Below are 113,021 nucleotides of genomic sequence, written 5' to 3' on the forward strand. Positions count from 1 at the left end.
GGAGCCCCTTGCCGCGCGAGCCGGGGAACAGGGCGTCCGCCTGTTCCACCACCAGCGCGTCCACGCCGCGCCGGGCGAGATCCACGCCGAGGGCGAGCCCGGTCGGCCCCGCACCCACGATCAAAACGTCGGTTTCCATGGCATTTCTCCTTAACGTTGTTAAGTGCCGTCGTTCACGAGGATGGCCTTAACGGCGTTAAGCTGTCAAGCGTGACGAAGGAACGAAGAGCCCCCCTGGACCGCCGCCAGGTGGCCGCCGCCGGGCTGAAGCTGCTGAACGAGGCCGGTCTGCACGGCCTGACCCTGCGGGCCATCGCCAAGGAACTGGACGTCAAGGCGCCGGCCCTCTACTGGCACTTCAAGGACAAGCAGGCCCTGCTGGACGAGATGGCGACCGAGATGTACCGCCGGATGATCGCGGACTCCGACCTGGACCCCGCCGACACCTGGCGGGAGCGGCTGCTGAAGTCCAACCGCGGACTGCGCGCGGCCCTGCTGCGCTACCGCGACGGCGCCAAGGTCTTCAGCGGCTCCAGCTTCACCGGCAACGAGTACGCCGAGCAGATGGAGGACAACCTGCGCCTGTTCACCTCGGCCGGCTTCACCCTGCCGCAGGCGGTCCGGGCCACGACGACCACGTACACCTACACCCTCGGCTTCGTCACCGAGGAGCAGGCGGCCGTGCCCCCCATCGAGGCCAGGGCCGAGCGGCTGGCCGACTTCCCCCTGACGGCGGCGGCGGGCCCGGAGATCTTCGCCGACTTCGACGCGCACTACGAGGAGGGCCTGGCGATGGTCCTCGCCGGGATCGAGGCCACGTACGGGGTGCGCTGACCCCGGGCGGGTCCGTCAGCGGCGCCGCCGCCCGGCGAGGGCGTCCCGCAGCCGCGGCGTCAGCGGCCGCTCGACGTAACGGTTCAGCAGCCGGGCCAGCAGCAGCATCGAGGCGACCGTCAGCGCGAAGGTCGCCCATGAGGACAGGCCGAGCTCCTGGTGGAGGGCCCGGATGACCACCCAGCCCAGATGCTCGTGGACCAGGTAGAAGGGGTACGTCAGCGCCCCGGCCACGGTCAGCCAGCGCCAGTCGGCCCGGCCGAGCAGGCCGAGCGCGACCGCCGCCACGGCCAGGAAGCCGAGCGTCACCACCAGCACGATGCCGAACGAGGAGCGGTGCGCGAAGACGTCCGGCCCCGGCGCCTGCCACAGTCCGCGCACCGCGTAGTGCTGCCCGATCAGCCAGCCCACCCCGGCGATGCCCCAGGCGTAGGGGTCCCGGCGGTCGCGGTGGACGAGGTAGAGGCCGACGCCGCCGATGAAGAACGGCGCGTACTCGGGCATCAGGACCAGGTCCAGCAGCGGCTCGTGCGCGGCCTCGGCGACGACCGCCGCGAGCGTCCAGCCCGCGCAGAACAGCACCACCCGCCGCCGGGTGACGCCGGGCAGGACCACACACAGGGCGAACAGCGCGTAGAAGCGGACCTCCGCCCACAGCGTCCAGCAGACCCCGAGCACCCGGTCGACGCCCAGCGGCTGCTGGAGCATCGTCAGGTTCACCAGCGCGTCACTCGGCGCGACCGCCTCGTAGGCCACGACCGGCAGCGCGAACACCGCGGTCACCAGGAGCACGGCGGCCCAGTACGCGGGCAGCAGCCGGGCGGCGCGGGAGGCGAAGAAGGACTTCAGCGGCCGCCCCCAGCCGCTCATGCAGATCACGAACCCGCTGATGACGAAGAAGACCTGGACGCCCAGGCAGCCGTAGGCGAAGTACCCGTGCAGCGCGGGGAATTGGTCGGCCGCGGAGCTGCCCCAGGCGTCGGAGACCTCGCCGCCCCGCCCGCCGTAGTGATAGGCGGCCACCATCAGCGCGGCCAGCAGCCGCAGTCCGTCCAGCGCGCGCAGCCGGGTCGGTCCGGGAGCCGTCCGCCGCGCCCGCCGGGGCGGATCGATCACCGTGCGGACGGTCGTGGAGGCCACAGAAATTCCCCTTGTCGGATGAACGCCGGGTGCGTGACGCACGCTAGTCAGGGGCGAGGGAATTCCTCAGCAGACCGGCCCGTAATTGGTCCGGTAGTACTGGTGAGTTCACCTGAACGTCGTTTTGCCTTTCTCGTGCGGTCGAAAGGTCCGGGCCCCCACGCGGGTGAGGGCCCGAACGGTTCAGCGTCTCAATGACTTCCCCAACGCCTTCGCCCGCCGCAGCACCCGGCGCGCCACGGAGTTGCGCGGCAGGAACGACAGGCGTTGCGGGATACCGCCGGGCAGGCCGAGGGCGGTCAGGCGCTTGCGCTTGAAGAAGCGGCGGGTGCGCGGGGAGTAGTGCTGGGACAAATAGCGCTCGGCGGCCGGGCGCAGGTCCGCGTGGATCTGCGGCTGCATGGTGAACCCTATGGCGGCGATCAGCGCGCCCAGGGTCTCCTCGGGGACGGGCTCCTCGCCCTCGCGCCGCTCCAGGTCCGGCAGCAGCGCGTCCGCCAGCACGGCGGGGACGCGGTTGCTGTTCTGGTACGGCGCGAGCCCCGCCAGCAGCGGCTCGGTGCCGATGCGGGCGACGGGCAGGCCGTAGAAGGCGGACGCGGTGAACAGGGCGGTGGAGAAGCAGCCGACGACCAGAGCGGGGCGGGACTTCTCGAACAGCGTCTCGGCGAGCACCGGGACGTCCAGCACCGTCAGTTCGACGCCGAGCCGCTCGGCCTCGGTCTCCAGGGCGCGGCTGTAGCGGGCGGGCGCGGTGGGGTGGGGCTTGAAGACCAGCGCGCGGTGCCCGCGGGCGACGGCGCCGCGCACCATCCTCAGGTGCAGTTCCTCCTCTTCCTGCGGCGTCATGATGTTCAGCGCCGACAGGTACTGGCCGAGCAGCAGCGCGCAGTCGTCCGGCAGCACCGGCAGGTCCTCGACCGCGCCCGCGAGTTCGCCCATCACCTTCAGGAAGGCCTCGCCCGGCACCACCTCGGCGGGCACCCCGAACTCGGTGAGCAGCAGCGGGGTCAGGCCCGGCACCAGCTCCAGGTGGAGCAGGCGCCGCACCCGGGTGCCGACCAGCGGGTCGAGCTTGTTGCGGGTGGGGCCGTAGCTCATCAGGCCGTCGGCGTAGACATGGACGGGGGCGCCGGTGAAGATCTGCGCCACCGCGAGCGCCGGGTTGACCTGGAGGGACTCCAGGACCAGCTCCACCCGGTCCTCGCCCAGCCCCCACAGCAGCCGCACGTACCGCTCGAACAGCGGCAGGTCCTCCTGGCGCGGCGCCCAGGCGCCGGGGTGGAAGGGGCGGATCGCCTCGTTGAAGGAGAGCACCGCGTCGAAGTGGTCGCGCAGTGGCTCGAACCCCGGCATCCGGTCGACGGGCACCGTGGTCTCCGGGCAGGCGGAGGTGGTGAACACCAGCAGCAGCCGGCGGTCCGCCTCCGCGAAGCACCCCGACTCCAGCGCGGCGGCCAGCGTGGCGGCGCCGTACAGGGTGGAGACGCAGTGGATCTGGGTGGTCCGACGAGCAGTCATGCGGCCGCCTTGGCAGTGGTGAACCGGCGCCGCAGCCGCCGCAGCCGGCCGGCCCGGCGCAGGTCCATGGTGTCGAGTACGTCTCCGAGCGCGTCCTGCGGCATGCGCTGTATGGCCGCCGCGCTCATGGTCCGCAGCTTCCTGGCCACGGCCGGTTCCCACTTGGACTCGTCCGACAGATGGTGGGCGATGATCGCGCAGTAGGTGCGTACCGCCTTGGGCAGCAGCCGGTCCGCCTCCCGGTCGGCCGCCGTCTCCTCGACCACCTGGTCGAAGGCCCGGATGAAGTCGAGCTGACGGACATCACCGATCTGGGTGAGCGAACCGGCCACGCCCCGGCGGTAGAAGACGCCGAGCAGGCCGAGCACGGCGAACGACCTCGCCTCGCGGTGCAGCTTCCAGATCCACGGCCGGTCCTCCGCGGTGCGCAGTCCGTCCGTGAAGTGCAGCAGCCCCGCGTCCAGCAGCCGGCGGGAGTAGGCGCCGGCCCAGGCGTAGGCGTAGTCCACGGAGGTCGTCCGGTCGGCGGGCAGGATCGCCGCGCGCGGGTCGAGGACCTCGCCGCGGCGGCCGTGCGGCACCCGGTGCACCGAACGGGCCCGGGCCTTGGCCTGGACGTGGTCGGTGCGCACGAAGTCGCAGCCCAGTTCCTCGACGGCGGCGGCCAGTTCGCCGAGGTAGCCCGGCGCCAGCCAGTCGTCGCCGTCGAGGAAGGTGAGGAACTCCCCTCCCGCCTCGTCCAGTCCGGTGTTGCGGGCGGTGGCGAGTCCTCCGTTCACCTCGCGTCGGATGTAGCGCACCTGTGCGACATCCGAGAGTTGTTCGGCAGCGCGTTCGAGGATCACCGGAGTGTCATCCGCCGAATGGTCGTCCACCAGGATGAACTCGAAGTCCTTACGAGCATTGGCCCGAAGACTTCTCAGAGTGTCCGGCGCGTATTGCTGCACGTTGTAGAACGGCACGATCACGGAAAGCTTTGGCACCCGCAGAAGATTAGAACGGCGGTCCGCGAGGGAACTTGACGGCGCGCGTACGGCGGGTGAACTGAATGTGTCGGATCCGTGCATCGCCCGTGCTTTCCGCCTTTCCACGGGCCGGTTCGACTCGCGGTGGGGTGTTGTTAACTCTTTGTTGATTCGAGGTTGGGCTATACCTGGGAAATGCTTCCTAGCGTCTTCTTCGTGCCAGCAAGTACAACGAAGCCGCCGCGCATCGCCGTCCTCGCGGACTCCGACACCCGATGGAAATGGGGTGCTCTCACGGCGGGCCGCATCGCCCCGGGCCCGGCCGTCGAATCCGGAGCCGGGGATGGCCCGCAAGCCGCCCTTGTCCTCGACGGGTTCCTGCTGCGCGGCCGGGCCACGCCCACCGCCCGCCAACTGGCCGAGGTCGGCGTGCGCGCGGACTCGCTGCGCGAGGTGACGGCGGTGGAGTTCCTGCGCGCGATGGGGGAGGAGGAGTACGACATGGTCGTACTGGCCCTCGTCGGCGGCGGGGTGCAGGCCGTGCTGCACGGCCTCAAGCGTGTGTGGGAGGACCGCGAGAAGCGTCCCGTCGTGATCACCGGCTATGTCGGCGTCGTCTACGAGAAGCTCGCCGACGGACTGCTGCTGCGGCACGGCGCCGACCTCGTCCTCGCCAACTCCCGCCAGGACGCCGAGCGGTTCCGCGCGGTCTACGAGGGCGTCGGCGCCGACGCCTCGGCGGTCACCGAGGTCGCGCTGCCGTTCCTGGGCGGCGCGCCCTACACCGGGGAGCACGACCCGTACACGGTGGTCTTCGCCGCGCAGCCCTCCGTCCCGGAGAACCGCCGGGACCGTACGTACCTGCTGGAGCGCCTGGTCCGGCACGCCCGGCTGCACCCCGAGCGGCAGGTCCTGCTGAAGCTGCGCTCCAGACCGGGCGAACACACCACGCACATCGAGGAGTTGCCGTACCAGAAGCTCGCGGAGAAGCTGGCCGCCCCCGCCAACTTCCAGCTGGTGTACGGGCATATGGGCGAGGTGCTGGACCGCACCGACCTGCTGGTCACCGTCAGCTCCACGGCCGCCCTGGAGTCCCTGCACCGCCGTATCCCCACCGCGGTCCTCACCGACCTCGGGGTGCGTGAGCAGCTCGGCAACCACCACTTCGTCGGATCCGGCTGCCTGGCCTCCTGGGACCAGCTGGACGCGGGCCACCGCCCGGTCCCCGACGAGGAGTGGGTGTCCCGCCAGGGCGTGGCCACGGACGGCGCGTTCGACGCGGCCCGCGAACGGATCGCCAAGCTGCTGGCCCTGCCGCTCCCGCCGCTGACCCCGTACTACACCCCCGCCACGGCCCCCGGATACCTCCCCGGCATCCTCGCCCGCCACCACCTCGCCCCGGACGGCTCCCCGCTTCCCGGCGCCCCGGCCCACGACCGAGCCCCCGGCCCGGTCCGCCAACTCGTCCGCCGAGCCGCCCGCGGCGCCTACCGGCACGGCGTGCAGCGGGTGGCGCCGGTGATCCGGCGGATGGGGGAGCTGTGAGCGCCGCGGCTCTTCCCGGCGGAGCTGTGAGCGTCGGGGCTTGTTCTGGCGGAGCTGTGAGCGCCGCGGCTCTTCCCCGCACGGCGGACGCCAGTACAGCGACCGCCACCCCGGCCCCGCCCCGTACGCCCCGCCGGCCCGTGCAGCAGACGCACCCCTGCCCGGTCCGCCGGGCGCTGCCACCGGCCCCCGCCCTCCGGCGACCGGAGCGTGACCTGTGAAGACCACACCCGTCCCCCACCCCGCACCAGGAGTGCACCCCATGCCCGACTCGCCCGCCCCCGCGCGCCGTGTGCTCGCCGTCATCCCCGCCCGCGGTGGCTCCAAGGGCGTGCCCGCGAAGAACCTCGCCCCTGTCGGCGGTGTGCCGCTGGTCGCCCGGGCGGTGCGTGAGTGCCGGGCCGGGCGGCTGGTGACCGATGTCGTGGTCTCCACCGACGACCAGGCCATCGCCGCCGCCGCCCGGCAGGCCGGCGCCGAGGTCGTACTGCGGCCCGCCGCCATCGCCGGGGACACCGCCACCTCCGAGGCCGCCGTGCTGCACGCCCTGGACAGCCACGAGGAACGGCACCGGACCGAGGTGGACGTGGTGCTGCTCGTGCAGTGCACCAGCCCCTTCGTGACCCGCGAGGACATCGACGCCGTCACGGCGGCGGTGGTGGAGAACGGCGCCGACACCGCGGTCACCGTGGCCCCCTTCCACGGCTTCGTCTGGCGCGACGCCGAGGAACCCGAGGAGGGCGGCGTCGGCGTCAACCACGACAAGTCCTACCGCCCGCGCCGCCAGGACCGCCCCCAGGACTACCTGGAGACCGGCACCGCCTACGCGATGGACGCGGCCGGTTTCCGCACCCACCACCACCGCTTCTTCGGCCGCACCGAACTGGTCCGCACCGACCCCGCGCGCGTGCTGGAGATCGACGACCCGCACGACCTCGCGCGGGCCCGCGCCCTCGCGCCCCTGTTCGACGCGGGCCGCCCCGGCGCGCTGCCGGCCGCCGAGGACATCGACGCGGTCGTCCTCGACTTCGACGGCACCCAGACCGACGACCGGGTGCTGATCGACGCCGACGGAAGGGAGTTCGTCTCCGTGCACCGCGGGGACGGCCTCGGCATCGCGGCCCTGCGTCAGGCGGGCCTGCGGATGCTGATCCTCTCCACGGAACAGAACCCGGTGGTCGCCGCCCGGGCCCGGAAGCTCAAGATCCCGGTCCTGCACGGCGTCGACCGCAAGGACCTCGCCCTCAAGCAGTGGTGCGAGGAGCAGGGCATCGCGCCGGAGCGCGTGCTCTACGTCGGCAACGACGTCAACGACCTCCCGTGCTTCGCCCTCGTGGGCTGGCCGGTGGCGGTCGCGAGCGCCCACGACGTCGTGCGCGGCGCCGCACGCGCCGTCACCACCGTCCCGGGCGGCGACGGCGCGATCCGGGAGATCGCCGGCTGGATCCTCGGCCCCTCCCTCGATTCCCTCACCAAGTAAGGACACCTCCCGCCATGAGCAACTCCCGACTCCGCTCGTTCGGTCCCTCGCGCCTGGCCGGTCCCGGCCAGCCCGTCTACATCTGCGGCGAGATCGGCATCAACCACAACGGCGAGCTGGAGAACGCCTTCAAGCTGATCGACGCCGCCGCCGAGGCCGGCTGCGACGCCGTCAAGTTCCAGAAGCGCACCCCGGAGATCTGCACCCCGCGCGACCAGTGGGACATCGAGCGCGACACCCCCTGGGGCCGCATGACCTACATCGACTACCGCCACCGCGTGGAGTTCGGCGAGCAGGAGTACCGCCGGATCGACGAGTACTGCAAGGAGAAGGGGATCGACTGGTTCGCCTCCCCCTGGGACATCGAGTCCGTCGCCTTCCTGGAGAAGTTCGACGTCCCGGCCCACAAGGTGGCCTCCGCCTCGCTCACCGACGACGAGCTGCTGCGCGCCCTGCGCGCCACCGGCCGCACCGTCATCCTCTCCACCGGCATGTCGACCCCGCGTCAGATCCGCCACGCGGTGGAGGTGCTGGGCTCGGACAACATCGTGCTCTGCCACGCCACCTCGACGTACCCGGCGAAGGCGGAGGAGCTCAACCTGCGGGTCATCCACACCCTCCAGGCCGAGTACCCGAACGTCCCGATCGGCTACTCCGGCCACGAGACCGGCCTGCAGACCACCCTCGCCGCGGTCGCGCTCGGCGCCGCCTTCGTCGAGCGGCACATCACCCTCGACCGCGCCATGTGGGGCTCGGACCAGGCCGCCTCGGTCGAGCCGCAGGGCCTGACCCGGCTGGTGCGCGACATCCGCACCATCGAGGCGTCCCTCGGCGACGGCATCAAGAAGGTCTACGAGTCCGAGCTGGGCCCGATGAGGAAGCTGCGCCGGGTCCAGGGCGTCGTCGTCGAGGCGGAGAACGCCGCGGCGGCCGGCGAACCCGTGTCGGTCTGAGCCTGTTGGATCGGATCTGAGAGGATTTGATCCGATCCAACCCGTTAATCAGATCCCACCCGTTAGTCAGATCCAACCTGTTAGTCAGCCCCCACCCGTTAGTCAGATCCCACCTGCTGGTCGGACCCCATCTGTTGGTCGGATCCAGCAGCCCTCGGATCCGATTCAACCCACCCCCGATTCTCCAACGACGGGACGGTCGTACGCAGATGAGCCCCCGCGCCGGGAATGCCGGTACCCGCAGCCTCGCGTTCGTCGAGAGCCCCGTACAGCTGCTGAACGTGCTGGAGTGGGCCCACGCGCACCCGCACGCGCTCGGCGCGGGGCTCACCGTGGTGGTCCTGTCCCCGGTCGACCCGATGACCCGCGGCCAGCTGCGCCGGATGGCGGAGCTGGCCCGTGAGGAGGGGCACGAGCTGCGCTGGGAGGAGGCGCGCGGCGGCGCGGGCGCGCCGTTCCGTACCGTGGCGGGCCTGGCGGGCATGCTCCGCCGGGCTCCGCGTGTGGTCCTCGGGGACCCCTTCTCCCGCTATGTCCAGCTCCTGCTGGCCATCACCCCGGCCCGGGACCTGGTGGTGGTGGACGACGGCACGGCGACCATGGAGTTCGTCGCCCAACTGGCCCGCGGCGAGCGCCTGGTGCGCTGGCACCGCAAGGGGGGCCGTACGGCCCCCCGGGACCTGGTTCTGGCCCCGGCCTCCTCGGCGGCCCGCCGCAGGCTCACCCCGGGCCGCGGCCGCCGGGTGCAGGTCTTCTCCTCGATGCCGATGCAGGAGACCCTGCCGGGCCTGGAGGTCTCGGCGAACACCTTCGCCTGGACCCGGTCCCGCTTCGGCCCGCCCCGCATCACCCGGAGTGCCGACCTGGTCGGCACCTCCCTGGTGGAGACCGGCGTGGTCGACGGCGACCGCTACCTGGAGGCGGTGCGCTACCTGGCGAGGACCCACGGCGCGACCCGCTACTTCGCGCACCGCCGGGAGAGCGCCGACAAGCTGCACCGGCTGGCCGTCGAGACGGGCCTGGAAGTCGTCCGCCCGGACCTCCCCCTGGAGCTGATCGCCTGCCGCGGCCCGATCGGCAGCGAGGTCCTCAGCTTCCCCTCCACGGTCGTCCACACCCTTCCCCTGGCCCTGGCCGGGACGGACGTACGGCTGGCGGTCTGCGACATCGACCCCGCCTGGCTCACCTCCCACGCCTCTCCGCGCGCCCACGGCTTCCTCTCCGGAGTCACCGGCTCGGCGAAGGGCGTCCACCGGCTGGCGGTGAACCTGGCCTGAGCCGTGTGGGCGTACTCCGTTCGGCGGACGGCTTGAATTTGGTATGGACCTGCCAAGGCAGGGGTTCTACGGTGCGAGCGAGTGCGTTCTGAGAGCGCTCTCACCTCCTCCAGCTCCCCACAACCCCGCCAGGAGGCCCCCCATGAGACGCACCGTCACCCTGCGCGCCGCCGTAGCGGCCCTGCTCCTCGCCACCGGACTCGGCACCGCCCAGGCGAGCACCGCGAACGCCGCCCCCACCCCCGGAGCCACCGAGACCTCCGTCTCGCCCGGTCTGCTCGACGCCATGAGCCGCGACCTCGGCCTGACGAAGACCCAGGCGAAGGAGCGGCTGCGCGCCGAACGCGCCGCCCTCGACACCGAGCAGGCCGCCCGGTCGGCGGCCGGGCGCGCCTACGGCGGCTCCTGGTTCGAGCCGTCCACCGGCAGGCTCGTGGTCGCCCTCACCGACCGCGCCAAGGCCGGCGAGATACGCGCCCTCGGTGCCGACACCCGGCTCGTGAAGCACAGCGCCGCCGCCCTGGACCGGGTCACGACCCGGCTGAACGCGCTCTTGGCACCGTCCGGAGTGGCCGGCTGGCACGTCGACCCCGAGGCCAACAGCGTGGTCGTCACGGTCGTACGCGGCGAACGGAACGCCTCCGCCGTACGGGCCTTCGTCGACCGCGCCCGGAGCACCGGCCCCGTCGAGGTCGCGTACACGCCCGAGGCGCCGCGCACCTACGCGGCGGGCACCGTCGGCGGTGACCCGTACTACACGGGAAACGTCCGCTGCTCCATAGGCTTCTCCGTGCACGGCGGCTTCGTCACCGCCGGGCACTGCGCACAGGCCGGGGCGGCGGTGCGCGGCTGGGACGGCTCGGCCATGGGCACCTTCCAGGGCTCCTCGTTCCCCGGCAACGACTACGCCTACGTCAGCATCCACAGCGGCTGGTGGACCGTGCCGGTGGTCCTCGGCTGGGGCACGATCCCGGACCGCCTGGTCCGCGGTTCCGCGGAGGCCCCGGTGGGTACCTCGATCTGCCGCTCCGGCTCCACGACCCACTGGCACTGCGGCACGGTCCTGGCCAGGAACGAGACCGTCAACTACGCCCAGGGCGCCGTCCACCAGATGACCAAGACCAGCGTCTGCGCCGAGCCCGGTGACTCCGGCGGCTCCTTCATCAGCGGCGACCAGGCGCAGGGCGTCACCTCCGGCGGCTGGGGCAACTGCTCCACCGGCGGCGAGACCTGGTTCCAGCCGGTCAACGAGATCCTCTCCCGTTACGGCCTGACCCTGCACACCGCCTGACCGACCGCCGGCGGGGCCCGGTGACAACGCTGTCGCCGGGCCCGGCGGCTCACTCCGGCCTGCGGGCCATCAAGTACGCCCTCGTGTACTTCTCCTCCTCCACCGGCTCCCGCACCGTCCGCGCCCGCAGCTCCAGGCCCGCCTCGCGCAGATGCGCCGCGACCGTCTCCGGGGTGCGCAGGTAGTAGCTCAGCGAGATCTCCTTGCCGAACCGCTCCGACAGATGGAGCAGCGTGTCGGTCTCCCCGCCCGGGAACTGGAACGACAGCAGGACGTGCCCGCCCGGCACCAGCACCCGGCGGAACTCCCGGAACACGGCGGTCAGCCGCTCGGTCGGGATGTGGATGATCGAGTACAGGGCGGTAATGCCGCCCAGCGTCTCCTCCGGCAGGTCCAGCGCGGTCATCGTGCCGACGTGGAACCGCAGATGCGGATGGGCCTCGCGGGCCAGCGCGACCATGCGCGGCGAGACGTCCACCCCGAACACCGGCACGCCCAGCTCGTGCAGGCGCGCGGTCACATACCCGGGTCCGCTGCCCAGATCGCCCACCGGGGCCCTGGAGTGACCGCGCACCTCCTCCGCGAAGGCGGTGAGCAGGGCCCGCTCCAGGGGGCGGCTGCCCAGGCCGTCCGGATGGCGCTCGGTGTAGGGGTCGGCCATCGCGTCGTACGACGCCCTGGCCGCCCGTACGAAATCCGGGTCCGTGGTCGGGGCCGTGCCTGTCGTCGGGGCCGTGCCCGGGGCCAGGGCCGGGGCCGTGCCCGTGATCGAGTCCGTGCCCGTGGCCGGGGCCGTGCCCGTGGCCGGGGCCGTGCCCGTGATCGAGTCCGTGCCCGTGGTCGAGTCCCTCGTCGCGTCCGTCACGGGGGCGGAGCCTAGCCGCGCCGGGGGAGGCGGGTCGGCAGTTTCACCCACCGGAAAACTGCCGGACCCCGCACATACCTCGTGGTCCTGGACACGTCAGGATGGCGCCATGAACGGTGTGCGCGAACTCGTCTTCCGGTCCCGCTTCCGGCGCGGCCTGTGGGCCGTCCTGGTCGTGGTCGCGACCGGGGCCCTGCTCACCGCCCTGGCCGTGGCCCGGGGCGGCACGGCCCCGCTGCTCGCCGTCGGCGTGATCTGCCTCGGCACCGGGCTGGCCTTCCTGGGTCCCACCACCGGCGAGGTCCGCGCCGACGCCCACGGCATCCACACCCGGCGCCGCACCGTGTCCTGGACGGACGTCACCGATCTGCGCGTACGGATCAAGCGGTGGCCCCGGGGCCAGGAGTCCCGGCAGATCCTCGTCGCCCTGCGCGACCGGCGCGCCTGGCAGCTTCCCCAGCCCACCGGGTGGGGCACCGACGACGCGTACTTCGAAGACGCCCTGGAGTCCCTGCGCGCCCTGCACCGCCGCCACGGCACCGCGCCCCGCTCGGACCGGCTCGTCCTCGTCTCCCAGCGCACCGCGGGCCGCGGCTCGCCCTGGCCGCCGGTCCTGTGTGTCCTGCTGCTGGTGTGCGCGGGCGCGGCCGCCTGGTCCGTACCGCGGGCCGACGACTCCACGCGGGCCTGGGAGTCGGCCGTACCGTGCGCGGAGTCGACCCCCGCCGAGGACCGGCGCGAGTGCCTGACCACGGTCCCGGCCGTGATCGAGGCGACCGTGGACCAGGGGCCGAAGCAGGGCGGAACGCTGTACTTCGCCGACGACCGTCCGATCGACGCGCTCTCCGTGTCGGGGGAGGCCGCCCGGGAGCTCAAGCCCGGCGACACGGTGCGACTCACCCTCTGGCGCGGCGATGTGATGGAGGTCTCCGGAAGCCGCTACACCTGGCGCGAGCACGTCTCCCCGCCCGGTGACCTGGCCGTGGTCGCGGCCGTGCTCGCCCTCCTCGCGGGCTACCCGGCGGCCACGACGGTGACGCGGCTGCGCTGGCGGAGGCTGCCCGACGGAGAGGTCCTCCCCTCCGCCCTGCCCTACGCGGCCGTCCTCGCCGCGACCGGCGCATGGCTCCTGCCCCTCGCCTACCGGCACCCCACCGACCTGCTCGACTCGCCCACCGCCGTCACCTGGGCGCTCGCGGGCACCGCCGCCACGCTCGCCATGACCGCCCTGGCCTGGCGCGCCACCCGGGTCCGCTTCCCCGGCGAGGTCACCGTCCCGGCCGAGCGGGGGGAGGTCTTCGTGCGCGCCCGCTTCCTGGAGTCCACCGACTACAACCCCGACGGCTTCGGCACCCACATCGCCCTCGGCGGCGACCAGCCGCCCGCCGTCACCCCCGGCCCCGGCCGGTACGGCGCGCTGACCCTTCCGGCCCGGCGGCTCACCGTCACCCGGGTGCGCAGGCCCCAGGAGTACGACGGCGACACCGTGCCCCGCAGCTGGCACGTCGCCGACCTCGACGACGACGGCACCCCCGTCCGCCTGGCCGCCGCCCCGGCCGACCTCGCCCGCGTCCTGCGCGCCCTGGAGACCACAGCGACGCTCGCGGACGCCTCGACTCCGGGTTCCGACAGATGAACAGAACCGACGTGGCTGTCCGTGGCGTGGTATGGGTTGGTAGGAGAGCGGATGGGTGACGTGATCGACTCGCTCGAAAAGTGAGGGAGTTTACCCGTCCCAACCCACACCTATGCGTCTGGCGGCCAGATTTTCTTCCCCTAACGGGCTGAACTTTTGTTGATCGAGGGTCAGTTGGCCACCCGGGCGTCCTACCCTTCAGAGGGTGAAGCAATTGATGTCCGTAGAGTCCGAGGCCGATACCGCGGGGGAAGCCGGGGAAGCGCTGCTCCCGGGCACGCTGCCCGAGTCGCTGCGCGCCGAACTCGTCGCGTTCCGCCGCGACTTGCACATGCATCCCGAGCTGGGCAACCAGGAGTTCCGTACCACCGCCGCGATCAAGGAGCGCCTGGAGCGGGCCGGTCTCGCGCCGCGTGTCCTCGCCGTCGGGACCGGGCTCGTCTGTGACATCGGCAACTGGGACGACGGGCTGCCCGCGCTCGCCCTGCGTGCCGACATCGACGCCCTGCCCATCCCGGACGCCAAGACCGAGTGCCCCTACCGCTCCACGGTGCCCGACCGGGCGCACGCCTGTGGTCACGACGTGCACACCACCGTGGTGCTCGGGGCCGGGCTCGTCCTCGCCGACCTGCACCGCAGGGGGCTGCTGCCGCGGCCGGTGCGGCTGATCTTCCAGCCCGCCGAGGAGGTGCTGCCCGGCGGCGCCGCCGACTCCATCGAGTGCGGGGTGCTGGAGGGCGTGGGCCGGATCGTCGCCGTGCACTGCGACCCGCGGGTGGACGCCGGGAAGATCGGGATCCGCGAGGGCGCCATCACCTCCGCCTGCGACCGGCTGGAGATCGCGTTGGACGGCCCCGGCGGGCACACCGCGCGCCCTCATCTGACCACCGACCTGGTCACGGCCGCCGCCCGGGTGGTCACCGACGTGCCCGCGCTGGTCGCCCGCCGGGTGGACACCCGCGCGGGGCTCGCCGTGACCTGGGGCCGCATCGAGTCCGGCCACGCGCCCAACGTCATCCCGCAGCACGCCGAGCTGTCCGGGACCGTGCGCTGCCTGGACCTGGACGCCTGGCGGCAGGCGCCCGACATCGTGGTCGCCGCCATCGACGAGGTCGCCAATCTGCACCGCGCCAAGTCCGAGATCAACTACGTCCGCGGGGTGCCGCCGGTGGTCAACGACCCCGAGATCACCGAACTGCTGCGGGACGCCATGATCGCCCGCCGCGGCCCCGACTCCGTCGAGGGCACCCAGCAGAGCCTCGGCGGCGAGGACTTCTCCTGGTACCTGGAGCACGTGCCCGGTGCCATGGCCCGTCTGGGCGTACGCACGCCCGGTGAGCGCACCGTCCGCGATCTGCACCAGGGCGACTTCGACGTGGACGAGCACGCGATCAAGGTGGGCGTGGAGCTGTTCACGGCGGCGGCACTGATCGACCTCTGATCGACCCCGATCACCCTCTTCGGGTGCGTTCCGGTTGCGACCCCCACACCCACGGGAGAGTCTGACCCCATGGCGCTCACACCTGCGCGCCGATGTCCTGGAACGCACCATTCGATCCGGTGGTTCACCGGGACGTAACCGGCCATCGGCACGAATGGATAACGGCCACGCGATACCCCGTTCCCAGGAGTGTCTACGCGCGTTAATGTGCGCCGAACTCAGGCACCCACTGCGGGGCTTTTGGAGAATGGGGAACTTCACGATGCGTCGGACATCCAGACTGGCCCGGATCGCGGTGGGGGTCGCGTCGATCGCGCTCGCCGCCACGGCGTGCGGGGGTACCAGCAGCGACAAGGACAGCGGCAGCGACGGCAGCAAGGAGACGAAGGGCCTGGCCATCGCGTACGACATCGGCGGCAAGGGCGACCAGTCCTTCAACGACGCCGCGTACGCCGGTCTGCAGAAGGCCCAGGAGAAGTTCGGTTACAAGACCGCCGACATCGAGCCGACCGAGGGTGAGACGGACGCCGACAAGGAGCAGCGTCTGGCCTCCCTCGCCAAGCAGGGCTACAACCCGGTGATCGGCGTCGGCTTCGCCTACGGCCCCGCCATGGAGGCCGTGGCCTCGAAGTACCCGGACACCACCTTCGGCATCGTCGACTCCGTCGTCGAGGGCGACAACGTGGCCTCCCTGGTCTTCGCCGAGGAGCAGGCGTCCTACCTGGCGGGCGTCGCTGCGGCCAAGGCCACCAAGTCGAACACCGTGGGCTTCGTGGGCGGCGTGGACATCCCGCTGATCCACAAGTTCCAGGCCGGCTACGAGCAGGGCGTCAAGGACACCAACCCCAAGGTCAAGGTCATCAGCCAGTACCTGACCCAGACCGCTGAGGAAGGCGGCTTCTCCAGCCCCGACAAGGGCAAGGCCGCCGCCGAGGGCCAGATCGAGAAGGGCGCGGACGTCATCTACCAGGCGGCCGGCCTGTCCGGCCAGGGTGTGATCGAGGCCGCCGCCAAGGCCAAGGTCTGGGCGATCGGTGTCGACTCCGACCAGTACCAGCAGGAAGCCCTGGCGGCGTACAAGGACTTCATCCTCACCTCCGCCCTCAAGGACGTCGGCGGCGCGGTCTTCGCCCTCGCCGAGTCCGTCCACGACGGCAAGCCGCTGACCGGCGTCCAGACCTTCGACCTCAAGGTCAACGGCGTCGGCCTGGCCGAGAGCAACCCGAAGATGGCCGAGATCGAGGGCCTGACGGACGCGGTGGCCGCGGCCAAGGAGAAGATCATCGCCGGCGACATCAAGGTCAACACGGAGTGACCCACCACCGGTAACTCCCCACGAAGGCGGGCGGCACCCCTCAGGGCGCCGCCCGCTTCACTTGTTCTTCGGGCGCACGCCGGCGGGGGCCGGTCGCGCAGTTCCCCGCGCCCCTGGGGGGTGGGGCCGGCCGTTTGTTCTTCGTGTGCGGGTGGGTGGGGGGCTGGTCGCGCAGTTCCCCGCGCCCCTGGGTGGGACATCCAGCCGCTTCTTCTCCGGCTGCGGCCCGCAGGGAACCGCGAGACCAGCCCCCACCGGCCTTTAGGGGCGCGGGGAACTGCGCGACCAGCCCCCACCGGCCCGCACCCGACACACAACGCCCCCGGGGTCGAAGGGGCGGAGCCCCTGGGGACGGGACGGGTAGGGGCGGCGGGGGCGAAGAAACACACCCCCACCACTCCCCGACGCCCCCCAGTGACCCTCCGTCAAGCGCCGCACGGCACAGGGCACGGCCGGATAACGAGGTGGACAGAAGGGGTTTTCAGGCAGGTCTACGCGCGTTACTCTGCGGCGAAGCAATCAGCGCCGATGCTGTGAAGCAACCGAGCACACCACCGTCCGGCGCTTGTACCACTAGGAGCACTTCACATGCGCCGGATTTCCCGGATCACGGTCGCAGGCGCAGCGACCGCCTCTCTGGCCCTCGCCCTCTCCGCCTGCGGCGGCACCTCCACCGAGTCCAGCAAGTCGGACTCCAAGGGCGGCGACAAGGGCCTGGCCATCGCGTACGACGTCGGCGGCAAGGGCGACCAGTCCTTCAACGACGCCGCGTTCGCGGGCCTGGAGCAGGCGAAGAAGGAGTTCGGCTACACCACGGCCGACGTGGAGCCCACCGAGGGCGAGACGGACGCCGACAAGGAGCAGCGGCTGGTGTCGCTGGCCAAGCAGGGCTACAACCCGGTCGTGGGTGTCGGCTACGCCTACGCCACCGCCGTGAAGGGCGCCGCGGAGAAGTTCCCGGACACCACCTTCGGCATCGTCGACGACTCCACCGTCGAGGCGAAGAACGTCGCCGACCTGGTCTTCTCCGAGGAGGAGGCGTCCTACCTCGCCGGTGTCGCCGCCGCCAAGAGCACCAAGACCAACACCGTCGGCTTCGTCGGCGGCGTGGACATCCCGCTGATCCACAAGTTCCAGGCGGGCTTCGAGCAGGGCGTCAAGGACACCAACCCCAAGGTCAAGGTCCTCTCCCAGTACCTCACGCAGACCGCGGAGGAGGGCGGCTTCTCCAGCCCCGACAAGGGCAAGTCGGCCGCCGAGGGCCAGATCGAGAAGAAGGCGGACGTCGTCTACGCGGCCGCCGGTCTCTCCGGCCAGGGCGTCATCGAGGCCGCCGCCGCCAACAAGGTGTGGGCCATTGGTGTCGACTCCGACCAGTACAAGCAGGAAGCTCTCGCCAAGTACAAGGACTCGATCCTCACCTCGGCGATGAAGGACGTCGCCAAGGCGGTGTACAACCTGGCGAAGTCGGTCGAGGACGGGAAGCCCGAGACCGGTATCGTTCGAGGCGATCTGAAGACCGGCGAGGTGGGCCTGTCGAACTCCAACCCGAAGTTCGCGGACAACGCCGAGCTCCAGGAAGCCATCGAGACGGCCAAGGAGAAGATCATCAACGGCGAGATCAAGGTCAAGAGCAGCTGAACAGCAACACCCTGAGCAGCGTGTAACCGCGGGGTCACGTCAGCTGGGCGGGGTACGGGGAGGCGGACTCCTCGTACCCCGTTGTCAGCGATGCGTCACCCCTTTGTATGCCGTAGGGGCGCTACGCGCGTAGACGACCCCCGTCCCCAGGAGAGTGCGCCATCAAAGCGTCCAGCAGCCCTCCGGCCGGCGCGGCGGTCAACGGTCAGGTGACCGCCGTCGAGCTCGCCGGGATCACGAAGCGATTCCCGGGTGTCGTGGCCAACCACGACATCCACCTCACGGTCCGCAAGGGCACCGTCCACGCCCTCGTCGGCGAGAACGGCGCCGGCAAGTCGACCCTGATGAAGATCCTCTACGGCATGCAGAAGCCGGACGAGGGCACCATCGCGGTCGAGGGCCGGCAGGTCACCTTCTCGTCCCCGGCCGACGCCATCGCCCGTGGCATCGGCATGGTCCACCAGCACTTCATGCTCGCCGACAACCTCACGGTCCTGGAGAACGTGGTCCTCGGCAGCGAGAAGCTCTACGGCATCGGCGCCAAGGCCCGCCGCAAGATCAAGGAACTCTCCGACCGCTACGGCCTGGGCGTGGAGCCCGACCGCCTCATGGAGGAGCTGGGCGTCGCCGCCCGCCAGCGCGTGGAGATCCTCAAGGTCCTCTACCGCGGCGCCACCACCCTCATCCTCGACGAGCCGACGGCCGTCCTGGTCCCGCAGGAGGTCGAGGCGCTCTTCGACAACCTGCGCGACCTGAAGGCCGAGGGCCTGTCGGTCATCTTCATCTCCCACAAGCTGGGCGAGGTGCTCTCCGTCGCCGACGAGATCACCGTCATCCGCCGCGGCACCACCGTCGGCACCGCCGTCCCCTCCCAGACGACGCCGCGTCAGCTCGCCGAGATGATGGTCGGCAGCGAGCTGCCCACCCCGGAGACGGCGGAGTCCACGGTCACCGACCGCCCGGTCATCACCGTCGACAAGCTGCGCCTGGCGGCCCCCGGCGGCAAGGCCCTGCTGGACGACATCAGCTTCACCATCCACGAGGGCGAGATCCTCGGCATCGCCGGTGTCGAGGGCAACGGCCAGACCGAGCTGGTGGACGCCCTCATCGGCCTCAGGAACGCCGACTCCGGCACCATCAAGCTGGCCGACGACGAGATCACCGCCTGGGCCACCCGCAAGCGCCGCGAGCACGGCATCGGCTACATCCCCGAGGACCGCCACCGGCACGGTCTGCTCCTGGACGCGCCCCTCTGGGAGAACCGCATCCTCGGCCACGTCACCGAGAAGCCCAACGCCAAGGGCGTATGGCTGGACCCGAAGGCCGCCCAGGAGGACACCCGCCGGATCGTCGCGGAGTACGACGTCCGTACCCCCGGCATCGACGTCACCGCGGCCTCCCTGTCCGGCGGTAACCAGCAGAAGCTGATCGTCGGCCGCGAGATGAGCCACAAGCCGCGCTTCCTGATCGCCGCGCACCCCACCCGCGGTGTCGACGTCGGCGCGCAGGCCGCGATCTGGGACCACATCCGCGAAGCCCGCCGCGAGGGCCTGGCCGTCCTGCTGATCTCCGCGGACCTCGACGAGCTGATCGGCCTGTCCGACACGCTCCGGGTGATCTACAACGGCAAGCTGGTCGCGGACGCCGACCCGGCCACCGTCACCCCGGAGGAGCTCGGCTCGGCCATGACCGGTGCCGCCACCGGCCACCTGGAACACCCCGAGAACGCCGAGCCCGGCGCAGACACCCCCGAGATCCGCAAGTCTCCCGAGGCTCCGGAAGACGAGGCCCGCTGATGAAGAAGTTCGACAAGGAGCGCGTGCTCCTCGCGGTGGCCGGCCCGGTCATCGCGCTCGCCGTGGCCTTCGCGCTGAGCTCGATCGTGCTCATCGCCTCGGGCAAGAACCCGGTCGAGCCGTACACCCTGATGTTCGAGCAGGCCACCTACTCCGACGTCCAGGTGCTGATCATCAACCAGGCGTCGATGTACTACATCGCCGCCCTGGCGGTGGCCATCGGCTTCCGGATGAACCTGTTCAACATCGGTGTCGACGGCCAGTACCAGCTCGCCGCCATGATGACCGCCATCGTCGGCGCGCACGCGAACATCCCGGCCGCCCTCCAGGTCCCGCTGCTGCTGCTGACCGCCCTGTGCACCGGTGCCTTCTGGGCCGGTATCGCCGGTGTCCTCAAGGTCACCCGCGGGGTCAGCGAGGTGGTCGCGACGATCATGCTCAACGCGATCGCCACCTCCGTCATCGCCTACCTGTGGCTGCCCGACGTCTTCGGTGTGAAGGTCGGCAACAACAACACCACCGGCGTGATGCACGAGTCCGGCTGGATCCCCGGCTTCGACATGGGTGACGCCGGCGAGATCTACGGCCTGGTCCTGCTCGCGGTGCTGCTCGGCATCGGCTACTGGATCGTGCTCAACCGCACCCGCTTCGGCTTCGACCTGCGTGCCTCCGGTGCCTCGGAGTCCGCCGCCGCGGCCAGCGGTGTCGACCCCAAGCGCATGGTGCTGACCGCCATGCTGATCTCCGGTGCGATCGCGGGCCTGGCCGGTCTGCCGATCCTGATGGGCGACACCCACACCTTCAGCCTGAACTTCCCGACCGGCATCGGCTTCCTCGGCATCGGCATCGCGCTGCTCGGCCGCAACAGCCCCGTCGGCATCGCCTTCGCCGCCCTGCTGTGGGCCTGGCTCGACAAGGCCTCGCTCGAGCTGGACTTCCACGACTACGACAAGGAGATCGCGGTCATCATGCAGGGCCTGATCGTGCTCTCGGTGGTCGTCTCCTACGAGGCCGTCCGTGAGTGGGGCCTGCGCCGCCAGCAGCGCCGGGTCGGCGCGGAACTCGCCGCCGGTCACGTCCTCGGCGCCGACAACAACACTTCGAAGGAGGTGGCGGGCCGATGACCGCTCCTCAGACCTCAGCGGTCGACGTCAACCAGCCGACGCTCCAGCCCACGGCGCCGACCGGCCGCCGCCTGTCGTGGCCCGTCCTGCTGCTGGTCATCGCCGGAGCCCTGGCGCTGACCTCCATCGTCCGCATCATCACCGGCGCGGACGGCATCACCAACGTCAGCCAGATGTCCACCGCGCTCGAACTCGCCGTGCCGATCGGCCTCGCCGGTCTCGGCGGTCTGTGGGCCGAGCGGGCAGGTGTCGTCAACATCGGCCTCGAAGGCATGATGATCCTCGGCACCTGGTTCGGCGCCTGGGCCGGTTTCCAGTGGGGCCCGTGGACCGGTGTCGTGGTCGGCATCCTCGGTGGCTGCATCGGCGGCATCCTGCACGCGATCGCGACCATCACCTTCAACGTCAACCACATCGTCTCCGGTGTGGCGATCAACATCCTCGCCCTGGGCATCACCCGCTACCTCGCCCCGCTCGCCTTCGAGGGCGAGCCGGGCGGCTCCGCCAAGCAGTCCCCGGCGGTCGACTCGCTCGGCAACTTCACGGTGCCGGGACTGTCCGACTGGCTCCGGGACCTCAACAACGAGGGCTGGTTCTTCGTCTCGGACATCGCCGGCCTGGTCGGCGGCCTGGTCACCGACGTCTCCTGGCTGACCCTGATCGCGATCGCGCTGATCCCCGCCACCTGGTGGATCCTGTGGCGTACGGCCTTCGGCCTGCGGCTGCGCTCCTGCGGTGAGAACCCGGTCGCGGCCGAGTCCCTCGGTGTGAACGTCTACAAGTACAAGTACCTGGCGGTCGTGATCTCCGGTGGCCTGGCCGGTCTCGGTGGTGTCTTCCTCTCCATCGTGGCCAACCCCTTCTATCTGGAGGGCCAGGTCTCGGGCCGCGGTTACATCGGCCTCGCGGCGATGATCTTCGGCAACTGGATGCCGGGCGGTCTCGCCCTCGGCGCCGGTCTGTTCGGCTACACCGACAGCCTCAACCTGCGCGGCGGCTCGGAGAACGTCCACGCCCTGCTGCTGCTCGGCGCGCTGCTGCTGATCATCGGCGCGATCTGGCTGGTGATCCGGAAGAAGTACGCCTCCTCCACGATCACCGCGGTCATCGGCGCCCTGGTGTTCGCCTGGTACGCGGGCACCAACGAGGTCCCGAACCAGGTCGTCTCCGCCACGCCGTACGTCATCACCCTGATCGTCCTCGCCCTGTCGGCGCAGCGCCTGCGGATGCCGAAGGCGGACGGTCTGCCCTACCGGAAGGGCCAGGGCAAGTGACCCAGCCGGTCGACTGGTCGGCCCTGCGGGAGGTGGCGCGGGAGGCCATGCGCCACGCCTACGCCCCCTACTCGGGCTACCCGGTCGGGGTGGCCGCCCGGGTCGACGACGGCCGCACCGTCTCCGGCTGCAACGTGGAGAACGCCTCCTACGGGCTGGGCCTGTGCGCCGAGTGCGGGCTGGTCTCCGAGCTGCAGCGCACCGGGGGCGGCCGGCTCACGCACTTCACCTGCGTGGACGGCCGGGGCGAGATCCTCGTCCCGTGCGGCCGCTGCCGGCAGCTGCTGTACGAGTTCGGCGGCCCGGACCTGCTGCTGGAGACACCGGCGGGGATCCTGCCGCTGTCGGAGATGCTGCCCCAGGCATTCGGCCCGGACCATCTCGCCAAGTAACTCCTGTGCGGCCCCTCTGAACCGCTTTCAGAGGGGCCGCGCACTTTCTTGAGAACGTCGGAAGGAAAGTCATGGCCATGGATGCCATCTCCGTCATCCGCACCAAGCGGGACTGCGGAGAGCTGAGCGACGAGCAGATCGACTGGGTGATCGACGCCTACACCCGCGGCGAGGTCGCCGACGAGCAGATGTCGTCGCTCGCCATGGCGATCCTGCTCAACGGCATGAACCGCCGGGAGATCGCCCGCTGGACCGCCGCGATGATCGCCAGCGGTGAGCGCATGGACTTCTCCTCGCTCTCCCGCCCGACCGCCGACAAGCACTCCACCGGCGGCGTCGGCGACAAGATCACCCTCCCGCTGGCCCCGCTGGTCGCCGCCTGCGGCGCGGCCGTCCCGCAGCTCTCCGGCCGCGGCCTCGGCCACACCGGCGGCACCCTGGACAAGCTGGAGTCCATCCCCGGCTGGCGCGCGCTGCTGTCGAACGAGGAGATGCTGCACGTCCTGGACACCACCGGCGCCGTGATCTGCGCGGCGGGCGACGGTCTGGCTCCCGCCGACAAGAAGCTGTACGCCCTGCGCGACGTCACCGGCACGGTCGAGGCGATCCCGCTGATCGCCTCCTCGATCATGTCGAAGAAGATCGCCGAGGGCACCGGCTCGCTGGTGCTGGACGTCAAGGTCGGCACCGGCGCCTTCATGAAGACCATCGAGGACGCCCGCGAGCTGGCCTCCACCATGGTCGGCCTCGGCACCGACCACGGCGTGAAGACGGTCGCCCTGCTCACCGACATGTCCACCCCCCTCGGCCTCACCGCGGGCAACGCCCTGGAAGTCCGCGAGTCGGTGGAGGTCCTCGCGGGCGGCGGCCCGGCCGACGTCGTCGAGCTGACCATCGCGCTCGCCCGGGAAATGCTGGACGCGGCCGGCGTCCACGACGCCGACCCGGCCAAGGCCCTGGCCGACGGCTCGGCGATGGACGTCTGGCGCCGCATGATCGCCGCACAGGGCGGCGACCCGGACGCCGAGCTGCCGGTCGCCCGCGAACAGCACGTCGTCACCGCCCCCGCCTCCGGCGTCCTGACCCGCCTCGACGCCTACGACATCGGCGTCGGCGCCTGGCGCCTGGGCGCCGGCCGCGCCCGCAAGGAGGACCCGGTCCAGGCCGGCGCCGGCATCGAACTCCACGCCAAGCCCGGCGACACGGTCAAGGAGGGCCAGCCCCTGCTCACCCTCCACACCGACACCCCGGAACGCTTCGACTACGCCCTCCAGGCAGTCGCGAACGCCTACGACATCGCGGCCCCGGGCACGGAGTTCACGGCGTCGCCGGTGGTGCTGGAACGTATCGCCTGACCTGGGATTTTCTCTTTCGGGTGAACGGGATCGGTGGACCGCCACCGGTCCCGTTGGGCATGCTGGGATCGGTGACGACCGAGAAGGAGACCGCCATGAGCGCACTCGCCGCCGAGCCCGGCGTCCCGCAGGGCACGGACTGGGACGAGATCGTCCGTGTCTGGGAGGAGACGGACGCTCCCGAGGGCAGCAAGGTGGAGATCATCGAAGGGATCGTCACCGTGTCGCCACCGCCGTCCGAAGAGCACAACGACACCGCTGAGTTGGTGCAGCGCCTCCTGTACAAAACGATTCCGGACGACTGGGGCGTCTACCAGACGCTCGGCCTCGCCTGCCCGGAGACGGGCGGCCTGTTCATCCCCGACCTGTGTGTGGTACCGAGGGCCGCCCTGCGGCGCGGCACGCGCGTGCCCGCGGGTGAAGCCGAACTCGTCGTCGAGATCACGTCCAAGAGCAACGCGAACCACGACCGCATCAAGAAGGCCCACGGCTACGCCGTCGCGGGAGTACCGCTCTACCTGCTGCTGGACCCCTGGCAGTCAGGGCGCCCCACGGCGACGCTCTACGGGGAACCGCGGAACGGAACGTACCGCGTGCTCGCCTCGGTGGAGTACGGCGAGAAGCTGGACCTGCCCGAGCCGTTCAAGCTGGTCCTCGACACCGGCATCTTCCCGCTGAGCTGAGCCCCTCTCGCAGGGGCCGGCCGGCCCCGGGTCACTGTGATCCCCGGCAGACCCGCGATGAGTTCCGTGCGCCCACGTGGTCTACCGGTCGTGGACGCCATGACACCCGCGGTACTCGTGCCGGCCGGCCCCGTCTCCCAGGACACCCTGACGCGGCTGTGCGACGACGTGCGCGCGCTGCTGCAAAGATCCGCCGCCGGCGTCGTGGTGTGCGATGTCGGAGGGCTCGGGCCGCCGGGCCTCGGCACCGTCGATCTGCTGGCCCGGCTCCAGCTCGCCGCGGTGCGCGCGGGCGGGCGGATACGGCTGCGTGATCCCGATCCGGCGCTGGGGGCGCTACTGGGCCTGGTCGGGCTCCGCTTCGAGGTTGAGGGGCAGGCCGAACAGCGGGAACCAGCGCTTGGTGTCGAGGAAGCAGTGGAACCCGGTGATCCGGCCCTGTGAGGTCTCCAGCACCTGCACGGCCCACGCGGTGTAGCCGCCGGTGTCCGGGTCCGGCTTGTAGTGGGCGAAGCCGGGCAGGCCGTTGGCCTGGACGGGCAGCAGCCGGGAATTGGCGCAGGAGGCGCCGAGCGTGGTCATGAAGCCGGTGATGTCCGCCGGGCCGGTCAGCCACAGGTCGAACGGCGGCATCGTCATGATGGCGTCCTCGTGCAGCAGCGCCGTCAGCGCCGTCATGTCGTACCCCTCGAAGGCGGCGACATAGCGCTCCAGGAGCTTTTGCTGCTCCTCGTCCAGCGGGTCCGACACGGCCGCCGCCTCGCCCGCCTGCCGCTGCTCGGAGAGCGTGGCGCGGGCGCGCTGCAGGGCGCTGTTCACGGAGGCGACCGAGGTGCCGAGCAGTTCGGCGACCTCGCTCGCCTTCCAGGCCAGCACCTCGCGCAGGATCAGCACCGCCCGCTGCTTGGGCGGCAGCTGCTGGAGCGCGGCCATGAAGGCGAGCCGGACCGACTCCTTGGCCACGGCGGCCTCCGCCGGGTCCTCCACCGTCGGCAGCACCCGGGCGTCCGGCATGGGCTCCAGCCAGGTGTGGTCGGGGCGCGGGGAGAGGGCGGCCTGGGCGAGCGGCGTGGACTCGGTCAGGTCCATCGGGCGGGCCCGCTTGTTGCCCGCGCTCAGCATGTCCAGGCACACATTGGTGGCGATGCGGTACAGCCAGGAGCGGACGCTGGAGCGGCCCTCGAACTTGTCGTAGCTGCGCCAGGCGCGGACCAGGGTGTCCTGCACCGCGTCCTCGGCCTCGAAGGAGGAGCCGAGCATGCGGTAGCAGTACCCGGTCAGCTCCACCCGGTGCCGCTCCAGTGTGGCGTCGAGATCCGTCGTGGTCGCCGTGTCGCTCATCGTCCACCCACCCCTGTGGCCGTCGCTGTGTCCTACGTCTCATCGCGTCGGACACTTCGGAAGCTACCGCAGGCCACTGACAATGGCGTGCCGAGTGGGCGAAGGCGCAGGTGGGAGCAGGTGCTCCCGGCCCGGGCTCAGGCGGCCGTGACCAGCGCCCGGCGCTGGATCCGGGCCGCCCGGGTGCCCAGCACCGTGATGGCCACGACGCCCAGCACCGCCAGCAGGCCCACACCCACGGTGCCCGCCCAGCCGCCCGAGTGGAACGCCAGCGCGCCCACCGTGCTGCCCGCGCTGGAGCCGATGTAGTACGCCGACTGGTACAGCGCCGCCGCCTGCGCCCGGCCCCGCGTCGCCGTCCTGCCGACCGCCGAGGACGCCACCGCGTGCCCCGCGAAGAAGCCGGCGGTGATCAGGACCAGGCCCAGCAGCACCAGCGGCAGCGAGGGCGCCAGCGACAGCAGCAGTCCCGCCGCCGTCGTACCGCCCGCCGCGTACAGCGCGCCCCGGCGCCCGAGGCGGCCCACCAGACGCCCCGCCGTGGACGCGGAGACCGTGCCCACCAGGTAGACCAGGAAGATCGAGCCCACGATGCCCTGCGGCAGCCCGAACGGGGCCTCCGTCAGGCGGTAGCCGATCACCGTGTAGACGCCGCCGAAGACCGTCATGAACAGCGCGCCGATCGCGTACAGGCGGCGCAGCAGCGGGTCGGCGAGGTGGTCGCGGACCGTGCCGAGCAGCACCCGCGGCTTCAGCGAGCCCGCCGTGAAGTGCCGCGGCGCGGGCAGCAGCAGCCGGAAGGCCACCGCGCACGCCACGGCCAGCAGGCCGATCACGCCGACGGCCACCCGCCAGCCCCACTCCTGGGCGACCCAGCCGGTGATCACCCGGCCGCTCATACCGCCCACGCTGTTGCCCGCCACGAACAGACCGATCGCCGTGACCAGCGCCTTGGGGCGGACCTCCTCGGCCAGGTACGCCGTCGCCGACGCCGGAAGACCGGCCAGCGCCGCGCCCTGCACCGCCCGGAGCACGACCAGCGCGGTCAGGTTCGGCGCGAAGGGGACCAGCATGCCAAGGGCGACCGCGACCGCGAGCGAGGCGGTCATCACCGTACGGCGGCCGAACCGCTCCGACAGCGCGCTCATCGGCAGCACGAACAGCGCCAGACCACCGGTCGCCGCCGCCACCGTCCAGCTCGCCTCGCCCGCCGTCACCCCGAAGTCGCCGGAGATCAGCGGCAGCAGGGCCTGGGTGGAGTACAGCAGCGCGAAGGTCGCCACCCCGGCCAGGAACAGGGCGAAGCTCATCCGGCGGTAGCCGGGGCCGCCCGGGGTCAGTCGGGAGTCGGTGGAGGAAGCGGCGGAAACGGTCGTGGCGGCGCCCACGGTGGTGGACGCCCCGGTACTGGCGGGAGTCATGCTTCGAAGGTAGGGACGGCCACGCTCATCCGTCCAATGCATGGAATCGCCATAATCGTTCCCATGAAGCATCAGCAGAGCTCACGGGCGCGACTGTCACCGTCCAGTGACACAGAAGACATGGCGATGTTGCTGGCGCCGAGGCTCGCCTACTTCGCCGGCGTCGCCCGCACCGAGCACGTCACGCGGGCCGCGCGGGAGATGCGGGTGCCGCAGTCGACCCTCTCGCGGGCCATGGTCCGCCTCGAACAGGACCTGGGCGTCGAGCTGTTCGCCCGCCGGGGCCGCACGGTCTCCCTCACCCCGGCGGGCCGCACCTTCCTCGCCTCCGTCGAGCGCGCCCTCGCCGAGGTCGAGCGGGCCGCCGACGAGGTCCGCGCGGACGCCGACCCGGCCACCGGCAAGGTCGCCTTCGGCTTTCTGCACACCATGGGCTGGGAGACGGTCCCCGGCCTCATCAGCGCCTTCCGTGCCGACCACCCCCGGGTCCGCTTCAGCCTGGTCCAGAACTACGGCGAGGCGATGCTGGAGGGCCTGCGCGCGGGCGAGCTGGACCTGTGCCTGACCTCCCCGGTCCCGGACGCCCCCGACCTGGTCGCGCGCCGTCTGGACGAGCAGAAGCTGCGCCTGGTCGTCCCCGCCGACCACCGTCTCTCGGGCCGCCGCCGCATCCGCCTGGCCGAGGCCGCCGAGGAAACCTTCGTCACCCTGGAACCCGGCTACGGCCTGCGCCGCATCACCGACGACCTGTGCCGCGAGGCGGGCTTCAAGCCCCGCGTCGCCTTCGAGGGCGAGGAGGCGGAAACCCTGCGCGGCCTGGTGGCGGCAGGCCTGGGCGTGGCCCTGCTGCCCCCACCCGCCGTACCCCGGCCCGGAGTTGTGGAACTGACGGTCACGGCCCCGCGCGCGGTCCGCGAGATCGGGGTCGCCTGGCTCGACGGCCACCCGGACACACCCCCGGTGGCCGCCTTCAAGAAGTTCCTGCTGTCGAAGCGGGGCAATTTGCTACCGGCCTGACCACCGCGCCCACCCAAGGGGACGCGGTGAAGCCGCGGCCCTGTCCCCGGAACGGCCGCTCCGCCCATCACCCCGACCCGAGCAGCCGGACGGCCCAGCTCCTACGGGGCCCGTGCGGGCGGCGAGCCTCCTCGGCGGCGGTCGCCGGGCGGGGTTCAGCGGCGTGGCGGGCCTCCGGTGGCGTGCTCGCGCGGAGGAGCCCTCGGTGCGGAGCGAGGCCGGCCGTCGCACCCAGGGCGCGCGGGGCGGGGCCACGACACCCCACGGCGCGGCGCGGGCCGCTCCATCGAGACCTACCCCGCGCTCGAACCGGACCAGATCGAGGCCGTGCTGCTGCCCTCGATGCGGCCTCCGCCCGCGCCGGACAAGGTGGGCCGGGCCCAGCGGCGTGGCATGGGGAGCCTCCCCTGGGCGGTGACGTGCCCGCGCGGGAACCCGGCGCGGTACCGGTGCAGCCGTGCCCCCAACCGCTCCGCCCGAGCGCGCAGGCCGGTGCCGGTGCCGTGAAGTCGCCCTCCCGCGGCACCGCTCAGCGGCGTTTCCCGAACCCCGAGGCCAGCGGCATCCGCAGTCCCAGCGGCGGCGGCGCCGCGAAGGCGTCCTCCACGGGGCGGGCGAAGTGCCGTCCGAAGAGCGCTCCCCTCACGAAGTTCTCCGCCAACGCCAGTACCTCGTCGCGGTGGTGGTGCAGACCGTGGCCGTCGGAGTGGACCTCGAAACGGCAGACGTCCCGGTTGGACTTCTTGGCCCGGGCCGCCAGACGGAAGGACAACTCCGGGTCCGTACGGCGGTCGTTGGTGCCGTGCACGATCAGCACGCGGCGGCCCACGAGCTGCTTCACCGGTTCCGGCGGCACCGAACGGTCCTCCTCCGGCAGCCAAGGGGCTATCGCCAGCACGGAGTTGACCGCCTCATGGCCGCCCGCCCGGAGTGCGGCGCGGCCGCCCATGTCGAACCCGGCGAGGCAAATGGGAACGTCGCCGTAGCGCCGTACCACTTCCTCCACCGCCCAGTCCGCGTCCCGCGCCTGGTTCTCCTCGGTGCCGTTCCAGCCCCGCCACCGGTAGTGCACGAGGTGCGCGGCCAGCCCGTCCGCCTTCGCCGCGCGCGCCAGCCGGCGGCCCAGCGCGCGTACCGGCGCCGTCCCCAGCATCGTGGCGGGACGGCGATGTGACGTCTCCTCACCCCCGGGCAGCAGCAGGACCACCCCACAGACCGTCGCCGGTTCCGGGCCGAGCGGTCTCCCCAGCCGGGCCGTACGAACCGGCGTCGCTTGTTGCGCCATGACAGAACAGTGTCAGAAGCACGGGTGTACGCCACCTGTCCGGCTGGTCACCGTTCCATATCGGCGGAAACCGCCGCCGGGCGATCTACGCGCGTAGGCGTTAGAGTGCGAAGATGACGAGCCAGACCATCGCGAACACCCCGACACCGGACCAGATCCGCCGGGCGCCCAAGGTTCTGCTGCACGACCACCTCGACGGCGGCCTGCGCCCCGGCACCGTCGTCGAACTCGCCCGGGAGAACGGCTACACCGGCCTCCCGGAGACCGACCCCGACAAGCTCGGCACCTGGTTCCACGAGGCCGCCGACTCCGGCTCGCTGGAGCGGTACCTGGAGACCTTCTCGCACACCGTCGGCGTGATGCAGACCCGCGACGCCCTGGTCCGCGTCGCCCGGGAGTGCGCCCAGGACCTCGCCGAGGACGGCGTCGTCTACGCCGAGGTCCGCTACGCCCCCGAACAGCACCTCGACGGCGGGCTCAGCCTCGAAGAGGTCGTCGAGGCCGTCAACGAGGGCTTCCGCGAGGGCGAACGGCTCGCCCGGGAGAGCGGCCACCGCATCCGGGTCGGCGCCCTGCTGACCGCTATGCGGCACGCCGCCCGCGCCCTGGAGATCGCCGAACTCGCCAACCGCTACCGCGATCTCGGCGTCGTCGGCTTCGACATCGCCGGTGCCGAGGCCGGCTACCCGCCCACCCGGCACCTCGACGCCTTCGAGTACCTCAAGCGCGAGAACAACCACTTCACCATCCACGCGGGCGAGGCGTTCGGCCTGCCGTCCATCTGGCAGGCCCTGCAGTGGTGCGGCGCCGACCGGCTCGGCCACGGGGTGCGCATCATCGACGACATCGAGGTCAAGGACGACGGCACCGTCCACCTCGGCCGGCTCGCCTCCTACGTGCGCGACAAGCGCATCCCGCTGGAGATGTGCCCCAGCTCCAACCTCCAGACCGGCGCCGCCGCCTCCTACGCCGAGCACCCCATCGGCCTGCTGCGGCGGCTGCACTTCCGGGCCACGGTGAACACCGACAACCGGCTGATGTCCCACACCAGTATGAGCCGGGAATTCGAGCACCTTGTCGACGCATTCGGTTACACGCTCGACGACATGCAGTGGTTCTCCGTCAATGCGATGAAATCAGCGTTCATTCCTTTCGATGAACGACTCGCCATGATCAATGACGTGATCAAGCCTGGCTACGCCGAACTGAAATCCGAGTGGCTGTTCCAGCAGACGGCCTCTACCAGCGGTTCTGCGGCCGAGGGCGGCTGATCCGGGGATATCGGCGACTTGAAATGCGGGCGGGCGTTCACAATCCGTCCGCATTTCGATGTTTGCGGCGGGCGGCCCGGCATGTTTACGGTCGTGGACCGCTCATATCCCCGTCACCCCATTTCGAGGACGCATTCAATGAAGCAGTCTGCTGCCAAGACCCTCGGTGTCGCCGCCCTCGGTGCCGCCTTCGCCGCCGCCGGTGCCGGCGCCGCGAACGCCGCCCCGGCCGTGCCGGACGCCGGTGCGGCCCTGGACACGGTGACCCGCACGCTGCCCGCGGAGAACGTCTCCAAGGCGCTGCCGGGTGCCGGCGAGGCGCTGGCCCAGGGGCAGAGCGCGGTCGGCGCGGGCGTGGCCGCCGCACAGCCGGTCGCCCAGAAGGTGCTCGCCGACGGTCCCACCGCGCCGGTCGCGGGGCTCCTCGGCGGCCTCCCGGTCGGCAAGGTGCTGCCCGGCGGCGGCGCCGGCACGGGTGTGAACGGCCTGCCGCTCGGCGGCTGAGCCCCCACGCGCACCGAAGGGGCGCACCCCTTGGACCCGGGGTGCGCCCCTTGGGCGTTCCGTCGACGAGGTCACCAGGCGGTGCGGGCCGCCTTGTCCTCGGAGGGCAGGAAGATCCACAGCGCTATGTAGAGCAGGAACTGCGGACCCGGCAGCAGACAGGACAGCAGGAACAGCACCCGCATGGTGGTGGCGGACATCCCGAAGCGTCGCGCCAGCGCGGCGCACACTCCGCCGATCATGCGGCCATGGGTGGGGCGGGCGAGACGGGACATCTTCGGCTCCTTCAGGTAGGTGGTCGGAGGCGGCCGGCCCTTCCGGCTGCCTCAACTGACCTCCACGCTACGGAGACGAAGCGGGCAAAGCGTCGCTCTACGGTGCGATCCCGACCCTGGGAATCGTCGGGGTCCTACCCTGAGGAGCCTCCTCCTTCAGGGCCGACGTCCCGTGCTCCCGCTCGGTCCTGCGACGGAGCCAGTGGCGTGCCGCCGGTACCACCGCGGTGTGCGCGAGGGCCACGCCGACCGTGTTCAGCATCAGCGAGTCGACGTCCACGACCTGGCCGGGCACCCCGGTCTGGAACAGCTCGATACCCAGGGAGATCAGCGCGCCCGCCGCGACGGTACGGATCAGCGAGCCCAGCGGGGACACGGTGATCCTGCCGTGCGCCGCGGGCAGCAGGACGCCCAGCGGCGCCAGCAGGGCGAGCCCCTCGGCGATCCGCCGCACACCCGCCTGCCAGCCCAGCGCGAAGTCGGCCTCGATGCCGGCGAACGGGCGCAGGTTGGGGGGCATCACCCAGGGGACGTCCAGGGGCCGCAGCGTGAACCAGGCGACGAACGCGAGGTAGGCGGCCAGGAGGCCGCCGACTGTCACACGGATACGGGGATCGGCGTTGGCGTCGCCGATGGAGCCTTGACGCTGCACGCTGGGCTAGACGCGGGATCTGTTGCGGTTGGTTCCGGTGACCGTTGGGGGGTTGTGTTCCGGCTGACGGCCGCAGGGGCCTCAGGTGCCTTTCACCGCTGACGACGGGGGAGTCTCGGTGCCCGGCCGGGCCCGTACCTCCTCCGTGCACTCGTACCGCCGTACCTCGTCCTCGTCCGGGCCGCCCAGGATGACCGAGCCGTCGCCCTCGGAGGTGGCCGAGTCGGAGAAGGTGCAGACGATCTGGGCCAGGGCCACCGGGCCGAGGGCGTCGGGCGGGGTGCTCAGACGGAGGGTGTCCTCGGGGTCGTCGGGGCGCGGCCCCTTCACCGCGAGACTGCCGCGGACCTCGCTGGTGTAGCCCGCCTCCTGCTCCGGTCCCGTCGGATTGGCCCGCAGCTCGTCCAGGAGGCCCTGGGCGACCAGGACCCGCCGCTGGGAGTCGGGGGCGTTCTCCGGGACCCGTACCGTGCGGTCCACGGCCACCAGGGACGAGCGGCACAGCAGGAACACCTGGACGGGCACACCTCGGGACGCCTGGGTGGTGATGTCCGCCCCGGCGTGGGTGCAGTGCACCCGGGACGGCGCGGGCCCGAAGTCGGTCGGCACCTCGGTGGCCCGGATGCCGCAGCCGGTGAGCAGCCCGGCGAGCAGCGGCAGCGCCAGCAGTCGGCGTACGTTCATCACGCCTCGCCCTTCTCGTCCTTGCCCTTGCCGTTGCCCCTGTTCTCCTCGGCCTCCCCGGTCAGCGAGGAGGCGTCCCGGGGCAGCCGGAGCGTGAACACCGCGCCGCCCTCCGGGGAGTTGGCGGCGGTGATCTCACCGCCGTGGATATGGGCGTTCTCCAGGGCGATGGACAGGCCCAGACCACTGCCCTCGGAGCGCGGGCGGGAGGCGCTGGCCTTGTAGAAGCGGTCGAAGACGTGCGGCAGGACGTCCTCGGGGATACCCGGCCCGTGGTCCCGTACCGCGATGACGATCTCGTCGCCCTCCTCGCGCACCGACACCCGCACCGGCGAGCCGCCGTGCTTGAGCGCGTTGCCGATGAGGTTGGCGAGGACGACGTCCAGGCGGCGCGGGTCGAGACGGGCGTGGAGGCCGCGCTCGGCGTCCAGGTCGACCGCGTCCAGCCAGGCGCGGGCGTCGATGCAGGCGGTGATCTGGTCGGCGATGTCCACGTCGTCCAGGACCAGCCGGGCGGTGCCCGCGTCGAAGCGGGTGACCTCCATGAGGTTCTCGACCAGGTCGTTCAGCCGCCGGGTCTCGCTGACCACCAGCCGGACGGCGGGCTCGATCATCGGGTCCATGGACCCGGTCTCCGCCTCCAGCTCCTCCTCCAGCACCTCGGTGACGGCGGTGATGGCGGTGAGCGGGGTACGCAGCTCATGGCTCATGTCGGCGACGAACCGCCGGGACGCCTCGTCCCGCGCGGCCATGTCCGCGACCCGTTTCTCCAGCGCCTCGGCGGCGTTGTTGAACGTGCGCGAGAGGTCGGCCAGTTCATCGGTGCCGGAGACCCGCAGCCGGGTGTCCAGCTTGCCCTCGCCGAGCCGCCGGGCGGCGACACCGAGGCGGTGCACGGGCTTCAGTACGGTCGTCGCGGCGGCCTGCGCGAGCAGTGCCGAGCCGATCAGCGCCAGACCGGTGGCGATCCCCAGCGACCAGGCCAGCGAGTTGAGGTCCTTGGCCTCCGGCTCAAGGGACTTGAGCATGTACCCGGTCGGCCCGCCGCCGATCACCCGGGTCCCGGCGACCAGATAGGGGGTGTCGTCCTCGACCGTCCGCTGCCAGTACAGGTGGTAGGCGTACTTGTTGGAGGAGTTGACCTCCTGCTTCTCCGCCACCGCGTCCCGCAGCGACTTCGGTACGTCACCCAGGGTGAAGCCGCTCAGACCGCCCGAACTGCCCGAGACCGTACGGCCGTCGGGGTTCTCGGCGACCAGCAGCACACTGAAGCGCTGGCTGCCGCTGGCCATCTGGTCGGCGGCCCGCTGCAGTTCGAACTGGGTGGGCCGCTCCGGCAGCACCCCGGCCCGGTTCTGCATCTCCTGCTGGAAGTCCCGCAGCACCGCGTCCTGGGCGCGGGTGAGTACCGCCTCGCGGTTGAGCCAGTACGCGATTCCCGACGCGGACACCGCCGCGGTGAGCGCCACCAGCCCGAAGACGACCACCAGTCGCAGCCGCAGGCTGGTGAAGCGCAGCCGTGACCAAACTCCCTTGCGCCCCGCGAACCAGCCGCGGAACCCCCCTTGCGCGTCTGTCACTGAGGCGCGTCCAGCCGGTAGCCGACACCACGGACCGTACGGATCAGGGTCGGGGAGGACGGCACGTCCTCGACCTTGGCGCGCAACCGCTGGACACAGGCGTCCACCAGCCGCGAGTCACCGAGGTAGTCGTGCTCCCACACCAGCCGCAGCAACTGCTGCCTCGACAGCGCCTGTCCGGGCCGCCGGCTCAGCTCCAGCAGCAGCCGCAGCTCGGTCGGCGTGAGCTGGAGGTCCTCGCCGTTCTTGGTGACCGTCATCGCGGCCCGGTCGATGACCAGGCTGCCGAAGGTCGCCGCGTCGTTGGACTCCCGCTCGCCGCGCCGCAGCACGGCACGGATCCGGGCGTCCAGCACCCGGCCCTGCACGGGCTTGACGACGTAGTCGTCGGCGCCGGACTCCAGGCCGACCACCACGTCGATGTCGTCGCTGCGCGCGGTGAGCAGGATGATCGGCAACTGGTCGGTGCGCCGGATACGACGGCACACCTCGAAGCCGTCGATGCCGGGCAGCATCACATCCAGCACGATCAGGTCCGGCCGCTGCTCGCGCAGCAGCTTCAGGCCGTCCTCACCGGTGGCAGCCGTGGCTACCCGGTGACCCTGGCGGGTGAGCGAAAGCTCCAGGGCCGTGCGGATGGCGTCGTCGTCCTCGATCAGCAACAGGGAAGGCACGGGGGTCATTCTGGCCCATGAGGGTCGGGGTTTCGACACCTGGACAGGTACATCACCCCACGGCTGCGCTGCGTGACCGAGCGGTACGTCATGCGCGACCGGGCGGGACGTCATGGTGCGACCGCGTGGGACGCCCTGCGCGACGAGGGTGCGTCATGCGCGACCGACCCCTGTGACAGGTCTGTGACAGTCGGCGGACACGGCGATGAAGGTGCGGGGGCAAGCTTTTCGGCACAGGCAAGGAAGCAAGCCGAACACCGGAAGTCCACGACGGGGGGCGCGAGATGAACACGCTGCACAGTGCAAGCTCCAGCGCAGTTGTCACGCGTCTGCACGACGTGAACGGGGGCCGGGGCTCGGAGAAGTCCGGTGCTGTGAGCGGGCGGGGGTGCGCTCGCGGCGCCGGACGTCAGCACACCGCGTACATGACGGTGGTTGACGGTTTCACGGGGGAAGCACACGGGGGAAGCGCGTACAGGGAGGACTCGGGGGAGCGTCGTTCGCTGTCGGAGGCGGAGTTCACCGCCTACGTCCAGGAGCGCCGCGCCTCCCTGTACGCCACCGCCTACCACCTCACCGGTGACCGGTTCGAGGCCGAGGACCTGCTGCAGAGCGCGCTGTTCTCGACGTACAAGGCCTGGGACCGCATCAGTGACAAGGCGGCCGTCGGCGGATACCTCCGCCGCACCATGACCAACCTGCACATCAGCGCGTGGCGCCGCCGCAAGCTGAACGAGTACCCGACCGAGGAGCTGCCGGAGACGCCCGGCGACACGGACGCGATGCGCGGCACCGAGCTGCGCGCGGTCCTGTGGCAGGCGCTGGCCCGGCTGCCCGAACTCCAGCGGACGATGCTGGTCCTGCGCTACTACGAGGGCCGTACCGACCCGGAGATCGCGGACATCCTCGACATCAGTGTCGGCACGGTGAAGTCGAGCATCTGGCGGTCGCTCCGCCGGCTGCGCGAGGACGAGGTCCTCAGCTTCGGCCGTGACGAGGAGGACGCCTTCGGCGAACTGGTCGCCTGAAGGTTCGGGGGGAAGCACAACACGGGGGAGCAGTAACCGGGGGGATGCTCACGGGGGGACCTTGGGGGGACTCACGGGGGAGAGCACCACGGGGGAATACGGGGGAGCACCAAGAGGAGCGGGACTGGAGGGCCGGGGGGTCCGTCCAGTCCCGTTTCTTTTGTGCGCCCGGACGCCTACGCGGGCGTCGTCGTCCGTACGGCGCGACCGGCGGTGGCGTCGGACAGCCGGGCCAGCGCCTCGTCGCGGTCGCAGGCGTGGGCGCCCAGCGCCGTCTGACGGGCCACGATCGACCGCTCGGCCCGCATCAGCCGCCAGCCGCGGCGCAGCAGGAAGGGCACCGACTTGCGGCCCTCCTTCAGATCGCGGAGGAAACGGCGTCGGAAGGTGGTCACCGGGCCGCGGCTCAGGCACAGCGCGTCCGCCAGCAGGCCCAGCTCCCGGCAGCGGGTGACGATCTCCGCCGCGAAGATGCCCTCGGCGATGAACAGCGGGGTGCTCCCGATGTCCACGGGCGCCTCGCCGGTACGGGCGCTCAGGGAGATGTCGTAGACCGGGACCGTCGTACGGCCCGTGCGGCACAGCGCCTCGATGGCGGCGACGGCCTTGTCCGCGTCCCAGGACTCGGGGTGGTCCCAGTCGATGTCGGAACTCCCGAGGACCAGGGGCAGCGTCGGGTCGTCGCCCTCCTTGTAGAAGTCGTCGAGCCGCAGCACCGGGAGGCCGGAGCGGGCCGCGATGAGGGACTTGCCGGAGCCGGAGGGGCCGCAGAGCAGCACGACTCGGGCGGGGAAGGGCGGATGGGAGCTCACGGAACACCAATATGACGTACATACCTGCTGTTCCTCGACTCCGCGGGTCGGCTTTGATGCCTGCGTCACACCTCAACTACCCTTCGTGTCGACCTGATTACCCGCTGCGTCAGAAGGTGGCAGAACCGATGGCCGGACACGCGTCCTCCCCCCACCCCACCGCCCGGCGAGCCCTGGCCGTCCTCACGACCGCCGGTGCCGCCCTGGGCGTCGCCGCGCCGCTGGCCGCCGCGGCGGACGCCGGGCCGGTCATGGACCAGGTGCTCCGCACCCGGCCCACCTCGCTCGGAAAGGTCGACCCGCAGGCGGGCCTGACGGCCCTCACCGGCACCGTCGGCTATGTCACGGGCCCGGTCGCGGGCCTCAAGCCCAACCCGCTGGCCGGCACGGGCGTCGACCCCCTCGACAACGGCGTGGGCACCCAGCTCGGCGACTTCCAGCCGCTGACGTCCCAGATGCTCACCGCGCCGGTCGCCCAGGCGCAGTCGATCGGCAACATCCCGGTCCTCGGCCAGGCCACGGGCCTGCTCGGCGGCTGAACTGGCCGATCGGGCACAGGACCGGGCACAGGATCGGGCACAGGATCGGGCACAGCAGAGAGCCGCGTCTCCCCCGGACGGAGGGGAGTCGCGGCTCTCCGGTCTCGGTGGCCCTGAAAGGCCCCTGAAGGCCCCTGAAAGGCTTCTAGTACGCGGAGCCGGACGCGCCCAGTGACCCCGTGGGGTGCCAGACCGTCTTGGTCTCCAGGAACGCCGTCATGCGGTCGATGCCCGGAGTCGCCGAGTAATCCACAGGCTGTGGACGGAGAACGCGCTTGAGGTTGTCCGCCGCCGCGATCTCCAGCTCCTTGGCCAGCTCCTCGTCGGCGCCCGCGAGGTCGATCGCGTTGACGTCCTGGTGCGCGGCCAGCGGGGCGGCGATCTCCGCCGTACGCCCCGACAGGACGTTGACCACGCCGCCGGGCACGTCGGAGGTGGCCAGCACCTCGGCCAGGGACAGGGCCGGGAGCGGGGACTTCTCGCCGGCGATCACGACCGCGGTGTTGCCGGTCGCGATCACTGGGGCGAGCACCGAGACCAGGCCCAGGAACGACGAGTCCTGCGGGGCCAGCACGACCACCACGCCGGTCGGTTCGGGCGAGGAGAGGTTGAAGTACGGGCCGGCGACCGGGTTTCCGCCGCCGACGACCTGGGCGATCTTGTCGGTCCAGCCCGCGTACCAGACCCAGCGGTCGATCGCCGCGTCCACCTGGGCCGCCGCCTTCGACTTCGACAGGCCCTCGGCGTCGGCCACCTCGCGCACGAACTGCTCGCGGCGGCCCTCCAGCATCTCCGCGACCCGGTACAGCACCTGGCCGCGGTTGTACGCCGTCGCCCCCGACCAGCCGCCGAACGCCTTGCGCGCGGCGACCACCGCGTCACGGGCGTCCTTGCGGGACGAGAGCGGCGCGTTGGCCAGCCAGTTGCCCTTGGAGTCGGTCACTTCGTACACCCGGCCGCTCTCGGAACGGGGGAACTTGCCCCCGACGTACAGCTTGTAGGTCTTGAAGACGGAAAGTCGGGTGGCATCAGACATCGAGGTACGCCTCCAGGCCGTGGCGGCCGCCCTCGCGGCCGAAGCCCGACTCCTTGTAGCCGCCGAACGGCGAGGTCGGGTCGAACTTGTTGAACGTGTTGGACCAGATCACGCCCGCGCGCAGCTTGCTCGCGACGGCCAGGATGCGGGAGCCCTTCTCCGTCCAGATGCCCGCGGACAGGCCGTACTGGCTGTTGTTGGCCTTGGCGACCGCCTCGTCCGGGGTACGGAAGGTCAGCACCGACAGCACCGGGCCGAAGATCTCGTCGCGGGCGATGGTGTGCGCCTGGGTGACGTTGGTGAACAGCGTCGGGGCGAACCAGTAGCCGCTCTCGGGCAGTTCGCAGGCCGGCGACCAGCGCTCGCCGCCCTCCGCCTCGCCCTTCTCCACCAGCGAGGTGATCCGGGCCAGCTGCTCCTCGGAGTTGATCGCGCCGATGTCGGTGTTCTTGTCCAGCGGGTCGCCGAGCCGCAGCGTCGACAGACGGCGCTTGAGCGAGTCCAGCAGCTCGTCCTGGATCGACTCCTGCACCAGCAGACGGCTGCCCGCGCAGCAGACCTGGCCCTGGTTGAAGAAGATGCCGTTGACGATGCCCTCGACGGCCTGGTCGATCGGGGCGTCGTCGAAGACGATGTTGGCGCCCTTGCCGCCCAGTTCCAGGGTGAGCTTCTTGCGGGTGCCCGCGACCGTCCGCGCGATCTGCTTGCCGACCGCGGTGGAGCCGGTGAAGGCCACCTTGTTCACGTCCGGGTGCGCGACCAGGGCGGCGCCCGTGTCGCCGTAGCCGGGAAGGATGTTGACGACGCCCTTCGGCAGGCCCGCCTGGCGGCAGATGTCCGCGAAGAACAGTGCCGACAGCGGGGTCGTCTCGGCGGGCTTGAGGACCACGGTGTTGCCGGTGGCCAGCGCCGGGGCGATCTTCCACGCCAGCATCAGCAGCGGGAAGTTCCACGGGATGACCTGGCCGGCCACGCCCAGCGGACGCGGGTTCGCGCCGAACCCGGCGTGGTCGAGCTTGTCGGCCCAGCCCGCGTAGTAGAAGAAGTGCGCGGCGACCAGCGGCAGGTCCGCGTCGCGGGTCTCCTTGATCGGCTTGCCGTTGTCCAGGGTCTCCAGGACCGCCAGCTCACGGCTGCGCTCCTGGATGATCCGGGCGATACGGAACAGGTACTTGGCGCGCTCGGCACCGGGCAGCGCCGACCACTTCTCGAACGCCTTGCGGGCGGCCCGCACGGCCCGGTCGACGTCCGCCTCACCGGCCTGGGCGACCTCGGAGAGCACCTCCTCGGTGCTCGGGGAGACGGTCTTGAAGACCTTGCCGTCGGCGGCCTCGACGAACTCGCCGTCGATGAACAGGCCGTAGGACGGGGCGATGTCGACGACCGAGCGGGACTCGGGCGCCGGGGCGTATTCGAATACGGAAGTCTGCTTTTCCACAGTCATGGGGTCTCAGTCCACCGTCACGTAGTCGGGACCGGAGTAGCGGCCGGTGGCCAGCTTCTGCCGCTGCATCAGCAGGTCGTTCAGGAGGGAGGAGGCGCCGAACCGGAACCAGTGGTTGTCCAGCCAGTCCGGGCCGGCGGTCTCGTTGACGAGCACCAGGAACTTGATCGCGTCCTTGCTCGTACGGATGCCGCCCGCGGGCTTCACACCGACCTGCACACCGGTCTGGGCGCGGAAGTCGCGCACCGCCTCCAGCATGAGCAGGGTGTTGGCCGGGGTGGCGTTGACGGCGACCTTGCCGGTGGAGGTCTTGATGAAGTCGGCGCCCGCCAGCATGCCGAGCCAGCTCGCCCGGCGGATGTTGTCGTACGTCGACAGCTCGCCCGTCTCGAAGATGACCTTGAGGCGGGCGCTCGTGCCGCAGGCCTCCTTCACGGCGACGATCTCGTCGTACACCTTCAGGTACTTGCCCGCGAGGAACGCGCCCCGGTCGATGACCATGTCGATTTCGTCGGCGCCCGCGGCGACGGCGTCACGGACGTCGGCCAGCTTCACCTCCAGCGCGGCGCGGCCCGCCGGGAACGCGGTGGCGACGGAGGCGACCTTCACGCCGGAACCGGCGACGGCCTCCTTGGCGACGGCCACCATGTCGGGGTAGACGCAGACCGCCGCGGTGGTGGGCGTGGTGCGGTCGGTCGGGTCGGGGAGGACCGCCTTGGCGCCGAGCGCCCGGACCTTGCCCGGGGTGTCCGCGCCTTCCAGCGTCGTCAGGTCGACCATCGAGATCGCGAGGTCGATGGCGTACGCCTTGGCGGTCGTCTTGATGGAACGGGTGCCGAGGGAGGCGGCGCGCGCCTCCAGGCCGACCGCGTCGACGCCGGGCAGCCCGTGGAGGAAGCGGCGCAGCGTGCTGTCGGAGGAGGTGACGTCCGAGAGGGGCGCTGCGGTGTGTGCATTGGTGGGCATGGTCACCAGACGAGCATATCTACGCGCGTAGCGGCTGTACACCCCCGGGCGCTCATCTTCGGAGTCGGCACCGCGAATGAGCGCTGCCCGGGGCGTCGTGCACAATCGGGGCCATGACGACCCCGGGACACCCCTCATCAGCGCCGGTTCCATCCACCAGGGACCGGGTGTACCGCTCACCCATGGGCATCACCGGCGGCGTCCTGCTGCTGGGCCTCGTGGGCTGGCTGGGCATCGACGCGCTGATCCACGGGGACGGGCGCACGCCCTGGCTGTCCCTGGCCACGCTGATCCTCGTCGTGCCCCTGGTGGTCGCCTTCACCCTGCGCCCCGCCGTCTTCGCCAACGAGGACCGGCTGCGTGTGCGCAACCCGCTCCGGCTGATCGTGCTGCCGTGGGGCGAGGTCGCTTCGCTGCGCTCCGGTTACTCCAATGAGGTCGTCGCGAAGTCCGGGGGGAAGTTCCAGCTGTGGGCGATTCCGGTGTCGCTGAGGGCCCGCAAGAAGGCCGCGCGACGGCAGGCGAGGGCCGAGTCCGAGCGCAAGGGCGGGGGCCGGAGCGGCCGGGGCGGCGGATTCGGGGGCCTCGGCGGGTTCGGGGGCCTGGGCGGCGGTCTCAGCGGCGGTCTCGGTGGTGACATCGACCCCAACGAGCCCGCGCGGGCCGAGACCGACAAGGTGATGGACGAACTGCGCGAGCTGATGGAGGCGCGGGAGAAGGAGGAGTCCGCGCAGGGCGAGGTCACGGTGCGCTGGGCGTACGAGCTGATCGCGCCGATGGTCGCCGGGGCGGTGCTGCTTGCGGTGCTGCTGGCGACGGGCTGATGCAACCGTCGGCGCCGTTCCGTCGTCTGGCAGACGATGAGTACTGATCTTGTTCCGCCGTCCGTACCCCGGCCGCTGGCCGACTCCGCCATACCCGAGGGATGCCCCGCCTGGACCGGGGAGCAGACCCGACGCTGGCTCTCGGCCCTGCCGCCGCGGTGGCTGCTGCCACATCTTCGCGGGGTCCGCGACGAGGTAGTCACACTCACCCTGTGCGGCACCGCCGTAGCACTGGGCTACGCCGGACTGGAGCCGTACCTGGCCGCCCTGCTGCCCCTCCAGGTCCTGTGGGTGCTGCTGCGGCCGGAGCTGGTGCGGGTGTCGGCGCCGGCGCTCGTGGCCGCGGTGGTCGTCACGGAGCGGACCGGGTGGCCGACGCTGGTGTCGGCCGGGGCCGTCGCCGTGGCGTCGCTGGTACTCGCCGAGGTGCGGTTGCGGGCGCGGCGGAGGCAGAAGGCGTACGCCATGGAGGCCGCCGGGGGTGCGGTGGCACCGGTGCCGGGGGCCGGGGTCCCGCTGCGGCGGGGGCGATTCCTCATCGGCTGGGGACTCGTCGCGCTGGCGGCCGGCGGCGCGCTGACGGCCCTGTCCTCCGACGGGACCGCTCCGACGGTCGGCTTCCTGCTGGCGGGGCTGGGGCTGTCGATCGTCGTGTCGGGTGCGCTGGGGCGGGTCCGGGCCCGGCGTCTGCTCGCCGCGCCGGTTCCCGTGCTGCGGGTGCTGGTGCGCGAGGGGACACAGGCGCGGACGGAGGTCTTCGCGGCGGACGACGTGCATGCGGAGCGGCCGCTGTTCGCGGTGTCGGTGGGTGAGGTGGATCTCGACGAGGAGGAGCCCGGCGAGGGGAAGTCCGGCGCCGGGGATTCCGGCGAGGACGAGGACGACGACGAGGCCGCCCTCCTGGAAATGCTCGACGACGACGCGCCGGGTCCGCTGCGCGAGGCCGTGCTCTACGGGGTTCCGTACGACGGTGCCGAAGTGGTGCTGGTCAGCGCGGATGAGGAGCCGGGGGAGGAGCCCGAGGAGCCCGTGCTGGAGCGGTCGGACGGCCCCGTACGGCCGCTGACCGTCCTGCCGAGCGAGGAGGCCCTGCCCGAGGTGGCGGTGCCCGTACAGCCCGTACTGCGCTGGCGGGCGGGATGGCTGGACGCGCTGGCCACGCTGATCCTCGTGCAGTGGGGTGTCTGGATCGGCTGGCGCTCCTTCACGGACCCCGGCAACGCGCTCTGGGAGCAGGCCCTGGTGGGCCTGATCGGCGTATGGGGCGCGGCCCGGGTGCCGGTGAAGCTGGCGTGGCGCATCACGGCGGACCGCTCCGGCCTGTGGATCAACGGCCTGACCAAGGTCACCCACATCCCCTGGGACCAACTCCTCTCGGCCCGTCACCAGTCCCTGGAACTGAAGCTGCGCCGGCGCGGCGGCGAGTCCTGGGCGGTCTCGGCACCCGGCTGGAAGCGCCTCCAGCGCCGACGCGGGCTGGTCCACCCGTACGACCGGCTGGCGGCGCAGCTGACGACACTGATCGCAGACCCGTCTCTGCGGCCCACGGGCGAGAGCGACGAACGTGAGCGCGGGCGGGTGCTGTGGCCGTGGGCGGCGGCGCTGGCGGTTGGCTGGGTGGCGGTTCTGGTTCTGGCCCGGGTGAATCTGTGACGGTGGCCGGACGGTGAGTCGTGGCTTGCGCCTGCTTGGGGGCGGGGTTGTGGCCGGGGGCCGGGGCTTGCGGGCCGGGGGCCCGACGGCCGGGGGCTCGTGAGCTGAGGGTTTCGCGGGCCGGGGGCCCGGGGGCTGGGCCGGGCTTGGTGGAGCATGCGGCTGCTGGTCGGTGCCCGTGGTGCGGGTGGGTCTTCGGTGGTGGTCGGTTCGGTGGGTTTGGCCGCGGTGTTTGGTGGGTTTGGGCGCGTTGTGGGGCTGTGTTTCGGTGTGTTGGTGGCTCGGGTCTGCCGATTGCCGCGGGCCCCGTGTCGCCGCTTCGGCCGCTGAAAACTGATGGGGTGCCCCCGGCCGGGGGCACCCCATCAGCTTTCGGGTACGGCGTGGTCGTCAGATGCCCGCCGCGGTCGAGAGGTCCCGCTTGATCGCCGCCAGGAGTTCCGTGGCCTTCGCGCGTGCCGCCGGGAGGGCACCGGGGTCCGCGACCGGGACCACGACCTCCAGGTAGCACTTCAGCTTGGGCTCCGTGCCGCTGGGGCGGACGATGACGCGGGCGCCGTCCAGGGTGTAGCGCAGGCCGTCGGTGGGCGGGAGCCTGTCCGTGCCCTTGGTGAGGTCCTCGGCCCGGGTGATGGCGAGGCCCGCCAGTTCCGTCGGCGGCTGTTCGCGCAGGCGGCGCATGGCGTCGGCGATGACCGAGAGGTCCTCCACCCGGACCGAGAGCTGGTCGGTGGCGTGCAGCCCGTGCTCCACGGCCAGGTCGTCGAGGAGGTCGAGCAGGGTGCGGCCCTGTTCCTTCAGCTCGGAGGCGAGTTCGGTGATGAGCAGCGCGGCCGTGATGCCGTCCTTGTCGCGTACGCCGTCCGGGTCGACGCAGTAGCCGAGGGCCTCCTCGTAGCCGTAGCGCAGGCCCTCCACGCGGGCGATCCACTTGAAGCCGGTCAGCGTCTCCTCGTACGGCAGTTGCGCCGCCTCCGCGATCCGGCCGAGCAGGGAGGAGGAGACGATGGACTCCGCGAACGTGCCGGTCGCCCCGCGCCGCACCAGGTGCGCGGCGAGCAGCGCACCGACCTCGTCGCCGCGCAGCATCCGCCACTCGCCGCCGTCCTTCACGGCCACGGCGCAGCGGTCGGCGTCGGGGTCGTTGGCGATGACCAGGTCCGGGTCCGTCTCGCGGGCCTTGGCGAAGGCGAGGTCCATCGCGCCGGGCTCTTCCGGGTTGGGGAAGGCGACCGTCGGGAACTCCGGGTCCGGGTCGGCCTGTTCGGCGACCAGCGCCGGGGCGGGGAAGCCGGCCCGCTCGAAGGCGGCGAGGAGGACGTCCTTGCCGACGCCGTGCATGGCCGTGTACACCGTGCGGGCGGTGCGCGGGGAGCCCTCGGCGAGGACGGCGTCGGTGCGGGCGAGGTAGGCGTCAAGGACCGAGTCGTCCAGGGTCTCCCAGCCCTCGGTGGGGCGGGGGACGTCGTTGAGGGAGCCGATGGCGGCGATCTCGGCGGCGATCTCCGCGTCGGCGGGGGGCACGATCTGGGAGCCGTCGCCGAGGTAGACCTTGTAGCCGTTGTCGCGGGGCGGGTTGTGGCTGGCGGTGACCTCCACGCCGGCGACCGCGCCGAGGTGCCTTATGGCGTAGGCGAGGACGGGGGTGGGGAGGGGGCGGGGGAGGACCGCCGCGAGCAGGCCGGCGCCGGTCATGACGGCGGCGGTGTCCTGGGCGAAGTCATGGGACTTGTGGCGGGCGTCGTAGCCGATGACGACGAGGCCGCCTTCCTGGCCCTGCTTCTTCAGGTACGCGGCGAGGCCGGCGGCGGCGCGGATGACGACGGCGCGGTTCATGCGCATGGGGCCTGCGCCGAGCTCGCCGCGGAGGCCGGCGGTGCCGAACTGGAGGGTGCCGGAGAAGCGTGCGGTGAGCTCCGCGTGGTCCTTGGCTTCGATGAGGTCGGCGAGTTCGGCGCGGGTGTCCGCGTCGGGGTCCTCGGCGAGCCATGCCTCGGCCCGGGCGATGAGATCGTCGTGCACGTCGGTCCCTCTCGTGTTCGGTGTCGTCTCGGCGGTTCGTTTTCTCGCCCCCGCCGCCCCTACCCGTCCCGTCCCCGGGGGCTGCGCCCCCGGACCCCCCTATCGGCCTGAACGGCCTCGTCCTCAAGCGCCGGACGGGCTGAAGGCGGCTGGGCCGGGTGGGCAGAGCCCTCGTGGGTGGGCGGGTTCGGCCTGAACGGCCTCGTCCTCAAGCGCCGGACGGGCTGAAGGCGGCTGGGCCGGGTGGGCAGAGCCCTCGCGGGTGGGCGGGGTCCGGCCTGAACGGCCTCGTCGGCGCCTTGGCGGGTGCCGGTGGATTCTTCAGCCCGTCCGGCGTTTGAGGACGAGGCCCGTTCAGGGCCGACTGGCGGGGGCCGGGGGCGCAGCCCCCGGTGTGGGACGGGCAGGGGCGGTGGGGGCGAACAAAGCCCCGGTCCGGCTACAGCCGGCCCAGCACCTGGGTCAGCAACGCCCCCATCCGGGTCGCGCTGTCGCGGCCGGCCTGGAGGACCTCCTCGTGGTTCAGGGGCTCGCCCGTCATGCCCGCGGCGAGGTTGGTCACCAGGGAGATACCGAGCACCTCCGCGCCCGCCTCACGCGCCGCGATGGCCTCCAGGACCGTCGACATGCCGACCAGGTCCGCGCCGATCACGCGGGCCATACGGATCTCGGCGGGAGTCTCGTAGTGCGGGCCGGGGAACTGGGCGTACACCCCCTCCTCCAGCGTCTCGTCGATCTCCTTGCACAGCGCCCGCAGCCGCGGCGAGTACAGGTCCGTGAGGTCGACGAAGTTCGCGCCCACGATCGGCGACGTCGCCGTGAGGTTGATGTGGTCGCTGATCAGCACCGGCTGCCCGGGGCGCATGCCCTCGCGCAGACCGCCGCAGCCGTTGGTCAGGACGACCGTCTTGGCGCCCGCCGCCACCGCCGTACGCACGCCGTGCGCGACCGCGGCCACACCACGGCCCTCGTAGTAGTGCGTGCGCCCGAGGAAGACCAGCGCCCGCTTGTCGCCGATCTTGTACGAGCGGATCTTGCCGCCGTGGCCCTCGACCGCGGGCGGCGGGAAACCGGGCAGCTCGGTGACCTGGAACTCGGCCTCGGGCTCGCCGAGGGCGTCCACGGCCGGTGCCCAGCCGGAGCCCATCACTAGGACGACGTCGTGGGTCTCGGCCCCCGTCAGTTCGCGCAGGCGAGCGGCGGCGGCGTCAGCGGCGGCGTACGGGTCGCCCTGGATGTCGTCCGGAAGAAGAGATGCGTTCACGCCGATGAGGGTAGCCGGTGATTGCCTACGCGCGTAGATGACAGAGCCCACGGGTTGGGGATCGTTGTCTTGTTGTTTCCGACGAAAGGCGGGAACCGGACGGACCGGCACCCCTCAGCACGGGCGCTTGCGCAGCTCCATCACATAGTCGTGCGGCGCGCCCGCCGACTCCGCCGCGTCGGCGATCTCGCCGAGGTACCGGGCCGACGGCAGGCCACCCTCGTAGCCGTTGAGGACGTAGACCCAGGCCGGCTCCTCGCCGTCCAGGGTGACCGCCCGGACCCGCGCCCGGCGGTAGATGTCGAGGCCGACGCCCTCCCAGCGGTCCAGGGACTCCTCGTCCATGGGGGCGATGTCGTAGAGCGCGACGAAGACCTGGGACTTCGGGTCCTCGACGATCGTCGCCAGGGCGCCCTCCCAGCCCATCTGCTCCCCCCCGAACGTCAGCCGCCACCCGTTCAGCCAGCCGGTGGCGCGCAGCGGCGAGTGCGGGGCGCGGCGGGTCATCAGCCGCGCGTCGAGGTTCGTGGCGTAGGCGGCGTAGAGCGACATGCACAGAGAGTACGGCAGGGCGCAACGGCCGCCTCTCCCGTAACAGTGGGGTCTCGGGGAGGGCCCCGGAACGTAGCACGGGGTCAGGTGCGGGACAATGGAGTACGTGACTCGGATCGTGATCATCGGTGGCGGACCCGGCGGATATGAAGCGGCGCTGGTCGCCGCGCAGCTCGGCGCGGAGGTGACCGTCGTCGACAGCGACGGCCTCGGCGGCGCGTCGGTGCTCACCGACTGCGTGCCGTCGAAGACCCTCATCGCCACCGCCGAGGTGATGACCACCTTCGACTCCTCCTACGAAGAGCTCGGCATCATCGTCGCCGACGACACCCCGCCGCTGGAGCAGGCCGCCCGGGTGGTCGGTGTGGACCTCGGCAAGGTGAACCGGCGTGTCAAGCGCCTCGCGCTCGCCCAGTCGCACGACATCACCGCCTCCGTCACCCGCGCGGGCGCCCGGGTCATGCGCGGCCGCGGCCGGCTGGACGGCATGCAGGCCCTCGACGGCTCCCGCAAGGTCGTCGTCACCGCCGCCGACGGCAGCGAGGAGACCCTGGTCGCCGACGCCGTGCTCATCGCCACCGGCGGTCACCCGCGCGAGGTGCCCGACGCCCAGCCCGACGGCGAGCGCATCCTCAACTGGACCCAGGTCTACGACCTCACCGAGCTGCCCGAAGAGCTGATCGTGGTCGGTTCCGGTGTCACCGGCGCCGAGTTCGCCGGTGCCTACCAGGCGCTCGGCTCCCGGGTCACCCTCGTCTCCTCCCGCGACCGCGTGCTGCCCGGTGAGGACCCGGACGCCGCCGCCGTGCTGGAGGACGTCTTCCGCCGCCGCGGCATGAACGTCATGGCCCGCTCCCGCGCCGCCGCCGCCAAGCGGGTCGGCGACCGGGTCGAGGTCACCCTCGCCGACGGCCGGGTCATCAGCGGCACCCACTGCCTGATGGCGGTCGGCGCCATCCCCAACAGCGCGGGCCTGGGCCTGGAGGAGGCCGGGGTCAAGCTCCGCGACTCCGGGCACATCTGGACCGACCGGGTCTCCCGCACCACGGCTCCGGGCGTGTACGCGGCCGGTGACGTCACCGGGGTCTTCGCGCTCGCCTCGGTGGCGGCGATGCAGGGACGTATCGCCATGTACCACTTCCTCGGCGACGCGGTGGCCCCGCTGAACCTCAAGACGGTCTCCTCGAACGTCTTCACCGACCCCGAGATCGCCACCGTCGGCTACACCCAGGCCGATGTCGAGGCGGGCAAGATCGACGCCCGGGTCGTCAAGCTGCCCCTGCTGCGCAACCCGCGCGCCAAGATGCAGGGCATCCGGGACGGCTTCGTGAAGATCTTCTGCCGTCCCGGCACGGGCATCGTCGTCGGCGGTGTCGTGGTGGCCCCGCGCGCCTCGGAACTGATCCATCCGATCTCGATCGCCGTCGACAACAATCTGACGGTCGAACAGATCGCGAACGCGTTCACCGTGTACCCGTCTCTTTCGGGGTCGATCGCGGAGGTCGCGCGGCAGCTCCACAATCGCAAGGCCGACACCGAGGTCTGACGGCCCGTCCCGACTCCCCGCTGGTCAGGGGGAGTTGTCGGGCAGGTGTGCGGCAATTGCGCCGGGAACAAGTCCTATACCACTTCCCGGGGTGCTGTGCGAACAACTTCTGTTATTCGGCGCAAACTGCTGAAAGCAGACGGTCGTTGGGGTTACTGTCAGTTTCGTGTTCGCTGCAGAACGTCGCCAATTGATCCTCGAAATGGTGCGAGCGAACGGGGCCGTGTCGCTCCGTGAGCTCGCCCGCGTCGTCCAGACCTCCGAAGTGACCGTACGGCGGGACGTGCGCGCTCTGGAGGCAGAAGGACTCCTCGACCGCCGGCATGGCGGTGCGGTATTGCCGGGCGGGTTCACGCGGGAGTCCGGCTTTCCGCAGAAGTCTCATCTCGCGACCGCCGAGAAGACGGCCATCGCCGACCTCGCCGCGAACTTCGTCGAAGAGGGCGAGGCCATCGTGGTCGGGGCCGGTACGACCACGCAGGAGCTGGCCCGCCGGCTGGCCCGGGTCCCCGGGCTGACCGTCGTCACCAACTCCCTGCTGGTGGCCCAGGCGCTGGCCCACGCGAACCGGGTGGAAGTCGTGATGACCGGCGGCACTCTGCGCGGTTCCAACTACGCCCTGGTCGGCTCCGGCGCCGAGCAGTCCCTGCAGGGGCTGCGGGTCTCCCGGGCCTTCCTCTCCGGCAGCGGTCTGACCGCCGAGCGCGGACTGTCCACGTCCAACATGCTCTCGGCCTCCGTCGACCGCGCGCTGGTGCAGGCCGCCGCCGAGGTCGTCGTCCTCGCCGACCACACCAAGCTCGGCACGGACACCATGTTCCAGACCGTGCCCACGGATGTGATCACCCGGCTGGTGACCGACGAGCCGCCGGCCCATGACGACCGCGCCCAGACCGAACTGCAGGCCCTTGCCGATCAGGGGGTGCAGATCGCCGTGGCCGGGGCGAGCGGCAACCAGGGGGGTGACGACGTCCCGGCGCGGCGGACGAGGTCCGTGCCGGGCCCTAGGCGGGCGGCTCCGGGCGGCCTGCGCTCGACCGTACTGGGCGAGCCGGTTCCGGGGGCCGAGCGGGCCCGGGTCGCCGATCTTCGGCGGCGGTAGGTACGGCCGGACGGTCGGCGTGCGGTAGTTACAGACCGGACGGGGCGTGCGTGCTGAGTACGGGCCGTTCGGCCGGGCGTACGGGTGAGTGCGGGCGGGTGTCTGGCGGGCGGTAAGTACCGCCGGTCGGTCGCGCGGTGAGTACAGTCCGGTCGTCTGGCGGGTGGGCGGTAGGTATGGCCGGTCGTCGGGCGCGTGGTGAGTGCGGGTCGGGCGGTCGGGTGTGCGGGTGAGTGCGGCCGGGTGTCTGGCGGGCGGTAAGTACCGCCGGGTGGTCAGGTTCGTTTCAGGCCCCGCAGGGTCAGCGTCAGTAGTCTGTCCGCCAGTTCCTTGTCGCCGGGAGTCGCCTCCGCCGCCAGCGCGATGGCGTGGGTCAGCTGGAGCAGGTCCCCGATCGCCACGTCCTCGCGGACCGTGCCCGCCCGCTGGGCCCTGCTCAGCAGTTCGGTGCCCGCCTGTCTGATGGGGTCGCTGCACCGGGCCAGGGCCGACGAGTGGTCCTGGGTCGCCGCCATCAGCGCCCGGGACAGGCCCCGGTACTCGGTCGCGTGCCGCACCATCTCGCGCAGCCAGGTCACCAGGGCCGCGCAGGGCTCAGGGGCGTCCCGCAACTCCCGGGCCCGGTCCAGCAGTTCACCCGCAGCGTCCTCGAAGACCGCGCTCAACAGGGCGTGCCGGTTGGGGAAATGGCGGTAGAGGGTGCCGATGCCGACCCCGGCCCTGCGGGCGACGTCCTCCAGCGACGCCTCCGTGCCGTGCTCGGCGAAGGCGGCGCGGGCCTCGGCGAGCAGCCGCTCGTGGTTGCGGCGGGCGTCGGCGCGCATGGCGCGGGAAGCGGCCCGCGGTGCCGCGGTCCGCGCGCCCCCGTGCGAGTCGGTGCCCGCCATCGCCTCCACCTGCTCTCCTCCGCGCCCGGCCCTGTCTTCAGGATGCCACCGCGCGGACAGCGAAACGCCCGGTGGACTGGGGGCTCCAGTCCACCGGGCGGCTCGACGCGGTCGTACCCGTCAGTCCTTGATCTCGCAGATCGCGGCACCCGAGGTGACGGACCCGCCGACCTCGGCGGACAGGCCCTTGATGGTGCCCGACTTGTGGGCGTTCAGCGGCTGTTCCATCTTCATGGCCTCCAGGACGACGACCAGGTCGCCCTCCTTGACCTCCTGGCCCTCCTCCACGGCCACCTTGACGATGGTGCCCTGCATCGGGGAGGCGAGGGTGTCGCCGGAGGCCACGGGGCCGGACTTCTTGGCGGCGCGGCGCTTGGGCTTGGCGCCCGCGGCGAGTCCGGTACGGGCCAGCGACATGCCGAGCGAGGACGGCAGCGAGACCTCCAGGCGCTTGCCGCCGACCTCGACGACGACCGTCTCGCGGCCCGGCTCCTCGTCCGTGTCCGTGTCGGCGGGCGCGGCGAAGGGCTTGATCTCGTTGACGAACTCGGTCTCGATCCAGCGGGTGTGGACCGTGAACGGGTCCTGGCTGCCGGTGAGTTCGGGGGCGAACGCCGGGTCCTTGACGACCGCGCGGTGGAACGGGATGGCGGTGGCCATGCCCTCGACCTGGAACTCCTCCAGGGCACGCGCGGCACGCTGGAGGGCCTGCTGGCGGGTGGCGCCGGTGACGATCAGCTTGGCCAGCAGGGAGTCCCAGGCCGGGCCGATGACCGAGCCGGACTCCACGCCCGCGTCCAGGCGGACGCCGGGGCCGGTGGGCGGGGCGAAGGTGGTGACGGTGCCGGGGGCCGGGAGGAAGTTGCGGCCCGGGTCCTCGCCGTTGATGCGGAACTCGAAGGAGTGGCCGCGCACCTGCGGGTCGTCGTAGCCGAGTTCCTCGCCGTCGGCGATGCGGAACATCTCGCGGACCAGGTCGATGCCGGTGACCTCCTCGGTGACCGGGTGCTCGACCTGGAGGCGGGTGTTGACCTCAAGGAAGGAGATCGTGCCGTCCACGCCGACGAGGAACTCGACGGTGCCGGCGCCGACGTAGCCGGCCTCCTTCAGGATGGCCTTGGAGGCGCGGTACAGCTCGGCGTTCTGCTCCTCGGACAGGAACGGCGCCGGGGCCTCCTCGACCAGCTTCTGGTGGCGGCGCTGGAGGGAGCAGTCACGGGTGGAGACGACGACCACGTTGCCGTGGGAGTCGGCCAGGCACTGGGTCTCCACGTGGCGGGGCTTGTCCAGGTAGCGCTCGACGAAGCACTCGCCGCGGCCGAACGCGGCGACGGCCTCGCGGACCGCCGAGTCGTACAGCTCCGGGACCTCTTCGAGGGTGCGGGCGACCTTCAGACCGCGGCCACCGCCGCCGAAGGCGGCCTTGATGGCGATCGGCAGGCCGTGCTCCTCGGCGAAGGCGACGACCTCGTCGGCGCCGGAGACCGGGTCGGGCGTACCGGCGACCAGCGGGGCGCCGGCCCGCTGGGCGATGTGCCGGGCGGCGACCTTGTCACCGAGGTCGCGGATGGCCTGCGGCGGGGGGCCGATCCAGATCAGGCCCGCGTCGATGACGGCCTGGGCGAAGTCGGCGTTCTCGGAGAGGAAGCCGTAGCCGGGGTGGATGGCGTCCGCCCCCGACTCGCGCGCCGCCTTGAGGACCTTCTCCATGTCCAGGTAGCTGGTGGCCGGGGTGTCACCGCCCAGGGCGAACGCCTCATCCGCCGCGCGGACATGCAGAGCGTCCCGGTCCGGGTCGGCGTATACGGCCACGCTCGCGATACCCGCGTCCCGACAGGCCCGGGCCACGCGGACAGCGATTTCGCCACGGTTGGCGATGAGCACCTTGCGCACGATTGAGGCTCCCTCCTTGAAACAAGCCGAGTTTAGGGACTGCCGACACGGCACTTCGACCCGTCCCCAATGGTGAGCTTGCCCACACGGAGCGTGATTCGAGGCTCGCTCGACCCGCGAAATCCCTTGTCGCACCGCGGTACCCAGGACTCCTCCTGGAAACCCTAGCCGCCCGCTGTGGTCAAGGTCTCTGTCATCAGGTGCTGCGGGCCACTCTGTTTCTTTGTGGAGTCCCTACGAATGGCCCAACGATTCTTTGCCTCTCCCAGAACCCTTGTCCCGAGGTTTACCCGTTAGTAGCGTTCGCGATGTCTCGAACGTACTTGGAGTAACCGCAGTCCTGCTAGGACGGCGCTGGAGCGCTCGGAAGTGGGTGGGGGCCGGTGGTGCGCAGACCGGTGGCATGGGTGGTCGCGATCGTCCTCTTCGTGGAGGCGCTGGGTATCGCGGCGGTCCAGTGGTTCCTGGGTGTGGTGGTGGACCGGCAGGACATGTCCCTGGCGGGGCTGGACTCCGACGTGATGGCGATGTCGTCGAAGATCGGTGGGGTTGTCTTCGGGGTGTACTTCGCCTTGTGCGGTGTCGTGGCGCTGCTGGTGGCGTTGCGGGATCGGCCTGCGGCGGGGCTGGGGCGGGTGCTGTTGATCAGTGCGGCGGTCGTGCACGGGCTGCTGGGGGCGTTCGCGTGGGGGCTGGTGGGTGTCGGGGCGTTCCTGTTCATGGTGACGGTGCTGGGGCTGATCGTGCTGTTGCTGATGACGTACGACGTTCAGGCGGAGCCGACGGACTCCCGTCCCTCGCCGGAGCCTGGGCCGGACGCGGCGAACGGGGCGGCTGCGGCGTAGGGGGGCGGCTGTGGTCCTTCGCCCCCGCCGCCCCTACCCGTCCCGTCCTGAAGGGGCTTCGCCCCTTCGACCCCGAGGGGTTGTATGTCGGGTGCGGCTTTGTGGGGGCTTGGCGCGCAGTTCCCCGCGCCCCTGGAGGGAGCTGCCCAGCCCCCTGCTTCCTTGAACCGTCGGTCTTACGTCCACAGGTCCGTGATGGACACGTTCAGTTGGGACAGCAGGCGGCGGACCATCGGGAGGCTGATGCCGATGACGTTGCCGTGGTCGCCGTCGATGCCTTCGATGAAGGGGGCCGAGCGGCCGTCCAGGGTGAAGGCGCCGGCTACGTAGAGGGGTTCGCCGGAGGCCACGTACGCGGCGACCTCGGCGTCTGTCGGGTCGCCGAAGCGGACCACCGTGGACGCCGTCGCCGAGGCGTAGCGGCCGGTGACCGTGTCCCAGACGCAGTGGCCCGTCTGGAGGGTGCCCGCCCGGCCGCGCATCGACTTCCAGCGGGCGGTGGCCTCCTCGGCGTCCGCGGGCTTGCCGAGCGCTTCGCCGTCGAGCTCCAGGACCGAGTCGCAGCCGATCACCAGCGCGCCCTTGACCTCCGGCTTCGCCGCGACGACGGAGGCCTTCGCCTCGGCCAGTGCGAGGGCCAGCTCCGCGGGGGTGGGGGCGGTGACGGCGTCCTCGTCGACGCCGCTGACGACGACCTCGGGGTCCAGTCCCGCCTGGCGCAGGAGGTTCAGTCGGGCGGGGGACTGGGAGGCCAGTACGAGGCGGCGGCGCGGCTGATCGGTCATGGGGATCAGCGTATCGCCGCGCTCAGCGCAGCCCGGTCATGATCATCGCGAGCACCATGGCCAGCGCCATCAGAATGCCGAGCCTCCGCAGCATCTTCTGCATGTCGCGGATTTCCTGGGGAGGCTCATCCTCCGGGTCGGACCACAGCATGCCTCCAGCCTGCGGTCCGACGGGTCCGGGGCGCCTGAGTACGCGTACTCAACTTGGCGCCCCGGCGTTCCGCTTCCGGGCCGGATGTCAGCTCGGCCAGTACGTACGCGCCCACGTCGCCGGTCCGGGCGACGGCAGGCGGCGGCCCGCGATACGTGCCGGGTCGGACCACGCGGCGTCCGGCTCGGCCGCGCCGGACGGCAGGGCCGCTGCCGCCGCGGCGCGGGCTCGGACCACCGCCAGGGCGGCGGCCAGCTCCTCCGGGGTCGGGTTGCCCCGCAACACCTTGATCGTCACAGCGGCTCCTTACAGGGGGATGTTGCCGTGCTTCTTCGGGGGCAGGGATTCCCGCTTGGTACGCAGCTGACGCAGCCCGCGCACGATGTGCCGACGCGTCTCCGACGGCATGATCACCGAGTCGACGTAGCCGCGCTCGGCCGCGATGTAGGGGTTGAGGAGCGTGTCCTCGTACTCCTGGATGAGACGGGCCCGCGTCGCCTCCACGTCGTCGGCCTCGGCGATCGTCCTGCGGTGCAGGATGTTCACCGCGCCCTGGGCGCCCATCACGGCGATCTGCGCGGTCGGCCAGGCCAGGTTGAGGTCGGCGCCGAGGTGCTTGGAGCCCATGACGTCGTAGGCGCCGCCGAACGCCTTGCGGGTGATGACGGTGATCAGCGGGACCGTCGCCTCGGCGTAGGCGTAGATCAGCTTGGCGCCGCGGCGGATGATGCCGGTGTGCTCCTGGCCGACGCCCGGGAGGAAGCCCGGCACGTCGACGAAGGTCAGCACCGGCACGTTGAAGGCGTCGCAGGTCCGCACGAACCGCGCCGCCTTCTCCGAGGCGTCGATGTCCAGGCAGCCCGCGAACTGCATGGGCTGGTTGGCCACCACGCCCACCGGCCGCCCCTCGACCCGCCCGAACCCGGTGAGGATGTTCGGCGCGAACAGCGGCTGCGTCTCGAAGAACTCCGCGTCGTCCAGGACGTGTTCGATCACCGTGTGCATGTCGTACGGCTGGTTCGCGCTGTCCGGCACGATCGTGTCCAGCTCGCGGTCCTCGTCGGTGATGTCGAGGTCCGCCTCCTCCGGGAAGGCCGGGGGCTCGGAGAGGTTGTTGGACGGCAGGTACGACAGCAGCTGCTTGACGTACTCGATGGCGTCCTTCTCGTCGCCCGACATGTGGTGCGCCACGCCCGAGACGGAGTTGTGGGTGCGCGCGCCGCCCAGCTCCTCGAAGCCGACGTCCTCACCGGTGACCGTCTTGATGACGTCGGGGCCGGTGATGAACATGTGCGAGGTCTGGTCGACCATCACCGTGAAGTCGGTGATCGCGGGGGAGTAGACCGCGCCCCCCGCGCACGGGCCGACGATCAGCGAGATCTGCGGGATCACCCCGGAGGCGTGCGTGTTGCGGCGGAAGATCTCGCCGTACGCGCCGAGCGAGGCCACGCCCTCCTGGATACGGGCGCCGCCGGAGTCGTTGATGCCGATGACCGGGCAGCCGGTCTTCAGCGCGAAGTCCATGACCTTGACGATCTTCTGCCCGTACACCTCGCCGAGCGCGCCGCCGAAGACGGTGAAGTCCTGCGAGAACACCGCGACCGGGCGGCCGTCGACGGTGCCGTAGCCGGTCACCACGCCGTCGCCGTAGGGGCGGTTGTGCTCCAGGCCGAAGTTGGTGGAGCGGTGCCGGGCGAACTCGTCGAGTTCGACGAAGGACCCCTCGTCGAGCAGGAGCTCGATCCGCTCACGGGCCGTCAACTTGCCCTTGGCGTGCTGCTTCTCGACGGCGCGTGCGGAGCCGGCGTGCGTGGCTTCCTCGATGCGGCGCTGGAGATCCGCGAGCTTGCCCGCAGTGGTGTGGATGTCGATCTGCTCTTCCGGCTCGGACATCGGGATCGCGGCTCCCTGCCTGCTCAAAAGGGGGGACGGTTACTCATCCGTAGAGTAGTGGTGGCCCTATCAATCGGCAGTGCGGCGTTTACCACACCTAGGGTGGCTTGCATGACGCCGCGAGATGCATCAGACGACAGCCGCTGGTCCGACCTCGACCGCCCCCCGCTCAACGTCACGGCGCTGCGCCGGGCGCTGGTCCGCGACCAGGGCCTGTACCGCGAGCTGGACGTGGTGCAGCGCACCGGCTCCACCAACGCCGACCTGGTCGCCCGCGCCGGGCAGGGGGCCGCGGAGGGCACGGTGCTGGTCGCCGAGGAGCAGACGGCGGGCCGGGGCCGCCTGGACCGGCAGTGGACGGCGCCCGCCCGCTCGGGGCTGTTCTTCTCCGTCCTGCTGAAGCCCGCCGACGTCCCGGTCGCCCACTGGGGCTGGCTGCCGCTGCTCACCGGAGTGGCGGTCGCGGCGGGGCTGTCCAGGTCGGCGGGCGTGGACACGGCACTCAAGTGGCCCAACGACATCCTGGTGACCGTCGGCGGGCAGGAGCGCAAGGCCGGCGGCATCCTGGTGGAACGGGCCGGGGACGACGCGGTCGTCATCGGCGTCGGCATCAACGTCACCCTCAAGGAGGAGGAGCTGCCGGTCCCGCAGGCGGGCTCGCTGGCCCTCGCCGGATCGATCAGCACCGACCGCGATCCCCTGCTGCGGGCGGCTCTGCGCTCGCTGGAGGACTGGTACGGGCGCTGGCGCGCCGCCAAGGGCGACGCGGGCGACAGCGGACTGCACGAGGCGTACGCGGCGGGCTGCGCGACGCTCGGCCGGTCCGTACGGGCCGAACTGCCCGGCGACCGGTCGCTGGTCGGCGAGGCGGTGGCCGTGGACGGCGACGGCCGCCTGGTCATCGCGACCGGCGAGGGCGTACAGGAGCCCGTGGGGGCGGGTGACATCGTGCACCTGCGCCCGGCGTGAGCGCGCGCCGTACCGCACCTACAGCAACCACCGCTTTCAGGAAAGCCTTCGCCCCGCTTAACGGAGTGAGCTGGCGCACACCTGCCGTAGAGTTGGGGCCGGTCGATACCTGACCGCGGCAGATCGGAAGGGCAGCAGGCGTGACCGTCGACGACACGGGCTCCGGCATGGACCCCCACGCCGCCGACCCCGGCGAGGACCCACTCGCCCTCCGCCTCGAACAGCTCATCCTCGGCGCGGAGCGGCGCTACACCCCTTTCCAGGCGGCTCGTAGCGCCGGTGTCTCCATGGAGCTGGCGTCCCGGTTCTGGCGGGCCATGGGGTTCGCCGACATCGGACAGGCGAAGGCGCTGACCGAGGCCGACGTGCTGGCGCTCAGACGGCTCGCCGGTCTGGTCGAGGCGGGGCTGCTCAGCGAGGCCATGGCCGTGCAGGTGGCCCGGTCCACCGGCCAGACCACCGCCCGGCTGGCCGAATGGCAGATCGACTCCTTCCTGGAGGGCCTGACCGAGCCCCCCGAGCCCGGCATGACCCGTACCGAGGTCACCTATCCGCTGGTCGAGCTGCTCCTGCCCGAGCTGGAGGAGTTCCTCGTCTATGTCTGGCGGCGCCAGCTCGCCGCCGCGACCGGGCGGGTCGTGCAGGCCGCCGACGACGAGGAGATGGTCGACCGGCGGCTCGCGGTCGGTTTCGCCGACCTCGTGGGCTTCACCCGGCTGACCCGCCGGATGGAGGAGGAGGAACTCGGCGAACTGGTCGAGGCCTTCGAGACCACCGCCGCCGACCTGGTGGCCGCGCGGGGCGGACGGCTGATCAAGACCCTCGGCGACGAGGTGCTGTACTCCGCCGACGACGCGGGCGTGGCCGCCGAGATCGCGCTGCGGCTCATCGAGACGATGGCCAACGACGAGACCATGCCGGAGCTGCGCGTCGGCATCGCCTTCGGCACGGTGACCACCCGGATGGGCGATGTCTTCGGCACGACCGTGAACCTGGCCTCCCGGCTCACCTCGATAGCTCCCAAGGACGCCGTGCTGGTGGACAGCGCCTTCGCGGAGGAGCTGATCCGTACCGGTGAGGCACCGGCCTCCGAGGCGGAGGCGGCCGAGGAGGCCGCGGCCGCGGAGAAGGAGGGCGAGGAGCCGCCGACGTACCGCTTCGCGCTCCAGCCGATGTGGCAGCGGCCGGTGCGCGGGCTCGGGGTGGTCGAGCCCTGGCTGCTCACCCGGCGGGACGGGGAGCCGTCGTAGCGCCGGCCCTCAACGCTTCGAGTTGAGCAGGCCGGGGCCCAGCGGGTCCACGCACAGGCCGACGATCGGCAGGCAGACGCCCGGGTTGCCGGTCGGGCCGGGCGAGGGCTGCTGGGCCGGGGGCGGTGCGGACTGGCCGGGCGCCGGTGCCTGCGGTGGCGCGGCGGCGGGTGGCTGGTGCGGGGCGTGGCTCTGCGTGGGGCCGGCGCCCGGCCGCTGGGGTGCGGCGGGTCGGTCCGGTGCCTCGGGGATGGTGGTCACCGGGTTCTCGTCCGCGGGTTCCTGTGCGGCGGGGCTGTTCCCCGGCGCCGGTACGCCGCTGGGGGACGCCGTCGGTGCCGCTGTCCGGCTGCCCATGGCGGAGGTGGCGGACGGGCCGGGCTCGGGGTTCGTGGTGATCGTCGCGGCGGCGTTGGTGGCGCGCTCGGTGCCGGTGCCGGTGCCCGGGTCGCCGGACGGCCAGGGCGCGGCCTCCGGAGTGCCGGACCCGCCGAGTCCGGCGCCGGGATGCAGTCGTACGAGGCTCAGGGCGCCCGCGACCAGGGCGAGGCCGCCCGCCGCGAGGAGGACCTTGCGGGGGCGGGGGCGGCGGTGCCGGCCGCGGGGGCCGAAGATCCGGACCGGGGGCGCCGTCGACTCCGGGGCCGGCGTGTCCGGTCTGGCCGCCGTCCCGTCCGCTTCTGTCATCGTCCTCACGAATCCTCCCCGATCGCGCCCCCGGTGCGCCGTGGCCCGCCGCACGCTATGCGGTGCGTCGGGGCGGGGTGGGGGGTTCCGGGGGATATCACCCGAACGGGGTGCCTTCCCTCCGGGAGGCCGGGCTGCGATGATCGGGGGGATTTCTGTTAACCCGCGTTAACCGGAGGGTGTCATGAGCGAGGAGCGGTACGGGGAGTTCGTGCTGGTGCGGCGGCATGGGGACGGTGGGCATGTCGCGGAGCTCGCCCTGGACCGGCCCAAGGCCATGAACGCCGTGTCGTCGGAGATGGCGCGGTCCATCGGGGCGGCGTGCGCGGCGCTGGGCGCCGACCGCGGGGTGCGGGTGGTGGTGCTGACGTCGACGCATGAGCGGGCGTTCTGCGTGGGGGCGGATCTGAAGGAGCGGAACTCCTTCAGCGACGCGGATCTGGTGCGGCAGCGGCCCGTCGCGCGGGGGGCGTACACGGGGGTGCTGGAGATTCCGGTACCGACGATCGCGGCCGTGCACGGGTTCGCGCTCGGGGGCGGGTTCGAGCTGGCGCTCTCCTGCGATGTGATCGTGGCCGACGAGACGGCGGTGGTGGGGCTGCCGGAGGTGTCGGTCGGGGTGATTCCCGGCGGCGGTGGTACGCAGTTGCTGCCGCGGCGGGTGGGAGCGGCGCGGGCGGCGGAGCTGATCTTCTCGGCGCGGCGGGTGGAGGCGGCGGAGGCGCGGTCGCTGGGGCTGGTGGACGAGCTGGTTCCGGCGGGGACGGATCGGGAGGCGGCGCTGTCGCTGGCCGCGCGGATTGCCGGGAACTCGCCGGTGGGGTTGCGGGCGGCGAAGCGGGCGTTGCGTCTTGGGCATGGGCTGGATCTGCGGGCCGGGCTTGAGGTGGAGGACGCGGCTTGGCGGTCTGTGGCGTTCTCGGGGGATCGGGCGGAGGGGGTTGCGGCGTTCAACGAGAAGCGCCGGCCGGAGTGGCCGGGGGAGTGACGGTGCGGTGCGCTGGGGCGCAGGGGTTCGGGGCACTTGCCTGATCCGGGGTGCCTGCTCCTGCGGGTTGCCGTGGGGGTAGGTGTCGCCGGCCCGTGGTGGGGGCCGTGGGGGTGGGTGTGCTTGCCCGCGCTTGCGGGGTGCCGCCGCGCCCACCCGTGCCGCCCCAGCGGCACGACTGCCCGCAGCTACGGTGATGCGGCGGTGCCGCCTACGGGGGTGGGCGTCGGGGCTGGGTTGCGACTGCCCGCAGCTGCGGTGATGCGGCGGTGCCGCCTACTGGGGTGGGTGTTGGGGCTGGGTTGCGACTGCCCGCAGCTGCGGTGATGCGGCGGTGCCGCCTACGGGGGTGGGCGTCGGGGCTGGGTCGCGACTGCCCGCAGTTGGGGGGCATGGCTGCCCGCGGCTACGCCAGATGTCCACGGCTACCGTGGTTCGGTCGTACTGACACCTGTTCGCCCCATCCATGTCCCTGTTTGTCGGGAAGATCCCTAGCCTGGAGTGATGGGAGAGGATGTTCGGCTGGCGGCGGTGGTGGGGCTGGCGCAGGGGATGGCGGCGGCTCATGGGTCGCGGGAGGCCTGGCGGGCGGCCGCCTCGGGGGCCTGCCGGGCGCTCGGGGGGAGTTTCGCCGCCCTGTCCGTGTGGGAGCGGGACCTGGGGCGGCTCAGGGTGCTGGTGAACGTGGGGGAGCGGGCGCCGGACGAGGAGGAGTTCCCGGAGGACGAGGCGTACCCAGTCCATCAGTTCCCGGAGATCACCGAGTTCCTGCACGAGCGCTGGGCCTGCGGCGGTGAGCCCAACGCCTGGGTGGAGACCGCCGACGGTCCCGCCGCCGGGCGCCCCGGTTATGTGCACCAGCGTGTCGCCGCACTGCGCCGCAGGGGCCGCGGCTGCTGCGTGGTCGCCCCGATCGTGCTGCACGGCAGGGCGTGGGGCGAGCTGTATGTCGCCCGCCGCCTCGGCGATCCCCTCTTCGAGCGTTCCGACGCCGACTTCGCCACCGTCCTCGCCGCCGTCGTGGCCGCCGGGATCGCGCAGGCGGAACGGCTGGAGGAGGCCCGGCGGCTGGCGTACACCGACGCGCTCACCGGCCTCGCCAACCGCCGTGCCGTGGACGGGCGGCTGGACAGGGCCGTCGAGCGGCATCGCGAGGAGGGGGTCGTCGTCAGTCTCGTCGTCTGTGACCTGAACGGGCTCAAGCGGGTCAACGACACCCAGGGGCACGCCGTCGGGGACCGTCTGCTGGAACGGTTCGGCTCCGTCCTCTCCCTCTGCGGCGCGATGCTCCCCGGCGCCCTCGCGGCCCGGCTCGGCGGCGACGAGTTCTGTCTGCTCGCCGTGGGTCCGCCCGCCGACGACGTCGTACGCGCCGCCGACGAACTGTGCCGCCGCGCCGCGGAGTTGGAGCTCGGCGACGGGGTCGCCTGCGGGGTCGCCTCCACCGGCGACCCCATCGGCCCCGTCCGCTCCGCCCGCCGTCTGTTCCGGCTGGCCGACGCCGCCCAGTACCGGGCGAAGGCCATGCACGCCACCAAACCGGTCGTCGCGGGGCGGGAAGGCCCCGACGATCCGGTCGTCCAGCTCGCCGACACCCCCGCGACCGAGCAGCCGGCCTCCGAGCGCCGGAGGTTCCGCGGGCGCCACTGACCGGCCCCGGTCGCAGCGGTAAGGGGTCAACCCCGTCCCCACTGGTGACATCTTGGAATTCAGTGCGTACGCTCCTGAATATGGATATGCACACTGTGGTGGTGGGGACGTCCGGGGTGACCGCGTCCGACGTTCTTGCCGTTGCGCGCGACGGTGCCCGTGTCGAGCTGGGCCAGGACGCCGTGTCCGCCCTGGCCGCGGCCCGCGAGATCGTGGACGCCCTGGCGGCCAAGCCCGAGCCCGTCTACGGCGTCTCCACCGGATTCGGCGCCCTGGCGACCCGGCACATCAGCCAGGAACTGCGTGCCCAGCTCCAGCGCAACATCGTCCGCTCGCACGCCGCCGGCATGGGCCCGCGGGTGGAGCGCGAGGTCGTGCGCGCGCTGATGTTCCTGCGGCTGAAGACCGTCTGCTCGGGCCACACCGGCGTCCGCCCCGAGGTCGCCCAGACCATGGCCGACGTCCTCAACGCGGGCATCACCCCGGTCGTCCACGAATACGGCTCCCTCGGCTGCTCCGGCGATCTGGCCCCGCTCTCCCACTGCGCCCTCGCGCTGATGGGCGAGGGCGACGCGGAGGGCCCCGACGGCGTCGTACGGCCCGCCGCCGAACTGCTCGCCGAGCACGGCATCGCCCCCGTCGAACTGCGCGAGAAGGAGGGCCTCGCCCTCCTCAACGGCACCGACGGCATGCTCGGCATGCTGATCATGGCGCTCGCCGACCTGGACACCCTTTACAAGTCCGCCGACATCACCGCCGCCCTCTCCCTGGAGGCGCTGCTCGGCACGGACAAGGTGCTCGCGCCCGAACTGCACGCCATCCGCCCCCACCCGGGGCAGGCCGCCTCCGCCGCCAACATGCTCGCCGTCCTGAAGGACTCCCAGCTCACCGGGCACCACCAGGACGACGCCCCGCGCGTCCAGGACGCCTACTCGGTGCGCTGCGCCCCGCAGGTCGCCGGTGCCGGACGGGACACCTTGGCGCACGCCCGGCTGGTGGCCGAGCGTGAGCTGGCCTCGGCGGTGGACAACCCGGTCGTCCTGCCGGACGGGCGCGTGGAGTCCAACGGCAACTTCCACGGCGCCCCGGTCGCCTACGTACTGGACTTCCTCGCCATCGCCGCCGCCGACCTCGCCTCCATCGCCGAGCGGCGCACCGACCGGCTGCTCGACAAGAACCGCAGCCACGGGCTGCCGCCGTTCCTCGCGGACGACGCGGGCGTCGACTCCGGGCTGATGATCGCCCAGTACACGCAGGCCGCCCTGGTCAGCGAGATGAAGCGGCTCGCCGTACCGGCCTCCGCCGACTCCATCCCGTCCTCCGCCATGCAGGAGGACCACGTCTCCATGGGCTGGTCGGCCGCGCGCAAGCTGCGTACCGCCGTCGACAACCTCACCCGGGTCGTCGCCGTGGAGCTGTACGCGGCCACGCGCGGTGTCGAACTGCGCGAGGGCCTCACCCCCGCACCCGCCACCCGGGCCGTCATCGAGGCGGTGCGCAAGGCGGGCGTCCAGGGCCCCGGGCCCGACCGCTTCCTCGCCCCCGACCTCGCCGCCGCCGAGGCCTTCGTCCGGGACGGGCGGCTCGTCGCGGCAGTGGAGAGCGTCACCGGGCCGCTTCAGTAGGCCCACGGACATGCGTCGGGCCCTGCTGCCGGGCTGCGGCAGCAGGGCCTGACGGTAAGTCACTTGAGCTTGGCCACCTGGGCCTTGATGATCTCGGTGGGGATCTCCGACACACCACCGGGCTCGTACGCTTCGGAATTCATCGTGTGGAACGTGGCGATCGTGTTCCCCTTGCGGACCACCTCGGTAGTGGAGGTGAGCACGAACCCGCCGCCCAGGTCCTCGTCCAAGGTGAACGCCACCGACTTGTCGCCCAGGCCGGACGGTTTCACCGCGGCGATCCTGGCGACCTTGGTGTCGTGCGCGGCGGCCGTCCTCAGCAGGAAGCCGTCGGCGCAGGCCTTGATGCCGCCGGAGACGGCTTTCATGGCCTTCTCGGCGCCGTCGCCGTCGTAGGACGACAGGCCGACGATGGTCAGGGAGAAGTCCTCTTCGAACTCCTTTGCCAAGTCCCCCTTGAACGCCGCGGGGTCCTGCGCGATCCCGTTGGACGCGTCCGCGTCGGTGGCTCCCGGAGGCTGGGCCGTAGAGGCCCGAGCCAGGGGGTCGCATGCGGGCTTGTCGGTCTCCAGCTTGGACATGTCCTGCCGGATCGTTTCGTCCCCGTCGGTGACCTTGTAGTCCTTGACGTCCCCCGTCGCCAGCAGCAGCTTCTCCAGCTCCGCCGAGCTGAGCGCCCTCGCCGCCCGCGCGGGCGCCCCGTCCTTGTCCGAGCCCTCCGCGGACACGTCGCCGGAGCACCCCGTGACCAGGGCCGACGCGACCGCGCCCACGGCGAGCACGGCGCTTGTACGCGCCCGCCGTGAGCAGGTGGCCGGTGATACCCGCACGGTGGTTACTTGACCTTGCCGAGCTGGGCCGAGATGACGTCGGCCGGGATCTCGGAGGGCTTGCCGCTGCCGAGCGCGGCGAGGTCGAACGAGTAGAACGTGGCGATGGTGTTGCCCTTGCGGACCACCTCGGTCTTGAAGTCCGCCGTGCCCTCGCCGTCCATGTCGACCGACTGGACGTAGGCGACGGACTCGTCGCCCTGGCCGGAGCCCTCCGCCGAGGCGATCTTGGTGACCTTGGTGGTCTCGCCCTCGGCCGTCATGCCGTAGCCGCCACCGCAGGCCGAGACGCCGTCGGAGACGAGCTTCATGGCCTTCTCGGCGCCGTCGCCGTCGTAGGAGGACAGGCCCACGAACGTCATGTTGATGTTCAGGGCGTCGGAGATGTCCTCCGGGGCGTCGCCGCCGGAGCCGCCAGGGATCTGCGAGACGGTGTTGGACGCCGCGGCGTCCGTGTCACCGGGCGGCAGTGCGCCGGTGGCCCACACCAGCGCCTCGCACTCGGATTTGTCCGCCTTCACCCCGGCCTTGGACTTGGGGAGCGTGTCGTCCCCGTCCTCGACCTTGTACTTCTTGGCGTCCAGGTCGGCGTCGGCCAGCAGCAGCTTCTCCAGCTCGGCCGCGCTCAGCGCCTTGGCCGCGTTGGTGGGGGTGGCGGCCCCCTCCTTGCCCTTGCCCTCGTCCGAGCCCTTGGAGTCGTCGCTGGAACACCCCGTGATGAGGGCGAGCGCGACCGCGCCCACGGCAACCGTGGCGCCGACGCGCGCACCCGATGATCTCTTCATGAGAGCGGACTATGAACGTTTGTTTGAAGAACCGTCAAGTTGACTCAGAAATCGTGACGTTCCCGGCGGACCGAATAGACGACGAAGCCCGCGCCCAGAACCAGGGAGAAGGTCCCGCCCACCACGTAGGGCGTGGTGTCAAAGCTTCCGGTGTCGGCCAGTTCGACGTCGTCGGAGGTGTCCGCGGTGGTGGCCCGCGCCTGCTGGGTGATCTGCGTGGCCGGGCTCGCCGAGGGCGCCTCTCTCGCGGGCTGGTCCCCGGTCGCGTTGGCGGACGGGACGAACCACAGGGCGCACAGCAGGGTCCCCGCGGCGGTGGCGGTCAGCAACGGACGGCGAGCGGATGACACGGAATATCGATCCCCTTGTGGCGCTGGCGAATTGGCCGTGTGGAGCGATGCTAATGAAAGGCGCGGGTCGCGGGAAAGTCGCGGGAGCCTCAAGGACGGCCGGGGCCGTACGCTCCGACCATGAACACTGAAGAGACATCACGATTTGTCCGGGTACGCGTGGAACTCGTCCTGGAAGTGGAGGACGAGGACGCCGTGACCAAGGCGGCGCTGGCCCGGATCGCCGGCGACGAGGCGATGCCCGCCGAGGAGCGCACGCAGGCCGAGGGCGCTGTGACGGAAGACACCGCCGAGGCGCTGGCGTATCTCGTCGACCCGTTCGACCTGGTCAGTGAGGTGCCCGGGGTGGACCTCGCGCAGGCGTCCTGGTCGACGGAGCGGATCGACTACGACCCCGATTCGCCGGAGTGGGACCTTGACGAGGATGATGAGGCCGAGGATGACGACGAGGAGTCGGCCGGCTGAGTCCGCTCGGGGAATTCATGGCCCCGGACGGCAACCGCCGTCCGGGGTTTCGTCGTCTCAAGGGGCGCACGGACCGACTTCCGCACCAGCCGTAACGGCGGACGTGGTGTGCCCCACACATCCAAGGGATGTGGAACGGGACGAACCGGTCGTAGCGTTGAACATTCTTGACGGGGGCTCTCGGGGTTTTGGGGATTCGGCAACGATGGAGAAGCGTGTGATGACGGTCAGTAAGCGGCGCAGGGGCCTGTCGGTCGCGTCCGCTCTGCTCGGAAGTGTCCTGGTGCTCTCGGCCTGCTCCGGTGGCGACGAGGCATCGGGCAACGACGGCGACGACACCTCGCAGGCCAAGGTCGACGAGGCGGCGGCCAACAAGACTTCCGAGGCACAGATCAAGATCACGCCCAAGGACGGGGCCGACAACGCCTCCATCAACTCCACCGGCGTCACCGTGAGCAAGGGCACGCTCACCGAGGTGAAGATGACCACCGCCGACGGCAAGGCCGTCGAGGGTCAGATATCCGCGGACAAGACGAGCTGGAAGCCCTCCGCCCAGCTGGAGCGGGCCACCACCTACAAGATCTCGGTGACCGCCGAGGACGCCAAGGGTCTGGAGGCGCACGAGAACGCCTCCTTCAGCACCCTCTCCCCGGACAACAGCTTCCTCGGCTACTTCACGCCGGAGGACGGCTCCACGGTCGGTGTGGGCATGCCGGTCTCGCTCAACTTCGACAAGGCGATCACCAACAAGGCGGACGTCCAGAAGGGCGTGACCGTCACCTCCAGCAGCGGCCAGGAGGTCGCCTGCCACTGGTTCAACGACCGCCGCATGGACTGCCGGCCCGAGGACTACTGGCAGGAGAACTCCACCGTCACGCTGAAGCTGGCGCTGGACGGTGTCGAGGGCGCGGACGGTGTCTACGGCGTCCAGCAGAAGACGGTCACCTTCAAGATCGGCCGCAACCAGGTCTCGTACGTCGACGCCAACACCAAGCAGATGAAGGTCACCCAGGACGGCAAGGTCGTCAAGACCATCCCGATCTCCGCCGGGTCGCCCGAGAACAAGACGTACGAAGGCGTCATGGTGATGTCGGAGATGTTCAAGGAGACGCGCATGAACGGCGCGACCGTGGGCTTCACCGACGACGACGGCAAGGGCGAGTACGACATCAAGGACGTGCCGCACGCCATCCGCCTCACCAGCTCCGGCACCTTCATTCACGGCAACTACTGGGGCGCCGACTCGGTCTTCGGCAACGTCAACACCAGCCACGGCTGCATCGGCCTGAACGACACCAAGGGCGCCAACGACAAGGGCACCGAGGCGTACTGGTTCTACACCAACTCGATGGTCGGTGACGTGGTGGTCGTCGAGAACACCGGCGACAAGACGGTCGCTCCCGACAACGGCCTCAACGGCTGGAACATGAACTGGGCCGACTGGAAGGCGGGCTCGGCGGTCTGAGCCACGCCCGGCGCACAAGGCTGAGGGCGGCACCCCACGGGGGGTGCCGCCCTCAACCTTTGTACGGGGTGGGCCGATCCGCGCCCACGGCTACATGCTGCTCCAGAGGACGGCCCCTACGACGCCGATGACGATGACGACGGCCAGGGCGTACAGGATGACTTTCGTGAGGGTCTGCGCCATGCGTTTCTCCTCCGGTAGGGCCCCCAGGGTACGGCTAGACGTTCTTGAGGTAGTAGTAGCGCAGGCCGGTCTCGTCGCAGCGCAGGTGGTGACGCTTGTCGATGTTGACGCCGAAGCCCTTGTAGATGATCGAGCCGTGCCAGGTGACGTACGCGAGAGCGTTGCCGGCGCCCGAGATCCACTGCTCCTCGGGCTCGTGGCTGATGGAGACGCCGATGTTGTAGTTGGTGTGCGAGGCCGCGGCGTTGTAGACCTTGGTGACCTTGGTCGAGCTGGAGCGGTACCACTGCTTGAAGTTCAGCCGGGTGATGGTCACCCCGAGGATCTTCTGCTTGACGTTGTACCAGCAGCTCCAGTCGCCCGCGGTGCCCTGCGCCGAGATCCCGCCCGTGGAGGTCGGCTCCGGAGCGGCTCCTCCCTCGACCTCGATCACCACGTCGCCATTGGCCATGGTGTAGGTCCCGGGGTCATTGTCAGCGGCGTTCTGGTACGCCTCAAGGACGTCCTCGTCGACCAGGTAGTGCAGGAACTTGTCCTGCTTGGCGGCGGAGAGGGCGTTGAAGGCGCTGTACGTCGCCATCGCCGACGTGCTGTTCTGCGACCTGAGCCAGGCGTTGTACTCGGCCGCGGTGGGGACCTGGACGGCAGCGCTCGACGGCGTCGCGGACAGGCTGACGATGCTGCCGGCGGCGAGGACCGTGGCGACGAGCGATGCCTTGAAGCTGTTGCGGCGGCGTGCGGTGGTGCGGGAGAGGTTCGATCTCGTGGACTGCACTTGCTCTCCTTCGGGTTGTTCCACCGATGGCGCAAAAGGGTGGCGGGAATGCCGAACGCGGCATCCCGATCGCTGAATGTGTGGGAGTACCAGGAGATTCAGGGGCGATCTCCTGGCGTCGCCGAATCACACTGGCACCGGCGCTCGGGACGTCACAAGAGGGCTCAATATTTCCTGAGCTTAATTTGAGGTGGACCGCCATCCGAATACCGCCGATTCCGCTTGTGAATTGCATTCAACCGCGGCTGCGGGATTCGCCGAACGGCCGATGAGGCGGAATCTCAGATTCCCATCAATTCCGTGTCCCGGCCGACGGGCCTGCTCTAGCATCGGCGAAGTCGACGCGCCCGTTGGGTGCGGCAACTTCCTGGGGGTTGCAATGAGCGTGACCGGCTCGATTTCCGATCCCGACAGATGCGGCGAAACAGCCTTGCGTGATGCCAAGGACATGATTTGCGCACTCTTACCTCAACTGCGGAGCAAGGCCGAGCGGTCGACCGCGCGCTGGCTGGCCGAGGACGCGGTGCAGGAGGCGTGCGAGCGGCTGCTCTCGCGGGCCGCGACCTTCATCGCCCACCCCAACCCGCGCGCGTACGCGATCAGGACCGTGGTCACGACACTGATCGACCAGCAGCGCCGGGGCCGGCGCGAGGTGCTGGCCGCTGACCTCCCTGACCTGCCCAGTTCCGGCGAGGGAAGCCTCGTCGAGGCGTGGTGGGAGGCCGAGCGCCTGCTGATGTCGCTGCCCGCGGGACAGTCCGCCGCGGTACGGCTGGTGGACATCGAGGGGTACACCATCGACCAGGCCGCAGAGATCCTCGGCGTGCACCGGGGGACGGTGTCCCGGGCGCGGCTGCGCGGCCACGAAACGCTGCGCAGAAATTTTTTGCTCGACGAGTCATACGGCGCGCCTGCTTGAGACGTTCACCGTACGACTGCGAAGTGGGCTCGATCGAGAGCAAGATCGAAACGAGGATCCATGAAGAGCGTGAGCAAGAAGGTGACGGTCGCCGCCGTCGCGATTTTCGCAACTCTTGGCCTGGCGGGAGGGGCGACCGCGGCTCCGGCTTCCGCGATCTCACCGCAAGCGACATGTACGAAGTACATCGACAAGGACACGAACGCCGGATCATTGCATCTCAAGAGGTGCGTGAACCTGAACAACGAAATTCGTGTCTACGGCTGGATGCAAAAGCACACCGACGATCCCGGGTGTGTGAACTTCCACTTCAATGCATTCTCGGACGGTTACAAAAGGACGTGGTCCGTGTGTGACGCGCTCGAATACACGAATGTCGACACGGCCTATCACAAGGCCCCGGTCACCATGGGCTACGGGGTACCCGCCTAGGGTCTGTCGTCACATTCCCGCCTGCCGCACGACGGCTGCGAGACACGCAGAGGCCCGGTGGCCAGAACCCGTTGAGCGGGTTCGGACCACCGGGCCTCGGGCGTCAGCGCCGGTCTACTTCCCGTAGTACGCGTTGTAGATCGAGATCGTCGACTTGTTGCCCTTCTTGTCGGTGATCTTCGCGTGGAAGGAGATCGCCTTGCCCTTGGCGGGGCTCTTCACCTTGATCTTGCCGTTGGTGATGGTCTTCTTCTTCCAGGTCTGGCCGTGGTCGTAGGAGACCCAGACCGACAGCGCCTTCAGGTTGTTCTTGGCGGCGCCCTCCACGACGACCGGAACGGTCTTCGTGTGGCCGGCGACGACCTTGCTGTCCAGGCCCGTCGTGGCGTTGAAGCGGACCGTGGAGGCGGGCAGCTTGGCCTGGTCGGCCGGCTTCTTGGACTTGAAGGTCCAGCTGGCGTCGATCCGCGTGGCGGCGGCGGACACCTTGGTGCTGCGCTTCACCGAGGTCGTCAGCTTGTACTCGGCCTCGGCGGCCGGAACCGTGAACGCCTTGTCACCGAAGAGCGGGTCGTCGTTGGTGCCGACCTTGGTGCCGTTGCGGTACAGCTCCGTCTTCACCGAGGTGAAGTCGGAGGAGCCGGCGTGCCCCTTGCCGTCCGCGAACAGCGGCAGGAAGCCGTAGATGTAGTTGCCGTCGCGGTACAGGCCGTAGTCGGCGTTCAGATGCGGTCCGAAGACGGCCGTGTTGAACGTCTTCGAGTAGGTCTTGCCCGCCTTGAAGGTCTGCGGGGCGCCCAGGGAGTAGAACGCGTCCGCGATCGGGTAGCCCTCCGCGTCATGGCCGCTGTACTGCTCGAACTCGAACGTCCACTGGATCTTGTCGGACGTGGACACGTACAGCGTGCGCGTGCCGGGCAGCTTCTGCTCGATGACATTGCCGAAGGTCACGTCCTGCGGGAAGAAGCCGATGGGCCGCACGCCGCCGGTCTTCCCGGAGGCGGCCGCGCCCAGCCCGGCCTTCACCGTGCCGAGCTCGCTCGCCTTGAAGTGCCGGACCTTGTCGCCCTGGATCTTCTTCACCGCGGCGGTCGTGGCCACGTCGTACTCGGCCTTGCTGCCGGAGGTCCACTGGCCGCCCCAGGTCTGCTGGAGTCCGGAGACCTCGCCGCCCAGGTGGGCCATGCGGATGTTGGCGAAGGAGTCCAGGCCCACGCCGATGCCGATCATGGCCGGGTCGTACATGTAGCTGACCGACGCCGCCTGCTGCTTGGCCTGGGCGTTGGGCACCGTGATCTTCGCCGACTTGGTCTTACGGGCGTCGAGCGTCACGGAGAGGTTCTTGTTGACGTTCAGCTTCGGCTGGACCAGCCAGTCGATGCCGCCCTCGAAGTTGACGAAGTCCTTGACGATCCAGCTGTCCAGCAGATACGTGCCCTTGGGCACCCGCACGGTCGCCGTGCCCGAGTCGGCCGCCGGGACGCTGAAGCCGCGCTCGGCGCCGAGCCCCTTGTAGCCGATCAGATCGGTGAGGTAGGTGCCGATCCCCTTCCCGTCCTTGCCGATGTGCTTGACGGTGACGTCGTACGACTCCATCTCCCGCTGCACCGCCGCCGCCGTACGCACGCTCTGGCCGCCGCCGGTGGCCGTGACGTACGCGGAGTACGCGCCGTCCGTGGTGCCGCCGAGCTTGGTGTTGACGGTGAAGTCGACGCCGGCCTTGCCGCCCGCCGGGACGGTCACCGTGGTGGCGCCCAGCTTGAAGAAGCCCGAAGGGGCCGGCTGGCCCTTGGGGTTGGTGGCGGTGGAGGACAGCTTCAGCGTGACGTCCTCGGTACCGAGGTTGCGGTACGTCAGCTGCTTGGTGACCGGCTTGTCGTCGGTGTGCGGCCACTGCTGCACACCGAAGCTCACCGACACCGGGTCGGCGATCACGGTCTGCTTGAGCGCCTTGTCGACCTGGACCCGGCCCGAACCCTGCTCGAACGGCGTGTACTTGCCGCCCTTGGTGGACGCGGTCAGCGCGCCCTTGAGCTCGGCGTAGGTCCACTCCGGGTGCTGCTGCTTCAGGATCGCGGCGGCGCCGGCGACGTGCGGCGTCGCCATCGACGTACCCGAGATGGTCAGGTAGCCGGCCGGATTCTCGCCGACCTCCTGCTCGATCAGGCTGCCCTTGGCGGACGCGGCGGTGATGTCCACACCGGGCGCGGTGACGTCGGGCTTGATGGCGCCGTCGCCGAGGCGCGGGCCGGTGGAGGAGAAGTCGGCCAGCTTGTCCTTGTCGTCGACGGCGCCGACGGTGAGCGCGGCGTCCGCGCTGCCCGGCGAACCGACCGACTCCGGGCCGGAGTTGCCCGCCGCGATGGCGAACAGGATGCCCTTCTCCTCGGACAGCTTGTTGACCGCCGCCTCCAGCGGGTCCACCTCGGGGGTGTCACCGCCGCCGAGGCTGAGGTTGACGACCTGGGCGCCCTGCTCGGCCGCCCACTCCATGCCGGCCAGGATGCCGGAGTCGTCACCGAAGCCCTGGTCGTCGAGGACCTTGCCGCTGATGACCTCGGCGCCGGGCGCGACACCCTTGAACTTGCCGCCGGACTTCGCGCCGGTGCCCGCCGCGATCGATGCGACATGCGTGCCGTGGCCGACCTTGTCCTCGGCAGTGGGGGCCGGGGTGAAGTTCTTCGACGCGGTCACCTGGCCCTTGAGGTCCGGGTGGTTGGCGTCGACACCGGTGTCCAGGACGGCGATCTTGACGCCCTTGCCGTCGTACCCCGCCGACCAGGCCTTCGGGGCGCCGATCTGGGCCACGGACTTGTCGAGCGTGGCCTTGCGGGTGCCGTCGAGCCAGATGTGGGCGATCCCGGCGGCGGTGCCGTCCCCGTTGGTGACGGCGTCCCACAGGCCGGCCGTCTCGTCGTGCGGAGTCTGCACGGCGTCCGCGTTCAGGGACTTCAGGCTGCGGCGCAGGTCGCCCGCCTCGCGGACGTCGGCCTTGGTGCCGGCCGCGGCGCCCTTGTAGCCGACGATCACCTTCAGGCCCTTGGCCTGCGACTTGCGGATCGCGGACTTGTTGAGCTCGGTGATGTCGAAGAGGCGCCGGTCCAGCTTCCCGGCGGCTATCAGCCGGGCCGCGTCGGCCGGAATGACCAGCGTGTGCCCGTCGATCCGGCGGATCTGCACGGGTATGTTCTGACGGTCCTTCGCCCGCTCCAGACCGACGACCCGGCCCTTGGCGTCCACGGCCACCCGGTCACCCGTGATGAGGGTGATGCGGTGATGGCTGGACAGTTCGGCACCGGAACCGGCCCGCTGCTCGGCTTTCGCCGACGCCGGGCTCGTCATACCCGCGGCGAGGGCGACTGCGGCTGCCGTGGCGACGGTGGCCGCGCATGCTCTTTTCACTTGTCTGCGCAAGTTTCCCCCTTGCTGAAGGTCCGGATGAATTCCCGTTTCACCCGGCCGGGGGTGGTCCAGCACAGACGTACGTGCACCCCCCGGACCTTGAAGTATGCCGGGGGGTGATCAGTGACCTCAATAGACCTGCGACGGCCAGAATCGGACTGTTACGTAACGGACTTACCGGCCCGGGTTTTCCGTCACGGACAGCTTTCCCTTGCGGATGGTTGCCAGCCGGGGGGCCTTCTTCGCGATGGACGAATCGTGCGTGACCATGATGAAAGTGAGCCCCAGCTCCTTCCACATGCGCTCCAGCACGTCCATGATTTCGTCGCGCGTCGACTCGTCGAGATTTCCGGTGGGTTCGTCCGCGAGCAGCACCTTCGGCTGCTTGACCAGGGCACGGGCGATGGCCACGCGCTGCTGCTGACCGCCGGACATCTCCGACGGCAGATGCCCCAGGCGCTCTCCGAGACCCACCGACTTCAGTGCCTCGGCCGCGCGTTCACGGCGTTCCTTCGCTTTTGCCCCGAGCGGTACGAGCGCGGTTTCGACGTTCTCCTGTGCGGTCAGGGTGGGGATCAGATTGAAACTCTGGAACACGAATCCGATGCTCGCGCTGCGCACGCGGGTGAGTTTGGCCTCCGACAGTTTGGCGAGATCTGTGCCATCCAAAACGACTTCTCCGGAACTCGGCCGGTCCAGTCCGCCGAGCATCTGCAGAAGGGTCGACTTCCCGCCGCCCGTGGGGCCCTGGATGACGAGCCGGTCGCCGTCGGGGATGGTGAGATCGACTCCGTCCAGGGCGTGGACGGTCTCCTTGCCGCGCGTGTAGCGCTTGGTGACGTTTCTCAGTTCGTACATGGGATCGCTCCTGAAGTGGTGGGGCCGGTTGCTGCGTGGGGGCCGTTACTCGACTCGCCTCAGCGCGTCCGCCGGGCGCAGCCGGGAGGCCCGCCAGCCGCCGAAGGCCCCGGCGATCAGACCGCCCGCCACCGCGAGGCACACCGCCAGCGCGATGGTCGTCGCGCTCACCGGGGCGGTGAGGGCCACTTCGAGCACGTTGTTCGACGACGGCCCCCCAGCCGCCCGGACCATGCCGCCGCCCGGACCGCCACCACCGGGACCGCCCGCACTGGCGCCTCCGCCGCCGAGTTGGGCCTGAAGCGTCGGACTGATCGCCGTCACCGCGTACGCGCCCGCGAGGCCCACCGCGATGCCGAGGGCGCCGCCCACCAGGCCGTTGACGACCGCCTCACCGACGACCTGCCGGGTCACCCGGCCCGAGCGCCAGCCCAGCGCCTTGAGCGTGCCGAACTCCCGCACCCGGCGCGAGACCGCCGAGGACGTCAGCAGCCCGGCCACCAGGAACGCCGCCGCCAGCACCACCACCGACAGCCACTTGCCGACGCTGGACGCCAGGTCGGACGCCGTCGACAGCGAGCCCGACACCGTGTCCGCGAGATCCGCCGAAGTCGTCACCGTCGTACCGGAGATGTTCTTCTGGATCTCCGCCTTGACCTCGTCGATGCGCTGCGAGTCGGTCGCCTTGACGTAGATCGTGGTGACCTTGTTCTCCGCGTCGGCCAGCGTCTGCGCCCGCTGCAGCGGCATGTACAGATCCGCCGCCGCGTCCCCGCTGTCCGGCGTCGCGATGCCGATCACCTCGAATTTGGTGCCCTTCACGGTCACCTTGGAGCCGACCTTCAGCTCCTTCTCCTTGGCGTAGGAGGCGTCGGCGACCACCACCTTCGCGTCCGTCTCCGAGGACTTGAAGGTACGGCCGCTGGTGATCTTCGAGGAGGTCAGCGGGCCCAGCGCCGACTTGGTGACGTCGGTGCCGTAGACCGAGTAGTTGTTGACGTCGAACTCGGCGCCGCCGCCCTCGACCCGGCCCTCCGGAGCCTGGCCCCCGCCGCCGGGGAAGCCCTGCCCGCCGTCGCCGCCCTCCTGCTGCTGGAACTCGCCGCGCCGGAACTCCCCGCTGACCTTGATGACCTCAAGGCTCAGCCCGCCCACCGCGTCCTCGACCCCGCTCTGCGCGCCGACCTTGTCCACGGTGTTGCTCGACAGCGTCTGGAAGCCGCGGACCATCACCTGGTCGCTGCTCTGCTCCTCGTCGGAGTCGTCGTCCCGCGCGTCGAACTCGAAGCGTGGCCGCTGCGTCCGGCTCCCCTCGGCGGGGGCGGCCTTGGTGACCGTCATGTCGGTGCCCAGGCCGTACAGCGACTCCAGGACCTTGTCCTGGGCCTTGCTCATGCCCGAGGAGACGGAGTTGACCACGATGACCAGGGCGATGCCCAGGGCGAGGCCGGAGGCGACGACGAGCGCCGCCTTTCTGCGGCGGCGCAGCTCGCGCCTGAGGTAGGTGAAGAACATGCGCCGCAAGCTAGGGACGGCGCGTGATGAAGGAGTAAGGCCGGAATAAGAGATGGATGAGAAGCCGCTCAGGGCCGCGCGGTACCGGTGCCCGCCCGGGTCGCGTCCGCGCCCCAACTGGCCAGCAGCCGCAGGCCTTCCGCGGACGGCGTGCCGGGCTCGGCGTGGTAGGTGACCAGGAACTGCTCCGTGCCGTCGGCCAGCGGGAACGACTCGAAGGACAGCGTCAGATCGCCGACCAGCGGATGGTGCATGCGCTTGACGCCGTAGGTCTTCTCCTTGACGTCATGGGTCGCCCACAGCAGCCGGAACTTCTCGCTCTTCACAGAGAGTTCACCGACCAGGGCGGACAGCTTCGGGTCGTCCGGATGGCAGCCCGCGTCCATGCGCAGATAGCTGACCATGTCGTACGCCTTCTGGTCCCAGTCCACGAACAGCTCGCGGTAGTCCGGGTTCAGGAACACCAGCCGCGCCCAGTTGCGCTCCTGCGGCGGCAGCGCGCCCCAGTCGCCGAAGAGGGCGGCGGCCATGCGGTTCCAGGCCAGGATGTCGGAGCGGCGGCCCGAGACGTACGCCGGTACCTCCGTCATCGAGTCCAGCAGGTGCCGCAGCGCCGGGCGCACCTGCTGGGCGCGCTCGGTGGGCTTCTTCTTGTGCTGCTTGGGCTTCGCCAGATGCGTCAGATGCTGGTGCTCGGCGTTGCTCAGCCGCAGCGCCCGCGCGATGGAGTCCAGCACCTCCGCCGACACATTGCGGCCGTTGCCCTGCTCAAGACGCGTGTAGTACGCCACCGAGACCCCGGCCAGCTGGGCCAGCTCCTCCCGGCGCAGCCCCGGCACCCTGCGGTGCCGACCGAAGGTGGGCAGCCCCACGTCCTCAGGCTTCAGCCGGGCCCGCCGGGTGCGCAGGAACTCGCTGAGCTCGGCGCGCCGGTCCAGGCCACCGGACTCCTGCTCCTGCGGGGATTCGGGCTGTACGTCCATGGTCTCCAGTATTCCCGGTCGTACGCACACCAGCCTGACCCCGTCAGTAGTAGGAACAGCGGACGTACGCAAAGCGGGGGGCTGGGTGGCCGGCGGCCGGACCGGCAGGGTGATGGACGTGCCCGGACAGAAGGCAGCCGGGCGCACGACCTCTAGGAGAACCACTCCCATGACCACTGTCGCTGCGTATGCCGCCCCCGCTGCCAAGGCACCGCTGGAGCGCACCACCATCGAGCGCCGCGCGGTCGGCGAGTTCGATGTGCTGATCGACATCAAGTTCGCCGGCATCTGCCACTCGGACATCCACCAGGCCCGCGAGGGCTGGGGCGAGGCCATCTTCCCGATGGTCCCCGGCCATGAGATCGCGGGTGTGGTCGCCGAGGTCGGTTCCGGCGTCACCAAGTTCGCCGTCGGCGACCGGGTGGGCGTCGGCTGCATGGTCGACTCCTGCCGGGAGTGCGACAACTGCAAGGCCGGTCTTGAGCAGTACTGCACCGGCGGCGGCATGATCGGCACGTACAACGCCGTCGACCGGAACGGCGACGTCACCTACGGCGGCTACTCCCGCCAGATCGTGGTGGACGAGAACTACACCGTGCGCATCCCGGACGGGCTGTCGCTGGACGAGGCGGCACCGCTGCTGTGCGCCGGCATCACCACGTACTCCCCGCTCAGGCACTGGAACGCCGGTCCCGGCAAGAAGGTCGCGATCCTCGGCATGGGCGGCCTCGGCCACATGGGCGTCAAGATCGCCCACGCGCTCGGCGCCGAGGTGACGGTGCTGTCGCAGTCCCTGCGCAAGAAGGAGGACGGGCTGAAGCTGGGCGCGGACCACTACTACGCCACCAGCGACCCGAAGACCTTCGAGGAGCTCGCGGGCAGCTTCGACCTGATCCTGTCCACGGTCTCGGCCCCGCTCAACCTGGACCAGTACCTGTCCCTGCTGAAGACGGACGGCGCCTTCGTCAACGTCGGCGCCCCCGAGGAGCCCGTCTCGCTGAACCTCTTCTCGGTGATCCTCGGCCGCAAGGCCCTCGCCGGCTCCGGCATCGGCGGCATCCGCGAGACCCAGGAGATGCTGGACTTCTGTGCGGAGCACGGTTTTGGCGCGGAGATCGAGCTGATCGCCGCGAGCGAGATCAACGAGGCGTACGAGCGGGTGCTCAGCAGCGATGTGCGGTACCGGTTCGTGATCGACGCCTCGACGATCTGATCCGGGGGTCCTGGAGGTTGTCGCTCCCCCAGGACCCTTACGCGCGTGTCCACAGGGTGAGGTCGCTGCTCGTCGCCACGGCGAGCGTACGGCCGGAGGGGGAGAAGCCCGCGGCCCGGAACGTCGAGTACCGGGAGTGGAGGATGTGCCACCAGCCCTCCCCATGCGGGCTGTTGTGGAACCGCCCGCCGTTGGAGAGCAGCACGCGCTCCTCCGGCCACTGCGGCACCTCGACCTCCACCCACCAGCCGTCCTGGGTGCCCGCGTGCAGGCCCCCGCCGTCGATCCCGGCGACCGGAACCCGGCGGCCGGCGATCGGGCCGAGGCCCGGGCAGGTGAGGTCGGCGCCGCTGACACCCTCGTCAGGGTCCCGGTCGCGGGCGATCTTCTCGCCGGTCACGGCGTCGAAGAGACCGTGACCTGCGCCGGAGACGACCAGGACCAGGTCGTGACCGGTGCCGGGGTTGGTGGCGAACCCGATGCCGAGGAGCCCGCCGACGGCCGCGCAGGGCGGGAACTCCGGTTTCCGGTACGGGCCGAAGACCGGCCGCCAGGGCTCCGGTGCGGGCCGCACCGGAGCCGCGAGCAGACGGTCGCGCAGGTCGCGCTGGTAGGGCGTGGTCACTTCCGCAGGGCCTCGATTCCGTCCTGGGCGGCCATCACGAGCTCCAGACCCCGGGTGTCCTCGGCGGGCTCGCGCATCTGGTTGGTCACGTAGGCGACGACCGAGCGGGACTCGGGTTCGATCATGACCAGGGAGCCGCCCCAGCCGCCCCAGCCGCAGGAGCCGCCGAACAGGCCGTAGCCGAGGCCCCAGCGGGTGGTCATGCCGAGGACGCGGTCCTCGCCCTCGAACTGCTCCTCCCGCGCCCGGTCGCACCCCGCGCGTGACAGCAGCCGGGTCTCGCCGACCGTGCCGCCGCAGGCGAGCGCCGACTGGACCAGGGCGACCGAGCGGGCGTTGCCGAAGCCGCCGGCGGCCGGGATCTCGGCGCGGCGCCAGGCGGTGCTGTTGCCGTCCCGGACGCGGAGGGCGGCGGTGCGCGGCGCGCCCTCGGCGCCGGGCGGCCGGGCGGCGTAGTCCTCGTCCTGGCCGGGCGGCGGGAGGACGGGGGCCACGCGGGCGTCGTACTCCTCGGGCAGGCCGATGTGGAAGTCGGCACCGAGCGGTCCGGCCACCTCCTCGGCGAAGAACGTGCCCAGGGTGCGGCCGGTGACGCGGCGTACGAGTTCGCCCACCAGGAAACCCTGGGTGAGCGAGTGGTAGCCCGCCGCGGTGCCGGGTTCCCACTCCGGCGCCTGCGCGGCGAGCCGGGAGGTCGCGGTGGACCAGTCGTACAGCTCGGACGGGCCGAGCGGCGGGTCCCAGTCGGGCAGGCCCGCGGTGTGCGCGAGCACGTGCCGCACCAGCACCCGCTTCTTCCCGGCCGCCGCGAACTCGGGCCAGTAGCGGGCGACGGGCGCGTTCGGGTCGAGGGCGCCGCGGTCGGCGAGCACGAGGGCGCACAGGGCCGTCATGGTCTTGGTGACGGACCAGACGTTGACGAGGGTGTCCCGCTGCCAGGGCCGACTCCTGGCGGCGTCGGCATGACCGCCCCAGACGTCCACCACCGGCTCACCGTCCACGAATACGGCGACCGAGCCGCCCACGTCCCCCTCGTCCAGGAACCGCGCCAGCGTGCCCGGCACGGCGGTGAAGAGATCGTCGTACGTGCCCTGGATGTCGGCCATGGAGTCATTCTCTTCTCTCTTGGTCCCGCAGGCTGTTGACCGTCGCCTGGATGCGGAGCCAGGTGGGGTCGGTGTCGTCGGCGGTGTCGATGGTGTCGAGGTCGTCCGCGGACCAGGTGCGGACGCCGTCGGTCAGCAGGAGGTGTTCCTCAAGGTCGTCGTCCACCGGGATGTCGTGGGTGCTGTCGAGGAAGGCGGTGACGGCGGTCTTCGCGGTGCCGGGCTCCGCGGTACGGCCGGCGGGCACGGACAGCAGGGCCAGCTCGCCCCCGCTTCCGGCCACGACGAACTCGCCGGTCGCGGTGGTGGCGAGCGCGGTGACGCGGGAGCCGTCCAGGAGCGGGTGCTCCTCGGCCTCCCGGGTCTCCACGTCCAGGGCGACGAGGGTGCCCCTCGGGGTGCCGACCCAGAGCAGGCCGGGGTCGGCGCCGAAGGCGAGGTTGTGCCGCGACCAGGCCCGCATGGACTCCAGCCACTCCGGGGGGTACGGGTACCCGGGGGAGGGCTCGCCGAGCGGGGTGGACAGTACGCGCTCCAGGGACGGGAAGGCGAAGACGTCGACCGAGTTGCCGTAGGCGTTCCCGCGGACCGCGAAGTGCCGTCCGTCCGGGCTGAAGAGCGGGGTCTCGTAGCCGTCGCAGTCGAGGATGACGGCCCGGTGCAGCAGCCGCGGCCCCGGTCCCGTCGCCCGGGTGAAGAGGCCGTGCGTGGCGCCCTGGTCACTGCTGAGGGTGAGCAGGAGCCCGCCGCCCGGGTGCGCGGCGACTCCGGTGTCCCACCAGGGCCCGACGGTGACGGCACCGGTGCCGGGGTCGATGACGTCGCAGCGCTCCTCGGCCCGTGTGGAGGGCGAGCCCCACAGGGTCCGCCCGTCGGGGGCGAAGGCGAGATTCCGGTACCGGGCCCCGTCCGGGACGCGCACGGCGTCCTCGACCCCGGCGGGCGTCCACCGGACGACCTTCCCCTCGGCCGAGACCACCAGCTCGGCCCGCTCGGGATGCCAGGCCGGCACGGGCGTCCGCAGCAACCGCTCCCACCCGAAGGCACCGCCGTACGGCTCGGACCCGACGCCTGTCTCTCCCACCTCCCGCAGCCGCCCGCCCGCACACTCCCACACCCGCACGCCGGGCCGCACCGAGTCCAGCCCGGCGACCAGGGGCAACCGCGGATGACACACCAACCGCTCCACCGCAGCCCCGGTCCGGGCCTCGTCCAAGATCTCCACGACGGTCATCGCGTCACCGTGGCCATTCCCGGTCAGCAACCGGAGTGGTGGTCGGAGAGCCAGCCGGAGTGGCGTTTCAGGAACACGTCACGCTCGGCGGAGCCGGTGAGGACGAGGTCCGCGCCGCCGTCGTAGGGGTGGTGGATACGGTGCAGTCCGGTGTCGGTGAAGAAGACCCCGACGATCAGCTCGTCGGCGACCGCGCGCAGCAACGCGTCGGCACGGCCGCGCTGCCAGGGGCGGCGGTCGGCGTAGAGGCGGGTGCAGGTGTGGAACTCCGGGTCGGGGTCCGAGACGTCCGCCTCGGTCCACCAGTGGACGCCCTCGGGGTGGAGTTCCCGCCGCGGGGAGGGCCAGCCTGGGGGTCCGTCCGGGGTCACCGCCCACTCCGTCGTCACGACGTACACGTCCTGTCCGGAGAACAGCTCGTCGAGGGCCGTGTTGTACCGGTCCAGCACGACGGCGTACTCCTCCGCGGACTCCGCGTAGCGCTTGGACTCCGGGAGGCTGTGGTAGCGCACCCACCGGTCGGCGAACCGCGTGCGGAAGGTGTGGGCGAGCGGCGGGACCGACGGGTGCCGCTGCCGCCACAGCGGGGCCAAGGGATGCTTCATGGCGTACAGACTGGAGGGGGCGGTGTCCCCGGGGCCACTGGATTAACGGGTGCGGAATCGCTCGGTCTCCGCGTGCGTTGAGGGCAGTGGGCGATCGTGCCGACGAACGGGTCGGCCCGACACAGATGGGAGGGCCGTGATGGCCGTGCAGAGGGCCGTGCTGGCCGGTGGGTGCTTCTGGGGGATGCAGGAGCTGATCCGCAAGCTGCCGGGCGTGACGTCGACGCGGGTCGGATACACCGGGGGTGACGTGCCGAACGCGACGTACCGCAATCACGGCACGCACGCGGAGGCCATCGAGATCCTCTTCGACCCCGAGCAGACCGACTACCGCGCGATCCTGGAGTTCTTCTTCCAGATCCACGACCCGAGCACCAAGAACCGCCAGGGCAACGACATCGGTATGAGCTACCGCTCGGCGATCTACTACGTCGACGACGAGCAGAAGCGGATCGCCGAGGACACCATCGCGGACGTGGACGCCTCCGGGCTGTGGCCCGGCAAGGTCGTCACCGAGGTGGAGCCGGTCGGCGACTTCTGGGAGGCCGAGCCGGAGCACCAGGACTATCTGCAGCGGTATCCGAACGGGTACACCTGCCACTTCCCGCGTCCGGGATGGCGACTGCCGGCCCGCAGCAAGGACTGACCGAGGACGAAGGCCCCGCGCGTGCGGGGCCTTCGCCGTGCCCGGGGCCTCAGTGCGGCAGACTCGCCGGGCTGCCGCCGTTCGCCTCGTAGCCCGCCACCGCCAGGGCCCGGTACACCGCGAACTCCGCCGCCGGGTCCGGGGAGAGCGTCCAGGGCAGCGCGCCGACGTGGCCGTCGACGTGTATCAGCTGGTTCATGGCCTCCGCCCAGCGCTCGGCGCGCACCAGGAAGAACACCAGCAGATGGCGGACATGGGCCAGCATCGGGTCGTCCGGGCGGGCCGAGTGGACCGCGTGCAGCGCGCCGTGGATCGCCTTGGTGACGACCTCGCTCTGGTAGAAGCCGCTGACCAGGTTCACCTCGGGCAGGTGCTCGAACACCGCGAACAGCGGCATCGCCGCGAGCAGCGACCCCTCCGGCGCCCGGGCCGCGGCGGCCTCCGCGAAGCCGTACGCCTGCTCCCGCGAGCCGTGCCACTTCTCGCACCAGTAGTGCAGCGCCGCCAGATGGGCACCCATGTGGTTCGGCGCGCGGTCCAGGATCTTCAGCCAGAGCTGCTCGAACTCCGGCTGCGTGTACCCGAGCCCGCGGGCCACCGACAGCTCCACGATGTACGGGATGGGGTCACCGGGGGCGAGCAGCGCCGCCTCGCCGCAGGCCGCCTTCGCCTCCTCCATGATGATCCGGAACTCGTCGGTGCCCGGCGTCGCCGTCCGCCACGCCTGCTGCACCAGGAACTCCGCGTGCACGGCCGCGCCGCCCGCGTCCTTGGGCTGCTCGGCCCGCCACACCCGCAGCCACTGGCCGCCCGGCGCGTCACCGACGCCGCCCGGCCGCTGCTGCAGCTCCAGTGACGCGGCGCCCGCGAACGCCTGCACCCGCTGCCAGCGCCGCTCGCCGGCCGCCTCGGTGCCCGCGAGCAACTGGGAGGCCGCCCGGTAGTCCTGGCTGCGCTGCACCAGGTCCAGTACGTCCAGCAGGTCCTGGTCGGGGCCCGGCATCCGGATGTCCAGCTCCTCCTGCCGGGCGAAGCCGTAGTTCGCCGGGTCCGCGGCGTCCGGGTGGCCCGCCGGGACCTGCTGAAGCATGCCCCGCCGCCGTCGCACGTACGGAACCAGCACGAAGCCGATCATCAGCGCGGCCCACAGGACCAAGAGAATCTCCATGCCTCAAGGGTTCCAGACAGCGCCGACAATTGGCCAACCCGGTCCGGTACCTGTGGACAACCGTGGGCGACCGCCTGTGGACAACTTCGCCCGGCCGCTCCCGGGACGTCGTCCCGACCGCTCCCGGGCCGTCATCAGAGCCGTCGGAGCACTACGCTCGTGACCCATGAGCGACAGGCACATCAGTCAGCACTTCGAGACGCTCGCCATTCACGCGGGCAACACGGCCGACCCCCTCACCGGCGCGGTCGTCCCGCCCATCTACCAGGTCTCCACCTACAAGCAGGACGGCGTCGGCGGCCTGCGCGGCGGCTACGAGTACAGCCGTAGCGCCAACCCCACCAGGACCGCCCTGGAGGAGAACCTCGCCGCCCTGGAGGGCGGCCGTCGAGGTCTCGCGTTCGCGTCCGGACTGGCGGCCGAGGACTGCCTGCTGCGTACGCTGCTCAGCCCCGGCGACCACGTGGTCATCCCCAATGACGCCTACGGCGGCACCTTCCGCCTCTTCGCCAAGGTCGTCGCACGCTGGGGCGTGGAGTGGTCGGTCGCCGACACCAGCGACCCGGCCGCCGTACGGGCCGCGATCACCCCGAAGACCAAGGCCGTGTGGGTGGAGACCCCCTCCAACCCGCTGCTCGGCATCACCGACATCGCCGCCGTCGCGCAGATCGCCCGGGACGCGGGCGCGCGCCTCGTCGTCGACAACACCTTCGCGACGCCCTACCTCCAGCAGCCGCTGTCGCTCGGCGCCGATGTCGTGGTGCACTCCCTGACCAAGTACATGGGCGGCCACTCCGACGTGGTCGGCGGCGCCCTGATCGTCGCCGACGAGGGCCTCGGCGAGGAGCTGGCCTTCCACCAGAACGCGATGGGCGCGGTCGCCGGGCCCTTCGACTCCTGGCTGGTGCTGCGCGGCACCAAGACGCTGAGCGTGCGCATGGACCGGCACAGCGAGAACGCCACCAAGGTCGCCGACATGCTCTCGCGGCACGCGCGCGTGACGAAGGTGCTCTATCCGGGCCTGCCCGAGCACCCCGGGCACGAGGTCGCCGCCAAGCAGATGAAGGCGTTCGGCGGCATGGTCTCCTTCCAGGTGGCCGGTGGCGAGGAGGCGGCCGTCGAGGTCTGCAACCGCGCCAAGGTGTTCACGCTCGGCGAGTCCCTCGGCGGTGTCGAGTCGCTGATCGAGCACCCGGGCCGCATGACGCACGCCTCGGCCGCCGGTTCGGCCCTGGAGGTCCCCGCCGACCTGGTCCGGCTGTCCGTCGGCATCGAGAACGTGGAGGACCTCCTGGAGGACCTCCAGCAGGCGCTCGGCTAGGCGCCCTCGATCACCATCCGGTGAGCGGTGGAGTCACCTCCGACGGTGGCTCCACCCACGGGCGCACGGTCAGCGACCACACCGTGAACGCCACCGCCGCGGCGAACAGCAGCAGCCACAGCAGCCGCAGGGCGATCCTCCGGCGGCGCAGCAGCCGGCCGCCGCGCCGTACGGCCCGCGCGCACAGGTCGGGCGGTACGACGGGCGGGGTGCGCTCCATGATCCGCCGGGCGGCGTTCTCGCGTTCCGAACGGTTCATGGCGTCGCCGTCCTCGCCCGGACGACCGCCGGTGCGGGCCTGCGCCGCGGGTGCAGCAGGCTGGCCGTGGCCCGGTCGCAGATCGTCCGCACCCGTTCGACGGGCAGGCCGAGCAGGGCCGCCGTCTGTTCCTCGGCGACCCCTTCGAACAGCCTGAGGACCAGGATCAGACGCTCCTGCGGGCCGAGGGCGGCCAGGGGGCTGTCGGGGTGCGGGCGGGAGCGGCCGAGGGCGCCGTACTGGTGCCACATTCCCCGCGCGTAGCGCGTGGCCAGATGCTGACGGGCGTCGTCGTAGGGGTCCTCGCCGCGCAGCCGGTCCCAGCCCGCGTAGGTGTGGGCGAGGGCGTGGGTGAGCAGGCGCCGGGCGCGCGGATTGCCGGCCGGCGACTCCGCCGTGAGCAGCGTGGCGGTGTGCAGCAGCCGGCCTGCGGCGCCCGCGACGAACGCCTCGAACTCCCGGGCCCGGCGCGCGTCCTGGGCCACCAGCCGTTCTCGCACCGCGCCTCCCGCCTGAGGGCGACCCCCTGAGTCGACGGATCCCGGCCACGTACGGGCGTACGAACAGGACCCGGTTTCATATGAGGCCCAGGGGTGGCCCGGGGTCAAGAGCCGGGCGGCACGCGCGTGTGCGGACCCGGTTCGCTCAGGAGGCCGACGAGGCGGGGGCGGCCTCCGCGGCGGGCAGGCCGTGGGCGGCCATGCGGTCGGAGAGCGCGGTGTTGAAGCGCGTCAGGAGCGTGCAGAACGCCTCGCGCTCCTCCGGCGCCCAGTCGTGGGTCAGCTCGGCCATGAGCTGACGCCGGGAGGAGCGCACCTCCTCCAGACGGGCCTGCCCGCGCGGGGAGAGCTGGAGCACCACCGCGCGCCCGTCCTCGGGGTGCGAGGTGCGCTTGACGAGCCCGGTGTCGACGAGCGGAGCCACCTGCCGGGTGACCGTGGAGGAGTCGATGCCCATGCTCGCCGCGAGCGCCTTGACCCCCATGGGGCCTTCCTTGTCGAGGCGGTTGAGCAGCAGATATGCGGCGCGGTCCATGGAGTTGCGCACCTGCCCGACCCCGCCGAGCCGGGTCTGTTCGGCACGGCGGGCGAACACCGCCACCTCGTGCTGGAGGGTGTCGAGGAGACCGGTGTCACCGACGGTCGACATGTCCATCGACATTTCAGGTGTTGTGGGCATGGCCGGGGGCTCACTTCATGAAAGGGGTGCTTGGGTTGGGGGACAGGGTACGCGGCCGGGGCGCGGGCCGTACCGGCGCTGCGCAAACCCGTCTCGGAGGTTGGTCACACCGGCGGGTACCGGCGTGAACTGCGAGACTTGGGCCATGAGCTACCGCAAGGCCGAGCTGATGCCGCCGGTCACGCTCGACGACGTGCGCGGCGCCCAGAAGATGCTGACGGGCGTGGCGCGGGTGACGGCGATGGAGGGCAGCAGGCACCTGTCCCAACTGGTGGGCGCCCCCGTGCACCTCAAGTGCGAGAACCTCCAGCGGACCGGCTCGTTCAAGCTGCGCGGCGCCTATGTGCGGATCTCCGGGCTGCTGCCGGAGGAGCGGGCGGCCGGGGTCGTGGCGGCGAGCGCCGGCAACCACGCGCAGGGCGTGGCCTTGGCCTCGGCGCTGCTTGGGGTCCGCTCGACGGTGTTCATGCCCAAGGGGGCCCCGCTGCCGAAGATCAGCGCGACCCAGGAGTACGGCGCCGAGGTGCGCCTGCACGGCCAGGTGGTCGACGAGACGCTGGCCGCCGCGCAGGAGTACGCGGCCGAGACCGGCGCGGTGTTCATCCACCCCTTCGACCACCCCGACATCATCGCGGGCCAGGGCACGGTGGGCCTGGAGATCCTGGAGCAGTGCCCGGAGGTGCGCACGATCGTCGTCGGTGTGGGCGGCGGCGGCCTCGCGGCCGGGATCGCGGTGGCGGTGAAGGCGCTCAGGCCCGATGTGCGGATCGTGGGGGTGCAGGCGGCGGGGGCGGCGGCGTACCCGCCCTCGCTCAGGGCGGGGCATCCGGTGTCGGTGTCCAACCCGGCGACGATGGCGGACGGCATCAAGGTGGGGCGGCCCGGTGACGTGCCGTTCCGGATCATCGGCGAGCTGCTGGACGAGGTCCGCACGGTTTCCGAGGACGAGCTGTCCACCGCCTTGCTCCTGTGTCTGGAACGGGCGAAGCTGGTCGTCGAACCGGCCGGGGCGAGCCCGGTCGCGGCGCTGCTGAGCGATCCCGGCGCCTTCGAGGGCCCGGTGGTCGCGGTGCTCTCCGGGGGCAATGTGGACCCGGTGCTGATGCAGCGGGTGCTGCGGCACGGCATGGCGGCACAGGGCCGCTACCTGGCCGTACGGCTGCGGCTGACGGACCGTCCCGGCGCCCTGGCGACGCTGCTCGGGGTCCTGTCGGCGGTGGACGCCAATGTCCTGGACGTGAGTCATGTACGCACCGACCCGCGGCTCGGGCTCACCGAGGCGGAGGTCGAACTACACCTGGAGACGAAGGGCCCGGCGCACTGCGCCGAGGTCGGCCAGGCCCTGCGCGAGGCCGGGTACACGGTCATGGACTGACCAGGGCCTGCGCGAGGCCCGGGTACACCGTCAGGGACTGCGGCGGGCGAGCCCGCGTTCACTCCTTCGAGTAACTGCATTGTGAGACGCGATACATCGCGTTATGGTGTGTCTCGAAGCCAGTGCTTCGACGAGACAGTGCTGTGAAGACCGTGCTGTGAAGGCGGCGCTGTGAGGACAGTGATCCGAAGACAGTGCTGCGAAGAATCCCCGACGACGTGGAGACTCATATGCCAGGCGCCATCCATGCCGAAGGCCTGGTGAAGACCTTCGGAGAGGTAAAGGCACTCGACGGTGTCGACCTCGACGTGCCCGAAGGCACCGTCCTCGGCCTGCTCGGGCCGAACGGAGCGGGCAAGACCACCACGGTCCGCTGCCTGACCACCCTGCTGCGCCCCGACAGCGGCAAGGCGATCGTCGCCGGCATCGACGTGCTCAAGCACCCCGACGCCGTACGCCGCTCCATCGGCCTGTCCGGCCAGTTCGCCGCCGTCGACGAATACCTCACCGGCCGCGAGAACCTGCAGATGGTCGGCCAGCTCTACCAGATGAGGGCGAAGGCCGCGAAGGCCCGCGCGGAGGAACTGCTGGAGCAGTTCGACCTCGCCGACGCCGCCGACCGCCCCACCAAGACCTACTCCGGCGGTATGCGCCGCCGCCTCGACCTCGCCGCGGCCCTGGTCGTCTCGCCGCCCGTGATGTTCATGGACGAGCCGACCACCGGACTCGACCCGCGCAACCGGCAACTCCTCTGGGACGTGATCAAGCGGCTCGTCTCCGGCGGCACCACCCTGCTGCTGACCACGCAGTACCTGGAGGAGGCCGACCACCTCGCCCACGACATCGTGGTCGTCGACCACGGCCATGTCATCGCCCAGGGCACCTCCGACCAGCTCAAGGCCCGCACCGGCGGCGAGCGCGTGGAGGTCGTGGTGCACGAGCGCGAGCACATCCGCACCGCCTCCGAAGTGCTGCGCGGCTTCGGCAAGGGCGAGACCACCGTTGAGGAGCACATGCGCAAGCTCACGGTCCCGGTGACCGGCGGCGCCAAGCTGCTCGCCGAGGTCATCCGCGAGCTGGACGCCCGCGGCATCGAGATCGACGACATCGGCCTGCGCCGACCCACCCTCGACGACGTCTTCCTCTCCCTGACCGGCCATGCGGCCGAGGCAGGGGACAACGACACCGAGAAGGAGGCAGCCAAGTGACCGCCGCCACCGACGCCGTCCCGGTGACGGCCCCCGCCCACCCCCTGGTCCAGTCCTTCCGGGACTCCCTGGTCGTGGCCAAGCGGAACCTGATCCGCATGTCCAGACTCCCGGACATGATCATCTTCGGGCTGATCCAGCCCATCATGTTCGTGGTGCTGTTCAGCTATGTCTTCGGCGGCTCCATGAACATCGGCGGCAGCACCAGCCCCAGCGTCTACCGCGAGTTCCTGATGGCCGGCATCTTCGCGCAGACCGTCACCTTCTCCACCGCGGGCGCCGGGGCGGGCATCGCCGACGACATGCACAAGGGCCTCATCGACCGCTTCCGTTCCCTGCCCATGGCCCGCGGCGCGGTGCTCACCGGGAGGACCCTCGCCGATTCGGTGCAGACCGCGCTCACCTTGTTCGTGCTGGCCCTGGTCGCTCTGCTGGTCGGCTGGCGCACCCACACCAGCTTCGGCGAGGTGCTCGCCGGCTTCGGCCTGCTGCTCCTGCTCGGCTACGCCTTCACCTGGGTCGGCGCCCTCATCGGCCTGTCCGTGCGCACCCCCGAGGCGGCCACCTCGGGCGGACTGGTCTGGCTGTTCCCGGTCACGTTCATCTCGAACGCGTTCGTGGACTCCAGCCGGATGACCCCCTGGCTCCAGCACGTCGCCGACTGGAACCCGTTCAGCGCCACCGTCCAGGCCTGCCGCGAGCTCTTCGGCAACCCCGGGGTCTCCACCTCGGACGCCTGGCCCATGCAGCACCCGGTCTGGGCGTCACTGATCTACTCGGTCCTCATCGTGGCGGTCTTCCGCACGCTGGCGGTCCGCAAGTACCGCTCCGCCTCGGTGTGACGGCCCCGGGCATCCCCCGGGCACCCCGGGAACTCCGGGCGCCCCCGGGCATGACGAAGCCCCGGCGCCGCACCGGCGCCGGGGCTTGGTCGTAGGCGTACGGACGGCCTCAGCCGCTGTACGGCTCGGCCTTCAGGATGCGCACCGAGGCCTTCTTGCCGTTCGGCAGCTCGTACTCCGCGTCCTCGCCGACCTTGTGGCCGATCACACCGGCACCCAGCGGGGACTGCGGCGAGTAGGTCTCGATCTCGGAGCTCGCGTACTCGCGCGAGGCGAGCAGGAAGGTCAGGGTGTCGTCCTCGTCGCCGTCGAAGGCGATCGTCACGACCATGCCCGGCGCGACCTCGCCCTCCGCAGACGTCGGCGCCTCGCCGACCTTCGCGTTCTCCAGGAGCTGGGTCAGCTGGCGCACACGGAGTTCCTGCTTGCCCTGCTCCTCCTTGGCCGCGTGGTACCCGCCGTTCTCACGCAGGTCCCCCTCCTCGCGCGCGGCCGCGATCTTGGCGGCGATCTCCGTGCGCGCAGGACCAGTAAGGTACTCAAGCTCCTCCTTGAGCTTGTTGTACGCCTCCTGGGTAAGCCAGGTGACGGACTCGCTGGTCTGGGTCACAGGTGCTCCTCGTCGGTACTGGGAATACAAAGCATCGCCCTACCAGAAGAATGTTCCCTCCCGGATGGGCGAAACCACGAGCCTAACAATTGGATGGCCGAAGGGGGAGGACATAAGCCACCAGAATTACGTCAACGCAGGTCAGCGCGTAAGTATTGCGAGCGAACCCGGTCGCGTCCGCCGCCCGCGCCTCAGTCCGCGTGACAGCCGAGCAGCTCCGCCGTCGTCCCGCGCGCCGTTGTACGCAGCGTGACGACCTCGTCGATCCGGGTCTCGTCCCCGTCGAAGCGGAAGTCCGCCCGGCCCACCTCGGCGCCGCTCTCCGACTGCGACCGGATCGTGCAGTAGCCGGAGGCCCCGGAGTCCTTGCGGACCTCCAGATGCACCTTGACCGCGCGGTCGGTGAAGTCGTACTTGATGACCTCGGCGCTGATTTTGTTCTGGCCGACGTAGTAGTAGGCGAAGTAGCCCATGAGCGCCAGCAGCAGGGCCCCGAACACGGCGCCGGCGACCTTCAGCCGCCGGTCGGCGCGCTCGTCCGAGGAACGGCCGTAGCGGCCCTCGGGCGGTCGCGTGCTCGCCGTGGTCATGATCGTCCTCTCGCGGGGCCGGGCCCCGGAATTATTCGGCCCCCGATTCGGTCACTATAGAAGCCGCCGTATGCGCCTCACGCACGGGGGGCGCCGACCGACGAGGATTGAGTCTTGACTGACCAGCTGCGACTGATGGCCGTCCACGCCCACCCCGACGACGAGTCGAGCAAGGGCGCGGCCACCATGGCGAAGTACGTGTCCGAGGGGGTGGACGTGCTGGTCGTGACCTGCACGGGCGGGGAGCGCGGCTCCATCCTGAACCCCAAACTCCAGGGCGACAAGTACATCGAGGAGCACATCCACGAGGTACGCAAGAAAGAGATGGACGAGGCCCGCGAGATCCTCGGGGTCAAGCAGGAGTGGCTCGGCTTCGTCGACTCCGGCCTGCCCGAGGGCGACCCGCTGCCCCCGCTCCCGGAGGGCTGCTTCGCCCTGGAGGACGTCGACAAGGCGGCCGGGGAACTGGTGCGCAAGATCCGCTCCTTCCGTCCCCAGGTGATCACCACCTACGACGAGAACGGCGGCTACCCGCACCCCGACCACATCATGACCCACAAGATCTCGATGGTGGCCTTCGAGGGCGCGGCGGACACCGAGAAGTACCCCGAGGGCGAGTACGGCCCCGCCTTCCAGCCGCTGAAGCTCTACTACAACCAGGGCTTCAACCGCCCCCGCACCGAGGCCCTGCACCAGGCCATGCTCGACCGGGGCCTGGAGTCCCCCTACGGGGAGTGGCTCAAGCGCTGGGACGAGTTCGAGCGGGCCGAGCGCACCCTGACCACGCACATCCCCTGCGCCGACTTCTTCGAGATCCGCGACAAGGCCCTGATCGCGCACGCCACCCAGATCGACCCCGACGGCGGCTGGTTCCGGGTGCCGATGGAGGTCCAGAAGGAGGTCTGGCCGACGGAGGAGTACGAGCTGGCGAAGTCCCTCGTCGATACCTCCCTCCCCGAGGACGACCTCTTCGCGGGCGTTAGGGACAATGCCTGACATGAGCGCAAGCGCAAGCCTGGCAATGACCCAGCTGGCCACCCTCGCCCAGGAGGTCGACGAGGACAAGGTCACCCCTGGTGTCCTCGGGTTCATCGTCTTCGCGGTGATGGCCCTCGCCGTCTGGGGCCTGATGAAGTCGATGAACAAGCACATGGGCAAGGTGGCCTTCACCGAGGCCGAGGCCGAGCCCAAGGCCGAGGCCGAACCCAAGGCCGAGGCCGCCTCCGCCCCCGCGGCCGACGCCGACAAGGGCTGACCCCGCCCGGCTTCACCGCGCGTGCTCGGCCAGTGACAGCAGCAGGTGTGCCGACTCCGGCCGTACGTGGTCGGAGTGGGCGCCGGACCAGCCGCTGCGGCAGACGTACACGTCGGAGGCGTCCACGCTGACGAACCGGTGGTCGAGCTCCTCGCGCGGATACGGCTCGCCCGGATCGCGGAGACCGGCGCGGGCGCGGTGCCGATGCCCGCGTGCCCGATCCCGGTGCGCTTCTCCGCCCACTGGTGCAGGGGGCCGGTCGCGCGGTCCGCCTCGGCGTAGGTCGCCACGACGGGGCCGTGCAGCGGTGCCTCGTCGAGCGTCGCGAAGAGGGTCGCGAAGGCGTCGCGTGGCGCCGCCATCTGGAACAGCAGCATCGAGTCCGCCGTGAACGGCCGGTCCGGCGGCCGCGGCATGCTCCACCCCAGGGTGTCCGGCCCCTCGGCCGCCCACCCCACGGCCTCGCACAGCACCCGGCACCCGAAGGAGTGCCCGACCAGGTGCAGGTACTGCCCGTCACGGGTGCCGAGCACGGGCGGCGCCGCGGGATCGCCGCGCCGGGCGTCCACGTATCCCAGGAGCTTGCCCAGGACTCGCCCCGCGTGCCCGTCTCTGCTCAGCGCGTGCGCCCGGTCCCGCATCTTGCGGTACTCGCCCATGCTGCGCCGCTTGCCCGACGGCCAGCACAGCAGCACCGTCCACGGACGCCACTCCACAAGCCCCGGGTACGAGCCATGCGCGTACCGCTCGGCGGCGTGCGCCAGCAGCCCGTCCACCATCGCGCGGGCGTCCTCGGGCGGGGTGCGCCAGCCGTGCGCGTAGACGACCAGGTCGGTGGCCCACTCGGGGGGCGTCAGCTCCTCGGCGAAGTGGTCGAGGAGCCGGTCGGCGGGGACGGGGCGCAGTCCGGTGGCGGTCTCCTCCAGGAGACGGCCGTCTTCGCCGAGGTGGACGGTGTGCACGGGGTTGCTCATACAGCGGCCTCCGCCGGGTCCGCCCTCTCCAGGCGGGTGTCCATGCCGTGGTGGAGGGCGTAGGCGAGGCCGAGGGGGTTGCGCAGTTCGTCGGCGAAGTAGCGGGCGAGGGCGTGCGCGATCTCGCCGGCCGTGCCGGCGCCGCCGAGGTAGCGGGTCAGGAACTCCAGCGCGTACTCGGCGGCGAACGCCTGCGGCATCTCGATCTGCGGGCCCAGCACGCCACGGGCGCCGGCCTCGATCAGCGCGCCGCTGAGAAACGTGTGGTCACCGCCGCCCTCGGGGATCCCGGCGTGGCAGGCGTTGAGTACGACGAAGGGTTGAAAGGGGCTCTCGGTGCCGAAGCGGCGTCTGCGGTCCCTGACGGTCTGCGCGTCGATGGTCTTGTTGTCGGTGAGCCTCAGGGCGAGGGAGGCGGGCTGGGAGCCGTTGGGGACGAAGTGGCCGTGGCACCAGAAGTACATCAGCTGTTCGCAGAGGTCGCGGCGGGCGAGGGCGTCGGCCAGTTCGCGGTAGGTGGTGCGCTCGGCGAAGCGGGTGCCCTTGGCGAGTACGGCGGTTACGTCGGCGGCCCGGGTACGGCCCTTGCGGTCGAGGCGGGTGTCGTGGTTGAGGCTGACAGCGGGGACGTCGGGGGCGTTCTGCAGGCCGGTGAGCCAGGGGTAGGGGCCGCCGGTCTGTTCGATCTGGTGGCGGTGGCCGAGGAAGCGGTGGAAGAGGGCGTTCAGGCCGGGGCCGAGGCTCCCCTTCTGCTCCAGGCACACCATCGGCCACGGCACATGCAGGTCGGAGTCGAATCGGACCCGAAGGTTCTCACTGCTGCCCAGCGCCCCGGTGAGGTAGTCGCGGAAGCGCACGACACGCTCGTCGGCGGCGCCCAGCAGCGTGCCGTACAACAACTCCGAGCCGGCCAGCGCGAGTTCGTGGACGATGTCGTAGACCTCGGCGAGCGGCCGGGAACGCAGGTCCAGCAGGGTCGCGTACGAGTTCTCGGGGTCGTCCGGGGGCTGGTGGTCGACGAAGTGCTCCTTCCACATGCGGCACAGCCGGGCGGCCGCCAGGCGTACGTCGGCGGGGCGCACCGGAAGGTCGGCCCGGTGCTCGGTGCCGTGCAGCGAGGGCACGGCGGGGCCGTAGAGCCGGGCCCGGATGCGGTCCTCGCCCAGGCTGTCCAGGCAGACGGTCACGTCCGGGCCGCGGGTCAGGCGGTCGGGGAGCGTGGTGAAGCCGCGGCTGGGGTCCTGGACGACGTGCACACGGAGTTCGGTGGGCATGGGGCTCGCTACCGTCCGCGCGGAGTCACGGCGTGCGGCGCGGCGTGGCTGCCCTGGTGGTCGGTGTCGAGGATGTCGATCTCTGTTTCCACTTGCTGGAGGACCGTTCCGGTGCGTTCGAGGGCGATGGTGAACCGGAGGCGATGGGTTCCGGTGCGGTGCGGGACGAAGTCGAACTCCGCGCCGTGTTCCTCCTGTTCGGAGGGGCGCAGGAGGGCGGAGGCCGGTTCGAGGGTGGCGTGGGTGAGGGGGAGGGCGGTGGCGGTCAGCCAGGGGGTGGCTCGGGGGTCCGAGGCCCAGGGGTGTCCGGGTTCCGGGGCGACGCGGAGGAGGAGGCGGGCGGTGGTGTCGGCGGTGGGGGACTCGTCGAGGAGGGTGATGCGGACGCGGCAGCCGGCGGAGGTGTCCGACTGGCCGTCGATGAGGATCAGGTCGCGGGCGTGGGGTGGGATGGGAGTGGGTTCACCGGCTTCGTGGTTCGCCAGGAACTGCCGCACGTCCTCACTCGTGTTCGGGTGGTTCGCGGACGCCGTCCGGTCGTTGGCGCGGGCGATGCTGACGGCTTCGGCCCAGGACCGGCCGTTCGTGTCGTTCAGCGACTCGAAGACCGACCACGCGACGGCCAGGTACGACTGCGACAGCGCGCGGCCGGGGGCGCGGGCCGCGATCTCCAGAGCTGTCCAGGCCCTTCCGTATGCGCAGCCGAGTTCGGTGAACGACCAGTAGGTGTCCAGCCAATGGGCGTTGTGGGCTCGGTCCGCCTCAAATGCCAGTGCCTGTCGGTGCCGGGTCCAGGCGAGGCCCAACGCGTCCTGGCACTCGGTGAACCATTTCAGGGCCTCCCCCCACTCCGCCTCCGCGTTGGCGTATTCGCCCGCGCCTTCGCATGCGCGCCCCATCCAGAGGTGGGCCCAGCCCATCCCACGGACGTCCTCGCGGACCAGGTGGGCCGCGAGGACGAGCCGGTCCCGGTCGGGTGCGGCCGGGTTGTCGCGGTGCTGGGCGCGGAGCCGGAGCCATTCGGTCGCCACCCAGTTCTGTGCGCGGACGTCACCAAGTGCCTCCGCCGCTTCCGCTGCCTGCCGGAGCCGGTGCGCAGCCTCGTGGTCGTGCCCCTGCAACAGGCTCACCCGGGCCAGGTGCAACAACGCCCAGCCGCTGCCGCGTCGGCAGTCGAACGCCCGGTGCAGGTCGACGGAGAACCGCAGATGGCGCTCGGCCTCCAGCACATGACCCTGGTCGCACAGGACGGCTCCGCGGATCAGGAGGGCCCATGCGGTGTGGATGTCCTCCGTCTCGAACGGTTCACCGAGGGCGTCCAGGGCGGAGTCCAGGTGACCGGTCGCGTGATGGTTGGCCGCCCTCTCGAAGTCGGCGTCCGCCGAGGTGTCGCCGTGGATCAGGGACTGTGCCACGTCCGGCAGGCCCACCTCCCTCGCGAGGGCGCACAGGGCCCGGCGTACGGCACGGTTCTTCGGGGACCGGCGCAGCAGTGCCACGAGGCGGTGGGCGTCCCCGAGGAAAGCGAGGATCGTCGCCAGCGCGCTGATGAGCCGCTTCTCCAGGTGCCTTTCCCGCAGTCGGCGCGTCTCGGCCAGCAGCTGCATGAACTCGTCGATGTGCGGGACGAGTTCCCGAGGAAGGGACGGGACCAGCCCCTCAGCCTCCATGAACCTCAAGCCGTGTAACAGGCCCGCCGACTCTTCAAGGGGCTGAACGGCGGCTCTGGCCAGCTCCAAGGTCACGTCCTTGGGCGTTGTCACAAGAACGAAGGGATGGCTCAGCACCGTCCCGCGGACCCGCTCCGACAGCACGAACAGGTCCTCGGACTCGTGCACCCGCCGTACCAGCCCCAGCCGCAACAGTCCCGCCATCGCGTCGCGCCGGTTCGACGGCCGGATGGTCAAGGTGGTGAAGGGCGCGCGGGAGCGCCTTGAGACGAGGAACTCCAGGAGGATTCGCTCCTGGGTGGAAAGCTGATCCAGAGAGTGTCGCAAGCGCGACTCCGGCTCCTCGGAGTCGCGCTCTTGGGCGGGCGGCCGCACCGAGCGCTGCAGATCGACGTCCCGCCACCCGTGCTCGTGGCGCGAGGTGACGATCACCCTCAGCCGGGAGCAGTCCCGCAGCACCTTCAGCACGGGCCGCGCGACGGCCGGGCTCACGTCGTCCAGCACGACGACCCGTTCACCGACGAACTGCTTGCACTGCTGCCGCAGTTGCCGGTCGAACCTGCGGTCCGGGGCCAGGGCCGCCCGGATGACGTCCCGGCGCGGAGCCCCGCACTCCGCCAAGAGCCGCAGCAAGATCCCCCGGGCGTCCACCGATGCGCCACCGAGGGAGAGCCAGTGCACCGGGAGCGGGCCGCTGCTCGACGGCCCCCACGCCTCGCGGGCGTACCGCCGTGCCACCTCCGCCGCCAGGGTGGACTTCCCGGCGCCGGGCGGCCCGTGCAGGACGATCACGAAGGGGCGTAGGACCGCGCCCGGGGGCAGGATGCTCAGGACCTTACGGAGGCCGTCGGCCTCCCCGTCGACCGCCCCGAAATCCGGCACCGGCGAAGGCCCCCGCAACTCAACCGCCACTCGACCTCCCCGCCACCGTCACCGCCACGCCCATCACCTCCCGGGCATGCCGGCTCGGCACCATCCTCAGGCGCCAAGCCTGCCAGCCCGCCTCCAGGTTCACGCCCCGTTCCAGCAAGAGGCGGTAGGCGCTGACGTACTCCTCCAGTTTTTCGTCCCGGGCCGCGTGGCCGTCGCGGGAGAGCTGGGCGAGTTCCTCCTGGGCGACCGCCGTGCCGACCTCCACGCCGCCCGGGGCCGCGTACGGGAGCAGGGTGCAGCGCAGGAAGCGGGCCCAGTCCTCGCCGCGGCGGTCGCCGTAGGAGGTGAACAGGGCCGCCGCCTCGTCGCAGAGGGAGAGGGCCTGCTGGGTGCGGGCGTTGCCGGCGTCGACCACCGCCAGTTCCAGGCAGGTCCATGCCTCGCCGTGTGCGACACCGATGCGCTGGAAGTCGGCGCGGGCGTCGACCAGGAGCTGGCGGGCGAAGCCGGAGTTGCGCAGCGAGCCGGTCTGGGCGGCGCGCAGGTCACGCGTGGCCCGCGCCGAGTGGTGGCGGGCGCAGGCCAGGCCGTAGACGTCGCGCATCCGGGAGAACATCGTGCGGGACCGCTCCAGTTCGCGGACCGCCTGGTCCAGGTCGCCGGTCTCCTCCAGGGCCTGGCCCAGGTAGTACAGGGTCCAGGCCTCGCCCCGCGCGTCCTCGTTCTCGCGGTGGCGGGCAGCCGCCCCGCGCAGGCCCTCCACCGCCGGGGACGGGTCGCCGTCGACCAGGCGGGCGCGGGCCAGCTGGGTCAGCGCCCACGCCTCGCCGCGGGCGTCGCGGGTGCGGCCGTACAGGTCGAGGGCGTCGCGCAGTTCGCGTTCGGCGCGCGGTACGTCGCCCATCCGCAGGGCGAGCTGGCCGAGCTGGAAGTGGGCCCAGGCCTCGCCGTGCACGGACTCGCCCGCGCGGTGCAGTTCCAGGGAGCGGGTGAGCAGGTCCAGGGCCTCGGAGAGGTGGGCGCGGTCGCGTTCGACGGCCGCCAGGGCGTGCATCGTCCACGCGCGGTCGGTGGCGAGCTGCGGGGCCGCCTGCAGGTCCAGGGCCTCCCTGAGCTTTCTCGCCGCCTCCGTCAGCTGGCCCTGGTGGTGCAGGGTGATGCCCAGCGAGCACAGCGCGCGGGCCGCGCCCGCGTCCTGATGGGCCTCCATGTACAGGTCGACCACCGAGGCGAGCGTCGTACGCGCCTTGTCCAGCTCGCCGAGCTGACGGGCCGCGATACCGGTGCGCCACTGCACCGAGCGCATCAGCAGGCCCTGGTCCACGGCCTGGGCCAGGTCGCTGATCTCGCCCAGCCGGTACAGATCGCCGCGCAGCAGGCAGTAGTCGCACAGCGCGCCGAGCAGCTCCAGCACCGCCGACTGGTTGACGCCCTCGGCGTGCCGCAGTGCCGAGGTGATGAAGCTGGACTCGTCGTCCAGCCAGCGCAGCGCCTCGTCCAGGGAGGTGAAGCCGTGCGGGCTGAACCGGTCGGAGCGGGTCGACATGTTGCCGTCGACCAGGCGCAGCACCGAGTCGGCGAGGTCGGCGTAGTTGACGATCAGCCGCTCCTGCGCGGCGGCGCGCTCGGCCTGCTCCTCCTCGTCCAGCAGGCGGGCGTGGGCGAAGGCGCGGACCAGGTCGTGCAGCCGGTAGCGGCTGCCGCGCACGTGGTCGATCAGCCCCGCCTCGGCGAGGGCCCGCAGGTGCCGGGCCGCCTCCGTCTCGTCCGTCGCCAGCAGAGCCGCCGCCGCTGCCACGCCCAGCGAGGCCCGTCCGGCCAGCGCGAGGCGGCGCAACAGGCGCCGGGCGGGCTCGGACTGGTCGGTGTAGCGCAGCCACAGCACCCGCTCCACCGGTCCCACCGGGCCGTACGCGCCGAGGTCGGAGGCCAGACGCCGGGGTGAGCGCGGGCCGAGGGAGGAGCCCGCGATACGCAGGGCCAGCGGCAGCCCGCCGCACAGCTCGCGGATGCCGTCGGCGGCCTCGGCGTCGTACGGGCCGGAGGCGTCCTGGGCGACGGCGCCGAGCAGTTCCTCCGCACCCGCCTCGTCGAGCGGCTGCACGGCCAGGTGGTGCACCCAGGCGGCGCGGTCCTCGGGCAGGGCGAGGGGATCGCGCGCGGTGACCAGGACCAGGCTGTCGGAGCGCTCCGGGAGCAGGGTGCGCACCTGCTCCGGGTCGGAGGCGTCGTCGAGGATCACCGTGACCGGCAGCCCGGTCAGATGCTGGTGGTACAGCTCGCCGAGCCGTTTGACCTGCTGGTCGGGGGCGGTGCGCTCACGGAACAGGAGCTGTTCGCGCGGGGCACCGAGCCGGTTCAGCAGATGCAGCAGGGCGTCCCGGGTGGACAGCGGCGGCTCGTCCCCGCTGCCGCCGCGCAGGTCCACCACACAGGCGCCGCGGAACTGGTCCTTCAGATCGTGGGCCGCCCGCACCGCCAGCGCCGAACGGCCACTGCCGGGCGCCCCGTGCAGCACCACCACCGTCGGCCGGGTCTCGGTGCTGGCCCGCGCCGCCTGCACCCACTGCCGGATCCGCGCCAGCTCCTGCCGCCGCCCAGCGAACACCCCCGCCGGTTCCGGCAGTTGGGCCAGGGACTGCTCCAGCACGGTCCGTCTGCGCGCCGCCGCGCTCTTGTCGGTGCCGCGCAACGAGGGGGCCTGCGCGGCCGTGGACGCGCTCAGCACGCGCTGCTGGTCCAGGAAGGGCCGGATGCCCCGTACCTCCAGCGCGGTCAGCCAGGACAGCCGAAGCTGCTCGGGGCCGCCCGGCTGCCCTGCCGCCCCGGCCTGGTGGTGCGCGGCGGGCAGATGCGCCCCGGCCACCTTCACCACGGTCGCCACCGCGCCGGCCGCGCCGACCGTCGCGCCCGCCGCCAGCGCCGTACCCGTCCCCGTGCCCAGCACCAGGTCGGCGACCGCGGCCGTGATCCCGGCGACGCCCGCCACCAGCAGCGGAGTCGTGCCGCCCTCACGCGCGTACCGCTGCCCGAAGGTCAGCCGGCCGGCCTCCGTCTCGTCCAGCGCGCGGGTGTACGCCTCGTACTCCTCCGCCGCCGTCTGCGCCATCGCGTCCAGAGCGCCCCGCGCCCGGGACAGCAGCACATTCCCGTCGACGCGCCCGCCGGAGCGCCGCACCTCTTCCTCCACGGCCCGGGCCAACAGCCTCTCGGCCTCTGCCCGATGGCTGTCCCGCATATCAGGTCCCCCTCCGGCGGCAACGGCTTTCTTGGTCAAGTGTGCTGCCCAGGGAGCGCCGTGGGGAGGGGGCCGGGGGAGAGGGGAGGGGGGAGATCCCGTGGGTCCGCCCGGGTGCCGCGGTGTCGGGGCGCGAGGGCACCGGCCGGTGCGCGAGGATGGGTTCATGCCGAACCGACTGGCGCACGAGACGTCCCCGTACCTCCTTCAGCACGCCGACAACCCCGTCGACTGGTGGCCCTGGTCGGAAGCGGCCTTCGCGGAGGCGCGACGTCGGGGCGTCCCCGTACACCTGAGCGTCGGCTATTCGAGCTGCCACTGGTGCCATGTCCTGGCAAAGGAGTCCTTCGAGGACCAAGAGACCGCCGCCTACCTCAACGACCACTTCGTCAACGTCAAGGTCGACCGGGAGGAGCGGCCCGACGTGGACGCCGTCTACATGGAGGCCGTGCAGGCCGCCACGGGGCAGGGCGGCTGGCCGATGACCGTGTTCCTCACGCCCGACGCCGAGCCCTTCTCCTTCGGGACCTACTTCCCGCCCGAGCCCCGGCACGGCATGCCGTCCTTCCGGCAGGTGCTGGAGAGGGTGCGGCAGGCCTGGGACGGGCGGCGGGACGAGGTCGCCGAGGTGGCCGGGAAGATCGTGCGGGATCTGTCGCAGCGGGAGATCTCCTTCGGGGACTCCAAGGCGCCCGGCGAGGAGGAGCTGGCGGGGGCGCTGCTCGGGCTGACGCGGGAGTACGACCCGCGGCGCGGCGGGTTCGGGGGCGCGCCGAAGTTCCCGCCGTCCATGGTGATCGAGTTCCTGTTGCGCCACCACGCCCGCACCGGGTCCGAGGGCGCCCTGCAGATGGCCGCCGACACCTGTGAGCGGATGGCCCGGGGCGGTATCTACGACCAGCTCGGCGGCGGCTTCGCGCGGTACTCCGTGGACCGCGACTGGACCGTGCCGCACTTCGAGAAGATGCTCTACGACAACGCGCTGCTGTGCCGGGTCTACGCCCACCTGTGGCGTTCCACCGGCTCCGAGCTCGCCCGCCGGGTCGCGCTGGAGACCGCCGACTTCATGGTCCGCGAACTGCGCACCGCCGAGGGCGGGTTCGCCTCCGCGCTGGACGCGGACAGCGACGACGGCACCGGGAAGCACGTCGAGGGCGCCTACTACGTGTGGACCCCGGAGCAGTTGCGTGACGTTCTCGGAGAGGACGACGCCGAACTCGCCGCGCAGTACTTCGGGGTGACCGAGGAGGGGACCTTCGAGGAGGGCGCCTCGGTGCTGCAACTCCCGCAGCACGAAGGGGTCTTCGATGCCGGGCGCATCGCCTCCGTGCGGGAGCGGCTGCTCGCCGCCCGGGGTGCGCGGCCCGCTCCCGGCCGGGACGACAAGGTCGTCGCCGCCTGGAACGGGCTCGCGATCGCCGCGCTGGCCGAGACCGGCGCCTACTTCGAGCGGCCCGACCTGGTCGAGGCCGCGGTGTGCGCCGCCGATCTGCTCGTACGGGTGCATCTGGACGAGCAGGCCAGGATCGCCCGTACCAGCAAGGACGGCAGGGTCGGGGCGAACTCCGGGGTGCTGGAGGACTACGCCGATGTCGCCGAGGGGTTCCTGGCGCTGGCGTCCGTCACCGGCGAGGGCGTGTGGCTGGAGTTCGCCGGGTTCCTGCTCGACCATGTGCTCGCGCGGTTCGTGGACGAGGAGTCGGGCGCGCTGTACGACACCGCCGTCGACGCCGAGCGGCTGATCCGCCGGCCGCAGGACCCGACCGACAACGCCGCCCCGTCCGGCTGGACCGCTGCCGCGAACGCCCTGCTGAGCTATGCCGCGCAGACCGGCGCCGAGCCCCATCGCACCGCCGCCGAACGGGCGTTGGGCGTGGTGAAGGCGCTCGGGCCGCGGGTGCCGCGGTTCATCGGCTGGGGGCTGGCGGCGGCCGAGGCGCGCCTCGACGGGCCGCGGGAAGTCGCCGTTGTGGGGCCGTCGTTGGACGATCCGGCCACCCAAACCCTGCATCGCACCGCCCTGTTGGGTACCGCGCCCGGTGCCGTGGTCGCCGCCGGGACTCCCGACAGCGACGAACTGCCCCTGCTCGCGGGGCGGCCTCTTGTCGACGGTGAACCGGCCGCGTACGTCTGCCGTAACTTCACGTGTGACGCCCCGACGACCGATCCGGAGCGGCTGCGTTCGGCGCTGAGTGGCTGAGAAGCGTCACTGACCGGCTGAAAGGTGCTTGGCGGGAACGGTCAAGGGCGTTCTCGCGCTGCCCAAATTGGGCATGTGTTCGGTTAGATCCCGCTAGGCGCCGCACCGTTCCGAAACAAGCTATTTATCGGAACAGCTCTCACGCTTCACAGTTCCCCCCTAGTCTCTGCACTGGAGCGACGGCTGCAACTCGCCGTTGCGACAGGGGGATTTGGGGATCTGGGGGGATCTTTTGCTCACGTCTGTCTTCATCGCTGTCGTCTCACTGGCCCTGTTCTGGATGGCGGCGTTCACCTTGTGGTGGCAGATGCACGCCTGGCGCACGCCCGAGGTGCTCGCCTCCACACGGTTCAGCAGACCGGACGGCGGCGAGCATCTGTCGTTCTCGCTGCTGCTGCCGGCGCGGCACGAACAGGCCGTGCTCGACCACACCATCCAGCGGCTGCTGGAGTCGAGCCACACCGACTTCGAGATCATCGTCATCGTCGGCCACGACGACCCGGAGACCACCGAGGTCGCCGAACGGGCCGCCGCCCGCGACCCGCGGGTGCGCGTCGTCGTCGACACCCACGAGAAGAAGAACAAGCCGAAGGCCATGAACACGGCGCTGCCGCACTGCCGCGGCGACGTCGTCGGGGTCTTCGACGCCGAGGACCAGGTCCACCCGGAGCTGCTCGCCCACGTCGACCACGCCTTCCGCTCCACCGGCGCCGACGTCGTCCAGGGCGGCGTGCAGCTGATCAACTTCCACTCCAGCTGGTACAGCCTGCGCAACTGCCTGGAGTACTTCTTCTGGTTCCGCTCCCGGCTGCACCTGCACGCGCAGAAGGGGTTCATCCCGCTCGGCGGCAACACCGTCTTCGTCCGCACCGACGTACTGCGCGAGGCGGACGGCTGGGACCCCGACTGCCTCGCCGAGGACTGCGACCTGGGTGTGCGACTGTCCAGCGTCGGCAAGAAGGTCGTCGTCGCCTACGACTCCGACATGGTGACCAAGGAGGAGACCCCCGGCTCCCTGATGTCGCTGCTCAAGCAGCGCACCCGCTGGAACCAGGGCTTCCTCCAGGTCTACCGGAAGAAGGACTGGAAGCAACTGCCCACCTTCGGCCAGCGGTTGCTCGCCCGCTACACCCTCACCACCCCGTTCCTGCAGGCGTTCACCGGCCTGATCATCCCGCTCAACGTGGCCATCGCGCTCTTCCTCGACGTGCCGGTGTCCATCGCCTTCATCACCTTCCTGCCGGCCGTCACCGCGCTCGTCACCTTCGTCTTCGAGGTGGTCGGGCTGCACGACTTCGGCAAGCAGTACGGACTGCGTGTCCGCTTCGTGCACTACCTGAAGCTCATCGTCGGCGGTCCCTTCTACCAGGTGCTCCTCGCGGGCGCCGCGATCCGCGCCGTCTGGCGCGAGCAGCGCGGCCGCAACGACTGGGAGCTGACCACCCATGTCGGCGCACACCTGAACCAGACCGACGCGATCCGAGAGGACGTCCCCGCGTGACCTCCACCCTGGACGCGGTGACCGGCGAGGTCACCGCGCAGCGGAAGCCTGCGCCCAAAACCGGTCCGAACGAACCGGCGGCCCCGCCGAAGCGGCTGCGCGCCTCCCGCCCCGACCTCATCCTGTGCGGTGTGCTGCTCGCGGCGATCCTCGTCGTACAGGGCTGGAACATCGCCGACTACCCCACCCTCAGCGACGACGAGGGCACCTATCTCGCCCAGGCCTGGGCGGTCCAGGAGGGCAGGGGCCTCGCCCACTACACCTACTGGTACGACCACCCGCCGTTCGGCTGGATGCAGATAGCCCTGCTCACCTGGATACCGTCGCTGATCAGCCCCGAGTCGATGACCGTGGGCACCATGCGGGCCGCGATGCTGGTGGTCAGCGGCATCAGCGCGGTGCTGGTGTACGTGCTCGGCCGCCGCCTCGCGCTGCCCCGCTGGGCCGCCGCCCTCGGCATGGTCCTCTTCGGGCTCTCCCCGCTCTCCGTGGTCCTCCAGCGGGAGATCTTCCTCGACAACCTCGCCGTGATGTGGACGCTGCTGGCGTTCACCCTCGCCGCCTCCCCGAGCCGCCACCTCTGGCACCACTTCGGCGCGGGCATCGCCGCCGCGACCGCGGTGCTCACCAAGGAGACGATGCTCTTCGTCCTCCCGGCCGTGCTCATCACCATGTGGCGGCACAGCCACCGCGACACCCGCAAGTTCGCGGTCACCGGAGCCATCACCGCCTGCGCCCTGATCGGCCTGTCGTACCCGCTCTTCGCCCTGCTGAAGGGCGAGTTGTTCCCCGGCAGCGGCCACGTCTCGCTGTGGGACGGCATCAAGTACCAGATGACCAGGCCCGGTTCGGGCTTCATCCTGGACGACGGCTCCGGCTCCAACGGCGTCCTGGACTCCTGGCTCTACTACGACCGGGTCCTGCCGCTCGGCGGACTCGCGGGCGCCCTCCTGCTGCTCGCCACCTGGCGCTGGTCGGTCACCGCCCGCGCGCTCGCCGGACCCTGCGCCGCGGTCGCCATCCTCGCCCTGGTCGCGATGCGGCCCACCGGCTACCTGCCCGCGATGTACATCATCCAGGCGCTGCCCTTCCTCGCCCTGGTCCTCGCCGGCGGCACCGCCTCCGTCGCCCACGCCGTCCTGCGCAAGGGCAGACTCCACCCGGCCGGCCGCTACACGCTCGCCGCCGTCCTCGCGCTCGGCGCGGGCGCCTACGTCGTACCCCGCTGGTACGACGGCGCCCGCACCGCCGTCACCGCCGACGCCAACGCCCCCTACCGGGAGGCGTCGAAGTGGCTCAGCACCGAGGTGGAACAGCCCGAGAAGACCCGCGTCCTCGTCGACGACGCGCTCTGGCTGGACCTGGTGCACGCCGGGTACCGGCCCGGCAACGGCGTCATCTGGTTCTACAAGGCCGACCTCGACCCGGCCGTCACCAAGACCATGCCGAACGGCTGGAAGGACATCGACTACGTCGTCGCCTCCCCGACCGTACGGCGCGACGCGGTCGACCTGCCCAACGTGAAGGCGGCCATGGAGCACTCCAAGCCCGTCGCCGTCTTCGGCGAGGGCCCGGACCGCATCGAGATCCGGCAGATCCAAGCCGCGGGAGGCAAACGATGAGCCAGGAGTACACCACCCCCGTACCGGATCTGGCGGCCTCCGAGGTACCGGAGCCGGGCGCCGTCACCATCGTGGTGCCGACCTTCAACGAGTCGGCCAACATCCGCGAACTGCTGCACCAGATCACCGAGTCGGTGCCCGCGCGGCTGCCCTGCGAGGTCGTGTTCGTCGACGACTCCACCGACGACACCCCCGAGGTGATCAAACAGGCCGCGCAGGACTGCCCGTTCCCGGTGGCCGTCATCCACCGGGACGAGCCGGTCGGCGGGCTCGGCGGCGCCGTCGTGGAGGGGCTGAAGGCGGCCACCTCCGACTGGATCGTCGTCATGGACGGCGACTGCCAGCATCCGCCGTCCCTGGTACCGGAGTTGGTCGCCACCGGTGAGCGCACCAACGCCGGGCTCGTGGTCGCCTCCCGGTACATCAAGGGCGGCAGCCGGGCCGGGCTCGCCGGGAGCTACCGGATCGCCGTCTCGCGCGGGGCGACCTGGCTCACCAAGATGCTCTTCCCGCGCCGCCTGCACGGCATCAGCGACCCGATGAGCGGCTTCTTCGCCATCCGCCGGCAGGCCGTCACCGCCGATGTCCTCAAGCCGCTCGGCTACAAGATCCTCCTGGAACTCGCCGTCCGCAGCCGCCCCCGCCAGGTCGCCGAGGTCCCCTTCGTCTTCCAGGACCGCTTCGCCGGGGAGTCCAAGTCCACCGCGCAGGAGGGCCTGCGCTTCCTCAGGCACCTGGTCGGGCTGCGCACCGCCACCCCGGCCGCCCGCATGGTCGGCTTCGGGCTGATCGGCGCCTCCGGGTTCGTGCCGAACCTGCTCGCCCTGTGGATCCTGACCGGCCTCGGCATGCACTACCTGCCCGCCGAGATCGTCGCCAACCAGTTCGGCGTGGCCTGGAACTTCCTGCTCATCGAGCAACTGCTGTTCCGTGACCGGCGACTGCACCGGCGCTGGTGGGACCGCGCCGGGCGGTTCGCGCTGCTCGCCAACGCCGACCTGGTGCTGCGCATCCCGCTGATCGCGCTGTTCGTCCGCGAGTTCGGCATGGGGGCGCTCACCGCCACCTCCGTCGCCCTGGTCACCACGTTCGTCCTGCGCTTCGCAGCCACCGAGGCGCTGGTCTACCTGCCCCGCAGGAAGTCCGGCGGGGAGCAGCACAGGAGCCGTACAGCAAGGAGCACCGCATGAGACACCGACGGAGAACAGCCCTGCTAGCGGTGGGAACCCTCACCGTTGGGCTTCTCCTGACCACACCTCAGTCCGCCTCCGCCGCCAACCTGATCAAGAACCCCGGTTTCGAGACCGCCGGCAGCGGCGACATGCCGTACTGCTGGTCCAAGTCCGGCTGGGGCGACAACGACTTCACCTTCGAGACCGTCTCCGACGCGCACACCGGCTCCAAGGCGATGAAGGTCGAGCTGACCCGCCGTGCCGAGGGCGACCGCAAGGCGCTGATCACCGAGTCGACCGACTGCGCGCCGGTGGTGACGCCGGGCAAGCAGTACGACCTCGGCCTCTGGTACAAGACCACCACCCCGGACGCCAACATCACCCTGTTCCGGCACGACACCACCGCCGGGTGGCAGTACTGGACGGACCTGAAGACGCTGGAGATGGCCGGGACCTGGACCGAGGCCACGGTCCGCACCCCGGAGATCCCGCCGGGCACCGACCGGATCAGCTGGGGTGTGTCGGTGTACGGCACCGGCTCGGCGACCACCGACGACTACACGATGGAGCAGGTCCCCGACGTCACCCCGCCGCCGGACTGCACCGGCACCCCGCAGGAGTGCGAGGACGGGCGCTGGGACGTGCTGCCGGTGCAGAACCCGGTGCGCTCCATGCACTCCGTCGTGCTGCACAACGGCAAGGTGCTGCTGATCGCCGGCTCCGGCAACAGCGAGGAGATGTTCGAGGCGGGCACCTTCACCTCCGCGGTGTACAACCCGGCCAACGGCTCCTACAAGATCATCCCCACCCCGAAGGACATGTTCTGCGCCGGGCACGTCCAGCTGCAGGACGGGCGGGTGCTGGTGATGAGCGGCAACAAGGGCTACCCGTCGGCGGACGGCACGATCGGCTACCAGGGGTTCAAGGACTCGTACATCTTCGACCCCGAGACCGAGACGTACTCCAAGACCAACGACATGAACGACGGGCACTGGTACCCGTCGGCGACGATCCTCGGCAACGGTGACGTGATCTCCTTCGGCGGGCTGAAGGAGGACTCCACCGGTTCGGTGACCGCGGAGCTGTGGTCGGACGCCGAGCAGAAGTGGCTGGAGCTGTGGAAGGTCAACCAGACCTGGTCGTACTGGGGGCTGTACCCGTCCATGATCCTCATGCAGGACGGCCGGCTCTTCTACTCCGGCAGCCATGTCTTCGGCAACAACATCCCGGGCACCGGGTCGGCGATCTACGACTACGAGGCCAACACCGTCACGCAGGTGCCGGGACTGCAGCGCAAGGACGAGCGCGACCAGTCGGCGAGCGTGCTGCTGCCCCCGGCGCAGGACCAGAAGGTGCTGACCCTCGGCGGCGGCAACATCGACTCCAACCCGGACGGCAACCGGCTGACCGACATCATCGACCTCAAGCAGCCCAACCCGTCGTACGTGGCCGGTCCGCCGATCCCGCAGGGCACGGTCGACCTCGGCAACGGTCCGGTGCCGCAGACCGGTGACCAGGGCAAGATGTACGTCTCCGCGGTGCTGCTGCCGGACGGCAAGGTGCTGGAGACCGGCGGCGCGCTGCACAACCGGGCCGATCCGGTCTTCGAGACGTCGATCTTCGACCCGGCGACGGAGACCTTCGACCAGGTGGCCGCCGACCCCGAGGCCCGGGGCTACCACTCCTCGGCGTTCCTGCTGCCCGACGGCCGGGTCATGACGACCGGCGACAACCCGGGCAACGGCTCCTGGAACCACAACGTGTCGATCTACACCCCGCCCTACCTGCTCAAGGGTGAGCGGCCGACGATCACCTCGGTGATCGACACCGAGTGGAACTACGGCGACACCCAGCGGATCACGGTGGACCGGCCGATCGCCAAGGCGGAGCTGATCCGTCCGGCGGCGGTGACGCACTCCTCCGACCCGAACCAGCGGTTCGTGGACCTGCCGCTGTCGGTGGACGGCAACAACGTCGACCTCAATGTGACGAGCAACCCCAACCTGGCGCCGCCCGGCTGGTACATGCTCTTCGCGGTCGACGCCAACGGCGTCCCCTCGATCGCCAAGTGGGTCCACCTGTCCGGTCCGGCGGCGATGAACGCGACGGAGGCCTCGGCCCACGTCCACGACTTCGCGAGCGACCTGTCCGGCAAGGTCACCGGCCCCGGCAAGAAGCGCAAGGCGCAGAAGGTCAGCCCGGCCGTCTCCGGCTGCGACCGCCACTACGGCACGGCCAACGTCTGCGTCCCGACGGACTTCCCGCCGACGGTGAAGGCGACGACGAAGGCCCGCTGCGACTGGCTGAAGAAGAACGACTACGGCCGGCTGAAGCTCAACGGCAAGGACGACCCGCTGAAGCTCGACCGGAACCGGGACGGGATCGCCTGCGGAAAGGGTGATGTGAAGAAGAAGGCCGGGCGGTGACCGGGTAACTAACCGGCGAATTCCGTGAGGGCGCGTTCCACGATGGCGACCAGCTGCTCGTGGTGCGCGCCCTTCCAGTACGCCCGGCCGCAGTCCCGGCACTGCGCGAAGACGTCGTAATTGCGCTGCGTGCCGCCGTGGAGCTGGTCGGCGACCTCCTCCTTCGTGGCCTCCTTCAGCAGGCCGTTGCAGGCGGTGCAGCGCGTCCAGGGCCGCAGTTCGGGGCGGAACCGCTCCAGGACGTCCCTCAGCTGTTCCTCGGGCCGGGTGCTGTAGATGTACCCGCCCGCCCACAGCTCGCGGCGGCGCAGCAGGCCCCGGTCGCGGCTGAGCATGACGCGCCGCTCGGCGGCGGAGCGGGCGGCGAGGGCGGGGTCGCCGATGTCGGTGGACTCGTAGGCGGTGTCCACGCCGAGCAGGCGCAGGCGCCGGGCGAGGGTGCCGAGATGGACGTCGAGCAGGAAGCGCAGGGGAGCGCCGGGCACCTGCTGGGGGCGCTCGACCGGCCGTACGGCGACACGGTCGCCGTCCCGGGGGACGTAGGACACCGGTACCTCGCGGCCGTCGACGTCCAGCTGTCCGACCTCGGTCAGCGGGACGCCGAGGGACTCCACGACGTGGCCGAGGGAGGAGACGCCGTCGGTGGTGAGCGCGGTGACGCCGGTCCGGCGGTCGTGCGGGACGAACAGGGCCAGCCCGGGGGCTACTTCGAGGTGGATCTCCGGTGCGGTCACGCGGTCAGGATGTCATGCGGGAGCGGCTCGGGCTCAGCCCTTTTCCGCGGCCGGGCCGTGCTCGACGACGTCCAGGGCGCGGTCGAGGAGCTCGTGGAGATCGTCCCGGAACCCGTGCTCGGCCCAGTACCGGGTGACCTCGGTGAGGGCCCCGACCAGGGACATCGCGTAGACGCGGACCTCCAGGCCGTCGGCGTCCCGCCCGGTGCGCTCACCGACGGCCCGGGCGAGCTGTCTGCCGACGCCGGCCCCGGCCTCCAGCATCCGGGCCCGCACGGCGGGTACCTGCGCGATCAGCCGCGCCCGCAGCCGGAGCAGGTCGGGGTCCTCGTCCATGCCCATACCGACGGCCAGGGCCATCACCTGCCGCAGCGTCCGCATCCACGGCTCACCGGGCGGCCGCTCGCGCACCCGCTCCATGAGCAGCGGCTCGTACTCGTCGGTGAGGACGATGTCCTCCTTGGCCGGGAAGTACCGGAACACGGTCGACACCGACACCTCGGCCCGCTCGGCGATCTGCTCCACGGTGGTCGCCTCGTACCCCTGCTCCCGCACCAGGTCGTACGTCGCCCGCCGGATCGCCGCCCGGGTCTTGATCTTCTTCCGCTCCCGCAGCCCGAGCTGCGAGGGGTCGACGGAACTACTGCGCGCGACGGTCATGCGGCACATTGTGGGCCACCGCAGGTGGCAACCCTAGGCGTGCTGGTACGCCACCAGCGAGATCCCCACGTAGTGGACCACGAACGCCGCCAGGGTGAACGAGTGGAAGACCTCGTGGAAGCCGAACCAGCGGGGGGAGGGGTTGGGGCGCTTGATGCCGTAGACCACGCCGCCCGCGCTGTAGAGGACGCCGCCGACGATCACCAGGACCAGGACCGCGATGCCGCCGGTGCGCATGAAGTCGGGGAGGAAGAAGACCGCCGCCCAGCCCATGGCGATGTAGCAGGGGGTGTACAGCCAGCGGGGGGCGCCCACCCAGAAGACGCGGAAGACGATGCCCGCCGCGGCGGCGGCCCAGATGCCCCAGAGGAGCCACTGGCCCTTGGCGCCGGGCAGGAGCAGCATCGTCAGCGGCGTGTACGTGCCCGCGATGATCAGGAAGATGTTGGCGTGGTCCAGGCGGCGCAGGATGCCGTCCATGCGGGGGCTCCAGTTGCCCCGGTGGTACAGCGCGCTGACGCCGAAGAGCAGACAGGCCGTGAGGACGTAGATCCCGCAGGCGATACGGCCCCGGGTGGAGTCGGCGAGGGCGGTCAGCACCAGTCCCGCGATGAGTACGGCCGGGAACATCCCGAGGTGCAGCCAGCCCCGGAGCTTGGGCTTGACCGGGTGGGGCAGGGAGCGCGCGACAGGACCGCGGCCGGTGCCGGGCAGGTCCGTGGGCGCGTCGGGGGCGGACGCAGTCATAAACAGAATCGTACCTACGCAACCGTAGGTTACGTAGCCGCCTCCGGAGCAAGAGTGGCCATCGTCTCACGGGAGTTGGGCCCGGGGCGACCCCCGCCGGACGGCGGACGTGGCCGGGCTCACGTTCGCTCACCTGTGACGCCCTCTGGACATATGGGCGCGTGCGTCGGATGATCAAATGAGTGCGGTCGGCACCGGATGAGCGTCGGGCACCCCTTCTGGCAAGCATCCGGGTCGCAGCCCCCACGGGGCCTCCAACCAAAAATCCCTCATTTAGGAGCAATCGTGGCGCGCGACAACGCGGCTCCCATCGGCGTCCCCACCAACCATCAGGAACTGATCTCGTGGGTGAACGAGATCACCGAACTGACCCAGCCGGACAACGTGGTCTGGTGCGACGGCTCCGAGTCCGAGTACGAGCGCCTGTGCGAGGAGCTCGTCGCCAAGGGCACCTTCAAGAGGCTCGACCCGATCAAGCGCCCCAACTCCTACTACGCGGCCTCCGACCCCACCGACGTCGCGCGCGTCGAGGACCGCACCTTCATCTGCTCCGAGAAGGAGGAGGACGCGGGCCCCACCAACCACTGGATGGCCCCCGCCGAGATGCGTGAGGTCTTCACCGGCGACAAGGGCGTCTTCCGCGGCTCGATGCGCGGCCGGACCATGTACGTCGTCCCGTTCTGCATGGGCCCGCTCGGCTCCGAGCTGTCCGCGATCGGCGTCGAGATCACCGACTCCGCCTACGTCGCGGTCTCCATGCGCACCATGACCCGCATGGGCCAGGCCGTCCTCGACGAGCTGGGCGACGACGGCTTCTTCGTCAAGGCCGTGCACTCCGTCGGCGCCCCGCTCCAGGAGGGCCAGGCCGACGTCCCGTGGCCCTGCAGCACGACCAAGTACATCTCCCACTTCCCGGAGACCCGCGAGATCTGGTCCTACGGCTCCGGCTACGGCGGCAACGCCCTGCTCGGCAAGAAGTGCTACGCCCTGCGCATCGCCTCCGTCATGGCCCGCGACGAGGGCTGGCTCGCCGAGCACATGCTGATCCTCAAGCTCACCCCGCCGCAGGGGGAGTCCAAGTACGTCGCCGCCGCGTTCCCGTCCGCCTGCGGCAAGACCAACCTCGCCATGCTGGAGCCCACGATCTCCGGCTGGACGGTCGAGACCATCGGTGACGACATCGCCTGGATGCGCTTCGGCGAGGACGGCCGCCTGTACGCGATCAACCCCGAGGCCGGCTTCTTCGGCGTCGCCCCCGGCACCGGCGAGCACACCAACGCCAACGCCATGAAGACCCTGTGGGGCAACTCGGTCTTCACCAACGTCGCCCTCACCGACGACGGCGACGTGTGGTGGGAGGGCATGACCAAGGAGACCCCGGCCCACCTCATCGACTGGAAGGGCCGCGACTGGACGCCGGACTCCGACGAGCCCGCCGCCCACCCCAACGCCCGCTTCACCACCCCGGCCGCGCAGTGCCCGATCATCGCGCCCGAGTGGGAGGACCCCAAGGGCGTGCCGATCTCCGCGATCCTCTTCGGCGGGCGCCGCGCCACCGCCGTACCGCTGGTGACGGAGTCCTTCGACTGGAACCACGGCGTCTTCCTCGGCGCCAACGTGGCCTCCGAGAAGACCGCCGCCGCCGAGGGCAAGGTCGGCGAGCTGCGCCGCGACCCGTTCGCCATGCTGCCGTTCTGCGGCTACAACATGGGCGACTACATGGGCCACTGGATCAACGTGGCCAAGGACAAGGACCAGTCCAAGCTCCCGAAGATCTACTACGTCAACTGGTTCCGCAAGAACGACGAGGGCACGTTCGTCTGGCCCGGCTTCGGCGAGAACAGCCGCGTGCTGAAGTGGATCGTGGAGCGCCTGGAGGGCAAGGCCGAGGGCGTCGAGACCCCCATCGGCATCCTGCCGGCCAAGGGGGCCCTGGACACCCAGGGCCTGGAGCTCTCCGACTCCGACCTGGACTTCCTGCTCACGGTGGACAAGGAGGTCTGGCGCGAGGAGGCCGCGCTGGTCCCCGACCACCTCAACACCTTCGGCGACCACACCCCGAAGGAGCTGTGGGACGAGTACCACGCGC

At 71.1% G+C, this 113,021-nt stretch carries 102 protein-coding genes and 1 pseudogene (2 of these 103 cut by a window edge); 51 read left to right on the top strand and 52 right to left on the bottom strand.

Annotated elements, in window-relative coordinates:
• A protein-coding gene (locus tag ACZ7L7_RS10345) for an FAD-dependent oxidoreductase (protein ID WP_472075524.1) crosses the window boundary here: on the bottom strand, window positions 1-139 show its beginning. It extends 1,256 nt beyond the left edge of the window; only the first 139 of its 1,395 coding nucleotides appear in the window; it begins with the start codon at window positions 137-139; the stop codon falls past the left edge of the window.
• Between the two features lie 71 nt (window positions 140-210).
• Here ACZ7L7_RS10345 and ACZ7L7_RS10350 point away from each other — a divergent pair, with 71 nt between their 5' ends.
• Window positions 211-834 (top strand): TetR/AcrR family transcriptional regulator C-terminal domain-containing protein, encoded by a 624-nt coding sequence (locus ACZ7L7_RS10350; protein ID WP_472075526.1) that lies wholly within the window; start codon window positions 211-213, stop codon window positions 832-834.
• Between the two features lie 15 nt (window positions 835-849).
• Here ACZ7L7_RS10350 and ACZ7L7_RS10355 read toward each other — a convergent pair whose 3' ends face one another.
• The 3 genes from ACZ7L7_RS10355 to ACZ7L7_RS10365 form a co-directional block, all read right to left on the bottom strand.
• Window positions 850-1,974 carry an acyltransferase family protein gene (locus ACZ7L7_RS10355; RefSeq protein WP_453600999.1) on the bottom strand — a complete coding sequence of 375 codons (1,125 nt, stop codon included), beginning with the start codon at window positions 1,972-1,974 and terminating at the stop codon, window positions 850-852.
• A 183-nt stretch (window positions 1,975-2,157) separates the two neighbouring features.
• On the bottom strand, window positions 2,158-3,495 hold the full coding sequence (locus ACZ7L7_RS10360; protein ID WP_472075528.1) for an alpha-2,8-polysialyltransferase family protein: 1,338 nt from the start codon (window positions 3,493-3,495) through the stop codon (window positions 2,158-2,160).
• Entirely contained in the window at window positions 3,492-4,478 is a 987-nt protein-coding gene (locus ACZ7L7_RS10365) for a glycosyltransferase family 2 protein (protein WP_285510479.1), read from the bottom strand. The genes ACZ7L7_RS10360 and ACZ7L7_RS10365 overlap by 4 nt, the downstream gene beginning before the upstream one ends.
• A gap of 198 nt (window positions 4,479-4,676) precedes the next feature.
• Between ACZ7L7_RS10365 and ACZ7L7_RS10370 the strand changes: the two genes are divergently transcribed.
• The 5 genes from ACZ7L7_RS10370 (at window position 4,677) to ACZ7L7_RS10390 (ending at window position 11,006) form a co-directional block, all read left to right on the top strand.
• The gene (locus ACZ7L7_RS10370) at window positions 4,677-6,005 is read left to right on the top strand and encodes a DUF6716 putative glycosyltransferase (RefSeq protein WP_285510478.1); all 1,329 of its coding nucleotides are present in this window, start codon (window positions 4,677-4,679) and stop codon (window positions 6,003-6,005) included.
• Between the two features lie 262 nt (window positions 6,006-6,267).
• On the top strand, window positions 6,268-7,485 hold the full coding sequence (locus ACZ7L7_RS10375) for an N-acylneuraminate cytidylyltransferase (RefSeq protein ID WP_453600990.1): 1,218 nt from the start codon (window positions 6,268-6,270) through the stop codon (window positions 7,483-7,485).
• A 14-nt stretch (window positions 7,486-7,499) separates the two neighbouring features.
• Window positions 7,500-8,438: an N-acetylneuraminate synthase family protein gene (locus ACZ7L7_RS10380; RefSeq protein WP_285510476.1), complete on the top strand. Its 939-nt coding sequence runs from the start codon at window positions 7,500-7,502 to the stop codon at window positions 8,436-8,438.
• A 209-nt stretch (window positions 8,439-8,647) separates the two neighbouring features.
• A complete protein-coding gene (locus tag ACZ7L7_RS10385) occupies window positions 8,648-9,715 on the top strand; it encodes a hypothetical protein (RefSeq protein ID WP_285510475.1) in 1,068 nt (355 codons plus the stop codon).
• A 142-nt stretch (window positions 9,716-9,857) separates the two neighbouring features.
• The gene (locus ACZ7L7_RS10390; RefSeq protein WP_285510474.1) at window positions 9,858-11,006 is read left to right on the top strand and encodes a S1 family peptidase; all 1,149 of its coding nucleotides are present in this window, start codon (window positions 9,858-9,860) and stop codon (window positions 11,004-11,006) included.
• A 49-nt stretch (window positions 11,007-11,055) separates the two neighbouring features.
• Here the strand turns inward: ACZ7L7_RS10390 and ACZ7L7_RS10395 are convergent, their stop codons facing one another.
• A complete protein-coding gene (locus ACZ7L7_RS10395) occupies window positions 11,056-11,667 on the bottom strand; it encodes a class I SAM-dependent methyltransferase (protein ID WP_285510731.1) in 612 nt (203 codons plus the stop codon).
• Window positions 11,668-11,980: 313 nt separating this feature from the next.
• On the opposite strand from ACZ7L7_RS10395, the gene ACZ7L7_RS10400 reads away from it, so the two are divergent.
• From ACZ7L7_RS10400 to ACZ7L7_RS10450, 11 genes are all read left to right on the top strand, one after another.
• Window positions 11,981-13,507, top strand: a complete 1,527-nt coding sequence (locus tag ACZ7L7_RS10400; RefSeq protein WP_472075531.1) for a PH domain-containing protein — start codon at window positions 11,981-11,983, stop codon at window positions 13,505-13,507.
• 217 nt (window positions 13,508-13,724) lie between these two features.
• Window positions 13,725-14,948 carry a M20 family metallopeptidase gene (locus tag ACZ7L7_RS10405; protein ID WP_285510472.1) on the top strand — a complete coding sequence of 408 codons (1,224 nt, stop codon included), beginning with the start codon at window positions 13,725-13,727 and terminating at the stop codon, window positions 14,946-14,948.
• A 262-nt stretch (window positions 14,949-15,210) separates the two neighbouring features.
• Window positions 15,211-16,263 (top strand): BMP family lipoprotein, encoded by a 1,053-nt coding sequence (locus ACZ7L7_RS10410; RefSeq protein ID WP_285510471.1) that lies wholly within the window; start codon window positions 15,211-15,213, stop codon window positions 16,261-16,263.
• A gap of 588 nt (window positions 16,264-16,851) precedes the next feature.
• Complete coding sequence (locus ACZ7L7_RS10415; RefSeq protein WP_093723101.1) at window positions 16,852-17,904, top strand: BMP family lipoprotein; 1,053 nt, start codon at window positions 16,852-16,854, stop codon at window positions 17,902-17,904.
• 209 nt (window positions 17,905-18,113) lie between these two features.
• Entirely contained in the window at window positions 18,114-19,700 is a 1,587-nt protein-coding gene (locus tag ACZ7L7_RS10420) for an ABC transporter ATP-binding protein (RefSeq protein WP_093723100.1), read from the top strand.
• Window positions 19,700-20,824 (top strand): ABC transporter permease, encoded by a 1,125-nt coding sequence (locus ACZ7L7_RS10425; protein WP_472075534.1) that lies wholly within the window; start codon window positions 19,700-19,702, stop codon window positions 20,822-20,824. The genes ACZ7L7_RS10420 and ACZ7L7_RS10425 overlap by 1 nt, the downstream gene beginning before the upstream one ends.
• Window positions 20,821-22,098, top strand: coding sequence for an ABC transporter permease (locus ACZ7L7_RS10430; protein ID WP_453600970.1), 1,278 nt, complete (start codon window positions 20,821-20,823; stop codon window positions 22,096-22,098). Before ACZ7L7_RS10425 ends, ACZ7L7_RS10430 begins: the two co-directional genes overlap by 4 nt.
• Complete coding sequence (locus tag ACZ7L7_RS10435; protein WP_453600967.1) at window positions 22,095-22,490, top strand: cytidine deaminase; 396 nt, start codon at window positions 22,095-22,097, stop codon at window positions 22,488-22,490. Before ACZ7L7_RS10430 ends, ACZ7L7_RS10435 begins: the two co-directional genes overlap by 4 nt.
• A gap of 71 nt (window positions 22,491-22,561) precedes the next feature.
• Window positions 22,562-23,845, top strand: a complete 1,284-nt coding sequence (locus ACZ7L7_RS10440; protein WP_285510465.1) for a thymidine phosphorylase — start codon at window positions 22,562-22,564, stop codon at window positions 23,843-23,845.
• 95 nt (window positions 23,846-23,940) lie between these two features.
• Window positions 23,941-24,528 carry a Uma2 family endonuclease gene (locus tag ACZ7L7_RS10445; RefSeq protein ID WP_285510464.1) on the top strand — a complete coding sequence of 196 codons (588 nt, stop codon included), beginning with the start codon at window positions 23,941-23,943 and terminating at the stop codon, window positions 24,526-24,528.
• A 57-nt stretch (window positions 24,529-24,585) separates the two neighbouring features.
• On the top strand, window positions 24,586-24,972 hold the full coding sequence (locus ACZ7L7_RS10450) for an STAS domain-containing protein (protein WP_285510463.1): 387 nt from the start codon (window positions 24,586-24,588) through the stop codon (window positions 24,970-24,972).
• Here ACZ7L7_RS10450 and ACZ7L7_RS10455 read toward each other — a convergent pair.
• Together ACZ7L7_RS10455 and ACZ7L7_RS10460 are read right to left on the bottom strand one after the other, a co-directional pair.
• Complete coding sequence (locus ACZ7L7_RS10455; protein ID WP_471592728.1) at window positions 24,865-25,869, bottom strand: sigma-70 family RNA polymerase sigma factor; 1,005 nt, start codon at window positions 25,867-25,869, stop codon at window positions 24,865-24,867. The two genes, ACZ7L7_RS10450 and ACZ7L7_RS10455, sit on opposite strands and share 108 nt — an antisense overlap.
• Before the next feature lie 137 nt (window positions 25,870-26,006).
• Window positions 26,007-27,290 (bottom strand): MFS transporter, encoded by a 1,284-nt coding sequence (locus ACZ7L7_RS10460; protein WP_285510461.1) that lies wholly within the window; start codon window positions 27,288-27,290, stop codon window positions 26,007-26,009.
• A 63-nt stretch (window positions 27,291-27,353) separates the two neighbouring features.
• On the opposite strand from ACZ7L7_RS10460, the gene ACZ7L7_RS10465 reads away from it, so the two are divergent.
• Window positions 27,354-28,307 (top strand): LysR family transcriptional regulator, encoded by a 954-nt coding sequence (locus ACZ7L7_RS10465; RefSeq protein ID WP_285510460.1) that lies wholly within the window; start codon window positions 27,354-27,356, stop codon window positions 28,305-28,307.
• Window positions 28,308-28,836: 529 nt separating this feature from the next.
• Here ACZ7L7_RS10465 and ACZ7L7_RS10470 read toward each other — a convergent pair.
• Window positions 28,837-29,592, bottom strand: coding sequence for an alpha/beta hydrolase (locus ACZ7L7_RS10470; RefSeq protein WP_285510459.1), 756 nt, complete (start codon window positions 29,590-29,592; stop codon window positions 28,837-28,839).
• A 113-nt stretch (window positions 29,593-29,705) separates the two neighbouring features.
• Between ACZ7L7_RS10470 and ACZ7L7_RS10475 the strand changes: the two genes are divergently transcribed.
• Window positions 29,706-30,863 (top strand): adenosine deaminase, encoded by a 1,158-nt coding sequence (locus ACZ7L7_RS10475; RefSeq protein ID WP_261719280.1) that lies wholly within the window; start codon window positions 29,706-29,708, stop codon window positions 30,861-30,863.
• A 138-nt stretch (window positions 30,864-31,001) separates the two neighbouring features.
• Complete coding sequence (locus ACZ7L7_RS10480; RefSeq protein WP_285510458.1) at window positions 31,002-31,367, top strand: ATP-binding protein; 366 nt, start codon at window positions 31,002-31,004, stop codon at window positions 31,365-31,367.
• A gap of 71 nt (window positions 31,368-31,438) precedes the next feature.
• On the opposite strand, the gene ACZ7L7_RS10485 is transcribed toward ACZ7L7_RS10480, so the two are convergent.
• The 5 genes from ACZ7L7_RS10485 to afsQ1 all read right to left on the bottom strand — a co-directional run bounded on the left by ACZ7L7_RS10485 (window position 31,439) and on the right by afsQ1 (window position 35,232).
• Window positions 31,439-31,642, bottom strand: coding sequence for a PspC domain-containing protein (locus tag ACZ7L7_RS10485; RefSeq protein WP_285510457.1), 204 nt, complete (start codon window positions 31,640-31,642; stop codon window positions 31,439-31,441).
• Between the two features lie 97 nt (window positions 31,643-31,739).
• The gene (locus ACZ7L7_RS10490) at window positions 31,740-32,294 is read right to left on the bottom strand and encodes a VanZ family protein (RefSeq protein WP_285510456.1); all 555 of its coding nucleotides are present in this window, start codon (window positions 32,292-32,294) and stop codon (window positions 31,740-31,742) included.
• Between the two features lie 81 nt (window positions 32,295-32,375).
• Window positions 32,376-32,978 carry a hypothetical protein gene (locus tag ACZ7L7_RS10495; protein ID WP_285510455.1) on the bottom strand — a complete coding sequence of 201 codons (603 nt, stop codon included), beginning with the start codon at window positions 32,976-32,978 and terminating at the stop codon, window positions 32,376-32,378.
• Window positions 32,978-34,558 (bottom strand): ATP-binding protein, encoded by a 1,581-nt coding sequence (locus tag ACZ7L7_RS10500; protein WP_471592731.1) that lies wholly within the window; start codon window positions 34,556-34,558, stop codon window positions 32,978-32,980. Before ACZ7L7_RS10500 ends, ACZ7L7_RS10495 begins: the two co-directional genes overlap by 1 nt.
• On the bottom strand, window positions 34,555-35,232 hold the full coding sequence (gene afsQ1, locus ACZ7L7_RS10505; RefSeq protein WP_037886857.1) for a two-component system response regulator AfsQ1: 678 nt from the start codon (window positions 35,230-35,232) through the stop codon (window positions 34,555-34,557). Before afsQ1 ends, ACZ7L7_RS10500 begins: the two co-directional genes overlap by 4 nt.
• Window positions 35,233-35,516: 284 nt before the next feature.
• Here afsQ1 and ACZ7L7_RS10510 point away from each other — a divergent pair, with 284 nt between their 5' ends.
• The gene (locus tag ACZ7L7_RS10510) at window positions 35,517-36,260 is read left to right on the top strand and encodes a SigE family RNA polymerase sigma factor (protein WP_093723085.1); all 744 of its coding nucleotides are present in this window, start codon (window positions 35,517-35,519) and stop codon (window positions 36,258-36,260) included.
• A 176-nt stretch (window positions 36,261-36,436) separates the two neighbouring features.
• Here ACZ7L7_RS10510 and ACZ7L7_RS10515 read toward each other — a convergent pair whose 3' ends face one another.
• Window positions 36,437-37,141: a uridine kinase family protein gene (locus ACZ7L7_RS10515; RefSeq protein ID WP_453600945.1), complete on the bottom strand. Its 705-nt coding sequence runs from the start codon at window positions 37,139-37,141 to the stop codon at window positions 36,437-36,439.
• A 59-nt stretch (window positions 37,142-37,200) separates the two neighbouring features.
• Between ACZ7L7_RS10515 and ACZ7L7_RS10520 the strand changes: the two genes are divergently transcribed.
• Window positions 37,201-37,611: a hypothetical protein gene (locus ACZ7L7_RS10520; protein WP_285510451.1), complete on the top strand. Its 411-nt coding sequence runs from the start codon at window positions 37,201-37,203 to the stop codon at window positions 37,609-37,611.
• A 145-nt stretch (window positions 37,612-37,756) separates the two neighbouring features.
• Here ACZ7L7_RS10520 and ACZ7L7_RS10525 read toward each other — a convergent pair whose 3' ends face one another.
• The 3 genes from ACZ7L7_RS10525 to deoC are packed head-to-tail and all read right to left on the bottom strand — an operon-like array spanning window position 37,757 to window position 41,057.
• A complete protein-coding gene (locus ACZ7L7_RS10525; RefSeq protein WP_453600940.1) occupies window positions 37,757-38,647 on the bottom strand; it encodes an aldehyde dehydrogenase family protein in 891 nt (296 codons plus the stop codon).
• Window positions 38,640-40,085 carry an aldehyde dehydrogenase family protein gene (locus ACZ7L7_RS10530; RefSeq protein WP_472075539.1) on the bottom strand — a complete coding sequence of 482 codons (1,446 nt, stop codon included), beginning with the start codon at window positions 40,083-40,085 and terminating at the stop codon, window positions 38,640-38,642. The genes ACZ7L7_RS10525 and ACZ7L7_RS10530 overlap by 8 nt, the downstream gene beginning before the upstream one ends.
• Before the next feature lie 12 nt (window positions 40,086-40,097).
• Window positions 40,098-41,057, bottom strand: coding sequence for a deoxyribose-phosphate aldolase (gene deoC, locus ACZ7L7_RS10535; protein ID WP_453600934.1), 960 nt, complete (start codon window positions 41,055-41,057; stop codon window positions 40,098-40,100).
• Between the two features lie 113 nt (window positions 41,058-41,170).
• Here deoC and ACZ7L7_RS10540 point away from each other — a divergent pair, with 113 nt between their 5' ends.
• The gene (locus ACZ7L7_RS10540) at window positions 41,171-41,881 is read left to right on the top strand and encodes a PH domain-containing protein (RefSeq protein ID WP_285510448.1); all 711 of its coding nucleotides are present in this window, start codon (window positions 41,171-41,173) and stop codon (window positions 41,879-41,881) included.
• 36 nt (window positions 41,882-41,917) lie between these two features.
• Window positions 41,918-43,534 (top strand): hypothetical protein, encoded by a 1,617-nt coding sequence (locus ACZ7L7_RS10545; protein WP_472075541.1) that lies wholly within the window; start codon window positions 41,918-41,920, stop codon window positions 43,532-43,534.
• Between the two features lie 390 nt (window positions 43,535-43,924).
• On the opposite strand, the gene ACZ7L7_RS10550 is transcribed toward ACZ7L7_RS10545, so the two are convergent.
• A complete protein-coding gene (locus ACZ7L7_RS10550) occupies window positions 43,925-45,556 on the bottom strand; it encodes a phospho-sugar mutase (RefSeq protein ID WP_472075543.1) in 1,632 nt (543 codons plus the stop codon).
• Between ACZ7L7_RS10550 and ACZ7L7_RS10555 the strand changes: the two are divergent.
• Window positions 45,550-45,701: pseudogene (locus ACZ7L7_RS10555) on the top strand (cobyrinate a,c-diamide synthase); the annotation flags it as partial. The gene ACZ7L7_RS10550 and the pseudogene ACZ7L7_RS10555 overlap by 7 nt on opposite strands.
• A gap of 294 nt (window positions 45,702-45,995) precedes the next feature.
• Here ACZ7L7_RS10555 and ACZ7L7_RS10560 read toward each other — a convergent pair.
• Both ACZ7L7_RS10560 and ACZ7L7_RS10565 read right to left on the bottom strand, forming a co-directional pair.
• Window positions 45,996-46,820 carry a purine-nucleoside phosphorylase gene (locus ACZ7L7_RS10560; RefSeq protein ID WP_472075545.1) on the bottom strand — a complete coding sequence of 275 codons (825 nt, stop codon included), beginning with the start codon at window positions 46,818-46,820 and terminating at the stop codon, window positions 45,996-45,998.
• Between the two features lie 114 nt (window positions 46,821-46,934).
• Window positions 46,935-47,372, bottom strand: coding sequence for a gamma-glutamylcyclotransferase family protein (locus ACZ7L7_RS10565; RefSeq protein WP_285510444.1), 438 nt, complete (start codon window positions 47,370-47,372; stop codon window positions 46,935-46,937).
• A 97-nt stretch (window positions 47,373-47,469) separates the two neighbouring features.
• Here ACZ7L7_RS10565 and ACZ7L7_RS10570 point away from each other — a divergent pair, with 97 nt between their 5' ends.
• On the top strand, window positions 47,470-48,918 hold the full coding sequence (locus ACZ7L7_RS10570; protein WP_285510443.1) for an NAD(P)H-quinone dehydrogenase: 1,449 nt from the start codon (window positions 47,470-47,472) through the stop codon (window positions 48,916-48,918).
• Between the two features lie 166 nt (window positions 48,919-49,084).
• A complete protein-coding gene (locus ACZ7L7_RS10575) occupies window positions 49,085-50,020 on the top strand; it encodes a DeoR/GlpR family DNA-binding transcription regulator (protein WP_285510442.1) in 936 nt (311 codons plus the stop codon).
• Window positions 50,021-50,295: 275 nt separating this feature from the next.
• On the opposite strand, the gene ACZ7L7_RS10580 is transcribed toward ACZ7L7_RS10575, so the two are convergent.
• Both ACZ7L7_RS10580 and ACZ7L7_RS10585 read right to left on the bottom strand, forming a co-directional pair.
• The gene (locus ACZ7L7_RS10580; protein ID WP_453604063.1) at window positions 50,296-50,844 is read right to left on the bottom strand and encodes a TetR/AcrR family transcriptional regulator; all 549 of its coding nucleotides are present in this window, start codon (window positions 50,842-50,844) and stop codon (window positions 50,296-50,298) included.
• 183 nt (window positions 50,845-51,027) lie between these two features.
• A complete protein-coding gene (locus tag ACZ7L7_RS10585; protein ID WP_285510441.1) occupies window positions 51,028-52,800 on the bottom strand; it encodes an acetyl/propionyl/methylcrotonyl-CoA carboxylase subunit alpha in 1,773 nt (590 codons plus the stop codon).
• Window positions 52,801-53,183: 383 nt separating this feature from the next.
• Between ACZ7L7_RS10585 and ACZ7L7_RS10590 the strand changes: the two genes are divergently transcribed.
• The gene (locus ACZ7L7_RS10590) at window positions 53,184-53,645 is read left to right on the top strand and encodes a hypothetical protein (protein ID WP_285510440.1); all 462 of its coding nucleotides are present in this window, start codon (window positions 53,184-53,186) and stop codon (window positions 53,643-53,645) included.
• Window positions 53,646-53,821: 176 nt separating this feature from the next.
• Here the strand turns inward: ACZ7L7_RS10590 and ACZ7L7_RS10595 are convergent, their stop codons facing one another.
• From ACZ7L7_RS10595 to ACZ7L7_RS10610, 4 genes are all read right to left on the bottom strand, one after another.
• Window positions 53,822-54,430: a Maf family protein gene (locus ACZ7L7_RS10595; protein ID WP_285510439.1), complete on the bottom strand. Its 609-nt coding sequence runs from the start codon at window positions 54,428-54,430 to the stop codon at window positions 53,822-53,824.
• Window positions 54,431-54,452: 22 nt separating this feature from the next.
• On the bottom strand, window positions 54,453-54,581 hold the full coding sequence (gene mmpB, locus ACZ7L7_RS10600) for a morphogenic membrane protein MmpB (RefSeq protein WP_285510438.1): 129 nt from the start codon (window positions 54,579-54,581) through the stop codon (window positions 54,453-54,455).
• 87 nt (window positions 54,582-54,668) lie between these two features.
• Window positions 54,669-54,878 carry an acyl-CoA carboxylase epsilon subunit gene (locus ACZ7L7_RS10605; protein WP_285510437.1) on the bottom strand — a complete coding sequence of 70 codons (210 nt, stop codon included), beginning with the start codon at window positions 54,876-54,878 and terminating at the stop codon, window positions 54,669-54,671.
• A gap of 9 nt (window positions 54,879-54,887) precedes the next feature.
• The gene (locus tag ACZ7L7_RS10610) at window positions 54,888-56,474 is read right to left on the bottom strand and encodes an acyl-CoA carboxylase subunit beta (protein ID WP_285510436.1); all 1,587 of its coding nucleotides are present in this window, start codon (window positions 56,472-56,474) and stop codon (window positions 54,888-54,890) included.
• A gap of 111 nt (window positions 56,475-56,585) precedes the next feature.
• Here ACZ7L7_RS10610 and ACZ7L7_RS10615 point away from each other — a divergent pair, with 111 nt between their 5' ends.
• Window positions 56,586-57,443, top strand: a complete 858-nt coding sequence (locus ACZ7L7_RS10615) for a biotin--[acetyl-CoA-carboxylase] ligase (protein WP_285510435.1) — start codon at window positions 56,586-56,588, stop codon at window positions 57,441-57,443.
• Window positions 57,444-57,583: 140 nt separating this feature from the next.
• Complete coding sequence (locus ACZ7L7_RS10620) at window positions 57,584-58,693, top strand: adenylate/guanylate cyclase domain-containing protein (protein ID WP_093724615.1); 1,110 nt, start codon at window positions 57,584-57,586, stop codon at window positions 58,691-58,693.
• Between the two features lie 9 nt (window positions 58,694-58,702).
• Here the strand turns inward: ACZ7L7_RS10620 and ACZ7L7_RS10625 are convergent, their stop codons facing one another.
• Window positions 58,703-59,380, bottom strand: coding sequence for a hypothetical protein (locus ACZ7L7_RS10625; RefSeq protein ID WP_472075548.1), 678 nt, complete (start codon window positions 59,378-59,380; stop codon window positions 58,703-58,705).
• A gap of 184 nt (window positions 59,381-59,564) precedes the next feature.
• Here ACZ7L7_RS10625 and ACZ7L7_RS10630 point away from each other — a divergent pair, with 184 nt between their 5' ends.
• The 3 genes from ACZ7L7_RS10630 to hutH all read left to right on the top strand — a co-directional run bounded on the left by ACZ7L7_RS10630 (window position 59,565) and on the right by hutH (window position 63,643).
• Window positions 59,565-60,368: an enoyl-CoA hydratase/isomerase family protein gene (locus ACZ7L7_RS10630; protein ID WP_285510433.1), complete on the top strand. Its 804-nt coding sequence runs from the start codon at window positions 59,565-59,567 to the stop codon at window positions 60,366-60,368.
• 504 nt (window positions 60,369-60,872) lie between these two features.
• Window positions 60,873-62,018, top strand: coding sequence for a GGDEF domain-containing protein (locus ACZ7L7_RS10635; RefSeq protein ID WP_285510432.1), 1,146 nt, complete (start codon window positions 60,873-60,875; stop codon window positions 62,016-62,018).
• 86 nt (window positions 62,019-62,104) lie between these two features.
• Complete coding sequence (gene hutH, locus ACZ7L7_RS10640) at window positions 62,105-63,643, top strand: histidine ammonia-lyase (protein ID WP_285510729.1); 1,539 nt, start codon at window positions 62,105-62,107, stop codon at window positions 63,641-63,643.
• Between the two features lie 59 nt (window positions 63,644-63,702).
• On the opposite strand, the gene ACZ7L7_RS10645 is transcribed toward hutH, so the two are convergent.
• The 3 genes from ACZ7L7_RS10645 to ACZ7L7_RS10655 form a co-directional block, all read right to left on the bottom strand.
• On the bottom strand, window positions 63,703-64,416 hold the full coding sequence (locus ACZ7L7_RS10645) for a hypothetical protein (protein ID WP_471592739.1): 714 nt from the start codon (window positions 64,414-64,416) through the stop codon (window positions 63,703-63,705).
• A gap of 62 nt (window positions 64,417-64,478) precedes the next feature.
• A complete protein-coding gene (locus tag ACZ7L7_RS10650) occupies window positions 64,479-65,258 on the bottom strand; it encodes a hypothetical protein (RefSeq protein ID WP_285510430.1) in 780 nt (259 codons plus the stop codon).
• 44 nt (window positions 65,259-65,302) lie between these two features.
• Window positions 65,303-65,608 carry an LPXTG cell wall anchor domain-containing protein gene (locus tag ACZ7L7_RS10655; RefSeq protein ID WP_285510429.1) on the bottom strand — a complete coding sequence of 102 codons (306 nt, stop codon included), beginning with the start codon at window positions 65,606-65,608 and terminating at the stop codon, window positions 65,303-65,305.
• Window positions 65,609-65,728: 120 nt separating this feature from the next.
• Between ACZ7L7_RS10655 and ACZ7L7_RS10660 the strand changes: the two genes are divergently transcribed.
• Window positions 65,729-66,073: a hypothetical protein gene (locus tag ACZ7L7_RS10660; RefSeq protein ID WP_285432363.1), complete on the top strand. Its 345-nt coding sequence runs from the start codon at window positions 65,729-65,731 to the stop codon at window positions 66,071-66,073.
• 220 nt (window positions 66,074-66,293) lie between these two features.
• Complete coding sequence (locus ACZ7L7_RS10665) at window positions 66,294-67,538, top strand: L,D-transpeptidase (RefSeq protein WP_472075551.1); 1,245 nt, start codon at window positions 66,294-66,296, stop codon at window positions 67,536-67,538.
• 217 nt (window positions 67,539-67,755) lie between these two features.
• Here ACZ7L7_RS10665 and ACZ7L7_RS10670 read toward each other — a convergent pair whose 3' ends face one another.
• Window positions 67,756-68,496, bottom strand: coding sequence for a hypothetical protein (locus ACZ7L7_RS10670; RefSeq protein WP_285510427.1), 741 nt, complete (start codon window positions 68,494-68,496; stop codon window positions 67,756-67,758).
• A gap of 448 nt (window positions 68,497-68,944) precedes the next feature.
• Here ACZ7L7_RS10670 and ACZ7L7_RS10675 point away from each other — a divergent pair, with 448 nt between their 5' ends.
• On the top strand, window positions 68,945-69,415 hold the full coding sequence (locus ACZ7L7_RS10675) for an RNA polymerase sigma factor (RefSeq protein WP_453604023.1): 471 nt from the start codon (window positions 68,945-68,947) through the stop codon (window positions 69,413-69,415).
• Window positions 69,416-69,484: 69 nt separating this feature from the next.
• Window positions 69,485-69,847 carry a hypothetical protein gene (locus tag ACZ7L7_RS10680; protein ID WP_471592741.1) on the top strand — a complete coding sequence of 121 codons (363 nt, stop codon included), beginning with the start codon at window positions 69,485-69,487 and terminating at the stop codon, window positions 69,845-69,847.
• Between the two features lie 114 nt (window positions 69,848-69,961).
• Here the strand turns inward: ACZ7L7_RS10680 and ACZ7L7_RS10685 are convergent, their stop codons facing one another.
• The 4 genes from ACZ7L7_RS10685 to ACZ7L7_RS10700 form a co-directional block, all read right to left on the bottom strand.
• Window positions 69,962-73,249, bottom strand: coding sequence for a S8 family peptidase (locus ACZ7L7_RS10685; RefSeq protein WP_472075553.1), 3,288 nt, complete (start codon window positions 73,247-73,249; stop codon window positions 69,962-69,964).
• 174 nt (window positions 73,250-73,423) lie between these two features.
• Window positions 73,424-74,107 carry an ABC transporter ATP-binding protein gene (locus ACZ7L7_RS10690; RefSeq protein ID WP_285510423.1) on the bottom strand — a complete coding sequence of 228 codons (684 nt, stop codon included), beginning with the start codon at window positions 74,105-74,107 and terminating at the stop codon, window positions 73,424-73,426.
• 45 nt (window positions 74,108-74,152) lie between these two features.
• Complete coding sequence (locus ACZ7L7_RS10695; protein WP_472075555.1) at window positions 74,153-75,622, bottom strand: ABC transporter permease; 1,470 nt, start codon at window positions 75,620-75,622, stop codon at window positions 74,153-74,155.
• 68 nt (window positions 75,623-75,690) lie between these two features.
• Window positions 75,691-76,605 (bottom strand): helix-turn-helix domain-containing protein, encoded by a 915-nt coding sequence (locus ACZ7L7_RS10700; protein WP_285510421.1) that lies wholly within the window; start codon window positions 76,603-76,605, stop codon window positions 75,691-75,693.
• Between the two features lie 169 nt (window positions 76,606-76,774).
• On the opposite strand from ACZ7L7_RS10700, the gene ACZ7L7_RS10705 reads away from it, so the two are divergent.
• Window positions 76,775-77,818, top strand: coding sequence for an NAD(P)-dependent alcohol dehydrogenase (locus ACZ7L7_RS10705; protein ID WP_285510420.1), 1,044 nt, complete (start codon window positions 76,775-76,777; stop codon window positions 77,816-77,818).
• Window positions 77,819-77,855: 37 nt separating this feature from the next.
• On the opposite strand, the gene ACZ7L7_RS10710 is transcribed toward ACZ7L7_RS10705, so the two are convergent.
• Genes ACZ7L7_RS10710 through ACZ7L7_RS10725 form a run of 4 tightly spaced genes read right to left on the bottom strand, consistent with a single transcriptional unit; the run spans window position 77,856 to window position 81,388 of the window.
• A complete protein-coding gene (locus ACZ7L7_RS10710; RefSeq protein WP_472075558.1) occupies window positions 77,856-78,443 on the bottom strand; it encodes a hypothetical protein in 588 nt (195 codons plus the stop codon).
• Window positions 78,440-79,549, bottom strand: a complete 1,110-nt coding sequence (locus tag ACZ7L7_RS10715; protein WP_453604034.1) for a serine hydrolase domain-containing protein — start codon at window positions 79,547-79,549, stop codon at window positions 78,440-78,442. Before ACZ7L7_RS10715 ends, ACZ7L7_RS10710 begins: the two co-directional genes overlap by 4 nt.
• 4 nt (window positions 79,550-79,553) lie before the next feature.
• Window positions 79,554-80,783 carry a WD40 repeat domain-containing protein gene (locus ACZ7L7_RS10720; RefSeq protein ID WP_285510417.1) on the bottom strand — a complete coding sequence of 410 codons (1,230 nt, stop codon included), beginning with the start codon at window positions 80,781-80,783 and terminating at the stop codon, window positions 79,554-79,556.
• 23 nt (window positions 80,784-80,806) lie between these two features.
• Entirely contained in the window at window positions 80,807-81,388 is a 582-nt protein-coding gene (locus ACZ7L7_RS10725) for a DUF3885 domain-containing protein (RefSeq protein ID WP_285510416.1), read from the bottom strand.
• Between the two features lie 139 nt (window positions 81,389-81,527).
• On the opposite strand from ACZ7L7_RS10725, the gene msrA reads away from it, so the two are divergent.
• Window positions 81,528-82,034, top strand: coding sequence for a peptide-methionine (S)-S-oxide reductase MsrA (gene msrA, locus ACZ7L7_RS10730; protein ID WP_285510415.1), 507 nt, complete (start codon window positions 81,528-81,530; stop codon window positions 82,032-82,034).
• A 49-nt stretch (window positions 82,035-82,083) separates the two neighbouring features.
• Here the strand turns inward: msrA and ACZ7L7_RS10735 are convergent, their stop codons facing one another.
• Window positions 82,084-83,202, bottom strand: coding sequence for a hypothetical protein (locus ACZ7L7_RS10735; RefSeq protein WP_285510414.1), 1,119 nt, complete (start codon window positions 83,200-83,202; stop codon window positions 82,084-82,086).
• Window positions 83,203-83,368: 166 nt separating this feature from the next.
• Between ACZ7L7_RS10735 and ACZ7L7_RS10740 the strand changes: the two genes are divergently transcribed.
• On the top strand, window positions 83,369-84,523 hold the full coding sequence (locus ACZ7L7_RS10740; protein ID WP_093724285.1) for a cystathionine gamma-synthase: 1,155 nt from the start codon (window positions 83,369-83,371) through the stop codon (window positions 84,521-84,523).
• Window positions 84,524-84,533: 10 nt separating this feature from the next.
• Here the strand turns inward: ACZ7L7_RS10740 and ACZ7L7_RS10745 are convergent, their stop codons facing one another.
• The 3 genes from ACZ7L7_RS10745 to ACZ7L7_RS10755 form a co-directional block, all read right to left on the bottom strand.
• Window positions 84,534-84,782, bottom strand: a complete 249-nt coding sequence (locus ACZ7L7_RS10745; protein WP_285510413.1) for a hypothetical protein — start codon at window positions 84,780-84,782, stop codon at window positions 84,534-84,536.
• Window positions 84,779-85,282 carry a sigma factor-like helix-turn-helix DNA-binding protein gene (locus ACZ7L7_RS10750; protein ID WP_472075562.1) on the bottom strand — a complete coding sequence of 168 codons (504 nt, stop codon included), beginning with the start codon at window positions 85,280-85,282 and terminating at the stop codon, window positions 84,779-84,781. The genes ACZ7L7_RS10745 and ACZ7L7_RS10750 overlap by 4 nt, the downstream gene beginning before the upstream one ends.
• A gap of 145 nt (window positions 85,283-85,427) precedes the next feature.
• Window positions 85,428-85,943, bottom strand: coding sequence for a MarR family winged helix-turn-helix transcriptional regulator (locus tag ACZ7L7_RS10755; RefSeq protein WP_176712045.1), 516 nt, complete (start codon window positions 85,941-85,943; stop codon window positions 85,428-85,430).
• 163 nt (window positions 85,944-86,106) lie between these two features.
• Between ACZ7L7_RS10755 and ilvA the strand changes: the two genes are divergently transcribed.
• The 3 genes from ilvA (at window position 86,107) to ACZ7L7_RS10770 (ending at window position 89,386) form a co-directional block, all read left to right on the top strand.
• Window positions 86,107-87,336, top strand: coding sequence for a threonine ammonia-lyase (gene ilvA, locus ACZ7L7_RS10760; RefSeq protein ID WP_453604040.1), 1,230 nt, complete (start codon window positions 86,107-86,109; stop codon window positions 87,334-87,336).
• A gap of 230 nt (window positions 87,337-87,566) precedes the next feature.
• Entirely contained in the window at window positions 87,567-88,544 is a 978-nt protein-coding gene (locus ACZ7L7_RS10765) for an ATP-binding cassette domain-containing protein (protein ID WP_453604042.1), read from the top strand.
• Complete coding sequence (locus ACZ7L7_RS10770) at window positions 88,541-89,386, top strand: ABC transporter permease (RefSeq protein ID WP_285510408.1); 846 nt, start codon at window positions 88,541-88,543, stop codon at window positions 89,384-89,386. The genes ACZ7L7_RS10765 and ACZ7L7_RS10770 overlap by 4 nt, the downstream gene beginning before the upstream one ends.
• Window positions 89,387-89,495: 109 nt before the next feature.
• On the opposite strand, the gene greA is transcribed toward ACZ7L7_RS10770, so the two are convergent.
• Complete coding sequence (gene greA, locus ACZ7L7_RS10775; protein WP_285510407.1) at window positions 89,496-89,996, bottom strand: transcription elongation factor GreA; 501 nt, start codon at window positions 89,994-89,996, stop codon at window positions 89,496-89,498.
• Window positions 89,997-90,187: 191 nt separating this feature from the next.
• A complete protein-coding gene (locus tag ACZ7L7_RS10780; protein ID WP_453604045.1) occupies window positions 90,188-90,586 on the bottom strand; it encodes a DUF4307 domain-containing protein in 399 nt (132 codons plus the stop codon).
• Window positions 90,587-90,700: 114 nt separating this feature from the next.
• On the opposite strand from ACZ7L7_RS10780, the gene mca reads away from it, so the two are divergent.
• Both mca and ACZ7L7_RS10790 read left to right on the top strand, forming a co-directional pair.
• A complete protein-coding gene (mca, locus tag ACZ7L7_RS10785; RefSeq protein ID WP_285510405.1) occupies window positions 90,701-91,582 on the top strand; it encodes a mycothiol conjugate amidase Mca in 882 nt (293 codons plus the stop codon).
• On the top strand, window positions 91,575-91,841 hold the full coding sequence (locus ACZ7L7_RS10790) for a hypothetical protein (protein ID WP_472075565.1): 267 nt from the start codon (window positions 91,575-91,577) through the stop codon (window positions 91,839-91,841). Before mca ends, ACZ7L7_RS10790 begins: the two co-directional genes overlap by 8 nt.
• 12 nt (window positions 91,842-91,853) lie before the next feature.
• Here the strand turns inward: ACZ7L7_RS10790 and ACZ7L7_RS10795 are convergent, their stop codons facing one another.
• The 4 genes from ACZ7L7_RS10795 to ACZ7L7_RS10810 all read right to left on the bottom strand — a co-directional run bounded on the left by ACZ7L7_RS10795 (window position 91,854) and on the right by ACZ7L7_RS10810 (window position 99,870).
• On the bottom strand, window positions 91,854-92,084 hold the full coding sequence (locus ACZ7L7_RS10795; protein ID WP_472075567.1) for a hypothetical protein: 231 nt from the start codon (window positions 92,082-92,084) through the stop codon (window positions 91,854-91,856).
• Window positions 92,085-92,811: 727 nt separating this feature from the next.
• The gene (locus tag ACZ7L7_RS10800; protein WP_285510402.1) at window positions 92,812-94,089 is read right to left on the bottom strand and encodes a CHAT domain-containing protein; all 1,278 of its coding nucleotides are present in this window, start codon (window positions 94,087-94,089) and stop codon (window positions 92,812-92,814) included.
• Between the two features lie 8 nt (window positions 94,090-94,097).
• Window positions 94,098-96,641, bottom strand: a complete 2,544-nt coding sequence (locus ACZ7L7_RS10805) for an AAA family ATPase (protein WP_472075569.1) — start codon at window positions 96,639-96,641, stop codon at window positions 94,098-94,100.
• Window positions 96,642-96,660: 19 nt separating this feature from the next.
• Window positions 96,661-99,870, bottom strand: a complete 3,210-nt coding sequence (locus tag ACZ7L7_RS10810) for a tetratricopeptide repeat protein (RefSeq protein WP_472075571.1) — start codon at window positions 99,868-99,870, stop codon at window positions 96,661-96,663.
• A gap of 166 nt (window positions 99,871-100,036) precedes the next feature.
• Here ACZ7L7_RS10810 and ACZ7L7_RS10815 point away from each other — a divergent pair, with 166 nt between their 5' ends.
• The 5 genes from ACZ7L7_RS10815 (at window position 100,037) to ACZ7L7_RS10835 (ending at window position 108,791) form a co-directional block, all read left to right on the top strand.
• Complete coding sequence (locus ACZ7L7_RS10815) at window positions 100,037-102,070, top strand: thioredoxin domain-containing protein (RefSeq protein WP_285510399.1); 2,034 nt, start codon at window positions 100,037-100,039, stop codon at window positions 102,068-102,070.
• A gap of 232 nt (window positions 102,071-102,302) precedes the next feature.
• Window positions 102,303-103,571, top strand: coding sequence for a glycosyltransferase (locus tag ACZ7L7_RS10820; protein ID WP_093724595.1), 1,269 nt, complete (start codon window positions 102,303-102,305; stop codon window positions 103,569-103,571).
• Entirely contained in the window at window positions 103,568-105,193 is a 1,626-nt protein-coding gene (locus tag ACZ7L7_RS10825) for an ArnT family glycosyltransferase (RefSeq protein ID WP_471592749.1), read from the top strand. Before ACZ7L7_RS10820 ends, ACZ7L7_RS10825 begins: the two co-directional genes overlap by 4 nt.
• Entirely contained in the window at window positions 105,190-106,383 is a 1,194-nt protein-coding gene (locus tag ACZ7L7_RS10830) for a glycosyltransferase (RefSeq protein WP_285510397.1), read from the top strand. The genes ACZ7L7_RS10825 and ACZ7L7_RS10830 overlap by 4 nt, the downstream gene beginning before the upstream one ends.
• Window positions 106,380-108,791, top strand: a complete 2,412-nt coding sequence (locus ACZ7L7_RS10835) for a galactose oxidase-like domain-containing protein (RefSeq protein ID WP_471592750.1) — start codon at window positions 106,380-106,382, stop codon at window positions 108,789-108,791. The genes ACZ7L7_RS10830 and ACZ7L7_RS10835 overlap by 4 nt, the downstream gene beginning before the upstream one ends.
• A gap of 8 nt (window positions 108,792-108,799) precedes the next feature.
• Here ACZ7L7_RS10835 and ACZ7L7_RS10840 read toward each other — a convergent pair whose 3' ends face one another.
• From ACZ7L7_RS10840 to trhA, 3 genes are read right to left on the bottom strand one after another with little or no spacing between them, the layout of a single operon-like run.
• Complete coding sequence (locus tag ACZ7L7_RS10840; RefSeq protein ID WP_472075574.1) at window positions 108,800-109,525, bottom strand: Mut7-C RNAse domain-containing protein; 726 nt, start codon at window positions 109,523-109,525, stop codon at window positions 108,800-108,802.
• A 33-nt stretch (window positions 109,526-109,558) separates the two neighbouring features.
• On the bottom strand, window positions 109,559-110,185 hold the full coding sequence (locus tag ACZ7L7_RS10845; RefSeq protein WP_285510394.1) for a TetR/AcrR family transcriptional regulator: 627 nt from the start codon (window positions 110,183-110,185) through the stop codon (window positions 109,559-109,561).
• 33 nt (window positions 110,186-110,218) lie between these two features.
• Complete coding sequence (gene trhA / locus ACZ7L7_RS10850) at window positions 110,219-110,932, bottom strand: PAQR family membrane homeostasis protein TrhA (RefSeq protein ID WP_285510393.1); 714 nt, start codon at window positions 110,930-110,932, stop codon at window positions 110,219-110,221.
• 285 nt (window positions 110,933-111,217) lie between these two features.
• Here trhA and ACZ7L7_RS10855 point away from each other — a divergent pair, with 285 nt between their 5' ends.
• On the top strand, window positions 111,218-113,021 hold the 5' portion of the coding sequence (locus tag ACZ7L7_RS10855) for a phosphoenolpyruvate carboxykinase (GTP) (RefSeq protein ID WP_285510392.1). 20 nt of this gene lie beyond the right edge of the window; only the first 1,804 of its 1,824 coding nucleotides appear in the window; the start codon lies at window positions 111,218-111,220; the stop codon falls past the right edge of the window.

The organism is Streptomyces sp. NPDC110618, assembly GCF_055657065.1.

Coding starts and splice junctions, on each gene's coding strand:
- ACZ7L7_RS10690 (WP_285510423.1), bottom strand. CDS start 74,107: ATGTACGAACTGAGAAACGTCACCAAGCGCTACACGCGCGGCAAGGAG.
- ACZ7L7_RS10580 (WP_453604063.1), bottom strand. CDS start 50,844: ATGCGCGCCGACGCCCGCCGCAACCACGAGCGGCTGCTCGCCGAGGCC.
- ACZ7L7_RS10545 (WP_472075541.1), top strand. CDS start 41,918: ATGAGTACTGATCTTGTTCCGCCGTCCGTACCCCGGCCGCTGGCCGAC.
- ACZ7L7_RS10480 (WP_285510458.1), top strand. CDS start 31,002: ATGAAGCAGTCTGCTGCCAAGACCCTCGGTGTCGCCGCCCTCGGTGCC.
- ACZ7L7_RS10455 (WP_471592728.1), bottom strand. CDS start 25,869: ATGAGCGACACGGCGACCACGACGGATCTCGACGCCACACTGGAGCGG.
- trhA (WP_285510393.1), bottom strand. CDS start 110,932: ATGACTGCGTCCGCCCCCGACGCGCCCACGGACCTGCCCGGCACCGGC.
- ACZ7L7_RS10520 (WP_285510451.1), top strand. CDS start 37,201: ATGGCCGGACACGCGTCCTCCCCCCACCCCACCGCCCGGCGAGCCCTG.
- ACZ7L7_RS10630 (WP_285510433.1), top strand. CDS start 59,565: ATGAGCGAGGAGCGGTACGGGGAGTTCGTGCTGGTGCGGCGGCATGGG.
- ACZ7L7_RS10385 (WP_285510475.1), top strand. CDS start 8,648: ATGAGCCCCCGCGCCGGGAATGCCGGTACCCGCAGCCTCGCGTTCGTC.
- ACZ7L7_RS10445 (WP_285510464.1), top strand. CDS start 23,941: ATGAGCGCACTCGCCGCCGAGCCCGGCGTCCCGCAGGGCACGGACTGG.
- ACZ7L7_RS10485 (WP_285510457.1), bottom strand. CDS start 31,642: ATGTCCCGTCTCGCCCGCCCCACCCATGGCCGCATGATCGGCGGAGTG.
- ACZ7L7_RS10810 (WP_472075571.1), bottom strand. CDS start 99,870: ATGCGGGACAGCCATCGGGCAGAGGCCGAGAGGCTGTTGGCCCGGGCC.
- ACZ7L7_RS10835 (WP_471592750.1), top strand. CDS start 106,380: ATGAGACACCGACGGAGAACAGCCCTGCTAGCGGTGGGAACCCTCACC.
- ACZ7L7_RS10375 (WP_453600990.1), top strand. CDS start 6,268: ATGCCCGACTCGCCCGCCCCCGCGCGCCGTGTGCTCGCCGTCATCCCC.
- ACZ7L7_RS10400 (WP_472075531.1), top strand. CDS start 11,981: ATGAACGGTGTGCGCGAACTCGTCTTCCGGTCCCGCTTCCGGCGCGGC.
- ACZ7L7_RS10695 (WP_472075555.1), bottom strand. CDS start 75,622: ATGTTCTTCACCTACCTCAGGCGCGAGCTGCGCCGCCGCAGAAAGGCG.
- ACZ7L7_RS10725 (WP_285510416.1), bottom strand. CDS start 81,388: ATGAAGCATCCCTTGGCCCCGCTGTGGCGGCAGCGGCACCCGTCGGTC.
- ACZ7L7_RS10790 (WP_472075565.1), top strand. CDS start 91,575: ATGCCTGACATGAGCGCAAGCGCAAGCCTGGCAATGACCCAGCTGGCC.
- ACZ7L7_RS10425 (WP_472075534.1), top strand. CDS start 19,700: ATGAAGAAGTTCGACAAGGAGCGCGTGCTCCTCGCGGTGGCCGGCCCG.
- ACZ7L7_RS10745 (WP_285510413.1), bottom strand. CDS start 84,782: ATGAACCGTTCGGAACGCGAGAACGCCGCCCGGCGGATCATGGAGCGC.
- ACZ7L7_RS10440 (WP_285510465.1), top strand. CDS start 22,562: ATGGCCATGGATGCCATCTCCGTCATCCGCACCAAGCGGGACTGCGGA.
- ilvA (WP_453604040.1), top strand. CDS start 86,107: ATGAGCTACCGCAAGGCCGAGCTGATGCCGCCGGTCACGCTCGACGAC.
- ACZ7L7_RS10780 (WP_453604045.1), bottom strand. CDS start 90,586: ATGACCACGGCGAGCACGCGACCGCCCGAGGGCCGCTACGGCCGTTCC.
- ACZ7L7_RS10610 (WP_285510436.1), bottom strand. CDS start 56,474: ATGTCCGAGCCGGAAGAGCAGATCGACATCCACACCACTGCGGGCAAG.
- ACZ7L7_RS10390 (WP_285510474.1), top strand. CDS start 9,858: ATGAGACGCACCGTCACCCTGCGCGCCGCCGTAGCGGCCCTGCTCCTC.
- ACZ7L7_RS10450 (WP_285510463.1), top strand. CDS start 24,586: ATGAGTTCCGTGCGCCCACGTGGTCTACCGGTCGTGGACGCCATGACA.
- ACZ7L7_RS10465 (WP_285510460.1), top strand. CDS start 27,354: ATGAAGCATCAGCAGAGCTCACGGGCGCGACTGTCACCGTCCAGTGAC.
- ACZ7L7_RS10565 (WP_285510444.1), bottom strand. CDS start 47,372: ATGTCGCTCTACGCCGCCTACGCCACGAACCTCGACGCGCGGCTGATG.
- ACZ7L7_RS10470 (WP_285510459.1), bottom strand. CDS start 29,592: ATGGCGCAACAAGCGACGCCGGTTCGTACGGCCCGGCTGGGGAGACCG.
- ACZ7L7_RS10460 (WP_285510461.1), bottom strand. CDS start 27,290: ATGACTCCCGCCAGTACCGGGGCGTCCACCACCGTGGGCGCCGCCACG.
- ACZ7L7_RS10635 (WP_285510432.1), top strand. CDS start 60,873: ATGGGAGAGGATGTTCGGCTGGCGGCGGTGGTGGGGCTGGCGCAGGGG.
- ACZ7L7_RS10595 (WP_285510439.1), bottom strand. CDS start 54,430: ATGACCGATCAGCCGCGCCGCCGCCTCGTACTGGCCTCCCAGTCCCCC.
- ACZ7L7_RS10660 (WP_285432363.1), top strand. CDS start 65,729: ATGAACACTGAAGAGACATCACGATTTGTCCGGGTACGCGTGGAACTC.
- ACZ7L7_RS10360 (WP_472075528.1), bottom strand. CDS start 3,495: ATGACTGCTCGTCGGACCACCCAGATCCACTGCGTCTCCACCCTGTAC.
- ACZ7L7_RS10430 (WP_453600970.1), top strand. CDS start 20,821: ATGACCGCTCCTCAGACCTCAGCGGTCGACGTCAACCAGCCGACGCTC.
- ACZ7L7_RS10615 (WP_285510435.1), top strand. CDS start 56,586: ATGACGCCGCGAGATGCATCAGACGACAGCCGCTGGTCCGACCTCGAC.
- ACZ7L7_RS10720 (WP_285510417.1), bottom strand. CDS start 80,783: ATGACCGTCGTGGAGATCTTGGACGAGGCCCGGACCGGGGCTGCGGTG.
- ACZ7L7_RS10540 (WP_285510448.1), top strand. CDS start 41,171: ATGACGACCCCGGGACACCCCTCATCAGCGCCGGTTCCATCCACCAGG.
- mmpB (WP_285510438.1), bottom strand. CDS start 54,581: ATGCTGTGGTCCGACCCGGAGGATGAGCCTCCCCAGGAAATCCGCGAC.
- ACZ7L7_RS10765 (WP_453604042.1), top strand. CDS start 87,567: ATGCCAGGCGCCATCCATGCCGAAGGCCTGGTGAAGACCTTCGGAGAG.
- deoC (WP_453600934.1), bottom strand. CDS start 41,057: ATGCCCACCAATGCACACACCGCAGCGCCCCTCTCGGACGTCACCTCC.
- ACZ7L7_RS10570 (WP_285510443.1), top strand. CDS start 47,470: ATGGAGTACGTGACTCGGATCGTGATCATCGGTGGCGGACCCGGCGGA.
- ACZ7L7_RS10395 (WP_285510731.1), bottom strand. CDS start 11,667: ATGGCCGACCCCTACACCGAGCGCCATCCGGACGGCCTGGGCAGCCGC.
- ACZ7L7_RS10800 (WP_285510402.1), bottom strand. CDS start 94,089: ATGCCCACCGAACTCCGTGTGCACGTCGTCCAGGACCCCAGCCGCGGC.
- ACZ7L7_RS10815 (WP_285510399.1), top strand. CDS start 100,037: ATGCCGAACCGACTGGCGCACGAGACGTCCCCGTACCTCCTTCAGCAC.
- ACZ7L7_RS10665 (WP_472075551.1), top strand. CDS start 66,294: ATGACGGTCAGTAAGCGGCGCAGGGGCCTGTCGGTCGCGTCCGCTCTG.
- ACZ7L7_RS10650 (WP_285510430.1), bottom strand. CDS start 65,258: ATGAAGAGATCATCGGGTGCGCGCGTCGGCGCCACGGTTGCCGTGGGC.
- ACZ7L7_RS10700 (WP_285510421.1), bottom strand. CDS start 76,605: ATGGACGTACAGCCCGAATCCCCGCAGGAGCAGGAGTCCGGTGGCCTG.
- ACZ7L7_RS10475 (WP_261719280.1), top strand. CDS start 29,706: ATGACGAGCCAGACCATCGCGAACACCCCGACACCGGACCAGATCCGC.
- ACZ7L7_RS10405 (WP_285510472.1), top strand. CDS start 13,725: ATGTCCGTAGAGTCCGAGGCCGATACCGCGGGGGAAGCCGGGGAAGCG.
- ACZ7L7_RS10830 (WP_285510397.1), top strand. CDS start 105,190: ATGAGCCAGGAGTACACCACCCCCGTACCGGATCTGGCGGCCTCCGAG.
- ACZ7L7_RS10525 (WP_453600940.1), bottom strand. CDS start 38,647: ATGTCTGATGCCACCCGACTTTCCGTCTTCAAGACCTACAAGCTGTAC.
- ACZ7L7_RS10495 (WP_285510455.1), bottom strand. CDS start 32,978: ATGAACGTACGCCGACTGCTGGCGCTGCCGCTGCTCGCCGGGCTGCTC.
- ACZ7L7_RS10410 (WP_285510471.1), top strand. CDS start 15,211: ATGCGTCGGACATCCAGACTGGCCCGGATCGCGGTGGGGGTCGCGTCG.
- ACZ7L7_RS10380 (WP_285510476.1), top strand. CDS start 7,500: ATGAGCAACTCCCGACTCCGCTCGTTCGGTCCCTCGCGCCTGGCCGGT.
- ACZ7L7_RS10845 (WP_285510394.1), bottom strand. CDS start 110,185: ATGACCGTCGCGCGCAGTAGTTCCGTCGACCCCTCGCAGCTCGGGCTG.
- ACZ7L7_RS10510 (WP_093723085.1), top strand. CDS start 35,517: ATGAACACGCTGCACAGTGCAAGCTCCAGCGCAGTTGTCACGCGTCTG.
- ACZ7L7_RS10625 (WP_472075548.1), bottom strand. CDS start 59,380: ATGACAGAAGCGGACGGGACGGCGGCCAGACCGGACACGCCGGCCCCG.
- ACZ7L7_RS10415 (WP_093723101.1), top strand. CDS start 16,852: ATGCGCCGGATTTCCCGGATCACGGTCGCAGGCGCAGCGACCGCCTCT.
- ACZ7L7_RS10735 (WP_285510414.1), bottom strand. CDS start 83,202: ATGGAGATTCTCTTGGTCCTGTGGGCCGCGCTGATGATCGGCTTCGTG.
- msrA (WP_285510415.1), top strand. CDS start 81,528: ATGGCCGTGCAGAGGGCCGTGCTGGCCGGTGGGTGCTTCTGGGGGATG.
- ACZ7L7_RS10740 (WP_093724285.1), top strand. CDS start 83,369: ATGAGCGACAGGCACATCAGTCAGCACTTCGAGACGCTCGCCATTCAC.
- ACZ7L7_RS10675 (WP_453604023.1), top strand. CDS start 68,945: ATGATTTGCGCACTCTTACCTCAACTGCGGAGCAAGGCCGAGCGGTCG.
- hutH (WP_285510729.1), top strand. CDS start 62,105: ATGCACACTGTGGTGGTGGGGACGTCCGGGGTGACCGCGTCCGACGTT.
- ACZ7L7_RS10705 (WP_285510420.1), top strand. CDS start 76,775: ATGACCACTGTCGCTGCGTATGCCGCCCCCGCTGCCAAGGCACCGCTG.
- ACZ7L7_RS10755 (WP_176712045.1), bottom strand. CDS start 85,943: ATGTCGATGGACATGTCGACCGTCGGTGACACCGGTCTCCTCGACACC.
- ACZ7L7_RS10715 (WP_453604034.1), bottom strand. CDS start 79,549: ATGGCCGACATCCAGGGCACGTACGACGATCTCTTCACCGCCGTGCCG.